Below are 113,593 nucleotides of genomic sequence, written 5' to 3'. Positions count from 1 at the left end.
GCACACTTTCGAGCAGGTCCAGAATGCGTTCTGCCGCTTGGTCGACGGCGCCAACAATGCCGAACTCGCCCGGTACACCATGGCGGGCGGCATGCGGTTCACCGCCATGGCGATGGCCAAGGTGTACCGCGTCGGCGGCGACTGGAAGATGCAGGCCCTCGGTGAGGGCTTCCAGGCCAAGCATCCGGGCGAGGCGGTTCCGCAGCTCGGCCGGTTCCTCTCGGCCGGGTGATACGACAGCACGAACAACGGGGGCAGACAACGTGATTCAGCTCAAGGCCGGTCAGAACACGCCGCTGACCGGTGATGTCGTTCGATTCAGCGCGAAAGCCGGTGCTGCGCTGGATGTTTCCGCACTGGTGGTGGCGCAGAACCTGCGCGTGCTCGCCGCCGAGGACTTCGTGTTCTATGACCAGCCGCGGACTCAGGGTGTCACGCTGTCCAACGGCTCGGTGGCGATCCGGCTCGCCGAGGTCCGCGCCGATGCCAACGCGGTGCTGCTGGTGGTCAGTGCCGATCCGGCTGCGCCCGCCCAGCCGGGTGGCCTCGGGCCGGTGACCGCAGAGTTGTTCGAAAACGATGTAGTCGCAGCGGAATTCGCGATCACCCCGTTGGCCGGGGAGACCGCGCTGATCTGCCTGGAGGTGTATCGGCGCGGCACCGGATGGAAGCTGCGCGCAGTCGGTCAGGGTTACGCGGGTGGTCTCGCGCAGCTGCTGACCGCGCACGGGGTCGAGGTCGACGGCATGGTGGACCAGCCCGCCGCGCCGCAGGCCGGTCCCGGTTCGCCGGGCGCGCGATCGGATGGTCAGGACACCATTCCCGGCCCGGGGGCCGATTCCCGCGCGGCCGGACCCGTGCCGGTGGAGGTCGCGCACGGGCTCGACCGCCTGTGGATGATCTTCGAGGATGCCGCGCGTTCGGCGGCCGCGCTCATCTCGGCACGCGACTATGCCGCCCAACGGCTCGATCACGAATTGTCCGCCGCGGTATCGGATCCCACCACGAGGAACACCCCGGCCGCCGAGGCAGCGCGGCAGGCCGCGCACCGCCGCAGCGACGAGCTGATCGCCGTCGCCGAGGGCAACCACCACCGCGACAGCCAACACCTCCTGCGCGAACTCGCCGACGCGGACCGGCTGCTGCCACCGTCGCTGGCGTCCTGGGAATCGCCCGCTTGGGACGGTCCGCCCGCGGCGAGCGACGGCATCCGGCTCGGTGAGCTGCATGCGATCGAGCGGGGGCCGCTGCGGGTGCCGTACTGCGTGCCGGTGCCGTTGAATCGGCCGCTGTGGATAGACACCGAATCCAGCAGTGCGGCGGCCCCGGTCGTCGGCGCACTGCTGGCCCGGCTGCTCGCGGCCGATCCCGGGCGGCGCGTGCGCGTCGACATGATCGATCTGACCGGGGCGTTCCGTGGGCTCGTCGGACCGCTGACACCGGTGCTGAACGGACCGCCGGTCACCGACCATGCCGAGATCTCGGCGCGGCTACAGGCCTTGGTCGACGCGGCGGAACTGGCCGAACTGGCCTATGAGGGCGGGGTTTTCACGCCCCCGGTCGAACATCGAGTACTGCTCGCCGCGGATTTCCCGCACGGCTACCAGGCCGCCGATGCACAACGCATCGGGTCGCTGATGGTGCGTGGCGATCTGATCGGGTTGTCGACCATGATCGTCGGCAGCGACGAATCCGATTCCAGCGATCCCGTGGTCTCGGCGTTGTCGCAAGCCTGCAGGCATCTTCCGACAGTCGACGGCACACCGCTGTTCGATCCGTGGACCGGCAGCCCATGGCAGCTGGATCTGGACCTGTTGCCACGAGAGCCGGAGCGGCAGGCGCGCTTCCTACGCGTGCACCAGTGACGTCGCGGCGGCCCGTACCCGGTGTGTTCAGGTGCGGGCCAACGCAATTCGTGGGCGCAGTGGTTCGGGCAGCCACGGCAGCAGCGGGTCCGGTGTTCGATCGACGATGCCGCCGACCGGGTCGTCGATGAAGTCGCGGCGCACCAGGTCCTCCTCCGGCCGATAGATCTGTCGAATGATCAAGGCGCACAGGGCGAGTACCGTGAGATCGCGCAGCACGACGGTGCCGGTGAACCACTCCTCGGGCAGGCCCTTGTGGTCGAGGCCGAGGTAGTAGAACATCCGGGGGACCCACACCAGCGCATCAACCGTCATCCACGCCAACAGGATCCGCCGGTGCGGCAGCGCGAGCGCAGCCAGGGGCACCAGCCACAGCGAATACTGCGGGCTCCACACCTTGTTCGTCAGCAGAAACGCGGCTACCACCAGGAAGCACAGTTGCGCGAGCCGCGGCCGGCGCGGCGCGGTGAGCGCGATATAGCCGATCACCAGGCAGGCGGCGACGAACACCAGCAGTGACACCGCGTTCAGGATGGTCGGCTGCTGGTTGTGCGTGAGCTCCCCGTCGAAGCCGAGCCAGCCGGTGAACGAGGTGATCACGTTGTAGATGGAGTCGGGGTCGGCGTGCCGGGTGGTGTTGAGCCGGAAGAATTCGCGCCATCCGGTCGGGTACAGCAGGGCGATCGGCAGATTCACCGCCAGCCAGGTCCCGGCCGCGGCCGCGGTGGTCAGGGCGGCGGCACCGAGCGGGCGTGAGCTGAGCAACTGCATCCGGTCGCGCAGCCAGGCCAGTGCGGTGCGCGGACTGTCGATATCGCTTACCCGGAGTCCGGCCTGCGCGCTCGGCACCCGGTGCAGCGGGTCGGCGCGCAGACACAACACCACGATCGGTCCGAGCAGCAGCAATGGGTACAACTTGGCCGCACCGCCGAGTCCGAGCAGCACGCCGGCCAGCAGCGGTCGTCGCCGGGCCCAGGCGAGCAGACCGGTCGCCGCGAATGCCGTCGCCAGCGCGTCGAAATTTGTGAAAGCGTGCACGATCACCAAGGGCGAAACCGCGATCATCGCCGCGTCCCAGATGCGGCGCCCGGCCAGTTCGGCCGAGGCCCACACGGTGACCAGCCAGGCCATGGCGAGGCCGAATGCGACGACATTGAAGTAGATGACCACCTGCAGCGCACCGGGCAACGGCAGTGCGTCCCAGGTTTTGGCGATCTCCATGGAGATGTATTGATAAAGGCCCGACAGCACCGGGTACTCCATGTACCTCGTCTCGGTGCCGCCATCGGGTGTCTGCTCGGACCAGGACTTCTTGTAGGGGAACGCGCCCTCGTTCAGGCGCTCTGCCCCGTACAGCGGCACAGTGTCCGAATAGCACATGGCTGTGTATTGGCGGCCGTTGTTCCAGTCCAGGGTGAGGGAGCCGTCCGCGGTGCTGGTCTGCTGGATGCAGGGCGCCTTGGCTGTCCAACCGAGGGCGAGGAAAACCAGGGTGACGGCCAGCAGCACCCGCATCGGGGTCCAGAACCGGACGCGGCCGATCAGTGCGTGATCACCGACCGGGCCGCCGATCACGGTGCACAGCTGCGCTGTCAGGGAATCGTTGCGGCTGGGTCGGTCTCGCCCGTCGGCCGACCGCAGATCCGGCGCGAGCGGGGCCGGGGCCGTGTAGTGCGGTCCGGCGGACTGTCCCCCGCTGAGCTTCGGCGCGCTCCCGTTCGTCGCCTCGTCCATCAGTTGCTGATCGCTCACGGCATCCGAGGCTACCGGCCCTGGCTGTCGGTCCGGATCGAGCGGGTGCTGTTCGCCCATGGTGGATCGCATCCGTCGGGGCTCTGGATGGCTGGAGATGCACCTTTTCGGCAGGTCGAGCGCTGTAGTATGCCGTTGATCGACCGGTGGTTCAGGGGAGGTCGATTATTAGATGTGTAACAGATGTTACCAGGATCGAAAATGATGTTCGGCATTCGATAGTGCATTTTCGGATTCGTATTCTATTTATCTGTGAACCTTTACGGGATATTACAGTGAAATCAACGTCGGTTTCGGGCTGAGCGGCTGAAAATCGTGTTTGTGCAAACCTGCCAGTGTTTCGATTATCGGGCCGAGCCCGGATTTCCTGGGCTACTCGCATCACCAACGAAACCGTGACTTCCAGTGGGTCACGGAGACAGAGTTGTTCGAATGGGAATGCAATTGCGTTTGTTGCGACGGTCGTTCGTGCGCTCCGCGGGCATCGGTGCCGGAGTTGCCGCGACCGGGCTGACCAACGCCGTGGTCGCGGCAGCACCGCCGATCGCTCGGCGCGCTCCGGTACTTCCCGATGCCGCGAGCATTGCGGCGACCGATCCGGCGATGCTGTCCGCAGTGGAGGCGGCCAGCCTGCTGCAGGCCCGAGGGTTGCACCCGGTAGAGCTACTGGACGCCTGCATCGAGCGAAGCTCGGCGTTCGACGGCGCGACCGGGGCATGGTCCGTACCTACCCCGAGCTCGCCCACGAGCAGGCCGAGCGTGCGGCTGATCGGCTTTCGGCCGGGAACGCGCCGCTGATCTGCGGTCTGCCCATTGCGGTGAAAGACCTGTATGCCGTTGCCGGGCTTCCGCTCACCGCATCGAGTCGCATTCTCGAGGGCAATATCGCCGCGGGTGATTCGACGGTCTGGCGGCGTCTGCACGACAACGGCGCGGTCTTGATGGGGCATGTGCACAACGATGAGTTCGCGATCATGACAGACACGCTGCAGGTGGGCAATCCGTGGAACATCGACGAGCTCGGTGGACGCCCATGGGCGGAAGCGGAGCTGATCTCGATCGGACTCGAACTGCAGGCAGCTGCCCCCGTCTGGCGTGACATTCCGCCGCTGTCGCCCAATGCGCGCGCATTGCCTGAGGTGTCCGTGCGCGCCCCCGGGCCGGGCCCCGATCCGACGAACACGGGCGCTGCGGCGCCGTCGTTCAGTTTCGTCCGACGACGAGTACCGCACCGATTTAGGACGCGAGCCATCGCATGAGCCGGCTCGAAAGGCGATCGGGTTGCTCAACCGCTCGTACCGCGCAGTTCGGAGTCGGCGATGATCTGCTGCATCGAGAACTGTATGCGGTGGTTTATTCGGTGCCGAACGATATTGGTTGAGGCGAACTCGCGGGTGATCGAACCGATGAAGCTGGATTTGATCAATCTGATCGAGTTCGAATCTCGCGACGAACTGTATGGTTCTCGATTCGAACTCGATCAGATTTCGTATGTTCGGACTACCGGCCGCGCGTCGGCTGGGTGCCGTTACCCGACTGTCCTTCATCCGAGTTGCCATAGCCGTTCCCGTTGGGGCGCGGCGCTCCGGTGGCCGTCGGTGACGAGCCGTCGGCCGGCGCCACCGGCTGCCCCGGCAGCGGTCCCGGTCCGTTCTCCTGTCGCTGCTGCGGCCGTTGTTGTGGCTGTGGCTGCGGCTGCACGCCGGGCACCGGGATGGTGATGCCGGGCAGGATCTCGACCTGGCTCGGCACGACCACAACGGGCGGCAAGAACGGCATCTCGGTGGCCGACGGCGCGGTGTAGGGGGCGGTCCACTCCGGCACACCGGCTTGGCCCTTGATCGGGGGCGGCTTCGGGAAGGTCTCGTTGGTGGTGCCCTGCAGGGCACCGTCCATGGTGGCCTTCCAGATGTCCGACGGCAGGCCGGAGCCATAGATCATGCCGCCGCCGTAGTTACGCAGCGGTGTGTTGTCGACGCTGCCCACCCAGACCGCGGTCGACAGCGACGGGGTGTAGCCGACCATCCAGGCGTCCTTGTTCTCGCCGGTATCGCCGAGCTGCGCGGTGCCGGTCTTGGTTGCCGACTCGCGTCCGTTCGCCAGGTTGTGGTTGCGCGACCAGGCGGCGATGGGCTTCATCGCTGCGGTCACGTTGTCTGCCACCGCTGCGGAAACTCGGCGCTCGCCTGCGACATCACCGCGGTCGAGCAACACCTGGCCCTCGGCGGTCACCACCTTCGTCACGAAGTGCGGTGCGTGGTAGACGCCGGAGGCCGCCAATGTCGCATAGGCCGAGGCCATGTCGAGCGGGCGCGCCTGGTACTGGCCGAGCACGATGCCGTTGTTCGGGCCGGACCCATCCGGCTCGGTCAGTGTCTTGCCGACGCCGGGGATGGTTTCGGGGATGCCGAGCTTGTGGGCCATGTCGGCGATCTTCTGCGGGCCGTTCTGCATATCCACCTGCATGCGGTAGAAGCTGGTGTTCAGCGAGCGCTTGAGTGCCTCCGCGATGGTGCACATGCCGCACTGCTCGCCCTCGACGTTGGTGATCTTGATGCCGTTGACCGTCACCGGCGAGCTGTCGTACATCTGCGACAGCGGGATACCGAGCTCGAGGTTCTCCGCGAGGCCGAAGACCTTGAACGACGATCCCGGCTGCAGACCGGCATTGGCGAAGTCGTAGCCCTGACCGTCGTTGCCGCCGTAGTACGCGCGCACCGCACCGGTGCGCGGATCCACCGACACCACTGCCGTCCGCAGCTGTTCCGGCTCACCCTCCATCTTCTTGGTCGCCGCATCGACGGCGGCCTGCTGCGCCTTCGGATCGATCGTGGTGGTGATCGAGAGGCCTGCGGTGTTCAGCTGCTGCTCGCTGATGCCCGCGCTGTTGAGCTCCTTGAGCACCTGCGTCTTGATCAGGCCCTCCGGCCCGGTGTCCAGGGCCTTGTTCTTGGTTGTCGACACCGGCACCACCTGCGGGAACTGCATGCCTTGGCGCTCCTCGGCCTTGAGGTTGCCGCCGGAGACCATGCCGTCGAGCACGTAATTCCAGCGCGTTCGCGCGCCCTCTGGATTCTTCTCCGGGTCCAGGCCGGAGGGCTGCTGGATGGTGGCGGCGAGCATCGCGCCCTCGGCTGCCGTCAGCTCCTGCACCGGTTTGCCGAAGTAGGCCTTCCCTGCCGCATCGATGCCATACGCACCACGGCCGAAGTAAATGGTGTTCAGGTAGGCGGCAAGGATCTCGTCCTTGCTCCACTGCCGCGCCATCTTCGCCGCGATGACCAGCTCGTGCATCTTGCGAGTAAGCGAGTGTTCGTCACCGACCAGCGCGTTCTTCACGTACTGCTGGGTAATCGTCGAACCACCACCGGCACTTTCCTTGCCGAGGGCTTGATCCCTGGCGGCGCGGGCGAAACCGGAGATGGAGAAGCCCGGGTTGGTGTAGAAGTCCCGGTCCTCGGCCGCGATCACCGCGTTGCGCACATGCGGCGGAATCTGGTCGATGGTCACATCGGTGCGGTTGCCCTCGGGCGGCACGAAATTGCTGAGCACCGTGGAGCCGTCGGCCGCGTAGATCAGTGCGACCTGGTTGGTCTTGAGGTCGCCCGGCTTCGGCACCGAGACGGTCGAATAGGCGACCAGGAACACGGCGCTCGGCACCAGGATGGCCAGCGCGAGGCCGACGTAGCACACCCGGCGCACGATCCGCCATGGCGACTTCCGCTTCTTCGCGCGGGGACCGCGCCTGCCCGGCCCATCGGACCCGTCGTCACCGCCACCATTGCGGCGCGGCGGCGGTCCGGACGGCGGTGCGCCCGCGGGCCTGGCACGACGCTCGCCGTTGGGGCCCGCGCCGGGAGCACCGTCGGCACGGGTGGGCTGATCCACGGCAGGACGCGGACCGGTGGCCGGTCGCGATCCGGCCGGCGCCCCGGAGCGACGGTTGCGCTCGGCCACCGCCTCGGTCAGCGAACCGGGCCGCTGGATCTTATGAGTCGGCTGGACGGCGTTGGGCGCGCCCGCGGGCACCGGACGACCCTGCGGCGGACGCTGCGGGGGCGGCGGTCCCTGGCGACGCGGCGGCTGTGGGCCGCGCGGCTCGCCCGGGTAGGGGCCACCCTGTGGCTGCGGGCGCGGTCCACCGGGCGGCGGGCCCGGCCGCGCGCCACCGGGTGGGGGACCGGCCGGCCGCTGATTCGGGAACGGAGGTTGTGAACTTCGCTGAGTACGGCCGCCGTGCGGTTCATCGCCGTAGGGGGAAGTCTCGTAGGGCGAATTCACTGACAAGATCTCCATAACTCGTAACGGTCTGAATGGCTCGATGCGGTCGTGATCACCGCGGCGGACGCGTGCAGGCTCCGCATATCATCCAACGGGTAGATGACCTGGCACATTATTCGGCAGCGCGCCGGTTGGCCCGGGTACCTGTGCGACGGCGCGTTGGCGCCGGAGCGGTACCGAGCACGTAGGACTGCACCAGATGATTCCAGCTGCAGCTCCGGCATACCTCGACGACATGGACGGAGAACTCCTCGCGACTCTCGGCGAGCCGTACCAATTCCTCCGGTGTGCGAGCCGAACCTGCCATAGCTCCGAGGCCGTCGCCATAGACCCAGGATACGAGCGTGAGTTGCTCTTTCCGGCAGATAGGGCATGTGACCTCGCTCCCCCGGCCGTGGAACTTCGCCGCACGCAGTAGGTAGGGATTCGCATCACACACCTCGGCGACACCGACACGGCCCGCATAGACGTCAGCCAGCAGCGACCGACGCCGGAGCGCATAGTCGACCACTTGCCGCTGAATTCGCACGAGAACCAGAGTAGCGGTGATGGAAACGGGCCGCGCTGGGCAATGCGGGATTGCCGGGCCGGTAACCGGGCCCGAACTGGGGCGTCATGGGTGTGAGCCGACTACTATTCGGCTGTGTCCACAGCAGCATCCGGGCGCACGCGAGCGCGTGACCTCGACCGCGCGAATACCTGCAGCGTGCTGGATGCCGCATATGCCGAAGGACAGCTCGGCGCCGACGAATATCACGACCGAACAGCGCAGGCCACGGCAGCGAAGACGCTCGGCGAGTTGGCGCGGGTGGTCGGCGATCTGCAAGCGCCGGCGGTCGTCCGCGATCTCGTTGCGGCCCGGCCCACCCCGCCACGAAATCTATTGCGCCGCCCCAGATCTGGGGATGGTTATCCCGGTCACACTCGGGCCGGCGACCGCGATCGCGCCACCACCATCGAGCTGCTCGACAGCGGGCGCCGCGACGGCCAGCTCACCGAAGAAGAACACGAGACACTCACCGAACTGGCCGCAGCGGCCACAACGCTGGGAGATCTGGCCGGACTCGTCGACGATCTACAGCGACCGGCCGATGCGCCGCCGCCAGCGCGGCCGCCGCACTCGAGTCGACTTCAGTGGTACTTGATCACGGTCTCGGTGGCCATCGCCGGCGCGGCAGGCGCCGGGTTCGCACTGACCATCGGAGTCTCGGAAACCGAAGCAGCGCCCGTGGCGCCCGTCGCCGCCCACACGCCCGATCTGGGCGCTGTCCAACCGGTGGTGGTTGCGACGCCCGATATTCTTACCGCCGAGGGTCTTACGCTGTTCTTGCAGCGGTACCAGGAAAAGTTCGGCGACCTACAAGTCGACGAACTGACCCTGTTCGACGAGTACGCCCGCGTCTCACGTGCGGTGCCCGGTCAGCCGAACCGGGTGGTCACCTATGACTATCGCGGCGGATTCCAGCAGAGCGGCGCAGTCACCGGCCGCAAGGCCGGCACGTCCGCCGCCGATCTGGCCGAGCTGAATCTGGCGGCGCTGTCCGATGCGCTTGCGAAAGCGCCGGGCACCCTGCGGGTGCCGAACGGCGCGGTGACCCATATGGCAGTCGAGGTCAACGATTCCGGCACCTACAGCTACTACGGCATCGCCAAGGACCGGCCGTTCGTCTCGATCTATGCGGGCAACAAGTTCAACGAGTCCGGCCACATGATTCTGACCCCGGCGGGTGAGGTCACTCGTGCGTGGCCGTTCGAAGGATGACCGGGTAATGGCGACAACACGATACGGCGGAATTCGAGCCCGCGACACCGACCGTGCGGATGTGTGCGGCCTGCTCGACGCCGCACTGGCCGAGGGCCAGCTCACCGATGACGAGCACACCGCGCGCACCGCAAAGGCCATGCGGGCCAAGTCCTTCGGTGAGCTGGACGACATTGTCGGGGACCTGCAGATCCCCGACAACCTCGCCGATGCTCCCGTCGTCCGGGCGGATCGCCGCCGCCCTCGGCGCTGGTTGGTGCCGTTGGCCGGCATCATCGCTGCCGCGGTTTTCGGCGCAGCGGTCGGCGGCATCACCCGGTGCGCGGCCGACGGGCCCGGATCGCTCGGGTCCTCCGAGCACGTGCCGGTGCTCACTACCGGTGCGGGTCTTGCGTACTTCATCGCCGAATATCGCGCCGAATTCGGGGATACGAAGGTCGACAAGGTGACGTTGTATCCCGAATACGTGCTCTTCGAACGGCAAGCGGCCGGCAATCCGACCGTGACCGCCCGCTATCACTACGACGGAAGTTTCCGGAAGCCGACGACAGCCACCGGCCGCAAACCCGATGTGCGCACCCTGGATCTCGCCGTCCTGGACGTGCGTGCGCTCGCTGGGCTCCTTGCGGGTGCTGCGCAGACGACGAAGACGCCGGGCGGCACCGTGACCCATGCCAGCGCCGAGTTCGACTCCAGCGCCGCTGCCGATGCCGAGCCCGTCCTCCAGATTTATACGAAGAACGAGGCCAATGCCTCGGGCTTCCTGACCGTGACGTTCACCGGAGAGCCCCTCCGGGTCTCCACCCCCAGTCACTAGCACTCCTCACCACCTGCGCAGACACCTCATCTGTCGGCAAGGGCTGTCCCTGGTTATATCGCTCCGATATAGTCAGAAGTCGCATCCATCGGTTAGGTCTGTACACAAGTCAGGGAGGTGAAGCCCGATGCTCGAGCTGGCAATTCTCGGGCTGCTCCTCGAATCGCCCATGCACGGGTACGAGCTGCGCAAGCGACTCACCGGATTGCTCGGGCCGTTTCGGGCCTTCTCCTACGGGTCGCTCTACCCGACGCTGCGCCGAATGCAGGCAGACGGGCTGATCGCGGAGGAGAACGCCGCAGGCGTCGCCATGCGCCGGGCGCGGCGGGTCTACCAGCTGACATCGACGGGCCGGGAGCGGTTCACCGAACTGCTCGCCGACACCGGACCGCAGAACTACACCGACGACGGCTTCGGCGTCCACCTGGCGTTTTTCAGTCGCACCCCTGCGGAAGCGCGGATGCGAATTCTGGAGGGCAGGCGGCGGCAGGTCGAGGAGCGCCGAGAAGGACTGCGGGAGGCGATAAAGAAGGCCAGCGGGTCGCTGGATCGCTACACCCGACAGCTCCACCAACTCGGTCTGGAATCAAGCGAGCGCGAAGTGCGCTGGCTCAACGAGTTGATTGCAGCGGAGCAATCGACGAATGCGGCACCACAGAAAGAGGGAAACATCGGCCATGACTGAAACGAACCAGGCTGACACAGTTCGCGTGGCCATCGTGGGCGTGGGCAACTGCGCATCTTCTTTGGTCCAGGGCGTGCAGTACTACAAGGATGCCGACGAAACCGCGACCGTGCCGGGCCTTATGCACGTCAAGTTCGGCAAGTACCACGTCCGCGACGTCAAGTTCGTCGCTGCTTTCGACGTCGACGCCAAGAAGGTCGGTTTCGACCTGTCCGAGGCGATCTTCGCCAGCGAGAACAACACCATCAAGATTTCCGATGTGCCGCCGAGCGACGTCGTCGTGCAGCGCGGCCCGACCCTCGACGGCATCGGCAAGTACTACGCCGAGACCATCGAGCTGTCCGAGGCCGAGCCGGTCGACGTGGTCAAGGTGCTGAAGGACAACAAGGTCGACGTCCTGGTGTCCTACCTCCCGGTGGGCTCGGAACAGGCCGACAAGTTCTACGCGCAGTGCGCCATCGACGCGGGTGTCGCCTTCGTCAACGCGCTGCCGGTGTTCATCGCCTCGGATCCGGAGTGGGCCGCCAAGTTCACCGATGCCGGTGTTCCGATCGTCGGCGACGACATCAAGAGCCAGGTCGGCGCGACCATCACCCACCGCGTGATGGCCAAGCTGTTCGAGGACCGCGGCGTGCAGCTCGACCGCACCATGCAGCTGAACGTCGGCGGCAACATGGACTTCAAGAACATGCTCGAGCGGGAGCGGCTGGAGTCGAAGAAGATCTCCAAGACCCAGGCCGTTACCAGCAACCTGAAGAAGGAACTCGGCGCCAACGATGTGCACATCGGCCCGTCCGATCACGTCGGCTGGCTCGACGACCGCAAGTGGGCCTACGTCCGGCTCGAGGGCCGTGCCTTCGGTGACGTGCCGCTGAACCTGGAGTACAAGCTCGAGGTGTGGGACTCGCCCAATTCCGCAGGCATCATCATCGACGCGGTGCGCGCCGCCAAGATCGCCCTCGACCGAGGTATCGGTGGACCGGTCATCCCGGCCTCGGCGTACCTGATGAAGTCCCCGCCCAAGCAGCTGGCCGACGACGTCGCCCGCACCCAACTCGAGGCATTCATCATCGGCGCTGAGTAGTTTTGGCAGCGCCTGCGGCGCTGCGTGTTCGCGGCCCCCTTGGTCTCGCTTCCGAGCCGTCGAGACTCGCGCCTTCGGCGCATGCGCTTCGACGACTCGGAAGCGAGACGGGCCGCGAACTCTAGTGCTCGGTCTCGCTTCGCTCGGAAGACATCATCCGTGCCGAGTGGGGCGTTGGTAGTTGAGCTTGCGACTTCGGTTGAGGCGCTTCGGCGGCTGTGGCGGTGGGATGCGCCGGGAACTCTGGTTCTCGGTCTCGCTTCGCTCGGAAGATGTCGTCGTGCCTAGGGGGGCGTCGGTGAGGATCTCGCGATTCCATCGGCCGCCTCTTGCCGATGGGTAGGACAGCGCACAATCGAGGGCTGGGTGCGGATATCCGCACCCAGCCCTCGATTGTTTCGAGCATTAATCCAGTGAGACGTAGACCTCTACGGAGGTCGGGCCGGTGTAGCGCTCGATCTCGGCGGTGTGTGAGCGGGTGATGGTGCCTGCGCTTTCGGCCTTGCGGACTTGGGCCCATGCGGTGCGCAGCAAATCGTAGGGCTTGTCGGAGACGACGAATTTCGCGTAGCGGCCCTGAGGTACCCGGGTCACGACGTCGCCCGCGTCCATGTCCTCCATCGCCGCGACCTCGTATCCGAGCACGGCGACCGCGTGATCGTTCTGGCCGATGTAGGCGGCTACGCGCGCTACGTTCTTCTCCCGTGCCAGGTATCTGTCCCAGGTGAAGTTCACCAGGTCCAGGTCGCGTGCGCTCACCTCGCGACCGGCGAGTGGCACCGTGAGTCCGGCGACCAGGCTCTCATCCAATGTGACTATCTCGAAGTCCACAGCCCGTTCCTACTCGTCGATCTGATCGTCTGCCAGTGCCACGAACACCTCGACCGTGCGGGCATCCGGATAGTGCTCCGAATCGCCGGTGTAGGCGCGCACGAACCGGCCTGCGGCCTCCGCGTCCCACACCGCGCGCCAGATCGACACGATGGTGTCACCGAGGTTGTCCCCGCTGGCCGTGAACCGGGCGAATCTGCCCGCGGGCACCCGCGCGAGCACATCACCGGGCAGTAGGTCGGCGAGGGACCGGCAGCGGTAGCCGACGATGTGGGTCAGATACGAGTTGATCTCGGGCGCGTGGTCGACATATGCGGTCGTTGGTGGCCCGGGCAGCGAGCGGGCCAGATTGCGCTTCCACGCTTCTTCGACCCGCGCGCGGCGCGGCCCTTCGACCGCGAGCGCGGGGCTGCGAAGTACTGTTCCCGCCACCAGCGTCTCGGGACGGTCAACGACATTGAAATCCACCGGCGTAGCCCCTATGTCTAGTCTTTCGTCGTCGCTCGAGCGCATATCCTTCCGCATCGTGCCCGCGGCATCGGCGCCGACCCGGTTCGGTGCCGGGTCGAGGCCCTCGCTTTCGCTCTCACTCTGGCAAACGATGCTGCCACGTCATCCGTTCCCGGTGGGAGCGTGGTCGCACATTCGACATCATCCCGGTACCGGGATGCTCAATCCTGGGAAAATCTCCACATGTTTGGGGTCTTGTGGCGCGGGCGGGATCACGATGAGCGGCTCCTGCGACGGACTCTCCGGCGGATTCAGAACGTCGTAGCTACCACCGGAGGGCTTGCTCGGCTCCTGCGACGGACTCTTCGGCGGATTCAGAATGTCGTAGCTACCACCGGAGGGCTTGCTCGCCTCCTGGCCGCCTGCGGCGAGGAATTGCTCCACGGGTGTGTCTTCGAGTGCGCCGTCCATCGTCTGTTTCCAAATGTCGGCGGGCAGCCCGGAACCGTAGATGTCGGCTCCGCGTGCGGTCTGGATCGGCTGGGATTGTTCGGTGCCGATCCATACCGCGGTCGACAGCGACGGGGTGAAGCCGATCATCCACGCGTCCTTGTTCGACTTCGTGTCGTTGAGTTCGGTGGTGCCGGTCTTGGCGGCTGAGGGACGGCCGCCGGCCAGATTGTGGCCGTTCGAATACGCCGCGATGGGTGTCATCGCCTGGATGGTGCTGTCGGCGACGGCGCGCGGGATGCGCTGCTGTCCCGGCGGCTGCTGCTTGCCGACCTGCTGTTCGGGCGCACCGCGGTCCAGCAGCACCCGGCCGTCGCCGGTCACCACCCGCTGCACGAAGTAGGGCTGGTGGTAGACACCGGAATTGGCGATCGTCGCGTACGCGGAGGCCATGTCGATGGGGCGAACCAGGTACTGGCCCAACACGATTCCGTTCAGCGGATGTCCGTCCTCCTCGGTGAGCGTTTTGCCTGCCACGCCAGGGATCTCCTCCGGGATGCCCGCCTGATGGGCGGCGTCCGCGATGGCTTTCGGGCCGTCGAACATCGTCATCGTCAGCCGGTAGAAGCTGGTGTTCAGCGACCGCTTCAATGCTTCGGCGATGGTGCACCTGCCGCACGACTCGCCGTCCACATTGGTGATTCTGGTGCCACGGTCGGTCACCGGTGAACTGTCGAGCACGCGCGAGAGCGGAATGCTCTGCTGCTGTGCGGCGATCACGGCGAACACCTTGAATGCGGACCCGGTCTGCAGCGGCGCCTGTGCGAAGTCGTAGCCGAGGCCGTCGTTGCCGCCGTAGTAGGTGCGCACCGCGCCGGAACGTGGGTCGATCGATACCACCGCACTACGCAGCTCGGGCGGCTGCGAATCGAGCCGGTCGTGCACAGCGCCGAGCGCGGATTGCTGGGCTCGCGCATCGATGGTGCTGGTGATCTGTAGCGCACCGGTGTTCAGGTCCCGCTCGCTGACACCGGAGGAGCGCAGCTCGCGCAACACCTGCGCGCGGATCAGGCCCTCCGGACCTCGGGCCACGTTCTCGTCGGGGATCTGGGAGATCGGGACGATCGGCGGGAACACAGCCGCGTCGCGGTTGCCCGGCGCGAGCACCCCCATCTCGACCATCCCGTCGAGCACGTACTTCCAGCGGGCCGTGAGCTCGGGGAGATGGGTTTCCGGGTCGAGGATCGAGGGCGTGCGGATGACCGCGGCAAGCACCGCGCCCTCGGCCAGGGTCAGCTGTGGCACCGGCTTGTCGAAGTATGCCTTCGCCGCTGCGGCGACACCGTAGGCGCCGCGCCCGTAATAGATGGTGTTGAGGTAGGCGGCGAGGATGTCGTCTTTGCTCCACTGCCGCGCGATCTTTGCCGCGATGACCAACTCGCGCATCTTCCTGGTGAGGGTGCGTTCGGAGCCGAGGAAGGCGTTCTTCACATACTGCTGGGTGATGGTGGAACCGCCGCCCGCGTCCCCGCGCCCGAGCAGGTTGTCGCGAGCGGCGCGCAGGAATCCGGAGGTCGAGTAGCCGGGGTTGCTGTAGAAATTGCGATCTTCGGCCGAGAGCACCGCGTCGCGCATCGGTCGCGGTACGTCGCTCAACGGTATCGGGGTCCGATTGCCTTCGGGGGGAACAACCTTGGCGATGACCGTGGTCCCGTCCGCGGCGAGGATGGTGGCGATCTGGTTGGTCTGCACCGAGGTCGGATCGGGGATTTCCGCGCTCCAGTAGACGAGCACACAGAGCACCGACGGCACCGCGACGAAGATGGTGAACAGGGCAAGCACCAGCCGCCGGAATCGTTCGCCGCGGGTGCGTTGCGGCCGCTCGGCCGGGGCGGGGACCGGCTCGGCCGGTGTGGTCGTCCGGCGTGATCTCGGCGGGCGAGTGGACCGTTTGCGGTCGGTGGGTGTGGTCGTCCGCTCTTTCCATCCCGCGATGGAGGCATACGGTGCGGCCGACGACTTGCCCCGCGCGCGCCGGGGATTACCGCGTCTTCGCCGCTTGCCGAACGAGCTCACGATCATCTCCTCCCGGAGCGTCGGTAAAACTCACCTGCACGGTCAACGATCGGAACCGGGCTACAACCCTGGCACGTTGTTGTCTCCGCCAGGCCGCAGCGACCCGCGAGCATATCACCGCAAGCCAGCCCAAACGGCCCGTTCGGCCTGCTTTTGTTCTGCGAGATCCCTAAAGAATCGACCACCACGGAGCGAGTCTTACGAGCGACCGTTCGCGGCCGGCTCGCGTCCGAGTGGCCGAAGCGCATGCGACGAAGTCGCGAGTCTCGGCCGCTCGGACGCGAGCCTTGGGGGCCGCGAACACGCGGCGCCGCAGGCGCTGCAAATCCAACACAGCCGCGAACACGCAGCGCCGCAGGCGCTGCAAATCAGACACGGTCAGCTCTTGACGCCGCCCGCGGTGAGACCGGAGATGATGCGGCGCTGGAACAGCAGCACCATGATGACCAGCGGAATGGTGACCATCGTGCCCGCGGCCATGATGGCGGCGTAGGGCTGCACCAGGGGGTTGTTGCCGGAGAAGCGCGCGATCGCGACGGTCACCGGCTCGGTCTTGTCGCTGGAAAGCAGTCGCGCCAAAAGGTATTCGTTCACCGCGGCGATGAACGCGAGGATTGCGGTGGTGAACACCGCGGGTGCCGCCAGTGGCAGCATCACCAGCCGGAACGCCTGCAACTTGGTCGCGCCGTCGATGCGCGCGGCCTCCTCGAGCTCCCACGGCAGCTCCGCGAAGAACGAGGCGAGGATGTAGACGGTCATCGGTAGCACGAACGAGATGTTCGGGATGATCATCGCCTGGTACTCGCCGATCCAGCCCAGATTGGTGAACAGCTGGAACAGCGGCGTGACCAGCACGACCACCGGGAACATCGAGGCGCTCAGGATCAGCCCGGACACCAGGTACTTGCCCTTGAAGGTGAGCCTGGCCAGCGCGTAGGCGGCCAGCACGCCGAGCACCAGGGCGAACACTGTGGTGGCCGCGCCGATGACCACGCTGTTGAGCAGCGCCTTACCGAAATCGTTGCCGCGGCTGGTGTCGAAGGCGTTGCGGAAGTTCTCGAACGTGAGATGGGTTGGCCACGGGGTGTTGTCGAAGGTGAAGTCCGGATCGCGGAATGCCGTGACGGCCATCCAGTAGAACGGTCCGAGGCCCCACACCAGCACGATCAGCGCACCGAGGTACAGCCGCACGGAACCGAGCCGCTTGGTCCAGGGGGTCGTAGGGGTCGTGGTGGCCATCAGTGCGCCTCCCGCTGTTCTTCCTGGGTCCGAACGGCATTCGCACCCAAGACCTTCACCAACAGGAACGCCACCGCGAAGATGAGCAGGAAGGTGATCGTCGACAATGCGGCCGCACTGTTCGGGCCTTGACGGACTTGCTCGACCACCAGCGCGGAGATCGGGCGGGTCGCCGGGTTGCCGAGCGTCATGATCGCGGGCAGGTCGTAGAGGCGAAGTCCGTCCATCGTCCGGAACAGCACCGCGACCAGCAACGCAGGCTTGAGCAGTGGCAGGGTGATCTGGGTGAAGCGCTGCCAGGCCGATGCGCCGTCGACCTTGGCGGCCTCGTAGACGTCGGCCGGGATCACCTGCAGGCCTGCGAGCAGCAGCAAGGCCATGAACGGCGTGGTCTTCCACACGTCGGCGGCGATCACCGCGAACCGCGCGGGCCACGCCTCGGAGGTCCACAGGATGTGCGTGCCGAGCAGCCGGTTCACCACCCCGTCGTACTGGAACATGAACTCCCACAGTCGCGCCGTGACCGCGGTCGGGATCGCCCACGGAATGAGCACCGCCGCCCGCAGCAGGGCCCGGCCACGGAAGGTCTTTCCCATCACCATCGCCATGCCGAGGCCGAGTGTCGCCTCGAGGGTCACGGTGATCACCGTGAAGAACAGCGTCACGCCGATCGCGAGCCAGAACTGCGATCCGAGGTTGCCGGTGGGGCAGGACACCGTCTCGCCGCCGGCCTGACACTGCTGGAACAGCCAGTGGGTGTAGTTCGAGAATCCGGCGCTACCGCCCTCGACGAACATCCCGGTCGCCGGATCCAGCCCGGCATCCTTCTGGAACGACATGAAGACCGCCCGGAACACCGGGTAGCCGACGACGACGGCCAGCGTTATCAACACCGGCGTGACGAATAGCCACGCCTTACCGGAACTCCGAAGCTGCAAAGCCAATGTTCCACCGAACCCGCGCTTCGGCGGCAGGTGGCCGTCGCTCGACACGCGGGTGGTCGTTCCCGAAGGATCCGACACCGTATCTCTCTCCTACAGGGCTGGGCTGGTCCGGTTCGTTATGAGCCGGCTGTCTCGATGCCCTTTTGCATACCGGTGATCGCGTCGTCGACCGACTTGGTTCCGTTCAAGGCGGCGTAGGCGTTGTCCTGGATGGCCTTCGACACCGCTGGATAGAACGGAGTCACCGGGCGCGGCACTGCGCTGGCGATCGATTCCTTGAGTGCGGGCAGGAACGGCATCTTCGCGATGAGTGCCGGATCGTCGTACATCGATGCACGCACCGAGGGCAGCGCGCCGGCGGCGACGATGTGCTGCGCGTCCTCGCTGATGAGGAAGCGAAGGAAGTCGAGCGCGGTGGCCTTGTTCTTGGAGAACGCGCTGATGGCGGCGTTGTAGCCGCCGAGGGTCGAGGCGCCGACGCCGTTCTCGCCGGGCAGCGGCGCGACCCCGAACTTGTCCTTCACGGCCGAGGATTCCGAGCCGGCGTCACCGAAGGTGGACGGCCAACTGCGCAGGAACATCAGCTTGCCCTGGGTGAAGGCGGCGCCGCTCTCCGGCTCCTTGAAGGTGATGGCTTCCTTGGGGATATCGCCGCTCTTGTACGCGTCGACCAGCTGCTTCAGTCCGGCGCGGGACTGCGGGCTGTTCACCGTCGGGGTCTTGCCGTCGGCGCCGACGAAGGTACCGCCGAAGGCGTTGATCACCTCGGCCGTGTTCACCGTCAGGCCCTCGTACGGTGCGAGTTGGCCTGCGTAGCAACCGATGTTGTTCTGCTTGGCGACCGGACACTGCGCCAGCATTTCGGTCCAGGTCTTCGGCGGGTTGGGTACCAGGTCCTTGCGGTAGAACAGCAGGCCACCGTTGGTGTTTCGGGGCGCCGCGTACAGGACGTTGTTGTAGGTGGCGCTGGCGACCGGCGGCGAGAGCAGCGCGGAGGTGTCGATGGAGAAGGTATCCCGCAGTGGCTGGATCCAGCCCTTGGCGGCGAACTCGGCGGTCCACGGCACGTCCATGGCGAACACGTCGTAGCTGGACTGCTTGGAGCGCATGTGCTCGACGAGGTCGTCGTACTGCTGCGAGGCGTCGTTCGACTGCTCCTTGAACGTCACCTGCTCGTCGGGATGCGACGCGTTCCAGCGCTCGATCAACTGCTTGACCGCACCTGTCTCGGTGGTGTCCTTGCCCTCGACATAGGTGATCGGGCCACGGCCGGTGAGGTTCTGGCCGGTCGGATTGCCCCCGCTGTCGCTGGAGCACGAGGCCGTGAACATCGCCGTCAGCAGCGCCATCGAGGCAGCAGCCAGTGCCGCTCGAGGCATTAGCGACGAACGCAGGGACGACACCTTCTTCAAAGCCATCGCGAACACTCCAAGGGTCGAGACGTGAGCACCAGCACACCAGAGGTGCACAACGCAAGATACATGGTGTTCATGTGCCACGCCGGATTACGCCTACCGTTTGTGCGGTTGTATGGTCACTCGTCCAAACGCAGGTCTGTGGTCGTACTCGGTCCGGGACAGCCTATTAGGCTTGTGCCCGATGACTTCGCCGAATGCGGTTCCCGACCGGATGCTCACCCGGATCGGTGGGCTGTTGCGCAAGGCCGAATCCACCGATAACGAGCACGAGGCCGAGGCATTCCTCGCGGCCGCGCAACGGCTGGCGACCAAATCCTCGATCGACCTGACGGTGGCTCGCTCGCACGTCGCGGGGCGCGAACGCAGGCCGACACCGGTGCAGCGGATCATCCCGATCGGCCAGCCGGGCAAGAAGGGATTGCGCACCTACGTGCAACTGTTCGTCGCGATCGCGGCCGCCAACGACGTGCGCTGTGATGTTGCGCGGACCTCCACCCAGGTTTACGCCTACGGGTTCGATTCCGATATCGACACCTGCGAGGCCCTGTATGCCAGCCTGCTCGTGCAGATGGTGCGGGCATCGGATCAGTACATCAAATCGGGGCAGTATCGAACTGCGACAGTGGAGAAAGTTGTCACCGAAAAGCGGTGGGGGCGAAGGGTGCAACGCCGAGTGCAGGCTCCGGTCGCGGCGGTGACCGCCAGGCTGAACTTTCAGATGGCCTTCGCCGCGCGGATCGGGCGCCGACTGGCCGCGGTGAAGGCCGAGGTCGAGGCGGAGCTCGTGCCGGACACCTCGGCGGCCGGCACCGCATTGGCCCTGCGCAACAAGGAAATCGAGCTCACCGACTTCTACTCGCAAACCTCCGAGGCACGCGGCACCTGGCGTGGCCCACAGACCTCGGCCGGTCATTCGGCGGCGGCGCGCCGTGCGGGTGACGCAGCGGGTCGGGCGGCTCGGCTCGGCACCTCGCCCGAACTCGGTGCGGCCCGCGGGCAACTGGCACGGGGCGACGGCACATCGTCATGAGCCCGCGAGACAGCCAGCGCGCCAAGGTATATGACGCCGAGCAGCTGGTGCGCGGGGTGTTCGACCGGGCCGACGAGCACGGCAATCGCACGGTCGAGCTCTACGGATCGCACCTGACGCTGCCCATCGAGCGCCGCTTCGCCACTGTCGATTCGGTGCAGACCTACGCGAACAAGGTGCTCGGGCTCAATTGGGTTCGTGCGCAGTGGGATCGAGCCGGGGTGGCCGTGCGCGTCCGGTCGCGGGCCGGTACGACCGCTGCGCATTATGAGGTCGAGGACGCGGTTCTCGCGGTGCCGTTGCACACCGGAGGCACCGCGTGGGCGCTGCGCGAACTCGTTGTGCTGCATGAACTCACCCACCACCTGGAGCCCGCGCCCGCGTCGGTGGCGCCACACGGTCCGGAATTCTGTAGTCGCTATCTGGATCTGGTCGACGGTGTCATCGGACCGGAAGCGGCGTTGGTACTGCGGGCAACGATGCTGGGGTGCGGTGTGCGGTTGGGGTCGGGCTGACTCGCAGGGGATACCACGAATGTCGACTCGAACCGCTCCGCTGTCCGGGCGGGCCGATCCGCGACATTCGGCCGGTCCCGCTTCCGGCTGCCGCCTGGTCCTGCGTCCGATCGGGCCGGCTGCTGCTCGGTCGCGTTTCCGGCCGAGCCCTCAGGACAGCAACTTGCGCACTCGGTCGAAGCGGTTGTGCCACCACGTGATCCGGTCCGGGTCGGGCTGTCGATAGCGCTCGAGCAGAGCCGGGTCCGGTTGCGGCGGTGTCCGTGGCACGGGCAGGAAGCCGTCGACCGGGCGCAGCGATTCGGCGACCACGTCGCCCTCGAACAGGGCAGTCGTGCCGAGCCCGCAGGCGAAGTCGAGTTCGGGCAGTGCACCGGCCAGGGCGAGCTGGGCGGCAAGGCCGACGCTGGTTTCCAGGGCGGAGGACACGACACACGGCAGGCCCGCGGCCGCGGCGACCTGTAGCGCGCGTCGTACGCCACCCAGTGGCGTGCACTTGAGGACCGCAATATCGGCCGCGCCCGCGACTGCGACCCGCAGCGGATCCTCCGCCCGGCGAATGGATTCGTCGGCGGCGATGCGCACACCCACCCTGCGGCGCACCGCAGCCAGTTCCTCGATCGTCCGGCACGGCTGTTCGACATACTCCAAACCGCCTGCTGCCCTGTCGATCCTGCCGATATTGACAATCGCGGTATCCACATCCCACACCGCGTTGGCATCCACGCGAATCGCACCGTCGGTCCCGAGCGCCGCCCGCACCGCCGCAACGCGGGCGAGGTCTTCGGCGAGCGATTCGGGATGGTCGGCGACCTTCACTTTGGCGGTGCGGCATCCGGACTTCGCCACGATGTCGTATGCGCGCTCGGGGTCGACGGCGGGCACGGTGCAATTGATGGGGACGAGCTCGCGCACCGGTTCCGGCCAGCCCACCGTGACCTGCTCCAGCGCTGTGGCCAGCCAGCTGGTCGCTTCGCGATCGTCGTACTCGGGGAACGGGCAGAACTCACCCCACCCGAGCGGTCCACGCAACAACATTCCCTCGCGCACCGTGATGCCGCGGAAGCGGGTCCGCAGCGGAATGGCGTACACGATGGTCTCGGTGATGGCGTCGGTGTCGGCGGGGATCACCATCGTCACCATACGGATGGGGATCGACTACTCGTTTCGGCCTCGTCTCTATGAGTAGTTTCGCAACGCGGTCAGTGAAAGTCGGCGATGTGGTCGATAGCCCACTGCGCGTATGTCCGCGCGGGTGCACCGGTCACCGACTCGGAGGTGGGGCCGACCGACGCCGGCGCGGTCCCGGCTTCGGCCCACATGTCGAGCACCGGCTTGTACAGGAACTTCGCTGCCTGCTCGTAGCTCAGCTCGACCAATTCCACCGGTTCGCCGATGGCCGCGGCGATGTGCTCGACCATGTCGCGCTGCGACAGCGATTCGGGTCCGGTCAGTGGATAGATCTTACCCGCATGCCCCGGCTCGGTGAGTGCGGCGACGGCCGCGGCCGCGATGTCGGCCTCGTGGATGGGGTTCAGCTGCAAGCCCGGAAAGGGTAGGCGCGCAACCCGTTCCGACTTGATCGAGGACGCCCACCAGCGGGAGTTGGCCGCGAACGCGCCCGGTCGCAGCACGGTCAGCGGCAGGCCGGATTCCTGTAGTGGCCGCTCGACGGCGAGATGGTGCGCGCCGATCGTATTGTCTTCGCTTTCCGCCGCGATCGAGGACAGCAGCGCTACGTGTGCGACCTCGCCGGCCTGTGCGGCGTCGATGAGGTTCTCGATGCCTTCGGGTGCGGCGTACACAAAGGCCCGGTCCACGCCGTCGAGCGCGGCGGCCACCGACGCGGGGTCGGTCATGTCGAGGCCGACCAACTCGACCCCGTCGGGCACGGTGGTCTTGGTCGGATCGGAACTGGCCGCCCGCACCGACTTTCCTGCGGTGAGCAACTGGTCGATGACGGCGCGGCCGACAATGCCGCGGGCGCCGGTGACGAGGTAGGTCACGGGGTGTCTCCTTCGAAATCTGGTGCAGTGAGATGAGCGAGGATCCGGCGCAATTGCTCGCCGTAGCGTTGTTCGAATTCCGGTGTCTGTGGATCGATCCCGAACAGTTCGCGGACCTGCGCAGGCAGCAGCAGCGGCGCGATCACCATGCCCATCACCGCGAGCTGGAACGACGCGGGATCGAGATCGGCAGCGATCTCCCCGCACTCCTGCCGCCGCCGGGTGCTCTCCAGGTCTGCCTCGTGGATCGGCTTCTGTGTGGTCTCGGGCGCGTCGTCGGACAAGCCCCGCCACATGAGCAGCCGGATGCCACGTGGGTCGGTGAGGGCGTGCCGCAGATATCGGGTCAGGACTTCGCCGAGCGGCAGCGACGGGTCGGCGAAATCGGCTTCCTGCTCCAGCCATTGCTGCTGCAACGCCTGATAGAGCCCTTCTTTGCCGCCGAAGTAGTAGGTGATCAGCTGCTTGTTGACCCCGGCGCGGGTGGCGATGTCGCCGACGCGCGCCCCTGCGTACCCGCGCGCCGAGAACTCGTCGAACGCGGCATCGAGCAGGCAACGCTTGGTTCGTTCGGCATCACGTACGCGGGAGCCGGGCTCAGGGGCGCGGTGTGTGGGCACCCGACCAGGCTAGCCAATAATTTTACAAATGGCTAATTAATTTAGACACATGGATGATTCGGTTGGCTTCGGCACGCGTCATGCTTGGGGGTATGACGTGGGATCGACGGCGCCGGTTGCTTGATCCTGTGCGCGCTGTCATCGGCTCGCTGATCAGCATCGGATTCGCAGGGACGACCGCCGCATTCGTGCCGCTGTACGAACTCGTGGCGGATGTGGGTGAAATGCGACGGCTGTCGGTGGCCTATGGCGTCGCCTGGGCCGGCATCGCAATGTCGTTGGCATACACAGCGATGCTCTTACTGGCGGCAGTGCGGGCCCGCAGGCCCATCGGCTGGACGCCGCTCGTTGCGCTGCCGCTGCTGGTCGGAGCATGGGTCGCCGGTTTCCTGGTCGCGATCCTCGTCTCCGGGTGAACGACATGCCCGTCGCACCGAGTCGATGCGACGGGCATTGTTCGTCCCAGACGGTTGGCTTCCGGATTCGGATCCTTCGATATCAGAGCCGTTCGAGGATGGTGGCGTTGGCCAATCCGCCTGCCTCGCACATGGTTTGCAGGCCATAGCGTGCGCCGCGGTCCTGCATGGCGTGGACCAGGGTGGTCATCAGGCGCGCGCCGGAGGCGCCGAGCGGGTGGCCGATGGCGATGGCGCCGCCGTTGACATTCACCTTGCTCAGGTCGGCGCCGGTGTCATGCGCCCAGGCGAGAACGACGGGGGAGAACGCCTCGTTGATCTCGATGAGGTCCATGTCCGAGAGCTGGAGGCCGGCGCGTTGCAGGACCTTTCGGGTGGCCGGGATGACCGCGGTGAGCATGAGCAGCGGATCGTCGCCCGCGACCGCGAAGCTGTGCAGCCTGGCCAGCGGGGTCAGGCCGAGCTCACGGGCGCGTTCGCCGGTCATGATCAACACCGCCGCGCTGCCGTCGCTGACCTGGCTCGCCGTTGCCGCGGTGATCTCCCATCCGATCTGTGGGAAGCGGGCGGCCATGGCCTCGTCGTAGTAGGCGGGACGCAGCTTGCCGAGGGTTTCCAGGGTGCTGCCGACGCGGATGCCTTCGTCGGTGTGCAGGCCGTTGATCGGCGCGAGTTCTTTGGTGAACAGGCCGTTCTTCGTTGCCAGTGCGGCTTTTTCGTGGCTGGTCAGCGCGAACTCGTCCAGCTGCGTGCGAGTCAGTCCCCATTTGGCCGCGATCAGCTCGGCGCTGATGCCCTGGGGGACGAGGCCATCGGGATAGCGCTCGGTGAAACCGACACCGGACAGATCTTCGGATCCGATCAGGTTGGCGCCCATGGGAATTCGGCCCATCGACTCGACACCCGCGGCGACGACGATGTCGTAGGCGCCGGCGATGACACCCTGGGCGGCGAAGTGGATGGCCTGCTGGCTGCTGCCGCATTGCCGATCGACGGTGGTCGCGGGCACCGATTCCGGATAGCCCGCGGCCAGCGCGGCGCGCCGAGTCATATTGGCGCCCTGCTCGCCGACCTGGGTGACGATGCCGCCGATCACGTCGTCGATGAGTACCGGATCGATGCCGCTGCGGTCCACCACCTCGCGCAGGCTGTGCGCCAGTAGATCCACTGCGTTCACGTTGTGCAGCGCCCCGTTCGGCTTGCCCTTGCCGATCGGTGTGCGTACCGCCTCGACGATCACTGCGTCTCTCATGGTGGTTCCTTCCGGACCGGGAGCCGGACTCCTTCGCCTGGCTCTATTGGCTTATAGTCAGGTTAACGCCTGGATATAGTCGGCTCAAGCCAACTGTCGCTATGATGTTCGTCATGGCAGCCGTGATGGAAGGACCGTTGGCCGATCTGAGCTCGTGGAAACCCGAGGAATGCTCGATCGCGAAGGCGATGGATCTCGTCGGCACCCGCTCGGCGGTTCTGATCCTGCGCGAGGCCTACTACGGCACCCGGCGCTTCGACGGTTTCGCCGCACGGGTCGGCATCACCGATGCGGCCGCATCGGGCCAGCTCCGGAAGCTCACGGAGGCGGGCCTGCTGGCCAAGCAGCCGTACCGAGAAGCGGGCAGGCGCACGCGCCACGAGTATGTGCTGACCGACATGGGCCGCGACCTACTACCCGCGGTGCTCGCACTGATGCAGTGGGGCGACACGTACCTGCAGCCGGGACCAGCACCGTTGCTGCTGGTAGAGGGGTCGAGCGGCGCGCCGGTCCGGGTTCAGGTGCGCAGCGAGACGGGCAATGAGATCGCGCTCGAGGAGCTCGGCATTCGGCTCAATCCGGATTACGCGCGCGCAGGCCGGGCCCGCCGGGCCGAGTAGCTCCGCCCTGTCGAGCCGGTCGTCAGCCGGTGACGACCGCGTAGTTGATGTCCTCGATGCCCAGCTTGCTGTGCAGCGACACCCACAACAGCACGAGCGGCTCGGTGCTGCGGGCGGTTTCGAGGGCGCCGAGATCGATGATCTGCTCGCTGGTCCAGCCGAAGGAATTGAGCAGGGCGGCCACTTCGGACTTGGCGGATTCGTCATCGCCACTGAGAAACACGTTGTGCCGACCCGAAATTCGGGACGGGTCCACCATCAGCTGGTTGTTCATCGTGTTGAGGGTCTTCACGACCCTCGCCGCCGGGAAGGCCAGCTGTAGCTGTTCCGCCACACTGCCCGCCTCGGGGATGACCAGCTTGGGCGGAAACCCGCCGGAGAAGTCCAGCGCGTTCGATACATCCACGATGATCTTGCCGCGCAGATTCGCCGCGCCTGCGGCGGTGAGCGCAGCCAGCGACACCGTGCCCGACGTCGCATTGATCACCAGCTCGGCGTCCGCCGCCGCCTCGGCGAAGGTGCCGTGCGCGCCGCCGGTTTCGCCTGCCCACGCGGTGGCAGCGGCGTTGTCGGCGGTGCGGGAGCCGAGCGTCACCGCGTGACCGAGCTCGACCAGCTTGCTCGCGAGCCTCCTGCCGACTTCTCCGGTGCCGAGGACAGCTACCTTCATTGCCTGCTCCTACCGCGGGGGACGTATCCGCGGACCCGAGTGTAAGAACGCCGTGCCCCGTTCACCAGCTGTTCCGCGTTGGGCGAACGGGGCTTTCGCGGGCTCAGGAGAGGCGACGTCCGTCTGCGGCCGAGAAGAAGTAGGTGTGCTCGGCGGAGGTGGACAACCGGACCCGGTCGCCCTTCGCCGGCGGGCTGCGCCAATCTGCCCGCGCCACAATGGTTTCCCCGGTGTCCCCGTCTACGGCGCGGCCGTAGATGTAGGCGTCGGAGCCGAGCTCTTCCACCACGTCGACCTCCAACTCGATCCCGGTGTCACCGCCGAGCTCGAGATGCTCCGGCCGGATGCCGACGACCACCGAGCCCTCGGCCGCGTCGGCGACCGAGCGGGGGACCGGCAGCGGGTGCCCGCCGAGGGATACCGCGCCCTCGGCGACCGGCAGCGTGAACAGATTCATGGCGGGTGAGCCCATGAACCCGGCGACGAACATGTTCGCCGGCTCCCGGTACAGATCGCGCGGTGTCGCGCACTGCTGCAGCAGCCCGTCCTTGAGCACCGCGACCCGATCGCCCATGGTCATCGCCTCGACCTGGTCGTGGGTGACGTACACGGTGGTGGTGCCGAGGCGACGCTGCAGCTGGGCGATCTGGGTGCGGGTCTGCACCCGCAGCTTGGCATCCAGGTTCGACAGCGGCTCGTCCATCAGGAACACCTGCGGCTGGCGCACGATCGCCCTGCCCATCGCGACGCGCTGGCGCTGGCCACCGGAGAGCGCCTTCGGCTTGCGATCCAGATACGGCTCGAGGTCGAGCAGCTTGGCCGCCTCCAGCACCCGCTTTTCCTTCTCCGCCTTGGCGACCTTGGCCAACTTCAACGCGAAGCCCATGTTCTCGGCGACGCTCATGTGCGGGTAGAGCGCATAGTTCTGGAACACCATCGCGATATCGCGTTCCTTGGGCTCCGCGTGCGTGACGTCGTTGTCGCCGATCAGGATTCGCCCGCCGTCGACCTCTTCGAGGCCGGCGAGCATCCGCAGCGAGGTCGACTTGCCACAGCCGGACGGACCGACCAGAACCAGGAATTCGCCGTCCGCGATCTCCAGATCCAGTGCGTCGACGGCTGGTTTGTTGCTGCCCGGGTAGAGCCGGGTAGCGCTTTCAAAGGTCACCGTAGCCACGGCAGATCACTTCCCTTCGCCGGTTGGCACACGCGAAAGGATGCGATTTCGCAACAGCAGCGTGGTCACGGGGTCGAAGGCTACCGTTGCTGGTTGCGCATGACGGAAGTAGCTCATGTTGTCCTCTCACCGGCAGGAACGTGCCGGACGATCCGAGTAAGGGGTTGAGCGGCGATATTACTGGATCTGCTCGATTCGTGCTCGAAATGCTCGAGTTCGCGCGCACGCAGAGCCGTGTGCTAGATCGGCGCAGGTGGCCACCACTGGGTCGTGCGGCTGACGTGTCGGCGTGTGTTCTCGACATCGTGCCGGTCGGTGGCCGCGCCGCGCCGAACTACAACACCTCGATACCGGCGCGAAGATCGTATTCGAAGCGATATCGGTTGCAGCCTCGTCGGCGATCCGGCCGCGCAGCATCCTGGCCTGGCGCGACGGGGTAGAACACCGTGTCAGTGGCCGTGTCAGGGACGTGACAGGTCGGTATCAGGCCGGGCGCCGATAGTGGTCACATGAGAAATTCAGCGATCGCAGTTTCCGGGCTGCGGAAGACATATGGGGACAAGGTCGTGCTCGACGGCATCGATCTGGATGTTCCTGCGGGCACGGTTTTTTCCCTGCTCGGCCCGAACGGCGCGGGTAAGACGACGACGGTGAACGTCCTGACCACGTTGATGAAGGCGGACGGCGGGTCGGTCCGCGTTGCCGGCCATGACCTCGCGACCGAGGCCAAGGCGGTGCGCGCGGCGATCGGGGTGACCGGTCAGTTCGCGGCGGTGGACGAGCTGCTGACGGGGCAGGAGAACCTGCAGCTGATGGTGGACCTCCTCGGGGTCCCCGCCAAAGATGGTAAGCGGATCGTCACAGAGCTGCTGGAACGCTTCGATCTGGTGGAGGCGGCGCGCAAGCCCGCCTCGACCTACTCCGGCGGTATGCGCCGGAAACTGGACCTGGCGATGACCCTGGTCGGCAACCCGAAGATCATCTTCCTGGACGAGCCGACGACGGGACTGGACCCGCGCAGTCGTCGCACGATGTGGTCGATCATCCGTGACCTGGTTGCCGACGGCGTGACCATCTTCCTCACCACGCAGTATCTCGAAGAGGCCGATCAGCTCGCCGATCAGATCGCGGTGCTCGACGGGGGCCGCCTGGTTGCCAAGGGCACTCCCGACGAACTCAAGCGCCAGATCCCGGGAACGCACATCCGGCTCCGGTTCACCAACGTCTCCCAACTCGACGCGGCGGCGCCTATCTTCCCCGACTCCACGCGGGACGACGAGGCACTGACCTTGCGGGTTCCCAGCGATGGCGGGACGAAATCGCTGCGGGCTCTGCTGGACCGGCTCGACGAGTACGCACTCAGCGCCGAGGAGTTCTCGGTGCACACCCCCGACCTCGACGACGTTTTCCTCGCCCTGACGGGCCGCACCACGGAGGTTTCCGCGAAATGAGCACCAAGTCCCCCTCGATTGTCATGTTGCGCCGCAACTTCAAACACATCGCCCGGAACCCGACATCGGTGTTCAACGCGGTCCTGATGCCGATCATCATCATGTTGATGTTCGTGTACATGTTCGGTGACGCGTTCAACGTCGGTGTCGACTACATCGACTACGCGACGCCGGGACTGATGCTGCTGGCCGTCTGCTACGGGCTGGGGGCCACCGCGACCGCGGTGAACTCCGACATGACGAAGGGCATCATCAACCGGTTCAAGGTCATGGACGTCTCCCGTGGCGCGGTGTTGACCGGTCATGTCGTCGCCAGTGTGCTGACCAATGTGGTCGCCATCGCGGCCCTTATCGGAGTGGCCTTCCTGCTTGGATTCAGCCCGGCGGCGAGTTTCCTCGATTGGCTCGGTGTGGCCGGCATCGTCGTGCTGCTCGGTGTCGCGGCCGGCTGGCTCACGGTCGCCTTGGGTTTGGCGGCGAAGTCTGTGGAAACGGCGGGTCTGGCCGCCGTGCCGCTGGTCATGCTGCCGTTCTTCAGCAGCGCGATCGTACCGGCGGAGAAGATGGGGCCGGGCCTGCGGCAGTTCGCGCAGTACCAACCCTTCACGCCGATCATCGAAACCGTGCGCGGCTTGCTCAACGGCGCAGCGGACACCGGCGACGCGGTCGCCGCCGTCGCCTGGTGCATCGGGATCGCTCTCGTCGGGTACCTGTGGGCATCCTCCACATTCAACAAGCGAGCGTGACCGCGACCACCTCACGCCAGCTCGTCTGTGCCCCCGCTCCAGTCGCCTCGGTGAACCCCGTGTCACCGAGGCGACTTGGCGTGTCCTGCTTCTCGATCCGGGCCACCGAACACGTGCAGCGTGGCGAATTCGCAACATGGCCGGTGGCCGCCTTGCCGACTCCGGGCCGAGGCCGAGGCGACCGCAGTCGGCGGCTATCGCCTGAACCGCACTGACGTGGTCCCGGCGTAATCAGGGGTGTTTTGGGTAAGCGTCGAGCATGATCGGTATCGAGTTCCCGACCCTGCCGCGGCCGCGCGGCCCGCTCTCGCGCGCGGTTGTGGACCTGCTGGGCGGCCGAACCGGCGCCGCTATCGCCGTCAACGCTGATGACGCTGATCCCTACGGCGAAGATCTGCAGCTGGCGCTATATATGTGTTACGAGTTGCACTATCAGGGCTTCGAGTCGGTTGATCCGGGCTGGGAATGGGATCCCAGCCTGCTCGGGTTTCGCGCGGACCTGGAGCACCGATTCTTGGCAGCTCTCCGGCGGGATGTCGCGGGCGGCCAAGAGCTGAAAGAGGAGCTCGATGCCTTGCTCGTTGAGCCCATCGACTCGACTGGAGTCAGTCAGCACCTCCGCGATCACGGCGAATGGTGGCAGGTTTGTGAATATTTCGTGCATCGCTCGATCTATCACCACAAGGAGGCCGATCCATACGCTTGGGTGATTCCGCGGTTGCGCGGACAGGCCAAGGCATCCCTGGTTGCTGTTGAATTCGACGAGTTCGGCGGCGGGCGCGGCGATCGAATACATGCCCGGCTGTTTGCGGATCTTTTAGCGGGCGCGGGGCTGGCATCCGGCTATCTCTATTATCTGAACGTCGTTCCCGCTTCAATGCTTGCAGTGGTGAACATGATGTCGCTCTTCGGGCTGCATCGTGACCTGCGCGGAGCATTGGTCGGTCATTTCGCCTCAGTAGAGATCGCCTCGCCACCTGGAGCGCGGCGGATGGTGGATGCACTGGAGCGGTTGGATGCGGATCCTGCTTGTGTGCTCTTTTACACCGAACATGTCGAGGCCGACGCTGTACACGAACAGGTCATGCGCCGCGACGTCATCGAGAATTTACTCACTCAGGAACCCGAGCTGACGGCGTCAGTCGTCTTCGGCATCCAGGCGACGAATCTGCTGGAGGATCGATTCACAGAGCAGGTACTCGGAAGCTGGCAGTCCGGACACAGTTCCTTGCGCGAGCTCGACTCAGGTGGTGCCGGATGTCCAGGGACTAACAGATGATTGCCCTGGTGAGCGCCATTTTTGGTGCGCGTGATACGAATCGTCAGGGTGAAACCAGCGCCATGAGATAGCAAGGCAGCAGGACATTTTCAGTCTGCGACAGGTTTGGTTCGGTGCTTGCGATGACTGGTATCGCAGAATGGATAGTTGCCTGATCGGCGGCACATGCAGACGGCGACCAGGAACCGGTCCGACGTGACGGTGGTGCCGTCATCCATAACCAACTCCACGGGACCTTCGATCAAAGCGGGCCCGTCTCGAGTGAGGGTCACTCTGCGGCGCTCATTCTTGTGTTCGGTCGGCACGGATCACCACCAACTCCTCATGTCGTTGTCCTGGCTTGATGAACCCAGCTGATTCCAGCCAGTCCACACGTTCACGCATTACGGGCCCGAAAGCCGCCATTTCGCGAGCCACCACTGCAGCTTTGAGCCCACCATCGCGGAGCTGAGACAATGTGGCCTCTGGCTCGCAAAGCGCCGAATGGACCATCAGCCCGATGCCGTGGCTATCGAGTATGTGCGGCATCATCCGACATAGAACATCCAGCACAGCTCGGCCGCCGGCTCCGCCTTCCCATGCGCGCGCTCGTCCGCGGGCGGGCACTTCTTTCGGAGAAGGCACGTATGGCGGATTGACAAGCACCAAGTCGAATAACCTGCGGTGCGGAATGTGCGCAAGCTCCCCGTGCAGCAATTCGAGTCGGATACCTCGTGCTCGACTATTGAGCCACGCCGAAACGATCGCAGACCTCGAGATGTCCACGGCTGTCACGCTGCGAGCGCCCGCCATCGCTGCTCGAATGGCCAGAGCGCCCGTGCCGGTACAAATGTCGAGGACTCGTTTGTCGTGTGGGATCGTGGCAGTGAGCATTGCCTGCATGAGCAAGGTCGTATCGGCCTGCGGTCGATACACGCCTGGCATTCGTATCAGCCTCACAGGACGTGGATACCCGCTGACGGCAAGTTAATCACCAGCAACCCGAATTGTTCGAACAGGCCAGCTGCGGAATCGCCCGGCCCGTTCAACAGCGCCACCTCGCCGATGTGACGGGCCGGTGCATGCGCGCCGCGTGTGAGTAGACGTCACGGCGAGATTTGAACACCTGAATGGTTGTCAATTCGCGACGGAAGCATGTCCTACACCCGCCAGGAAGGTGCCGGACGATCCGAGTAGAGGGTTGAATGCGCGATTCTACTCGGGTGTGCGCGTTCGGCGCTCCCGATGCTCGAGTTCGCTCATGGGAAAGGAAGCCGACCGGATCGAGCCGTCGCCGGTAGCCTCGATCACGGAGTTAGACCGAGCGACGAGGAGCATCGAAATGACCCGACCGGTTCGTATCGGAGTTCAGCTACAACCACAGCACGCGCCGAATTACGGACTCATCCGCGACGCCGTCCTGCGGTCGGAAGACGCAGGTGTCGACATCGTGTTCAACTGGGATCACTTCTACCCGCTGACCGGTGATCCGAACGGCGCGCACTTCGAGTGTTGGACGATGCTCGGCGCGATCGCCGAGCAGACCGAGCGCGTCGAGCTCGGTGCGCTGGTCACCGGCGGCGGCTACCGCAACCCCGACCTGCTCGCCGATATGGCGCGCACCGTGGACCACATCAGCGACGGTCGACTGATCCTGGGGATCGGCGCGGGCTGGTTCCAGAAGGATTACGACGAATACGGCTACGAATTCGGCACCGCGGGAACCAGGCTCGATCTCCTGAAGGAGAACATGGCCCGCATCGATGCCCGTCTCAGGAAGCTGAATCCGCAGCCGACCCGCGACATCCCGATCCTCATCGGCGGCGGTGGCGAGAAGAAGACGCTGCGGCTGGTCGCCCAGTACGCCGACATCTGGCACACCTTTGCCGACCTCGAGGTTCTCGCGCACAAGAACAAGGTGCTCGCCGAGCATTGCGCGACGGTCGGCACCGACGAAGGCCACATCGAGCGTTCGGTGCACTGGCCGGGGGCGGAGAACGCCCCCGCGCTCCTCGCCGCGGGCGTGACGTTGTTCACCATCGGTGTCAGCGGCCCGAACTACGACCTGGGTGAGGTCGAGCGGGCGGTCCGCTGGCGCGACGAGATCAATCCGGAGCCGGTCAGCGGCCTTGCCTGACCGATTGCCCGGCATGCAGCTCCATGGCGACGCCGAGTTCGGATCACGGTGATCCGAACTCGGCAGCGCCGGACACGCCGCCGAAACTGCGGGATGTGGACGTCGCGGAGCCATCGGTGTAACTGTGGGATTGCGGTAGTTCCGGTCTAGGGTTCTGGATCATGGCTGGTCTGCCCGCTGTGCGGTCTCGTGCATTGATCGCCGTGATGCTGCTCGCCGTTGGCCTCGCGGCCACGGCGTGCGGTTCCGGCGACGATTCGTCGTCCGACCGCAATCAATGCTCGCCACCCGGGATCAGTGCCGCGTCCGCGGCGCCGACGAACCTCGGGTCGGCGGCGTCCGCCGGGGTAGATCGGTACACCACGGCGACTACCGCACCGGTCGGGTCCATCGACACCAGCAAGCTGCGGCTGAGCACACCGGGCAAGCTCAGCGTCGGCACACTGTCGGACGCGCCGCCGAGCATCTGCCTGAACTCGACGGGCACTTTCACCGGCTTCGACAATGAGCTGCTGCGTGCGATCGGTGTGAAACTCGGTCTGCAGGTCGAGTTCTCGGGCACCGAGTTCGCACCGCTGCTGTCGCAGGTCTCCGGCGGCCGCTTCGATGTCGGCTCGTCGAACATCACCACCACCGCGGAGCGCCGCGAACGCGTCGGCTTCACCAACGGCTACGACTTCGGCTACTTCTCCCTCGTCGTGGCCAACGGCAGCGCCATCAAAGGCTTCTCGGACCTGGGGCGCGGCACCAGGATCGCCGTCGTCCAGGGCACCGTGCAGGACGATTACGTGGTCAACCAGCTGCACCTGGATCCGGTGAAGTTTCCCGATTACGCCACCGCTTACGCGAACTTGAAGTCCGGCCAGGTCGATGCCTGGGTCGCGCCGTCGGCGCAGGCCGAGGGGCAGGTGCAGCCGGGTGACGGAACGTCGATCATCCAGAACACCTTCAGCCTGGACAATTTCGTCGGCTATGCGGTCGCCAAGGACAACCAGCCGCTCATCGACGCGCTCAACAGCGGCCTCGACGCAGTGATCGCCGACGGCACCTACGCCGAGCTCTACACCGATTGGGTGCCGAGGCAGTTACCGCCGGGTTGGAAGCCGGGCTCGAAAGCCGCACCCGCGCCGCAGCTTCCGGACTTCGCTGCCATCGCTGCGGAGAAGAAGCCGACCGACACCGCGCAGAGCGTGCCCAAGTCGACGATGCAGCAGTTGCAGGACACATTCTTCGACTGGTCGTTGTATCGCAAGGCTTTTCCCGACCTGTTCAAGACCGGCCTGCCGAACACGCTGATCCTCGCGCTGGTTTCGGGTGTCCTCGGCACCGCACTCGGCATGCTGCTCGCAGTCGCCGGGATCTCCAGGACCCGATGGCTGCGCTGGCCGGCTCGCGTCTACACCGATATCTTCCGCGGTCTGCCCGCCGTGGTGATCATCCTGATCATCGGCCTCGGCATCGGCCCGGTGGTGCGCGGTGTCACCGGCAACAATCCCTACTGGCTCGGCGCGATCGCGCTGGCCCTGCTGGCCTCGGCCTATATCGGTGAGATCTTCCGCTCCGGCATCCAGTCGGTGGAGCCCGGTCAGTTGGAGGCGGCACGCGCCATCGGTTTCGGCTACCGCCAGGCGATGACCCTGGTGGTGATCCCGCAGGGTGTCCGGCGGGTGCTGCCCGCGCTGATGAACCAGTTCATCGCGCTCATCAAGGATTCCTCGCTGATCTACTTCCTCGGCCTGCTCGCCACCCAGCGCGAACTGTTCGCGGTCGGCCGCGACCTCAATGCACAGACCGGAAACCTCTCCCCGCTGGTCGCGGCGGGCCTGGTCTATCTGCTGCTGACCGTCCCGCTCACCCACCTGGTCAACTACATCGACCGCCGCATGCGCACCGGCAGGCCCGACCAACCCATCGACCAGGTCGAGGCGGCCACGATCACGGAAGGGCGCGGATAAATTAAATGAGTGCATCCCTCACCGGTACCGGCCTGCATCTGACGCTCGGGCGCAACCATGTGCTGCGCGGTATCAACGTGCACGTCGACGCGGGCAAGACCACCACCGTCATCGGCCCGTCCGGCTCCGGCAAGTCGACCTTGTTGCGGGTGCTCAACCGGCTGCACGAGCCGGATCAGGGCGACGTGCTGCTGGACGGGAAGTCGGTGCTGACCGAGGACCCCGACCGGCTGCGCCAGCGCATCGGCATGGTGTTCCAGCACTTCAACCTGTTCCCGCACAAGACGGTCGCCGACAATGTCGCCCTCGGCCCGCGCAAGCTGCGCGGGCTGTCCAAGGACGAGGCGCGGGCGCTGGCTATCGAGCAGCTGCAGGTTGTCGGGCTGGCCGAAAAGGCCGATTCGCGTCCGTCGAACCTCTCCGGTGGCCAGCAGCAGCGGGTGGCCATCGCCCGCGCGCTCGCCATGAAGCCGGAGATCATGTTCTTCGACGAGGCGACCTCGGCGCTGGACCCCGAGCTGGTCAAGGGCATCCTCGCGGTCATGGCCGAGCTGGCCTCGGGCGGTATGTCGATGATCGTGGTGACCCACGAAATGGGTTTCGCCCGAAGTGTTTCCGACAGCGTGGTGTTCATGGACGCCGGTCAGGTCGTCGAGATCGGCACCCCGCAGTCCCTGTTCGACGACCCTCAGACCCCACGCCTGCAGCGTTTCCTCTCCCAGGTGCTGTGACCCGGTTGGTGTGACCTGCGGCACACCCTGAGCAAACTGCATAGATGCGCACCTGCTAATGTGTTCGGCACAATCGGCTCCACCTGTCCAGCTATCGGGAAGGAAGTCTGATGACCACCGCACACCGGCAGCACACCGAACACCAGCACGTCCACGGCCCGGGATGTGGCCACGCCGAGGTCGTGCACGGTGACCACGTGGACTATGCCCACGACGGCCACCTGCACCGCCAGCACGAGGGTCACTGGGACGAATGCGAGCCCACGGGCCACACGGAGTGCGCCGCCCATGATCATGTGCACGGCGAAGGCTGCGGCCACGACGCGGTCCAGCACGGCGACCACGTCGACTATCTGCACGATGGTCACCGTCACGCCGCCCACGACGGTCATTACGACGAACACTGAAACCCGTTGAATCGCCGTGCCTTCGGGTGCGGCGATGGGTTACCTTTCGAGTAATGCAACGGGACGCTCGGCGGTTGCTGTGGCCTGATGCCACTCGATGAAGGGGATCATGTTGGGGGAAGCGGGGATTCGGCGTCTGACGGCCGAAGATTGGGCGGGGTTTCGAGACATCCGGTTGCGGGCATTGGCCGATGCGCCGTCGGCATTCGGGTCGACGCTGGCGTGGGCGCAGGCTCGGACGGAACAGGATTGGCGCAGATTGCTGGCGCAACGCGCGCAGTTCCTCGCGAGCGCGGGCGGTGTGGACATCGGCACGGTCGGCGGGCTCGACGACGTGGAACGCGATGGCGCCCATCTGATTTCGATGTGGGTTGCTCCTGAAGCGCGCGGCACCGGGGTTTCGGGTCTGCTCATGCGCGCGGTGATCGCGTGGGCGGCCGAGGCGGGGTATCGGGCGGTCTGGCTAGAGGTGTCGGACGGCAACACCGCGGCCGAACGGCTGTACCTGCGGCACGGGTTCGTCCGAACCGGCGTGCACGGTCCGATCGCGGAAGGCGATCCGCGCCTGGAATTCGAGATGGTGCGGAGGCTGTGACCCGATGTAGGTACCCCCGGTACGGAAAGTACTTATAGACGACTGATTCGCCACCCCACGGCCAGGTCATAACGTAGTTCTCGTCCAACACGGACACCGAGAAACCGCAGACCACAAGCCCTTTCGGAGGCCATCATGAACACCATCGTCACCCAGTACCTCGAAGCCTGGAACGCCACCGACCCCACCGCCCGCACCGCCGCGATCGCCCGGGTCTTCACCGAAACCGCCACCTACACCGACCCCCTGGTCACCGTCACCGGCCACCACGAACTCGACGCCGCCATCGCCGGCGTGCAAGCCCAATTCCCCGGCTGGGTCTTCACCCTCGCAGGCCCCGTCGACGCCCACCACAACCAGGTCCGCTTCACCTGGAACCTCGGCCCCGCCGACGGCCCCGCCGTCGTCGTCGGCTTCGACGTCGCAGTCATCGAGGACAACCGCATCACCCAGGTCCTGGGCTTCCTCGACAAAGTCCCCGCCGGAGTCTGAAAACCCACCCCCGAGCAGAGTCTGAAACCCAGCCCGGCGCGGACGGATATCCACCCCACCGGAATCCGCGCCGGAGCCCAGGGCGCAAACCTGCCCGGCACAGTCGAGCCCGGCCCGAATCCGAACCGCACGCCATCCACCTCGCCGCAATCCACGCCGGAGCCCCGGGCGCAAACCCGAACCTACCCCGCACCGCCGATCCCCGCTCGGCCCGAATCGAACCCTGCCGGGCTGCGGGTCGACCCCCATCACCACCGCGAGTGGCACATCACCATGGCAAACACCCACAACCCCACTCCACGATGTGCCACTCGCACGCCCCCAACCCCCAAACCCGTTACACCAGAAGGAAACCCACCATCATGACCACCACCACTGCCACTGCGTCCTACCTGAACACCCTGCTCGCACCTGGACCGAAACTGCTGCGCACCTCGCTGCGACTGGACGCCGTCATCACCGGCGCCAACGGCCTGGCCTACCTCGCCCTGTCCGGACCACTGGAAACCCTGCTCGGCCTCGACACCCGCATCGGGATCCCGATCGGGATCTTCCTGACCCTCTACGGCATCGCCGTCGCCCTCATCGGCACACCCGCCACCATCAACACCGGCCTGGTTCGAACCATCGTCACCGGGAACGCCGCCTGGGCCGTCATCAGCCTCGTCGCCCTGATCGAAGGCGCACTCGAGGTCAACACGATCGGAGGTGTCTGGACGGTCATGCAAGCCGCCACCGTCGGCGGGTTCGCCGCCCTGCAGTACCTCGGACTGCGCCGCAACAAGTGACCCGAACCCACCACGACGACAACCACCATCGACCCACGCGGTATCGGCTGCCTGCCGATGCCGCGTTCGTCGTTTCCGGGGTTCTGGCGCGGCCCTGTGGAGCTGTCGGGGTCGGCCTCTAGAGTCGACGGGGTGATCGAGGCAATCAAGATTCCCACCGCGGCGGGCACCTTCGATGCGCTGGCCTGTGGGGAACCCGGTGGTCGCGAAGTCATGCTCCTGCACGGTTTTCCGGAAGCCGCCATCGAGTGGGAGTTCCAGCTCAATGCACTCGGCAACGGCGGCTGTCATGTCGTCGCCCCTGATCAGCGCGGCTATTCCCCCGGTGCGCGTCCCGAACATGTCGCCGACTACCGAGTCGAGGAGTTGGTGGGCGATGTCGCCGCCATCGCCGACGAGCTCGGCTGGCAGCGATTCGATCTTGTCGGCCACGACTGGGGTGCTTATGTGGGCTGGGCCGCCGCGGCAGCCATGCCCGAGCGAATTCGCACCTGGACCGCGGTGTCGCTACCGCACCCCGCCGCCTTCCTTCGCGCGCTCACCGAGGACGAAGACCAGGCTCAACGCTCCAATTACTTCGCGCTGCTGCGCAGACCCCGGGTCGCCGAGCGCGTACTGCTCGCCGACGATGCGGCCGCACTCCGCCAGATCTTCGAATGGAAGATTCCCGAGGAGCGGATCGACGACTACGTCCACCGCCTTACCCAGCCCGACGCCCTGACCGCGGCCCTGAATTGGTACCGGGCCATGCATCTCGCGGCCCCGACCGATGCCGTGGCAGTCCCGACTCTCTACGTGTGGAGCACCGAGGACAGCACCATCGGCTCCACCGCCGCCATGGCCACCGAACGCCACGTCACCGGCCCCTACCGCTTCGAAATGCTCGAAGACGTCTCCCACTGGATCCCCGAACAAGCCCCCGAAGCCCTGACCCGCCTGATCATGGAACACCTCCTCGCCCATCGCGCCTAGATCCGCCGGGTCCTGCCGCCCATCCATCTCGGCGCCAGCGTCGAATGTGTAACATGTTGAACATGAGTACGCACAGCCTGCGGGATCTGCGGATGCAACTCGGTGCCATCGTCCGTGGGGTCGCTGCGACAGGTGAAGAGGTGATCGTCACCGATAGTGGCAGCGAGGTTGCGGTGATCATCTCGATGGCCGACTACGAGCGACTGCATGAGCATGCAGATCTCGTGGACGCTCTGCGGCTGCGTCACATGCGTGAAGAAGCATACGAGACGATGTCGATGTCGGAGATGCTCGATGCACTGGGTGTGGACCCGGCATCGGTGCTCGCCTCGTGAGAATTGCATTCCATCCCGACGTCCTCAAACAACTGCAGAAGCTGCCTCGTGACGTACTCGAGGTCGCTTTGCACGCGATCATCGCGCTGACCAAGGATCCGCGACCGACCGGCTCGAAAAAGCTTGTCGGGAGTCAGGACTGGCGAATCCGCATCGGGCAGTACCGCATCGTGTACGAGATCAACGACAAGGAGCAGGTCCTGACGGTCTTCACCGTCGCCAAGCGCTCCGACGCCTATCGATAGCAGGGATCGACGGCTCGGGATCTCGCGCACGGTGGCGTTCAGGCGCTGACGGTGGCGAACGCGGCCCAGAGTATGGGGGAGTGTTCGATGGATCGGTCGATGCGCCATTGGGTGAGGCGGGCTCGTTGCCAGTCGGCGAGGGCGGTTGTCGGGTCGGGGTGTTCGTGGGCGGCATCGATGGCGCAGATGGCGTCCTGTAGCGGGTGGGCTTCGGGGGGTGCGCCTGCCAGGCGTTGGAAGGCGAGATCTGTGGGGAGGGGCCATCTGCTGGCGGTGACCAGTTCGGCGCCGCCGTTGATCATGGCGGCAACGAGGCCGAGTGCTTCGCTGAAGCGCATATCGCCGCCGCTTTCGCAGGCGATGAGGGCGACTCGGCTCGGGATCGGCCAGAGTTGCGGTCCGTCGACGGGATCCTGGGTGAGGGTGTGGGTGCCGAGCAGCAGGTCTTTGGCCGAGAGCGGGCGGTGTGCGCGGGTGGGGGCGGCGAAGCCGACAGTGTCGGCGGTACAGGACAAATGCAGTTCGGCTTCTTCGCTTTGGCCGGATTCGGGTGCGGCCGCGGTGACGTGACCCACGTAGACCAATCGACTTGCGCCTTCTCGCAAGGCTTTTCCGAGCCAATCGCGATCGACATCGGTGCGGCGAAATGCCTCGATCGGGTCCTCGACGCCGGGCAGGAGGCGGCCGAGCGTGTGGTATTCGGCGAAGCGGCGAGCGACCGGAGTGTCGGCGTCCATCCGGCCGAGCACCGATCCGAGGATGGAATCGGCGCGGTAGCCCGGAATGCGCGGATCGAGTACCGCCACCACGGGCTGTTCGCGCATGTCGTGCCAGGATCGGGCCGTGCGTCCTCGGCTGTGCACGATGCTGGCCGGGGCGAGCAGGCTGACGTCCGCGATATCGACCAGGCGCAGCGCGGGGTCCGGAGCGATGATCTCCCAGGGCACCTGGGCCAATCGCGGCGACGGCTGCAGCCGTATATGCGGACGGATCCCCCGTGTGTACAGGTCGTACAACTGGGCAGCCAGTCCGTAGGGCAGCAGCGCCCGTGAAAGAGCTTGCGCGACCAGATATTCCGAGTCGTGCGCGGCGAAAGCCCCGGTCGTCATGGCACGTTCGAGTGCGTCCGGCTCGGCAGGGTTGGGCAGGGCAGCGGCCAACCTCCGCACCGCATCGGTGATCGCCGCTTCGGGCAGCATGCTCGCGCCCTGGTTGTGGAGATTCCCGATCCAGCGCCATGACATGTAGAGATCGCCGGCATCGGCCATGCGCACGATGACCGTCGGTTGTTCCGGTGGGTTTGTCATGCGGGCAGCACCCGACTGTCCCGAACCGGCCGACCGTAGCGCTGCTCAGCGGCGGTGATGTAGGCGGCGAGCGCGATATGTCCGTCGGGGGCGACGGCCAGGCGCGGTGGTGGTGCAACCGGCAGTCCCGCACTCGCCGCGACCGCGGCCAATGCCGTTCCGAGCTGCGGCGCGCCGCCGGATTGTCGGCCCGTGCCCAGTTGCGTCGGCATACCGAGTTGCGGTGTAGGAGGCGGTTCGTCCACGGCTTCCTGCGGATCGAGCAGTTCGAGTGGAAGTTGTTTTGTGGCCACGTGTTCGGTGCCGGGTGCGGGTGCAGTCGCCGGCAATGCCGTACCAGCGCATTGTGTTTCGATGAGATCTACCAGCAGGGGACCGTTGCCCGACAGGTAGGCGAACCGGAAGGCCATGCGCATCGCGGGGTCGGCGATTCGGCGGTTCCATTGCTCACGCTGATTGCCGTTCGAGAGCGTATGGCGCACGGCATCGATGGCGAGCGCGGAAGAAATGGCCAGATCGACTGCCCGGGAGAGCAGCTCGGGATCGGGAGCCTCGGACTGCTCGAGCACCATCTCCAGCAGCGCCGCATGCCAGAAGTCGATTTGCGCGCAGTGCAATCCGAGGCCGCGCTCGGCGTAAGCGGTGAAAGCCGCGGCCAGCAGTGCCTCGCCCGCGTCGAATCGACCGGTTTTGTAGTCCACGGTGGCCAGGCGCGCCTGGACATCGGCCGCGTCCAGTGCCGCTCCTGAGGCACGGAAGTAGGCCAGGCTGCGGCCGTACAGCTCGTAGGCCCGATCGGCGTCGCCACGGCCCTCTGCGAGAAATCCCATGGTCTTGAGGCCGACGCCGGCCCGATACCCGAGCCCGGCCTGCTCGAAGTACTCCTGGCTGGACTGCAGCGGTTGTTCCGCCTCGTCGAAGTGGTCCAGCCTGACGTACATGATGGCCAGATTCTGTTCGGTCTCGGCGACCGCATTGTGGTCGCCCGCGGTGTCGAACGCGGCGAGCGCCTGCTGCGCGAAGTCGAGTGCGAGCTCGCGGCGGCCGGTTTCGAAGTAGATGCCGCCGAGGGTCGACAGCGGATGTCCCGCCAGGTGGGGCGCGAAACGTACTGCTGCGTCGAGTGATTCGGTGGCCAGCTCGATCGCGTACGCCCAGTCCTGGCGATGAAAGGCGACGGCGGTCAACGACAGCAGGCAGGCTACGCGCAGGTGAGTCTCGTTGTTGTGCTCGGTGAGCATCGTCCGCGCCTGCTCCAAAGCCTGTTGCGCTCCGTCGAGGTCGCCGACGTGTTGCAACGCTTGGGACAGATTGACCAGTGCGGCGGGGCGTTTCTCGATGGCCTCCGCTGGCATCTCGTCCAGCGCTTCGCGGAACATGACTACCGCCCCCGCGTGATCGCCGATCTCATCGCGCATGCTCGCGGCATTGACCAGTGCGCTCACGCGCAGACCTGCGGTGCTGGTGGCCGCAATATTTTCGAACAGGCGCAGCGCTTGGGCAACCTCGCCGCGGCTGTAGGCCGCCGCACCTTCCGCAAGCAGCTTGCTTCCGTCGTCCGCGCCTTCGGTCATATCAGAAGTCCGATTCCGAAGCGGCGGCGGCAATTTCGGCAAGCAATGGCGCGTCGAAGGCTGCGTCGTCGTCGGCTGCGGCACGCCGCAGTCGTGCTGCGGCGATGTCTCGTACCTGCTGGCGGACACCCGAGTCCCCGAGGCCGGGCGCGCCGACGCCGGGCACATAGAGCTCCACCGACGACACCGCCTCCGAGGACGTGGTCGCCTGTCCGGTCCAGGTATCGCCGACGAGGTTCAGCTCGGTCTCGACCGTTTCCGCGGCGACGGCGATCAGCGCGCGCGGATGCAGGTGCGCCGGAATATCGGCGGCCATCCGGAGCGCGGCAACCACCTCCACCCCGATGGTCGTCGTGCCGGGAGATCGGGACACCTGCCAGGACACCGCATGCTCGGAGGCATCGATGAGCCCGGGTGGGCAGCGGTGCCAATCCCAGCCACCGCTGCCACGCGCGAGGACGAGCGCATTTGCCGACGTTCCGAAGGCGGAGCCCGCCGCCAATGCGTAGTCCTGCGCGCGAGAGGGGATGTCGAACGTCGACAGGTCCTCGCTCGACACCGGCTCGGCATCGTCGTCGACAATCAATTCGCATTCCTCTCGCAGGGCGGCGATTTCCTGATCGAGCAGCCGTTCGTCGAGTGGTGCGATGCCGTCGATGGTCGAGGCCGGCCACCACCGCGCCGCCCAGTGTGCGTATCCCAGCCGCCATGCGTTCGCGGCGAGCCGAGGTAGCGCCGGCTGCACCGTGAGTTCGGTGGTGTCACTGTCGAATTCGTCGACGGCCAGCGCGATGGCTGCGCCGTACACGGCCCATATCCACTCCTGGGCAAGCGTCATGTCATCGATGACCGCGGCCGGAATCGGTTGTCCGGAAGCCAGACTCCAGGTGAGGTGCCCGCCCAATACTTCGAGCACCACGACGTCGACATCCGCCGCATCGTCCAGCACGGTCGGTGCACCCTCGGGTGCGATGATCCACAGGCCGCCCTCGACCCGGCGTACGGTCACGGTCCCGGTCATCAGCTTGCCCTCGATTCCGCCGAGTCAGGCTCCTGGGCACGGGAACTCGCGCTCAGCGCCTGCTTGACCCGCATCCGGTGATCGAGCATGACGGAGCGGGCGACCCCATCGAGCAGATCCCACAGCTCGTCGGGCTCGTAGATGCCGAACTCCCTGACGTCGCGGCCGTGCAGGCGAACCCACAGTCGCCGGAGGTAGGGCCGCCATGGCGTGCGCAGTTCGGCGGCGATGGCGGCCAGCGGTCCAGTGGTCGCGGAATGGTCGGAACTCACCGCGAGCCGCCGCGCCTGCAGGACATATGCTTCCCGCTGCCAGCGGCTGTTGATCACGCGATGCGCCGTCGTCTCCGCATCGTGCGACGCACTGACGACCTGACCATGACGGGGCAGCCGCCCGACCGTCGCAATGGGGCTCAACCCTTGCGCGAGTGCGATTCCCGCGGTCGCCGCAACGCGCAGCGACTCGTCGAGCAGCGCCCACGGCGCACAACTGCGGGCGATTTCGGTCGTCACCAGTTCCGGAATCGGCGGCAGCTCGGCGCGTTCGCTGGAGGCTTGCAGCACGGTGAAGACGCGCTCATAGATGGTGCGGTCGAATGGCAGGCCGAGGTTGGCCGTCGAGGCCGAGGTGCCGAGCTCGGGTGGCTGTGGCGCGGGACGCGCGGTGAGCCCCAGCTCGTGGGAGGTCGGTGTGGATACGTTGTCCCAGAGCCGAATTCCCCCGTGCGTGCCCGCATGAGTGGCGAGCAGGCGGTCGAACTCCTTGTGTCCATTGTGCGGTGCCTGCCCGAGTCGGGCGGCCGCGCACGCGTCCAGCAGCGAGCGCACCACGAGGCTGTGATCACCCGTCGGCGCACCCAGCGGCCGTCGCTGCCATGCGACATCGATCAGCGCGCCGAGCGCGCCGATGTGTGCGCCGTCGGTGAGGTGCTCCTTGAGTGCCTGCGTTGTCCGCCCGGCGGTGAATTCGTGGATATCACGTAGAGCGGCTTCGGCAATTGCTCTGTCCCGCAGTGGATCCGGTGCGCCCGTCGTCGTCGCGAGCTCGAAGCAGCGTTGGAAATACAGATCCTGTGGATTGCCTTCGGTGATTCGCAGGGCGCGCCGGACCTGCTTGAGCAGCGTGAACCACGACGCGGTCGCGCGCAGTACATCCGCGGCGGCGTGCATGCGTGTGGCGAGCAGGGTCGCGCCGTCCGCGGTGAGTATCGAGCCCGCGCAGAGCGGGTTCTGGACGGGGCGGATCACCAATGGATCGAGAATGAGTTTGACGGTGCGGCGCAGTGGCCCGCCGTGCGGCCCACTGAGGGGCTCGACACCGTCGAGGCGGCGCCAAACCTCGTCCAGCACCATCGCGCGCGGCCGTCGCATTCGACCAGGTTATCGGAATGTCGACCATTTCAGACACCGGAAAACCTGGGATCGGTAGGGCGCGAGCGGTTCCTACCTTTCTCGTATCGGCTCCACACCGGGGCCGGACGAAGCAAAGGAACGAAATCATGAACACCAAGCCGGTTCGCATCTCCGCCGCCGCTCTTACCGCCGCCGCCGCGCTCGCCCTGTTCGTCACAGGTTGCAGCGACGACGCGAGCACCTCGCCCGCCGCTCCGTCGGCCAAGCCGGCCACCTCCGCGGCGCCGTCCGGCCCGGCAGCGGGCAAGTCGGTGGCCGCGGTGGACGGCAAGGCGCTCGAAGGGAAGTTCGAAACCCTCTGCGCCAAGCAGGGCGGCACGCTGGCCCTGACGCTCAACGACACCAACAACGCGACCTACGGCACTCTCGGCGTCAGCGCCTCCATTTCCGGCACCGACACCGTGGACGCGGTGGCGATCGCGGGCAGCAAGGGCGGCTCCAACGGTCTGCCCTACGCGCTGGGCTTCGGCAACGGCATGCCGGGCGGCTCGGCCAAGCTCGTCAAGGACGGCAACACCTACAAGATCACCGGTGAGGGCGTCGGCGGCCCCGACATGAGCAACCCGCTCGCGGGCCCTACGACGGCGAAATTCGACATCACCTTCGCCTGCTCGACGGTCGTCGGCGGCTGATCCGCGACCAGACGCCGACTCCGCTCATGCCCGGCACGTCCGCCGCCGCCCCGTCATTGCGAGGGGTGGCGGGGCGGCCCGGGCGTGCGCGGACCGACGGGTCATCCACACACCCGCTACCCACCGAAGGCACATCATGAAAACCATCGCCCGCTCTCTCGCCGCCGCATTCGGCGTCTTCTCCATCGGCTTCTATCTCTGGCACGGCCTGACCTATGTCCCCTCCGGGGCGTACGACGACGGCATGCTCGCCTGGATCGGTCCCCACATGGCGCTGCCGATCATCGCGCTCACCGTTGTCCCGCTCGTTTTCGCGTTCACCGGCGAAGGCATCCTGGAGGCGTTCACCGGGGGCAACAGCTCCTCGTTCCGCAACGGTCTCGTCGGGATCGGCACCATCAAGTCGTTTCGGCAGACCGGGCTGAGCGTCAACGATCAGCCGCAGGTGCGCATCGAGTTCAGCGTCGAGGGCGTCGACGGCAAGATCTTCGATTCCGCGGCGAAGCTGATCGTCCCGCTCACCGAACTTGCCCTGCTGCAGCCCGGCGTCGTGCTGCCGGTGCGTTATCTGCCGGGGCGAACCGACAAGGTCGAGGTGGATCGCTCGGGGGACACCTCGGCTGCGCAGCAGGCGATGAACGAGTCCATGATCCGAAAGGGATTCACCACCAAGGGCAAACTCGATATCGCCGCCCGCGGCATCACGGCGCAGGCGGTGGTGCAATCGCTCGCCGTGCCGGGCGAAATCCGCGACGGCCACTCCAAAATCGAACTCGGGCTCGTCGTAACCCGGCCCGACGGAACAACATTCGCCACCCGAGTCGAGAAATTCCTGCCACCGGCGAGCGTAGCCGGGGTCCAGGTCGGCCGCATCCTGCAGGTCCACTATCTGCCGGAGAACGAACAAGAGGTCGTGATCGCCCTGCAAGTCAATGCCTGAACGCAGCACGAATGTCGCTGTCGCTCCATTCCGGAGAGCGAGAGCGACATTCGTGTTTTCGCCGGTACTGAGGGTCACCTAATTGGTCGTTCGTTCATCTGAGCGTTTCCTGGGAATAGCCTGCGGCGTTTACCGTGCGCGCGTCGGACCAATCCAGGAGTCGCCGTGAAACCTCTCGCCCTCTTCGTGAAGCATGACGGCCAGTCGTCGCGCGCTTCCGTCACCTGTGAATACAAATGCGCGAACGCGTGCTTCCACGAGGTGCCCAACACCTCCGGCGGTGCATACTTCGGTGACATCGTCAGCTCACTGAACCGTCGTGGGCTGATCAAGGGCGGCGCCGCGGCGGTACTGGCAGTCGGTGCGGGCAATGTGCTCGCGGCCTGTGGTGACGACGCCGCGGCCGGCACGGTCACCCCGACCAATACCCCGGCGGGCCCGGTGGGTACCGGCACCGGCTTCACCGCCGTCGCGCCGAACAAGGAAGACACGATCGTGATCCCCGAGGGTTACGAGCAGTCCGTGGTGATCCGCTGGGGCGACCCGCTCTTCGCCGACGCGCCGGCCTTCGACTTCGAGAAGCAGACCGCTGCCGCGCAGGCCGTACAGTTCGGCTACAACAATGATTTCGCCGCCTTGCTGCCGATCGAGGGCCAGGCCAACAGCTATCTGCTTGTGGTCAACCACGAGTACACCACCGGCCCGCACATGTTCCGCGGCTACAACAAAGAGGCGCCGACCGATGAGCAGATTGCGATCACCATGGCCGCGCACGGCTTGTCCGTGGTCGAGGTCAAGGGCGAGGCGGGCACCGGCAAACTGACCCCGGTCTTCGGGAAGTACAACCGCCGCATCACCGCGACCACCGAGTTCGCGCTGACCGGTCCGGCCGCAGGCAGCGCGTTCGTCACGACCACCGCCGACCCGACCGGCGCCAAGGTGCTCGGCACCTTCGCCAACTGCTCCGGCGGCATGACCCCGTGGGGCACTGTGCTTTCCGGCGAAGAGAACTTCAACGGCTACTTCGCCAACGGTGACAAGGTGTCGGAATCGGCGGATAAGCCGCGGGTCAAGCGATACGGTTTCACCAAGGGCGGCACCCCCAACCAATGGGAGCGTGCGGACAAGCGCTTCGATCTCGCGCAGGAACCCAACGAGGCCAACCGTTTCGGCTATGTCGTCGAGGTCGACCCGTGGGATCCCACCTCCACCCCGATCAAGCACAGTGCGATGGGTCGCCTCAAGCACGAGGGCGCCACCATTTATGTCACGAAGAACGGCGACGTCGTTTCCTATACCGGTGACGACGAAAAGTTCGACTACATGTACAAATTCGTGTCTTCGCGCAAGATCCAGTCGGGGACCGGCCAGGCGAGCAGGCGCCACAACCTGACCATTCTGGACGCGGGCACGCTGTATGTCGCCAAGCTGACCGGCAACCATCCGGACAAGGTCGACGGCAATGGCACGGTGCCTTCGGACAAGGGCTTCACCGGCACCGGTGAGTGGCTTCCGCTGCTGGAGACGGGTGCCGACGGCAAGGGCACATCGCTCGTTGAGGGCATGAGCGCGGCCGAGGTCGCGGTGTTCACCCGGCTGGCCGCCGACAAGGTCGGCGCCACCAAGATGGACCGCCCGGAGGACTTCGAGGCCAACCCCTACACCGGCAAGGTGTATGTCGCGCTGACCAACAACGACAACCGCGGCAAGGAAGGCAAGCAGGGTCCCGACGAGGCCAACCCGCGCAACCTGAACAAGAACGGTCAGATCCTCGAAATCGACGACGACCACACCGGGACCAAGTTCACCTGGTCGCTGCTGCTGGTCTGTGGTGACCCCGCCGCGGCGGACACCTACTTCGCCGGCTTCGACAAGACCAAGGTCAGTCCGATCTCCTGCCCGGACAACCTCGCGTTCGACCCCTACGGCAACCTGTGGATCTCCACCGACGGCAATGCGCTGAAGTCGAACGACGGTCTGTTCTCCGTGGTGCTCGACGGTGCGAATCGCGGTGAGACCAAGCAATTCCTCACGGTGCCGCGCGGCGCCGAGACCTGTGGTCCGATCGTCACCGAATCGCGAGTCATGGTGTGCGTGCAGCATCCGGGCGAGGCCGACGACGCGACCCCCGAGAACCCGTTGTCGCACTGGCCCGACGGCGGCGACAAGCAGCCGCGACCCTCGGTCGCGGTGGTGTGGAGGAAGGGCGGCGGCCGCATCGGTGTTTAATCGATCGGCAGGCCACCTGCTGTGAAGGAAACGAAACCGCTACTCATCCTGCAGGGAGTAGCGGTTTCGTCTTTTCCGTCTCGGCCGCTCAGCTGCTGCCGAGCAGGCCTCTGATGTTCGCGTAGCGGGCGAAATCGCCTTGGGCCCCGCTGTATACATTCACATCGGTGCCGCCCGCGATGCCGGGAACTTTGCCGCGGTCGGTGGTCTGCCAGAACGTCCAGGTCGGCCAGCCGCCGGGCACCTCGGGTTGGTCGTTGCCGCGGTAGTCGGCGATCCAGAGCGGGTAGTGGACGAACTCATCGGTGTTCGCCATGGCGGTCTTCCAGAAGTTCGGATAGGTGTAGATGATCGGGGTCCGGCCGGTCAGCAGCTCGACGGTTTCCAGGTAGCGGCGGGTCCAGTTGATCAGCCGCGCCGGGTCGAGGCCGCCCGCGTACTCCAGGTCGAGCACCGGCGGCAGATCCAGCGGCCCGTTCTGTCCGAGCACTGTCGCCGCATACAGCGCGGCCTGTGATTGCGGCGGCAGGTTCGGCTGGGCATAGTGGTAGGTCCCGCGTGCGACGCCTGCCGCGCGCATCAGCAAGCTGTCCTGGACGAAGTACGGATTGACGTAGTTCAGACCCTCGGTGGCCTTCACCATCGCGAAGTCGTGGCCGGAGCGTCGGACCGCGAACCAGTCGATGAACCGGCCGTCGAGATGTTGCCAAGACGAGACATCCGGTCCGCTCGGTGCGGCCGTCGCGGTGCCCGGCATGGTTGCGGTGAGGATGCCGCCCACAGCGATCGCGGACAACGCAAGAGCGTGAGTCGATCTCCAACGAGTGCTATCCATGCTGTTCGACGATAGCGACAACTCTTGATGTGGCCAGTGTTGCGCATGATGCATTTGCGCAATATTCACCAAAGGGTTATTAACGGTGTTCGGTTGGGTCAGCCGAGCCAATCGAGAACCGAGGCGGCCGTCCAGGACTGCTGCATGCTGCCGAGCGGTTCGCCGGTGAACGGCTCGTAGTACTCGGCGAAGCTGCCGTCGCTGGCTTGGCGCAGTCCTTCGGCGCGGAGCATGAACGAGCGTTCTGCCCAGCCGCGGCGGGCGAAGACCCAGGAGAACAGCCAGCTCATCACCGGCCATACCGGACCACGCCAGTACTCGCGGGAGCGGAAGTCCTTCGAGACGGGCGAGGTCGACGGCGGTAGCGCGTAGCGCAGGTCGGGATGGCCGCAGAAGCGCGGGCCTTCGAATAGGCGCAACAGGCTGCGTTCGGTGTCGCGGGGCAGACCGCCGCACAGCAGTGGTGCGAACATCGACAGCGTCTCGGTGCCGATCCAGCGTTGCAGCCGGACGTCGAAGTCCCGCGCGGCGCCGGTGCGCGCGTCGGTGGTCGCGACCACGCCGGCGCGGAAGCGCTCGGCCCAGGTGTAGAGGTCACGCACATCGGCGTGTGGCTGCTTGTACTCCTCGCCGATATGGGCGAGCACCTCGCAGGCCAGCGCGAAGATCGCCGTGACGAACACGTCCTCCACCGCGAAGCTCATCGTCGAGGACAGCTGGTAGTCGTCGTATCCGGCTCGGCGCATCTGCTCGACCAGCCACAGATAACGGTCGTATTCGCGGTCGCTCGGTCGCTGCGACCGGTCGGCGACCACCAGCACGTCTTTGCGCCGATACGGCGGCAGGTCGCCGACGACCACGTTCTGATAAGCCCGATCCCAGCGCGGCGAGTTGTCCATGCCCGATTCCCAGCCGTGGTACAGCGTGATCCGGCCACTTTCCTTGGGGTCGCGGGCGTGCGCCATCCAGCGATGCCAGCGCACCAGATCCGGCCAGCGACGGTTGAGGAACTCCTCGGCCACCGCCCTGGTGCTGCGCCCGTGCCTGCGCGAATGATCGAGGATCCGCTGCACCGCGATGGCGTGCACCGGTGGCTGGGTAATGCCGGAGGTGTCCGGGCCGTCGGGCGCGTTGGCGGCCAGCTTCCGGCATTCCCACCGGGCCGGGCCGGGGAAGTATCCGTCGACGCCGTTGGCGAAAACGATGTGCGGGATCATCCCGTTCTTCCACTGCGCCGAGAGCAGCGTGTCCAGCTCGATGACCGCCCGCTCGACGCTCAACGGCGCGAGGCCCACCGCGACGAACGCGGCATCCCAGCTCCACATGTGCGGGTACAGCCGTGGCGCCGCGCTCGTCATAGTGCCCAGATCATTGCCCCGCAGCAGATAGGCGGCGCGGGCCGCGAGCTGTGTCGGGGTGAAACCCGGGTGTGCCATGCCCCTATTCTGCGATGACACCGGAAGGTATGCCCGCTCGGCGGTGTCTGGCGTTGCGTTCGACACAGCACCATGCAGGTCGCTCGGAACAGTACGTGCGGTGGCGACTGCTGGCAGGTCGCTCGAAATAGCACCGGTCGCGCTGGTGGCCGACTCGTCTTCGGTGGAACTCACCTATGCCCCGTCCGTGGAGATTGTTATACCAACGTATCCATGCATCGCTGCGCATGCGGGCCGTGCTACGGATTTCCCGGCGAGTTTTGCGAAACTACTACGGTGGGCCCATGACCTCCGTCGTGACCAGCACTCCGAAGCCGACCGCGCTGATCACCGGCGCCAGCCGCGGGCTCGGTGCCGCCATCGCGCGTGCACTCGCACCGACGCATGATCTGCTGCTCGGCGCCCGCTCCGTCGCGGCGCTGCGCGACATCCAGCGCGAACTTCCCAGCGCCACAGCGTGGCCCGTCGATGTGACCGACTATGCCGCGGTGGCCGCGGCGGTCGCGCCCGTGCAGCGGCTGGATGTGCTGGTGCACAACGCCGGTGTGGCAGATCTGGGCACCATCGCCGAATCTTCGGTGCAGCAGTGGCGACATACCTTGGAGGCCAACGTGATTGCGGTTGCCGAGCTCACCAGGCTGCTGCTTCCCGCACTGCGCGTGGCCAACGGCCATGTGGTGCTGATCAATTCGGGGGCGGGGCTGCGCGCGAACCCGGGCTGGGCGTCCTACGCCGCAAGCAAGTTCGCACTGCGCGCCTTCGGTGACGCGTTGCGGCTCGAGGAACCCGCACTGCGCGTGACCTCGATCCACCCCGGCCGGATCGATACCGACATGCAGCGCGAGATCATCGCCGGTGAGGGTCGTGAGTACCGGCCCGAGGAATTCCTCACCCCGGAGACCGTCGCCGCGACGGTGCGCAATGCCATCGACACCCCGCGCGACGGGCACCCGACGGAGATCGTGCTGCGGCCCTACTGAGTGCCGGCGGACCGGGTGCCCTCGGTATCGAGTCGACGACTCTAGTGCACATCGCCCCAGATCATGACGGTTTATTTACGTGTGCGCGGAATTCAGCTCCAGGACAGATTCGATCGGTACAGTCCCGACTGGTTACATGTTTCGAGCAGAGCTGAGGGTTCCACGGTGGACAGACGTCGGTTGTTGTCGATGCTCGCCGCTGGCACCGCGGTCGCGTTGACCGACGGTGTGGTTGCGCAGGGCGCGCCGATCGACAGCGGGTCCGCGGGCGGTGGGCCGATCCTGCCACCGGCGCCGCGGTTGCCACCGCCGCCGGGTGGGCCGAAGACGCCGATTCCGGCATCGACCATCACCGCGCTGCCCGGACCGGGCAACACCATGGCGCTGACCGTCGACGACGGCGCCAGCCCCGACGTGGTCGCCGCCTACATCGCATTCGCACGTGACACCGGCGCCCGGTTCACCTTCTTCGTGACCGCCTACTACGACTCGTGGAACATACACCGGAATGCGTTGCGGCCCTTGGTGGAGTCGGGGCAGATCCAGCTGGCCAACCACACCTGGGACCATCCGGATCTGACCAAACTGTCCGGCTCGGCCGTCGCTGCCCAGCTGAATCAGGCAAAGAGCTACCTGCACAACAACTTCGGCGTGGACGGAACGCCGTACTTCCGGCCGCCGTTCGGCAGGCACAACGGCACGGTGGACCGGGTGGCCGCGGACCTCGGATACACGGTGCCGACCATGTGGTACGGCTCGCTGTCGGACTCCGGTGTGATCACCGAGGACTACCTGATCGAGTGCGCCCGTAAGTATTTCAACCCGCAGACCATTGTTATCGGCCACGCGAACGCGCCTGCGGTCACACATTGCTACGGACAGCTGGTCGACATCATCAAGGAGCGCAACCTCGCGCTGGTCACGCTGAACGACGTCCTGCTCCCGCCGCGCTGAGGCGAACGTAATCGACTGGTGCACTTCGGTCGGTCCGAGCACCGCAATCGACTGCGCGTCCGACCTTCCCGCGCCGCCCGGAAAGGAATTCCGGCGCGGCGCGGGAGGCGGAGGTCACGCGACGATGTTCACCAGACGCCCCGGCACCACGATCAGCTTGCGCGGCGCATTGCCGCCCAGCAGCGCGGCGATCTTCTCGTCGGCGAGCGCGGCCGCCTCGATGGCCGCGTTGTCGGCATCTGCGGGCACCTGAATCCGGCTGCGCACCTTGCCGTTCACCTGGATCGGGTACTCGACCGACGCGTCGACCAGCAGCGCCGGATCAGCGATCGGGAAGGGGCCATGGGCAAGCGACCGGGTGTGGCCGAGACGTTCCCACAGCTCCTCCGCGATGTGCGGGGCCATCGGCGCCAGCATCAGCACCACCGGCTCCACCGCCGACCGCGGCGCGCCATCGGGGTAGGTCTTGGTGAGATGGTTGGTCAGCTCGATGAGCTTGGCCCCCGCCGTGTTGTCGCGCAGCGCCGCCAGATCCTCGTCCACGCCGGCGATCGTCTTGTGCACAACGCGCAGCGTCTCATCGGCCGGCGCGGCGTCGGTGACCCGCAGTGCACCGGTCTCCTCGTCGACCACCAGTCGCCACACGCGCTGCAGGAAGCGGTGCGCGCCGACGACATCCTTGGTCGCCCACGGCCGGGAAGTGTCGAGTGGCCCCATCGACATCTCGTAGAAGCGGAAGGTGTCGGCGCCGTACAGATCGCACATCTCATCGGGAGAGATGGCGTTCTTCAGCGACTTTCCGATCTTGCCGTACTCCTGGAACACCTCGATCTCGGTGCCGGTCTGGTCGGTCCAGAAGAACTTGCCGTCGCGTTCGGTGATTTCGGCGGCAGGTACATAGGCGCCGCGCTCGTCGGTGTAGGCGTGGGCCTGGATGTAGCCCTGGTTGAACAGCTTGCGGTACGGCTCGAACCCGGTCACATCGCCCAGGTCGAAGAGCACCTTCTGCCAGAACCGTGCATACAGCAGGTGCAGCACCGCGTGTTCGACGCCACCGACATACAGGTCGACACCGCCCGGATCGTCCACACCGTGCTCGCCGATGCGCGGACCGAGCCAGTACTCCTCGTTCTCCTTGGCGCAGAACGCTTCGCTGTTGGTCGGGTCGGCGTAGCGCAGCTGGTACCACGAGCTGCCCGCCCAGTTCGGCATGACATTGGTGTCGCGCCGGTACATCTTGGGGCCATCGCCGAGATCCAGTTCGACATTGACCCAGTCGGCGGCCTTGGCCAGCGGCGGGGACGGCTCGGAGTTCGCGTCGTCGGGATCGAAGGTGACCGGCGCGAAGTCGTCGAGCTCGGGAAGCTGCACGGGCAGCATGGATTCCGGCAGCGCGTGCGGTGCGCCGTCTTCGTCGTAGACGATCGGGAACGGCTCGCCCCAGTACCGCTGCCGGGCGAACAGCCAGTCGCGCAGCTTGTATTGGATGGTGCCCTTGCCGTGGCCTTCGGTCTCCAGCTTGGCAATGATGGTGGCCTTGGCCTCCTCGACCGACAGGCCGTCGAGATAGCCGGAGTTCACCAGTGCGCCGTCGCCGGTCACCGCCGCGACGGTGATGTCGCCGCCCGCGATGACCTCGACGATCGGCAGCCCGAGCGCCGTGGCGAAATCCCAGTCCCGCTGGTCGTGGCCGGGTACCGCCATGATCGCGCCGGTGCCGTAGCCGCTCAGCACGTAGTCGGCGATGAAGACGGGCACTTGCGCGCCATCGGCCGGGTTGGTGGCGTAGGTGCCGAGGAAGACGCCGGTCTTCTCCTTGTTCTCCTGGCGCTCCAGATCCGACTTGGCGGCGATCGACTTGCGGTAGGCCGCAATGGCTTCCGCGGGTGTCGCGCTCTCGTTGGACCAGCGCGCATCGGTGCCGTCGGGCCAGGCGGCCGCGGTCAGTTTGTCGACCAGCTCGTGTTCGGGGGCCAGCACCACATATGTTGCGCCGAACAGGGTGTCGGGCCTGGTGGTGAAGACCTCGATCTGTTCGCCCGCCGCGTCGAACTTCACCTGCGCGCCACGGGATCGCCCGATCCAGTTGCGCTGCATGGACTTCACGTTGTCCGGCCAGTCCAGCCGATCGAGATCGTCGACCAACCGGTCGGCATAGGCGGTGATGCGCATCATCCACTGCCACAGGCGCTTACGGAACACCGGGAAGTTGCCGCGCTCGCTGCGGCCCTCGGCGGTGACCTCTTCATTGGACAGCACGGTGCCCAGGCCGGGGCACCAGTTGACCACCGAATCGGTCTGGTACACCAGACGATAGGAGTCCAGCAGCGCCGTGCGCTCGCGGCCGCTCAGCGCGTCCCATGCGCGGCCGTCCGGTGTCGGCCGTGCACCCGAGGCGAACTGGTCCTCGAGCTCGGCGATCGGGCGGGCCCTGTTCATTTCCAGGTCGTACCAGGCGTTGTAAATACGCAGGAAGATCCACTGGGTCCAGCGGTAGTACTCGGGATCGGTGGTCGCGAACGTGCGCCGCCGGTCGTGCCCGAGCCCGAGCCGGTCCAGCTGCCGCTGCATGGTGGCGATGTTGGACTCGGTCGTCACCCGCGGGTGGGCGCCGGTCTGCACCGCGTACTGCTCGGCCGGCAGGCCGAAGGCGTCGTAGCCGAGCGCGTGCAGCACGTTGCGCCCGTGCATCCGGTGGTAGCGCGCGAAGACGTCGGTGGCGATGTAGCCGAGCGGATGCCCGACGTGCAGGCCCGCGCCGGAGGGGTACGGGAACATGTCCTGGACGAAGAGTTTGTCCGCCGGGGTCGCACCCGCGAGCGGACCGACCGGGTTCGGTGCGTGGAAGGTTCCGCGCTCCGCCCAGATCCGCTGCCACCGATCCTCGATGCGGACGGCGAGGCCAGCGTTATACCTGTGCTCCGGTACAGCGCTTTCGGTTGCACGAGTGTCCTGCACGGTCCTGCCTTCTTATTCGCCGATCCCCGACATAACTACGTCTATCAGGGTAGAACGTCCGGGTCGCAGGACCGAAAATCGGGCCGGACCGGGATTCCCGCAGCGCACCCGCCGCGCTGTCCGGTGCGCCGCGCGGCGTTCGGCCGGACGCGTTGGTGCTCTTGTGCCGCAGCGGTTTCCGGACATTCCCACCGGTCGGCACGAAATCTCGGGCACCCGGTGATCTCGGGTGGTTGCTGTGCTCGCCGGCTGCGGGGTGGCGATATGGAATGCGCCTGTCCGGAGTGGTGCAGCGCTGGGTGCTGGACGGTTGCGGGGGAGCGGCTCGTCGCTATTCGATGACAGTGCGATAGCCTTCTCGGGTGTTCGTCGTCGCTCTTGTTCTGTTCGTGCTGGCCCTCGTGGCCATCGCAACCGGCGTGCTCGGACTGACCGGCAAGCTCCCGCGCAATCGCGTCGTCGGGGTGCACACCGAAGCCGCTCTCCACGACGAAGAGACTTTCCGCATCGCGAACCGTGTCGCCGCACCCACCTCGGTGGCGGCAGGCGCCCTACTCTTCGCCGGTGGTCTCGTCGCCATGGCTGCGAGCACCGTCCCCGCGCTCATCGTGGCGGCGGGCACTGCCGTCGTCGCGCTCTTCACCCTCGGTGCGGGTGCCAATGCCGCCGCGCAGGCGGTCGCCGACCTGGTTCCCGCCGAGGAAGTCGGCGGCTGTGGCCAGTCCTGCGGCGCGTGCTCGCTGCGCGACGCCTGCTTGCCCGCCGGCTGATCGCCGGGCGAATACGGCCGAGCCTGCGCTGATCGCACTCTTCCGGCACTGTCGGTGTTCCGGCGCTGCTCCGAAGCCTTCCTGTTCTGACCTTGCACCGAGCTTTTTGCTGCGCCGCGGCTGCTCAGTCGGCGCAGCCCGGCGGGGGCACGCTGTGTGCGAGCGGACTGCCCGCGGGGTTGAGATAGAGCACGAACAGGGTGACCGGAGTGGTCCCACGATTGCGGGCGACATGGGGATGGTCCGGGCCGCTGGGTTCTCTGAACAGCCGGCCGCGTCGATAGGTGACCGGCACGCAGTCCGCGTAGGGATGGTCGAGGGTGCCGCGCGCGACGAAGACGACCAGGGTGCCGTCGTGATAGTGCCAGCCGCTGGTGCCACCGGGCTCGATGACGGTCTGCCGCGCAATGAACTCGCGCCGGCCGATGGTGAAACGGGCCAGCACCCGGCTGGCCGTGCGGTAGGCCGGTGCCGCATTCGGGCGCAGGCCGCGATCACGCCGGATCATCACAGCTCCATGGAACCATCCGCGGCTGTTCGAGCGGCGCTCGACGATCCCACGCAACGGCTGCCCTTGCGCGGCGCTGCACAAGGACGGCCTGCGTGGGCCGGTCTCTACTACGAAGCCTCCGGTATCGGATTGCAGGCACCGCGTGGCCGGAGAGCTTGCAAGACGGCGTTGTCTGCTTCGGGATCCCCGACCGCGATGCGGGCGCTCCCGTCGGGATAGGACTTCCCGGCGATGCCTGCCCGGCGCAACGCCGTCGCGACACCAGGACCGGGTAGATACAGAAAATTGGCGTGGCTGCGTGGCACCGCGACACCGCGCAGGCACAACGCGTTCCGCAGCGCCTCCCGCCCGGCCGTGATGCGCACGATGCGCGCGGCGAGTTCGGGTTCGGCGGCATAGGACGCGGCTACCGCGGCCACCGCGGCCGAGCTCATTCCGAACGGCAGCTGCAGCCTGCGCACTCGGCTGATCAGCTCCCGGCTCCCGAAGACGTATCCGATGCGCAGCCCCGCCAGCCCGTACGCCTTCGAGAAGGTGCGAAGCACCAGCAGATTCGGGTGCCGGCGCAGCAGCGCGACGGTGTCGATCTGATCGGCGCGGCCCAAGAATTCGGCATACGCCTCGTCGAGGATTACCGGCACCCGCTGCGGCACGGCGCGCAGGAAGGTCTGCAACAGTCTGCTCGGAATCACGGTGCCGGTCGGATTGTGCGGCCGACACACCACCACCAGCCCGGTCCGTTTGTCGACGGCCCGTGCGATGGCGGGCAGATCCTGGTTGCCACCCGCGTCCAGCGGCACCGGGACGACGTCGAGCGCGGCCATCTCGGCCATGATCGGATAGCCGTCGAAGGTCGGCGATCCGTAGACGATCCCGGCGCCCGGCGTGGTCAGCGCCTGGATGATCTGCATGGCCACCCCCGTCGCACCCGAACCGACGACAACCTGGTCGGAGTGCACACCGACGTGGTCGGCGATCAGTTTCGGCAACCGGAGCGGCAAGAACTCCGGATACCGATTGGCGTGCGCAAGTACGCCGTTCACCGCCGACAACACCGAAGGCAGCGGTGGGAAAGGATTTTCGCTCAAGCTCAGATCGAATCGAGGTAGCGCCCGCTCCTGGTGGTGTTGTCGCGACGGCAGCGTGCCGTCGGCCAGTTCCACGGTCATTGCGCCGCGCCCCAGCGCACCGCTGCCGCACCCGCGAAGTCGCCCGCGTGCGCGAACGCTGACATCAATACCACCGACCCGTTGCGCAGTCTGCCCGCCCGGTTCTCCGCATCGAGGGTGACCGGAATGCCCGCGGCAAACAGGTTTCCGCACTGATCGAAGGTGTCGGGGTGGCGTTCGGCGGGCAGTTCGAGCGCGTCGTGCCAGTTGCGCAGGAACAGTCGGTTCGGTTGATTGGTGACGAAGGTGTCGATATCGCGGCCCTTCACACCGATCCGATCGCATACCGCAAGTGCCACCTCGGGCACCAGGCGGTTGCCGCGCGCGAACACCTTGGTGATCTTCGATTCGGTGAAGCTCACGCAGCCCTGGCCTTCACCCGGCTCCCAGTACTTGCGATCGCCATTGGTGGAGAACGACATATCCCCGGCGAACTCGGGATAGGTGCGGCATTCGATATCGAGGATCGGCGCGCTGTCGTCCTTCACCAGCAGCCCGACGCCGCATCCGTCGCCGGGCACCGGAGCCTGCGCGAGCTTGCGGATATCGGGCTGGGTGAACACCGGGCCGGCGCAGTTCGCCGTGGCCGCGATGAGAGCGGTGCGAGCGTCGGTGGTTTGCAGGATCATTCGCGCCATCGCCATCATGTGCACAAATGCCGCGCAGCCGCCGTTGTGCACGTCGTAGACGAATCCGGGCCGCGCGCTGAGCCTGCGCGCCACTTCCGGCCCGCACCCCATGACCGGGTTGTCCGGCAGCTGAGTGTGCGTGATCAGCACGTCGATGTTCGAGAGCAGTTGTGTGCCATGGCGTTCGATCAGCGGCGCGACGGCGCGCTCGACCAAGTCCACCGCGGTCACGTCCCGGTCCACATGATGGCGTGCCTTGGGCGAACGGAACATGACATTCTTCGCCATCCGGTCCGAGCGGCTGAACTGGGTGAAGTATTCGGTGCCGACGGGATCGCCGGGCAGATAGCTGGCCACATCGACCAGACTGACCGTCGGCAGTCGGGGGGCGTCAGGGTTTAGTTCGTTGGTGCTCGCGTTTGCCATCGACATGCTCACTTCATCCAGTCGGGCTTGATCGGCAGGCCGTTGGCCGCGCGATATTCGCAGATCGCCTTGAGGTTGTCCATTTCCAGCTGATGCCCCGCGGAGAACATCTCCCAGAAATCGCCGACCCACACCGGGCGCTTGGCCGGCGCGGTTTCGGGATAGGGATTTTCGTCGTAGAAGGGGTGCTTGCAGTTGACCCACAGGACAACCGAACCCGGCTTGTTGAACACCACCTGCGCGTCGATCACCCGAAGCAGATAGACCATCCACAGGTGCTGGCCCTGGTCCCAGGCACAGTGGTAGTCCACGGTCATGCCGTCCTGATGCGCAACGGTGCGGGTGAAGATCTTGGTGGCGTCCCCGAGGCGGTCGTAGGCCAACCACAGGCCCGGTTCCTCGGTCTCGACGAACCCGCGCAGGCTGTAGGTCCACTCTTCCAACGACCTGGTGTCGGCGAGGTACTCGAACACCTCTTGCGGCGGTGCCGCGATATACGCCTGCACCGGGCAGTACTCACCGAAGATCTGATCGTGCGGATAGACCGACCGCAGCATATCCATGATGATCGGCGTGGTCGTGTCCTTGTCGGAGTTCTCGATTCGCAGAACACCGGGTATGACTTCCTCCGGGATATCGCTGAGTGCAGGCAGGGCGCGGGTGGTGGTCACGGTGTGCTCCTAGAGGCTTCCAAGGTGGACAAGAACGGAATAAAGGGCGGAACTTCGTCGGGGTCGCAGTCGATCGAAATGAACGATGGCCCTTCGGTTTCGGTGCACGGTCCCAGTGCGGCGGCCAGATCTTGCGGAGTCCGCACCGAGTAGGCGGGCAGGTCGGGGAACATGGCGGCGATGCCTGCTCCGATATGGGTCGGCCGGAATCGGTTGAAGCTGTATCGATCCCGGTAGTAGAGCTGCTCCCGGGTGACGCACATGGCGTGGGCGTTGTTGTTGAGGACGATGAAGGTGACCGGCAATGCGTGCTCGACCGCGGTGTGCAGTTCCATGCCGTGCATGAAGAACGCGCCGTCGCCGGCGATGATGACCGTTCGCCTCGGTCCGCCCGGCCCGCGATGGCGGGCGAAGGCCGAGCCGATGCCCGCGCCGAAGGCATAACCCATGCCGCCCATGCCGAGGGCGACGACGAACCGGCCGCCGCGCGGCACCCGCAGGTGGTGCACTACCGCGGCACCGGTGTTGCCTGCGTCGGCGAAGACGTCGGTGCCTTCCGGCAGTGCCGCGTCGATCGTCTCGACGAGCTCTCGGTAGCGCAGGCCCGGTCCGCTTGCCTGGGGAACCTGCAGTGGTGTCGGCGGGTGCGTGGCGGTGCGTGCCCCGTCGGCGGTCGCCGCGACGGCGGCGAACACGTCGGCGAGTTCCGCCAGCGTACTGGCCAGGTTGGTGCTGGTGGCATGGATCGCGGGCAGGTGTGGCGCGCTGACGCCGATGCTCGCCACGGGGCAGCCTTGGAGCAGCTCGTCCAATCCGGTGCGCGTGGTGATCGGCATCGGAGTGCCGATCAGCAGGCACAGCGCCGCCGAGCGGATCGCCGCGGTGAGTTCCGGATGTCCCATGCTCCCGGCGACACCGCAGTACCCGGCATCGGTGTTGTCGTAGACATCCTTGGCATCCGGTGCGACGCCAACGGCCGCATCCAATGTGGTTGCCAGCCAGGCCAGTTCGCCGCGGGCATCGTCGCGCGCCACCTGATCGCCCGCGATGATCACGATCTTCCCGGTCCGCCGCGCCGTGGTGAGCGCGGTGCGCACCTCGGCGATGCCGTGCTCGTCGTCGCGTAGTCCTGCTGGTTCCCACCGGAACGGCGGGATGCCGTCCATGCTCGACTGCTGCACGTCTTTGGGCAGCAGGAGGACGGCAGGCCCACCGCGCCGGGCGGCGCCGACCGCTCTTGCGAGCTGCTCCGGTAGGTCGGCGCTGGTCTGTACGCGCGCGCAGTACTGGCTGATCTCGCTGAACATCCGGACCGCATCGATGGTGCCCGCATGCCCGCTGGTGTCCTGGAATGCGCCGTGCCCTTCCAGCCCGGTCGGCGGCTGGCCGACCAGCGCCAGTACTGGAACCCGCGAAGCGAACGATTCGGCAAGCCCCGCGACGAGATTCATCGCGCCACCGCCGGACGTCGCGCAGACGACGCCGAGCCCGCTGGTCGAGCGGGCGTAGCCGTCGGCCATTGTCGCCGCGGAGAATTCGTGCTTGGCGACCACGCCGGTGACGTCGTATGGCGCATCGAAGATGGCGTCGTACAGGTCTTCGATGTTCGCGCCGTCGACTCCGAAGATGTGCCGTATTCCTAGGGTCGAAACCGCTTGCACCAGATAATCCACTACCCTGCCGGGCATTCGACACTCCTTCTCGCGGCGACCGGGAATGTGCAGCGCACACGGGCGATCACACATCGCGTACACCTGGAATACGAGCGGGGTCGTCCCGCGGTTCAACGCATCGCGCAAGATGTAGATCGGCGTGGTCGCATGGGGGGAAATCGCCGGGCGGACACGCGGGTATTGCGTGTACGTATACATCTACGTATAGTTGAGTCATGCCCAACAAGACGATCTATGTTTCCGATGACGATCTGGCGCTCTTCCAGCGAGCGCAGGAGCTGGTCGGGGGCAATCTTTCAGGGGCGGTGACCACGGCGCTGCGCCGGTTCATCGAGCTGGAAGAGGGCCGACTGGAGGGCTACGACGAGGTAGTGCTCCGGGTCGGCCACAACGGCGTGCGTCAGGTCCGATTCTCCGGCGCGCTGTTGGGCGAATGGCGCGATGTCAACGAGCAGCGCATCGAGCACGTCCAGGTCTATCGCAGCAGAAAGGGCAAGTTCGTCATGCATGCCCAGTATTCGAACTGGGACGAGTATCCGGAGAGCAGCAAGAACTGGCTCAAGGATCTGACGAACTGGCGCCGCATGCTCGGCGTCGGCGATCAGGATTGGGGCGATTTCATCCTGGAGATCGTCGACACACTCGGCGAGCTGAAGGGGAAGATCCCGGACAAGCTGTATGAGCGGGTGGCGGGCATCGCGGACCGTCCGCCGGTCGAGGAGCTCGATATCTAGCCGAATCTCCCTCGGGGACAACAAAATACAACTCACTCGATAGGCTTTTCGCCGCACCGGATCCCCGGGAGCGGTGCGGGTGAATCATGCTCACATTCGCATTGATTCATGAATTCGGAAAGGAAGGCCATGACGAATGGTCACCGCGCCCTCGCCATTTCGGCGCTGGGTCTGCGTAAATCGTTCGGCGAGCACGTGGTGCTCGACGGCATCGACATCACGGTCCCGCAGGGGACGGTCTACTCGATGCTCGGTCCCAACGGGGCGGGCAAGACCACCACGGTGCAGATCCTGACCACGCTCATTCGTGCCGACGCCGGTGAGATCCGGGTCGACGGCCACGATCTGACGGCCGAAATCGACGCGGTCCGCGGCGCGATCGGTGTCACCGGGCAGTTCTCGGCGGTCGACGAGCTGCTGACCGGCCGGGAGAACCTGATCCTGATGGGCGATCTGCGCCATCTGCCCCGGCGGGAGAGCAAGCGCCTCGCCGCGGATCTGCTCGAACGTTTCGATCTCGTCGAGGCCGCGGACAAGACCGCGGCCACCTACTCCGGCGGCATGACCAGGCGACTCGACCTGGCGATGACCCTGGTCGGCGATCCGCGCATCATCTTCCTCGACGAGCCGACCACCGGCCTCGACCCGCGCAGCAGGCGGGCGATGTGGGACATCATCCGCGGCCTCGTCAACGACTACGACGTCACCGTCTTCCTCACCACCCAGTACCTGGACGAGGCCGATCAGCTCGCCGACCGGATCGCGGTCCTCGACCACGGCAAGATCGTTGCCGAGGGCACTGCGGCGGAACTGAAGCGGCTCGTCCCCGGCGGTCACATCCGACTGGAGTTCGCCGACCGGTCCGGACGCGACACCGCCGCTCACGTACTCGGTCCCACCGCGCGTGTTGTCGAGGGTGCCGGGGACGACGACCTCGCGCTGTTGGTTCCCAGCGACGGCGGCGTCAAGTCGCTGCGCGCTGTGCTCGACCGGCTCGACCTCGAACAGATCGACGTCGAGGGCCTTTCGGTGCACACCCCGAACCTCGATGACGTTTTCCTCACCCTCACCGGCCAGCCCACCGCGGAAAAGGAGACTGTGCGATGACCACAATGTCGCTTGCGCTGACGGATTCGGCAACGATGTTGCGGCGCAACCTACTTCATGCCAGGCGCTACCCCAGCTTGACATTCAGCGTCATCATCATGCCGATTGTCCTGTTGTCGGTCTTCAATTTCGTATTCGGTGGCGCACTGGAGAAGTCCTCGGGCGGCAACTACATCGACTACCTTGCTCCGGGCATGCTGTTGATGATTCCGGCCTACATCACGGCATCAGTGGCGGTGTTGATCGCCACCGACATCACCAAGGGCATCGTCAACAGGTTCCGCGTCATGGCGATCGCACCGTCTTCGTTCCTGACCGGGCATGTGATCGGCGCATTGATCCAGGCCATGCTCGGCGTTGTGGCCATGGTCGGGTTCGCAGTGCTCATCGGGTTCCGGCCGTCGGCGAATGCCGTCGAATGGATCGCTGCGTTCGTGCTGCTCGCCCTCTTGACCTTCGCGCTGATCTGGCTAGCGGTGGGGATGGGTCTGGTCGCGTCGAGTCCGGAGAGCGCGAGCAATATGCCCTTCCCGCTGATCATGCTGCCGTTCCTCGGCAGCGGCCTGGTCGCCACCGACACCATGCCGGTCGGCATGCGCCAGTTCGCCGAGTATCAGCCGTTCACGCCGATCACCGAGACCGTGCGCGGCCTGCTCATGGGCACCGAGATAGGCAACAGCGGCATTATTTCGGTCGCCTGGTGCCTCGGTCTCGCGCTGGGCGGCTACCTCTGGTCGTCCTCGGTCTTCCGCAAGCAGACCCGCTGAATTCGACTGCGCCACTTCCGAGACAACAGTTCCGATCCCCCGCCGCCTGCGGGGGATCGGTGCATTGTCAGACCGTTCCGACGAGCACCCGCTCGCCGGTGGCGACGGACCTGATCTCCACGCTGCGGATCTGGTCGGGTGCGCTGTCGACGGTCCTGTCGATGGTCAGCTGGGTGCCGGGTCCGGCAGGCCACTGATCGAGCTCGGTCTGTTTGCCGTCGGCGCCGAAGACGAACAAGGCGAACTTCCAGTTGTACTTCTGGTCGCTCGCGCCGTAGCTGCACGTCATGATGATGCGGGTCTTGCCTTCGGCCGCAACGAGTTTGAAGCTTGCCGAGATCGGCGTCGGCTGCAACGGTTGCATGCTGCGCTCCGCGAAGACCTGTTCGGTGGTCGTCGGGTCGTTGTCCGAAGTGGCGACGGTGTAGACCACCGGGACCGCGATGGCCACTGCTGCGGCGGCCGCGGCCACCGCAGCGCCGATGGAGACCCACCTGCTGCGGCTGCGACGCCGTTTCGCCGCGTCCGCGAGCCGGGGCAGCAACTCGGGCACCGGCGGATTCGACTCCGGCGCAGCGGTCTCCGGTGCGGCGATCATTGCGAGCGCGGTCTCGGTGTCGACGAGGGCGAGCATTCCCGGTACACCGGCAAGGTCGGCTACGGAGGCTTGGCAGGCCGGGCAGCGGGCGAGATGCTCCTCGTATTCCCTGCGTTCGGTCCGGGTCAGGGAGCCGAGCACATATGGCGCATCCCACGTGGTGTAGTCATGTGCGGTATCCGTCATTGGTTCGTCACCCCCATCTCCTGCAGTGCCAACCGTAGTGCCCGCATGCCGTAATGCATCCGGGACTTCACAGTTCCGGCGGGAATGTCGAGCTCCGCCGCGATCTGGTGGGTGGACAGCCCTCGATAGTAGGCACGCACGATCACCTCGCGATGATCGGCGCTGAGCCTGGCCAACGCGTCCGCGACCAGCCACCCGTCCAAGGCCCGATCGGACTGGTCCGGCGCGGCCTGCTCCGGCGGGCTGTCGGTGCGGAACTCGCGGCGATTGCGAGCGCTGCGATGCTCATCCACGGCGAGATTCCTGGCCACGGTGAACAGCCACGCGCGTGCCGACATTGTCGACTGATCCAGCACGTTCGGTCGTTGCCATGCCCGCAACAACGTTTCCTGCACGATGTCCTCGGCCCGGCCTGGGTCTCGAACCAGACCGAGCGTGTATCTCCATAGTGCCGACGCGTGCTCCTGATAAAGCACCCGCAGCAGTTCGGCCTGGTCGTCCGGCATTTGTCACCTCCCGCTCAACCCACGACACAGGCCGGGTTTTTGGTTCAACGCGAGGGCACATTTCAATTGCGCTCTAGTTCGATCGGGTGCGTGGCCAGCAGCGAAAGGGGCAACGGCTGGCGGCGCAGCACGTGGGCCCACAGGTCGGGGCGGCCGGTGCTGATCGGGTCCGAGGGCAGTGCCGAAAGCACGATCCAGTCCTCGTTCTGCAGTTCGCCCTCCAGTTGCCCGAAGGTCCAGCCCGCGTAGCCTGCGAAAATTCGGAGGCCCTCGATCAGCGGGCCGATCTGCTCGGGGTCCGCGTCGAGATCGACGAGCACCACCCGACCGTCGATCCGGCGCAGCCCACGTACCCCGTCGATCGAGGCGCCCACTCGGACCGTGCCGAGGCACAGCGCCGCGTCCCGCTTGACCGGGCCGCCGATGAACAGGGTGCGCGGCACCGCCGCGGCGTCGGTCCATTTGGGGAGCACGTCGTGCACCGCGGTGTCGCTCGGGCGGTTGAGCACGACGCCCAAGCTGCCCGCCTCGTTGTGTTCGATGATGTAGACGACAGTGCGCCGGAAGGTCGGTTCGACGAGCTCGGTGGCCGAGACCAGCAGAGTGCCCGCACGGACGACCTGCTCGCCGTGCCGGGCGTCGCGCCGCTTTCGGTCGCCGTGCCCGCCGCGAGTCTGTCTCTCATCCGGGTCATCTGCGCGTGCCACCCAGCCATCATCGCACTGGCGCGGACCATTCGTCGGTCAAGCGGGGTGCCCGATTCGGGGAACATCCGGGCGCCTTGCCTTCGCTCGGCCCGACGCAACTGTCGACGGACTCCGTCCAGCAGTGGCATTAGAGTCGGCGACATGGATAGACCCGAGGTTCTCCTCGACAATGCGGATGCTGTGTACGACTTCTATCGCGATCACCGACAGAACCGCCTCAAAGCATGGGGCGCCTACGCACTACTCGGACGTCGATACCATCCCCGGGTCGCCTACGCCGATGGTGCGCGTGAGCTGCTGCACGACCTGATCGCCCAGGGGCGGCCGTTGCTCCTCGCGATCAACCATCTCTCGGAATCCGATCCATATACCGTCGCCGCCGGAGCATGGCGCAGCGAACTGCGCCGGGTGATCGGTCGGGTCCGGGTATTGGCCAAGGACGAGCTCTTCCTCGATCCCGACCAGCGCCGCAAGGTCGACATGATGGGCGGGATCCCGGTGTTCCGCGGCAAGGACCACGGCCTGCGGGCGGTGAACGCGGCAGGTCAGCGCATGATAGATATCTGCGCCGAGCGGATGGCGGCCGGTGACGGCATCGCCGTCTTTCCCGAGGGCACCTGCAATGAGGTCGACCAGACCCAGGTGCAGGCCGTCGGCAGCGGGATCGGGCACATCGCCTTCCGCGCAATGAAGCTCGGGGCCGAGCCCGCACTGGTCAGTATGGGTCTGAGCTACGGAACACGACCGGATCCCACCATTGCGGTCACCAAGGAGGAGGCCAAGTCGGCCAGCGTCTACTTCGGGGTGCCGATCACCGAGCTGCCCGCCCGTCCCGCGGAGATCGCCCGGCTGGCGCACACAGATCTACAGCGGGCGCTCGACGGCGCCGTTGCCGCCTACTGAGGCAATCCGAGTCGCTCACGCGCCCAGTGCGGCACCATCACCAGAAACTCGGGCCGGGTTTCGATGAAGTGATGCACCATCGGGCACATCGGCAAGGCGCCGAAGCCCTCTTCATGGGTGTTGCGCAGCGCGGCCTCGACCAGCACGCGGCCGTAGCCCTGGCCCTCGTGCCGCGGATAGATCTCGGTGTGCACGAACGCACGTTCGGAAGCGGTGTCCTGGTATTCGGCGTAACCGGCGATGGCGCCGTCGACATAAATCTCGTAGCGCTCCAGTGCCGTGTTGTTACGGACCTCAGTCGACATGGCTCGACGCTACTCTGATGGGCTCGGATCACCATGATTCGCACCACTCGCGTGGTGAAATCTCGCCCTCGACTTGTCTGCCGGGCCCGGACTGGCAGAATGCTCTTGGTCGCACCGGACGCTCCGCCAGGAGCGGCGGCTCGGCGGAGGTACGAAAGATGATGAGGACACTGCGTATTTCGCGAGTGGCGGCCGCACTGGTCGCGGCGAGCCTGCTCGGCGGATCGATCGCGACAGGACTTGCCGACGCCGCGCCCGCCGCAGCCTTCGCGGCCTGCCCGGATGGGTCGGTCATGCCGGAGCGCGGTGTGCAATGTGCCGTCGTCTCGGTGCCGATGAACTACGCGGACCCGGACGGGCCACAGATCGAACTGACCGTCAGCCGGATCGCGGCGACACAGCAGCGCCACGGCGTCATCATGGCCAACCCCGGCGGGCCCGGCGCGGACACGCTCGACTATTGGGCGCGGCGGCTCGATACGCTGCCCGCCGAGCTCAACGCCCACTACGACCGCGTCGCCGTGCAGCCGCGCGGCCTGCGCTGGGCCACCCCGCTCCGCTGCCCCGCCGACTCGAATGCCGCTGAGGGCGAGCAGGTTTCACTCGGCGGCGGGAGTCGCGACGCCATCAAGAAAGCCTGCGACGCCGCACTGCCCGGCTACCTGGACACCATCACCACCGAGAGCACGGCCCGCGACCTGGACGCGGTGCGCGCGGCGCTCGGAGTGGAACGAATCAGCTACCTCGGCATTTCCTACGGCACCTATCTCGGCGCGGTCTACGCCTCGCTGTTTCCCGCGCACGTCGATCGGATGGTGTTGGACTCCAACGTCAATCCCGACTGGGTGTGGACCGAGGAATTCGCCCAGCAACAGGTTGCCGGCAAGCAGCGCCTCGACGACCTGTTCACCTGGATCGCCGAGCACAACGGCCGGTACCGCCTCGGCGACACCGCATTCCAGGTCTATCAGAACTGGGTGCGACTGGTCGCCGACCAGGGCGGTGGCTGGTACGCCAACCTGACCCCGCCGCCCGCGAGCGTCTCCGACCTGCCGGGCAGGCTGCCGGAGCCGATCGCCGAGATCGCCCGCGACGGCTTCAACGGCAGCATGGAACAGGCGGGCAAGGTGCAGAATCTGTTGCGCACCTTGATTTCCGGCGGCGCTTCCGCGCAGGTGCCGCTGGTCGGCGCGACCGCGGTTGCCACCTACACCCGCACCTTCTGGCCGGTCTTCGCCAAGGCGATGGCCGACGCGAACGCCGATCCGGCCAACGTGGCGCAGTTGCGCGCGATCGAGGGCGCGACCAGCACCGATCCCACCGGCCGCTTCGTCTTCGCCGCCATTACCTGCAACGAGAACGCCGTGCCCGGCAGGCCCGAACTGCTCGGCGCCGCAGTCGGCACCATCGCCTCCGGCGGCAATGCCATGGATGCCCGTGCCGATATGGTCCGTTCCGGAATGACCTGTGGATCCTGGCGTCCGGTGACCAAGCCGGTGCCGATCGCGGGCCGGGACCTGCGTACCCCGCCGCTGCTGCTGCAGAGCAGGCACGACGCATTGACGAAATATGAGGGCGGACCGGCGATGGCCCGTGCACTCAACGGATCGCTGATCACCGTCGAAGGCGGCGATCACGGCACCTTCGGGCGCGGCAACTCCGTTCTCGACGAGGCCGTCATGACCTACTTGCGCACCGGCCAGGTCACCATCAGCAACGCCGATCAGGCCCCGCTGCCGACCAGTTGACGTGCGAGCGCCCGGTGCGCGCGGCGACAATGTGGAGATGACCCGCGCGCCCCGAGTGCTGATCGCCCCGGACAAGTTCAAGGGATCGCTGACCGCACCCGAGGTAGCGGCGGCGCTGGCCGCGGGCATCACCCGTGCCGCGCCGCAGGCGCAGATCCAACAGGTCCCGGTCGCAGACGGAGGCGACGGCACCGTCGACGCCTTCGTCGCGGCGGGCTGGGAACGCATCGTGGTGCCCGCACCGGGCCCGACGGGTGAACCGTCGACCGCGCCCTACGCGGTGCGCGGTGCGACCGCGGTGATCGAATTGGCCGCAGCCGTCGGATTGGTGAAACTACCTGGCGGACAGCTCGATCCACTCGGCGCGAGCACCGACGGGCTCGGCATCGTCATCGCGCACGCGCTCGACCGAGGTGTCACGAATATCGTGCTCGGTCTCGGCGGCAGCGCGTCGACCGACGGCGGAGCAGGCATGCTGCGAGCACTCGGCGCCAGGGTGCTCGACCGTGACGGCCACGAATTACCCACCGGCGGAGCCGCTTTGGCCCGCGCGGCACGGCTGGACCGATCCGGATTGCATCCCCGCATCGCCGCCACCGAATTCACCGTGGCCTGCGATGTCGACAATCCGCTACTCGGCCCGACCGGCGCAGTCGCGGTGTATGCGCCGCAGAAGGGTGCCACAGTCGGCGACCTTTTGATTCTCGAAGCGGCACTGGCGAATTGGGCGACCATCGTCGGCATCGAGTTCGCCGACCACCCCGGTGCGGGCGCTGCGGGTGGAACCGGATTCGGCGCACTCGCGGTGCTCGGCGCTCAGGTCCGCAGCGGCATCGAGGTCATCCTCGAGCTGCTCGATTTCCCGAGCCGCCTCGACGGCGCGACCCTCGTCGTCACCGGTGAAGGCGCCCTCGATGCCCAGAGCCTGCACGGCAAGGCCCCGATCGGCGTCTGCGCGGCGGCGCGCAAAGCCGGTGTCCCCACGGTAGTCGCGGTGGGTCGCACGCTGCTGACCCCGACCGAGATCCGCGCGGGCGGCTTCACGGCCTGTTATTCCCTGGCCGACCTGGAACCGGACAGCGCGCGGTCGATGGCCGAGGCGGCACCGCTGCTCGAGCGAGTCGGTGCGCAGATCGCTGTCGACCGTCTGAAGAACTGATCGAAACGGGCTACGCCGTCGCTTCCGGCAGCGCCGCACCCAGGTGTAGGACAGCTGCCGGTACGGATCTGATTGCAGGACAACTTGTTCGGGGTCTTTGCTGGTCCAGTCTTGCTGCTCCCGGGCGATCTCCGAGCCCGGTCGCCGATCGGTTTCGAAGCTCGCGCCCCGTAGCGGTGGGTGAAGGCCGGGTCGGGCAAGGCCTGCACAGCTTCTCGGTAGCCATTCGGCTGCATATCTAGCGGTGCTCGGCTCGCAAGAGCATTGTCGCGGCGCTATGTAGTAGGTATGCTACAAAACATCTAGTTCTCATTATGGGGAGAAAGCATGACAGTGGGTGACGGCGTCGTGCTCGACGTCGAAAAATTGCGAATGCGGTATGGCACGAAAGATGTCCTGCACGAGGTGAGTTTCCGGGCGCAGCACGGCGAAGTTCTGGTGCTGCTCGGACCCAACGGCGCAGGTAAGACCACCACCATCGAAATACTGGAAGGCTTCCGTATGCGCTCGGCAGGGCGCGTCGAGGTGCTCGGCGAAGACCCGGTGCGCGGCAATGAAGCTTGGCGGGCGCGCATCGGCGTGGTGCTGCAATCGTGGCGTGATCACGGGAAGTGGCGGGTCCGTGAACTGCTCGCACATCTGGGCTCCTACTACGCGCCCTACAGCACCGACCGCATCCGACGCCCTTGGGACGCAGACGAACTCGTCGCGGCGGTCGGGCTGACCGAACAGGCGAACAGCAAAGTGATGACCCTGTCCGGCGGCCAACGACGCAGGCTGGACGTGGCGATCGGCATTGTCGGCCGCCCCGAGTTGCTTTTCCTGGACGAGCCGACCGCGGGATTCGATCCCGAGGCGCGGCGCGAGTTCCACGACCTGGTGCACCGCCTCGCCGACGATCACCAGACCACCATCCTGCTCACCACCCACGATCTGGACGAGGCCGAAAAACTCGCCGATCGAATCCTGATCCTCGCGGGCGGGCGCATCATCGCCGACGGCTCTGCCGACGAACTCACGCGCCGCATCGCAGGCGAAGCCGAGATCCGCTGGACCAGGGACGGACAGCGTTTCGTCCACACCACCACCGAATCGACCAAGTTCGTCTACGAGCTGTTCAAGCAGCACGGCGAGGAGATCGATGAGCTGGAGGTCCGGCGAGCCTCACTCGAGGACACGTACATGACGTTGGTGCAGCAGTTCGAATCCGGTCAGGCCGGGGATGAGGTCCACCAGTTGGCGGAGGTGACGCGATGAATCCGATGAACGCCGCGGTCCGGTCGGGAGTGGCGCGCGGCCTTACCGAACTGCGCCAGGCGCTCACCAGCGGTCCGGACCTGTTCAGCCTGCTGTTCTGGCCAGTGGTGATGATCGTTGTGCTGTTCTTCATGCGTAATGGAACCCTGGAGGCAAGCGGGGTTGCGCTGGGCGCTTTCGCGCTGCCGAGCATCCTCGGCATGCTGGTTGCGGTGAACGGGATCTTCGGCATGGCACAGCTGCTCGCGCTGGAACGTGAAGACGGAACTCTGCTGCGCGCCAAGGCAATTCCGAACGGCATGGTCGGCTATCTCATCGGCAAGATCGTTACGGTGACCGGCTGGGTGCTCATCCCGTTCGTCATCGTGCTGATCCCGGGGCTGTTCCTGGCCGACGGACTGGCGATGAACACCGTCGGCGCCTGGCTGACCCTGGCCTGGGTGCTCGCACTCGGGATGCTCGCGACACTGCCACTGGGCGCCATCATCGGATCGGCATTCAACAGTCCCCGCGCCATCGGCTTCGTCTCGATGCCGATCATGGGGCTGACCGCGATTTCCGGCATCTTCTACCCCATCACCTCGATGCCCGGCTGGGTACAGTGCATCGCGCAGTTCTTCCCGGTCTATTGGCTCGGCTTGGGCATGCGCTCGGCCATGCTCCCCGCCGACGCGGTCGCCATCGAACTCCAGCAATCCTGGCGTCACCTGGAAACCATTGGCATGCTGGGGATTTGGGCGATCTTCGGCTTGGCCGTCGCGCCGATCGTCTTGCGGCGGATGGCCCGCGGCGAGTCCGGTTCCAGGGTTGCCGCTCGTCGGGAGAAGGCTATGGCGCGTGCCTACTGAAGTCATCTACAACCGGATCGCCATGTTGCGCGCCGAGCGCGGCATCTCCCGCAGGGAGCTTGCCGAGGCGCTCGGCGTGCACTACCAGACGATCGGTTATCTGGAGCGCGGCGAATACAGCCCGAGCCTGCATCTGGCGCTGCGCATCGCCGCGTATTTCGAAGTGGCGGTGGAGGTCGTCTTCTCCACCGCCCCCTTCCCGCGCCTCGGCTCTGCGGCCTCCGCCTGAGCCGAGCCGCACCGGCCCTGCGCTACGCCTCGGCTGCCTGCGTGCCGCGGATGAGCTCGTAGGTGGACACCGGCTTGCCCGCCTGCTCGCTGGCGGCAACGGCCTTGCGCCAGTAGGCCTGTGCGGTATGCGAGAACGTCGCGTCGACACCGACTTCCTCGCTGGCATCGATGATGTGCTGCGCGCCGGCATCCATCATCTTCAGGCTCGCCAGGTCGGCCCAGCCACCCGCTTTGTTGGCGGCGGAGAATTCGGTCATGAAATAGGGGAATGCCTCGCTGGACCGGATGGCGAACGGTACGAACTGGTCGATGTCGTGGCCGGAGCGCTCGATCACGGCTGTTGCCTGGTCGAAGGCGAGCAGCCACGGATGGAAAATGGTCAGCAGCGCCTGGTAGAAGACCTGGGCCAGGCCGTCGTCTGCGCCGAGGTACTCCTGCGGGCTCAGCGGACGCAAGAGTTCGGCGTGCGCCTCGAAGACATCCCGTGGGCCGCTGTAGAAGATGTAGGAGGCGGGGTGCACGATGTTGTCACCCGCCGACATCACACCACCCGAAATGAACTGTGCGCCATGCGAACGCACCCAGGTCGCGCCGGCCCGTGCTTTCTCCGGTGAGTCCGACGACAGATTGGCGATGACCTTGCCCGCCAGGTGGTCGGTGGCCGGACCGAGCACGTCGTACATGGCGGCGTAGTGGGTGAGGCTGAGCACGGTCACCTCGTTGGCGTCGAGCGCCTCGGCGATGGTGGCGGCGCGCTTCGCGCCGAGTGCGACCATTGCATCGACCTTGGCGGTGCTCCGATTCCACACCGTCACCTCGACGCCGGCCGCCAGGAAGGCCCGCACCATCGCCTGTCCCATCGGCCCGAGGCCGACGACGGACACGGAGCGAATGCTTGTCTGCTCGGACATTATGTGCCTCTTCTGTTCTCGATCGTTTGCTGTCGGCGCCGTGATCAATAGTCGTTGCCGCAGGTAGGGTCGGGAAGACCGAACGTTCAGGTGGGGTTGCTTACCTAAAGGTTCGAAATAAGGTCAGAAGGAGCGCGGTGGACATGAGTAGTGATACGGATCACGATGACGTGTGTGGCATGTCCATGGCGATCGACGTGGTCGGCGGCAAGTGGAAACTGCATCTGATGTGGGTCCTCGGCGCGGGCCCCCAGCGTTTCGGCCAGATCCGCCGCCTACTGGAAGGCGTCAGCGAAAAGGTCCTCGCCGAGAACCTCCGGCAGCTCGAGTCCAGCGGCATCGTCCATCGCGAGGTCTTCCCCGAGATCCCCCCACGCGTGGAGTACTCCCTCACTCCGCTCGGCGAGGAACTCAATGTCGCGCTACGCCCGCTGGAGGCGTGGGGCGACAAGAACCGTCACGAGCTGCGTGAAAACCTCTTGGCCTCCGTCGGCTGACGCGGCATCACGCGAGGACAAAGGCTCGCTTTGCGATCGGCTGATGGTTGATTTCTAGGCCGAACATGGGCCACTCAGAATGCGCGGGACTCCCCGACGAGCACGCCCGTTGGATGCGCTATCAGCACGCCTTGACGACGGTCCCGGATACCGGCGAACCCGCGCTGGTGACAGCCGTTCTCGATGACTCGGACCAGGTAATGGCGCAGTCCGCAGTGGTCGGGCACATCGACCGGCGGGCAATAGCGCTGCTTGACGAACCCGGGTACCCGGCGTGGGCACAGGCAATGACCGACGCCGTTGAGGAGTATCCGTTCATCGTGCAGCGAATCCACGAGTGGTCGCTGTTGCGGGCCATCACGCTGTCCAAGCCATGGCAGCCCGACGCGCTTATCAGTTCCTCGGACTGGTTGCAGCGCAAAGTGTCCGGGAGCATGACATCCCCGCAGGCCCTGACGATACTCGCCGGCGCCGGACGAACCCGACGAGTCCGCAACACCGCCGAACGCAACCTCGACATCAACCCCGATGACCTACAAAGCGGCCCTGTCCACAGAAATTGACAATGTCTCCAGGTATGCGATCTGCCGGAAGCGACGGCCTGGCGTCAGCGGTACTCGCACAGGTAGGCGGTCTCGACCTCGACCCTGACCTGGAACTTGCTATCGCCCGGCACGGTGAATTGTGTTCCCGCCGCGAAGGTTTCCCATGCATCGCTGCCGGGCAGCTGGACGGTGAGTGCGCCGGAGACCACCTGCATGATCTCGAGCTGGGAGGTGCCGAACTCGTACTCGCCGACGGCCATGACGCCGACGGTCGCCGGTCCCTGCGGCGTCGTGAAGGCGATCGACGTGACGTTGCCGTCGAAGTACTCGTTGACCTTGAACAATGCGGCTCCTCGAACTCGGGTGAGCGGTCAGGATACCTGGGGCGTTTTTCGTATCCGACGCTTCAGAGGGCCTAGGGGGCGTGGCGCTGCGAGGGTGCGGGGCAGGCGGGCGAGCAGGGTGATCGCGCCGCCGAGCACGGCGAAGTAGGCGATGACGTAGGCATTCATCAGGATTTGTGCGACCGGCCATGACGGCGGAAGCATGAACACCCCGATCGTCACGAAGTCTGCGCTCCAGTGGTAGGCCCAAGCGCCGATCGAAAGAAACAGGGCCGCCGCGGCGATCCACCACCGTGGTTGCGACAGCGCCTTGTGCAGCAGGTAGACGAACAGGGGCACGAACCACACCCAGTGGTGGCCCCAGGAGAACGGTGATATCGCGCAGGCGGTGAGCCCGGCGAGGGTGACCGCGAGCAGGCGTTCGCCGTGTTCGTGCAGGCCCGCGGTGACGGCCAGGCTCACGCCCGCAACGGTGCCCGCGATGAGTAGCCACAGCCACACCGGCGCGGGCTGGCCGGTGAGGTGTGCGATGACACCGCGAAGGGATTGGTTGGCCGGGTTGTAGTCGTCGGCAATCCGATTGGACTGGAAGAACGTCGAAGTCCAGTACTGCTCGGAATCGGCGGGCAGGACGATCCAGGTGAGCCCGATGGACGCCGCGAAAACCACCGCCGCGGTGGCGGCGCAGCGCCATTGCCGGAGCACGATGAACTGCGCGACGAAGTAGAGCGGGACCAGCTTGATTCCCGCGGCCAGCCCGACAGCGAGGCCACGCAACCTGGCGCGATCGGCGCGGGAGAAATCCCATAGCACCAACAGCATCAGCACCAGGTTGATCTGCCCGTAGTACAGGGTGGTGCGGACGGGCTCGATGAAGACACAGGTGAGTGCAAGGAGGGCACTGACGCCTGCGAGTCGGGCGTCGAGCCGATAGCCGAGTATCCGCCACGCCATCAGGACGTTCGCGAATAGCACGCCGAGGTTCACCACCAGCCACGTGTTCGTGACGTAGGCCCACGGCACCAAGTAGACGGGGATGAATGCGATGGTCGAGAACGGCGTATAGGTGTACAGGAGCCCGAACATGGTCGGCTCGTCATAGAGCGGCAGCCGGTGCAGGATTCGCCAGGCGCCGTCTCGGTAGACGTGCACGTCGAGCCCGCCTGCCAGAATCCCCGCCCGCTCGAGCCATGGATCGACGGTGGCGAAAACCAGGATCACCGCCAACAGTGCGCTGCCGGCGAGTACGAAAAGCGCTGGGCCCTTGCGCGGAAACTCCAGCGGCCGCGAGTTCAGCACCGGCGTACTACGAAATAACCAGCGATGCCCAGGGATTCGGAGTCTGTTCGATGGTGGTCCGCCGGGAGTAGTAACGCCTCGTCATCGACTGATCCAACCCTTCGATCCCGCATTCATAGCTGCACAGCATTTCCCGACGCTCAGCGTACTGAAGGACCGCGCCCAGCCCATGCCTCGACGGCTGCGGTTGTGAGCCATGCCACTTCATTTTTTTTTGAGAGCGGTGCTCTTGTTTTTCTGCCGGTTCGGTGGCACACTTCTTCCCAATGGAGAGCAGTGCTCACAATTAGGAGTCGTCATGAACGCCAGTACCCGCTACATCGGCCCGACCGGCATCGATCCGGTCATGAACAAGGTCTTCAACTGGCTGCCTCGGCTCGGGATCAGCGTGCTGGGATCGCGGCTGCTCGCGGTGCGAGGGCGCAAGAGTGGTGAATGGCGAACCACGATGGTGAACCTGTTGACGGATGTGGATGGCACGCGATACCTGGTCGCGCCGCGTGGACACACCCAGTGGGTGCGCAACCTGCGCGTGGCGGGCGACGGGGAGCTGCGGCTGGGCCGGAAGGTCGAGAAATTCACCGCCGTCGAGGTGGCAGACGAGAACAAGGTCCCGCTGCTGCGGCTCTACCTGCAGCGCTGGGGCTGGGAGGTCGGCAAGTTCTTCGAGGGTGTCACCAAGGACGCCACCGACGCCGAACTCGCCGCCATCTCCCCCGGCTTCCCGGTCTTCCGGCTCTCCTGAGGCACAGCCGTCCACAGCGTGTGGACAGTTGTGGAGTACTAACCGTTGATCAGAAATTCGATGGCCGCGGCGTACCCGTGGATGCCCATCCCGGCCACGACTGCGGTGGCGATCGGTGAAATATAGGAGTGATGGCGGAACTCCTCGCGGGCGTGCACATTGCTGATGTGTACCTCCACGATGGGGATCTCCGGAATCACCAGCGCGTCCCGCAGCGCGACCGAGGTGTGCGTCAGCCCGCCGGGATTGATGACGATGGCCGATTCGGCGCCGCGCGCCCGGTGGATCCGATCGATCAGCGCGCCTTCGGAATTCGACTGGAACGCGGTGATCTCACGGCCGTACCGGGCGGCGGTCCGTTTGCACAGTTCGACGACATCGTCGAGTGTCGCCGACCCGTAGACCTCCGGCTGGCGGATGCCGAGCATATTCAGGTTCGGGCCGTTGAGGACCAGGATCGGACCCTGGTCCGTGGAGGCGGTGGCTGCCATGCAGGCAACCTTAGTCCGAACCGCTCAGAGCCCCTTCGGACCTTCCGAACGCAGGTCGTCGACCTTACGCATCGCGCCACGCAGCTCTTCGAGCCAGGCTTCCGCGTGCTTGCCCGCCAGTTTCACGGTCCAGGCCAGTGCGTCGGCGCGCGAGCGCGCCACTCCCGAGTCGACCAGTGTGTCGAGCACCTTGCGCTCGGGCTGGCGCAGCCGGGTCATGACCGGAACGGCCAGGTGGGTGAAGAGGTATCGCTGCCCATCGACCGAGACGCCCCATGCGACGCTGCGGCCGTACCGCTGTTGTGCCTCATTGGCGATCTGCATCCGAGCAGACCGGGTGGATTCGCGGAACCGGGCGATGGCGCCGTCTTTGGTCGCGTTCGGAACCTTGTCTGCGGTGTCCGCCTCGGACGCGGAGTCTGTGGGCTTCTCGGGTTGGGGGATCGGGAGCTCGCCGATGACGACGATCTCGTCGCGGTCGATTTCGATGACGGGGGACCCGGTGAACCAGTCGCTCGGCAACCGTCCGGCGAACCAGTCCGGAACGTCTGCAGGATCGGGCAGATCGGCCTGCTGCCAGCCGCCCGGTCGCCCGAAACCCCGTCCCCGATGTTCGTTTCTCATTGGGAATCACCTAACTTACTGCGCTGCTGTGGTTACCTGATTACAAGATTACGACGCAAACGGAGAAAGTGGTTCCGCTCTGTGCGAACGGGTTTCAAATCGTGTCCATCGGGTGCTTGCGGGTGCAGGTCCGCTTGGTCGACCGGGCTGGTCGGGTCCCGAAACGCCGGCGTGAGCCGTTATCGCGCGAGTTTTCATTCCGACCGGTACGGTAGCGGCGCCGGTTTGTCGTCTTGTGACAGAACACCGTCCACGATTGGCCTCCCGAGCGCAGGACTTCGGGCACAATTGGGATGCTGAGCATGGGTAACGTCCTCGGTTGCGGTGGCACCGCAGGCAGTTACCTTCAGGTACGGTGGTCTTGTTACCGGAGTGACAAGAGTGAAGAGTGGGCGACATGGATGTGAGGGGATCCCGCCGCTTTCGCGTCCGGAGCGCTATCGCACTCGCGGGGGCAGCGGTGCTGGCTTTCACGATGGGATCGTGTGGATCCGAACAGACTCCGAATGAACCCGAAGCGGTTGTCGAGCGCTTCACCGACCTCCTGGACAATCAGGACCACGTCAAGGCATCGGAGCTGACGTCGTACCCGAACGCGGCCTCCGCAACGCTGAAGCAAATGTTCGAGGGCCTGCGGCCGGGCAAGGTCGACTACAAAAAGACCCAATTCATCAGCCTGGACGCCGATGAGGCCCTCTTCAGCATGGATGTCGAGTGGAACTTCGGCGAGAAGAAGAGCTGGAAATACAGCCTGCAGGGCAATGTGCGGAAATTGGCGATCGGTTGGCGGATCTCCTGGGATCCCGCGGTCGTCATGCCGCAGCTGGGTCACAATCGAACGGTCCGGTTGGTGCGCACCACCCCCTTGCCTGCCCCGCGTGTCACCGACATTGTCGGTGAACCGTTGATGACCGAGCAGATTATCAACGTGATCAAGCTCGATCCTGCCAAGTTGCCCAACCCGATCGCCTCCTCCGACGCGCTGGCCAAGGCCATCGAGCCGGTCGCGCCGCTGATCACCGGGCCGGCGCTGATGCAGCAGCTGTCGAGCTCGCAGGGCAAGCCGATCGTCGCGGTGAACCTGCGCGAACCCGACTTTGCCATCCTGGAACCGTTGATGGCCCCGATTCCGGGCGTGGTGATGGAGAAGCAGCCACGGCTCATCTCCGCCGATCGCCGGGTGTGGTCGCCACTGCTGGACGCGCTGCGCAAGGTGCAGCAGGACAGCCAGGAGGCGCACTCCGGATGGGGCGTGCAGATTTTCGAGCAGGACGGCCGCTTGGTCGGCCAGATCGCCGGCGAGCAGGGCCCGCCGGGGCCGGATATCGCGGCCACCATGGATCAGCGTCTGCAGCGTGCCGCCGAGGATGCGGTGGTCAGCGCGGCGACACAGGCCTCCATCGTGGCGATTCAGCCGTCCACCGGCGCGGTTGTCGCGGCCGCGCAGAACAGCCAGGCCAGCGAGCACGGCCCGGTCGCGTTCACCGGCCTGTACCCGGTCGGCGGGAACATCGAACTGTTCCGCAATATCGCCGCGGTGACCAAGGGTAAGGCGCCGCAGGACATCTCGGTGCAGGATGCGGCGGAGTCCGCGACCATGCTCGGCGTCGGCGTCGATTTCAAGGTTGCCGGACTGGACGAGGTCACCGGACGCCTGGCCATCGCGGGCCGCAGCGCCGAACAGGTGAGTCAGGGCGGCGGCAACGACGCGGTGCTCGCCAGCCCGTTCGGGATGGCGATCGCCGCCGCCGCGATCGCGCGCGGCGCGGTGCCGCCGCCGATGATCGAGGTCGCGCGGCCCGGCACGACCGACGCGCAATTCGCCGCATTGACCCCGGAGATCACGGATCGACTGCGCGGCTTCCTGCGCGACGCCGCGGGTCGGCCGGAGGTCGCGAGCCTGCGCGGCTACCGCGACGTCGCCGGCTTCGCCGCGACTGCCGGACCGGACGGCTGGCTGATCGCGAACATGGGCGACCTGGCCTTCGCGATTCATATCAACGATGTCGACAGCAGCGACGCCACGGCGCGTATGGCTGCTCGATTGCTCCAGGCGCTGGTCAGTCCCGAAACGTAAGGATCGCCGAGGCGGTCGGTCGGTTCGTGCGCTCGAGGCAGCCGAGTCCGCCGGTCGGTCACTCGTATCCGCGGGATTGCGGTCGTGCCGGGCGGCTTCGCTCGGGCGTCTGGTGTCCGGTCGAACTCTTGCGCGACGAGTAGGCGTGCAGCGCGCTGTGTACGGGCTGCGCTCGTCGCCTGCCCCATCCCGCCGCGCTGTCCGTGCCGGCCTTCGAGGCACAGACCTGGTGCACGTCTGTGACGCTCGCACAGAGATCGTCGCCGGGGTTTCGCGGAGCTGCCGGGCCTGAGCGCAGCTGAGCTGATGTCGCTCTGACCTGACGATTCGAGAAAAACGATGTGCGCACTTGAACACGGCGTTCCATTGTGCGTACAGTGTTCGCAGGCCAGAACATCGTGCGCAGCGATGGGGAGCAAAGGAGAGATCATGTCGAAGAACATCAGCTGGGACGCCACCGGTAACTGGGAGGCCAAGGGCGACTGGGGAACCGCGAGCTCCGGGAACCAGGTTGTTGCGGCCGGGCCGGTCGACCGTCGCGCGACGGCCGTCGATGGCTTGGACCTCGCCCATTGGCAGGCGCGACTCGATGAGCTGCGCGCCGCCCATCATGTGCCCGGCGCGGGGTTGGCGTTCCTGGTCGACGGAAAGGTCTATGAGCTGGCCAGCGGGGTGCTGCATCGCGACACCGGCGTGGCGGTGACGACCGACTCGGTGTTCCTGTGCGGTTCGATCGCCAAGGTCTACACGGCCACCATGATCATGCAGCTCGTCGATGAGGGAAAGCTCGACCTGGACGCGCCGGTGATCGATGTGCTGCCCGAGTTTGCGGTGCCGGATCCGGAGGGCACCAAAACGATTACCACCCGCCAATTGCTGTCGCACACCGCCGGATTGACCAACGACTTCAACCTGGACACCGGCCGCGGTGACGACTGCCTGACCAAATATGTTGCGGCGGCCCGGGAAGTGGCACTGGACTGCCCGCCGGGGACCGCGTTCTCCTATGGCGGCGTCGGCTATGTCGTCATGGGCCGCATGATCGAGGTGCTGACCGGAACGACCTGGGATCAGGCTGTTCAGGATCGAATTGCCACCCCGCTCGGTCTCGAACGCACCGTGACATTGCCGGAGCAGGCACTGCGGTTCCGCACCGCGATGAGCCACCTCGGCGAGGCAGGCGTGGACCCGGACCCGGCCCCGGCCTGGGATCTGATGCCGCGTTCGGTGGGCCCCGCGGGCCGAATCATCTCCAGTGCAGGCGATATGGTCCGGTTCGCGCAGATGCATCTCGCGGGCGGCGCCGCATCGGACGGCACCCGTGTGCTCAGTGCCGAGTCCGCCGCGGCAATGCAACGGCGCGAGATCGATTGCCCCGACAAGTGGACCGTCAGTGGTGACGGCCAGGGCCTCGGCTGGGTGCTCAACGACTGGAACGGTGTCGGCGGCTTCGGTCACGACGGCGCGGCCATCGGCCAATACGGCTACCTGCGCATCGTCCCGTCGGCCGGGGTGGCAGTGGTGCTGCTGACCAACGGCGGCGGCGCCCGTCAGCTGTATGCCGACCTGTTCCGGGAACTGCTGCGGGAGCTGGCCGGGGTGACCATGCCCGAGCCCTTCGGGCCCGCCGCAGCGCCGCCCGCGATCGACATCGCACCGCACATCGGCACGTACAAGCGCGCGGGCGTTGTCATCACCGTGAGCGAGCGAGACGGCAAGGCGCACATGCTCTATGAATTCGTCGACGACATGAAAGACATGTCGCCGCCCCTGGATATCGACCTGATCCCGGTGTCGGAGACCGTGTGGGCCGGTACCGGCGCGGGCCCCTCCTTCAGTGAGGGCTACATGCCGGTGATCTTCTCCACCCTGGCCAATGGCATCCCCTGCGTCTACGTCGGTACCCGGGCCACGCCCAAGACCGCCTGATCGAGTGTGAAACCCCAGCCTCGCCGACCAGTTCGGCGGGGCTCGGTTGGCTGAGCCGGGCCGGTCCGGTGGGCGGTGCGCCATGCGAATCGACGTGCTAGTTCAGCGCCTTGATCGCCGCTCGCCAACCCAGCAGGAACAAGGCGAGCACGGTTGCCGCGACCAGGACGAAACTGATTGCCGTGCCCTGACCACCGACCACCCGCAGCAGCATGCCGCCGCAGAGGGTGCCGAGCCAGACCAGAATCCCAGTGGGCCACAAGGCGGTTCCGTCGAAGCGGCCGTCACGTTCCGCCGCACCGGACATGCGACTGGAAACGACGATCGCAATCACCCAGCCGATTGCAAGACCGATGGCGAAAGGCCACAACGTTTTCAGCAATCCGGTGAGTACCGCCTCGTCGTGACTGCGCCGTCCGATCGCGCAGAACAGGATGACCAGCAGTGCATCGACCGCCAACGGCACCAGTTTGTTCACCCGCGCCAGCGTAATCGGGCATCGGTGCCACATCGCGCCGCGACACCTGCCCCGGCGCATTGCCGCCGAGAGTTACCGCGTGAAATGTGCCACGCTCCGGCTCAGGCTCGCCCGTTGGCCACAACCCGGGGTCAGCCCAACGAATCGGCCGTTTCGCTGTCTGTGGCGGCGTGCGGGTCGATGCCATCCTGCGGCCAGGCCAATCGAGTTTTTCTGCGCCGTCCGCGCAGCTGTACCTCGTCGCCGGTTTCCCAGAGGTCCTGCTCACTCTCATCGGCGAAATACAGCGCGCTCCCGGAGGCGAGTACACGCCCCGGTTGATCTTTGGCCAGTTCGGTCAGACGTGATGCTTCGTTGACCGGATCACCGATCACCGTGTATTCGAAACGGTTTGCGGCACCGATATTTCCGGCGACGGCAAGCCCCGCCGAAACACCGATACCGATATCGAGTCCTGGAACTTCACGGAGGGCTTCGCGCAATTCGCGGGCGGCGGCGAGCGCGGCGGTCGGCGCGTCGGGGCGGTCCAGCGGGGCGCCGAAGATGGCCAGGGCCGCGTCGCCGACGAACTTGTTGACGAAGCCGTGATGACGGTCGATGACATCGACGACGACCCGGAAGAACTCGTTGAGCAGGCTCACCACCTCCGTCGGCGGCCGCTCGGCCGCGGTCGCGGTGGAACCGACCATGTCGACGAACAGCACGGCGACGAATCGCGTTTCGCCGCCTAGTTCGGTGCCGTAGTCGAGGGCGCGCTGCGCGACTTCCTCGCCGACGTGCTGGCCGAACAGCTCCTGCAATTGGCGGCGCTTGGCGGCCTCTTCCATCATCCGGTTGAACCCGACCTGCAGCAGACCGATCTCGCTGCCGTCGAAGACTTCGACCTGTACGTCGCGGGCGCCCTCCTGCACGCGGTCGATGGCCTGGCTGAGCTGGCGCACCGGGTCGGAGATGCTGGAACCGGTGAGCATCGACAGCGCGAGCGCCTGCATGATCACCACGCCGCACAGCAGCAGAATCGAGATGGCCAGTGACTGCGCCGAGAACTTCACCTCCGAGGAAATCTGGGTGACGCACAGCAGCACGATGGCGATGGTGGGCGCGAAGGTGCCCATGCCCCAGGTCATGCCCATTCGGGTGCCGACGCCGGGAGTCAGCGTGTGATCGAAGGTGCCCTCGGTCAGCGCCTCGGCGGCGACCGGGCGCAGGATGCGTTCGCCGAGCATGTAGGTGAAGCCGAACACGATGGTGGCGGCCATGCATTCGGTGACGATGACGGCCCCGGCCAGTTCGGGCGCGTCGACGATGATGGTCGCGGCCAGGATGGCGCCGCCGACCAGCCACAGTGTCAGGTGCACGATGGCCTGCCGCAGCGGTGCATGCAGCGCGGCCATCTGCTCCTGTCTGCTCGGCGGACCACCGCGCATCTGCCAGCGCATCACCGGGCGCAGCATCAACGCCGATGCGCCCAGGCTGAGCAGGCCACCGGTCACGAAGACCAGGACCGGGATCAGCAGACCGGTGCGCCGCGCGCCGGCAGGCTCGCCCTCGGGGACCGGAAGTCCGTACTGAATGAATGCCCAGACCAGGACCGCGCCGAAGGCATTCGCCAGCAGCATCGATGTCAGGTACAGCGGCCAGCGCGTTCGCATGGTCTGTTTGACCGCTTCCAGTGGCGCTGACACGATCACCAATCTAGCGTTTCGATCATGTGAGCATGTTCGCGGCGCTGCTCGGCCATTCGGTGGCCGCCTCGCCTCCGCTAGGCCCCGGTCGGCCCCGCGTTCGCCCGGCCCGGCCTACGGTCAAGGACGAACATCGGCCGCCGTCGCGCACTACGCTCGTGATCGTGACCGACCCGAATCCGAGTTCGCCGCGGACAGGTACTGCCAGTCGCTCTCCTGCCGATGCGGTGCACCCGTTGGTCCGGATGACCGCGGCATGGTCGTGGCGGCTGTTGGTCATTTTCGCGGTGGTGCTCGCGCTGTCGGCGATTGTGCAGAGACTCGCGACGGTGGCCATCCCGCTTGCCATCGCGCTGCTGGCCGCCGCGTTGCTCGCGCCGCTGGTGGACTGGATGCAGCGGCTCGGGGTGCCGCGGGCGGTGGGGGTTTTCGTCGCGCTCGCCGGGTCGCTGGGTCTGGTCGCCGGAGTGCTGACCTTTGTCGTCGAACAGTTCGTCGACGGTGTGCCGCAGCTGTCCGACGAGATCACCCACAGCATCCACCAGGTGCAGGACTGGCTCATCAACGGTCCGCCGCATCTGAGCGACGAACAGATCCGCAATGCCGGTGACACGATCGTCAAGGCGATCCGGTCCAATCAGGACAGTCTCACCAGCGGGGCGCTGACCACCGCGACGGTGATCGGGCACATTCTCACCGGCACCTTCCTGACCCTGTTCATCCTTATCTTCTTTCTCTACAGCGGCGACCAGATCTGGGAGTTCGTCACCAGGATCGTGCCGACGCCGCACCGGGAGCGGGTCCGCACGGCCGGGCAGCTCGGGTTCGGGACGCTGGTCGGGTTCGTGCGCGCCACCGTCGCGGTGGCTGCGGTGGATGCCATCGGCATCGGTGCGGGGCTGGCGATCCTGGGGGTGCCGCTCGCGCTGCCGTTGGCCTCGCTGGTGTTCATCAGCGCGTTCATCCCGATCATCGGTGCGTTCCTCGCGGGCACCGTCGCGGTGTTCATAGCCCTGGTGACCAAGGGTTTTGTCACCGCGCTCATCGTGCTCGGCATCATCATCGCGGTGATGCAGCTGGAGAGTCACGTGCTCCAGCCGCTGCTGCTCGGCCGTGCGGTCAGCATTCATCCGCTTGCGGTGGTGTTGGCGATCACCGCGGGTGTAGTGCTCGGTGGCATCGCCGGTGGTCTGCTCGCGGTGCCGTTCGTCGCGGTGATGAATACCGCGATCCGGTCACTGCTAGCCGACGGTCCGGAGGAAGTCTTCGAGGAATTGCAGACCGGGGAACCGGGCCGGATGTACGCCGCCGAGCCGGACAAACCCGAGCTGGGCCGGTTCGATGTGGCGGCGATGCTGGCCGAGCCGGTCGAACACGAGCAGGCCGAGCCGTCGGGCAAGCCCGAGTCGCAGCGCCGGCGAGGCAGTCACGTGGACGAAGTCGATGATGCGGCCGTCGACGACTGACCTCAGTCCGACCGACGCGGCGACCGCACCGCTGTGGCGTGCCGCGCAGGCGCTGCGGCTGGTGACCCTGCTCTATGCGGTGGGGCAGCAGATCGCGTCGGTGCCCTACTACCAGAACCAGCGGTTGAGCTGGGTGCTCATCGCCTTGATGGCAGTGTGGTCCGGCGCGTCGGCGCTGATGCTCTCGGCGTGGCATTTTCCGGATGTGGCGCGGCTGCGCCGGTGGGTGGTCCTCGGCGACCACGTCGTGGTGATCGCACTGATCGCCTCGACCCGTCTGGTCGCCGATTACGGCTGGTACCACGGACATCAGACGCTGCCGACCACATTGTGGGCCGCCAATGCGGTGATCTCGGCCGCCATCCTGCGCGGTCCGATCGGCGGCGTGCTTTCGGGGATGCTGATCGCGGCGGTGATTGTGACGGTCCGCGATCAGTGGGGCCAGGACGTGTGGGCCGATGCGACGGCGCCGGTGCTGGTCTCCATCGGCTTGGCGCTCGGGCTTGCCGCCAATACCGCCCGCCGTGCCCAGGGCCAGCTCGAACGGGCGGTCCGGCTGACCGCGGCCGCCGAAGAGCGCGAACGACTTTCGCGTGAGGTACACGATGGCGTGCTGCAGGTGCTCAGCTACATCAAGCGGCGCGGCAGCGAAATCGGCGGTCCCACCGCGGAGCTGGCGCAGCGCGCCGGGGAGCAGGAGGTGGCGCTGCGGGTGCTGATCTCCGAGCAGGGCGGGCGCCAGGACGCCGGCGGTGCGGATATCGATCTGCGCCCGCTGTTGACGGTGCACGCGACGCCCAAGGTGTTTGTCTCGACGCCGGGCCAGCCGGTGTTGATCGGGCGCTGGACCGCGCAGGAGATCGCGGCGGCTGTGGCGACCGCGCTGTCCAATGTCGCGCTGCACGCCGGGGCCGACGCGAAAGCGTATGTGCTGCTGGAGGACACCGGTGACCAGCTGATCATCAGCGTGCGCGACGATGGCGTCGGGATACCGGCCGGGCGATTGGCCGAGGCCGAAGCCGAAGGGCGGATGGGTGTTTCACGATCCATCGTGGGCCGGATCGCCGCGCTCGGCGGGGCGGCGGACCTGCTGACCGAGGCCGATGGCGGGGTCGGCTTCGGTACCGAATGGGAATTCCGGGTGCCGCGTGCCTGAGCGGACAGTGCCGACACAGGAGGTATGGCGTGACCGATGATCAAGCGGCCGAGCCCGTTTCGGTGATGGTCGTCGACGACCACCCGATGTGGCGCGACGGCGTGTCCCGAGATCTCGCCGAGGCCGGATTCGAGGTGGCCGCCACCGCCGACGGAGTCGGATCCGCCACCCGGCGGGCGGCTGCGGTGCGCCCCACCGTGGTGCTGATGGATATGCAACTGCCCGACGGGAACGGCGCCGAGGCCACCGCCGAGGTGCTGCGGGTTTCACCGCAGAGCCGGGTGCTTGTGCTTTCCGCGTCCGCCGAACGCGACGACGTCCTGGATGCGATCAAAGCGGGCGCCTCGGGTTATCTGGTGAAGAGCGCTTCGGTCGCCGAGCTGATCGACGCGGTCCGCGCGACCGCTGCCGGGCAGCCCGTGTTCACACCCGGGCTCGCCGGCCTGGTCCTCGGCGAATACCGCCGCATGGCCACAACTCCCGCACAGCCCGACGAACCACACCGGCCCGCGCTCACCGAACGGGAGACCGAGGTGCTGCGCATGGTGGCAAAGGGCCTGTCCGCCAAACAAATTGCCGCCCGCCTCAACCTCAGCCACCGCACGGTGGAGAACCATGTCCAGGCGACCCTCCGCAAACTCCAACTCGCCAACCGAGTAGAACTCACCCGCTACGCGATCGAACAAGGCCTCGAGTAGCACGTAGCCGCGCCAGCGCGGGAAACGGCTGCAGCCTGGCTCGAGCGGTACCCGGCTGCGCCATTACGCGAGTTGGCCCGCCACCGAACGAGCCGGGCGCGTGCGGGGTCTGCGACTCCGTAGCCGTTGCGTGGTGTGGATCGTGAGCGGGTACGGAGCTGGGCTGGTGCGACTGAAGTCGTGCAGAGAATCCGGGATCGCCCTGATGTGTGGGGTGTGGGGGATCGGTAACCTCGGATTCATGGGCGGACCCGAATCGGTAGCCGACGGTGTCGGCCGCGGCGATGTGGTGGGCAACAGGGAGTTGCGCGTCTCCGATGCCGAGCGCGAGCATGTCGGCCAGTTGTTGCAGCGCGCGGTCGGGCTCGGCATGCTGTCGCTCGGCGAGTTCACCGAGCGGATGGACACCGCGCTGGCTGCCAAGACTCGTGGCGAACTCAATGTCGTGCTCATCGATCTGCCCGGTGTTCGGCTGGTCGGGCAGCCTGCCGCGGCGCCGTCGACCTTCGGTAACGCCGCGCCGTTCAGGAATTCCGCGTCGCCGTTCACCAAGCGCGGACCAGTGACCCCGGTGCCGAGCCCCTCGCCTGCGACGCCGGGCCATGTGATCCGCAGCCGCTTGTCCGGCGTCCATCGCCGTGGGCCTTGGCAGGTGGCGCCGTCGCTGCAGACCAACACATGGCTCTCCGGCGTCACGCTGGATTTCACCGAGGCGATCATGTCCACGCAGGTAGTCGAGCTGCATGTCGACGATTACTGCAGCTCGCTCACCCTGATCGTCCCGGCCGAGGCCACCGTCGATCTCAATGCCCTCGACCTCATCGGCTCCAGCGTCAACAACAAGGTCCGCACCGGTCCGCCGTTCGGTCCACTGCACCTGGTCGTGCTCGGCCGGGTCCGCTTCGGCTCCGTCACCGCGAAGCACCCGCTGAGCGCGCATTGGCGCAAGCTCATGGAGCGCTGAGGTCCTCAGGCGCCGGCTGGTTCGAGCAGTGCGTTGCGCTGCTCGGCTGCGGCCAGCGTCGGGTAGTCGGTGTAGCCCTCCGCGCCGCCGACGTACATGAGGTGGGCATCGCGGACGGGGTTCAGCGCCGCACCGGTGCGGAGTCGTTCGACCAGATCGGGGTTGGCCAGGAAGGGCCGACCGAGGGAGATGAGGTCGGCACCCGCGGCGAGCAGCCGCTCGGCCGCCGACTTGCCGCCGTCTGCCGGGAGCGGGACGCCCCAGCCGAGGTTCGGATTGGCGATCACCGTGCTCGGCCAGGCCTTCCGGAGCTGGTGGAAAAGGGGCTGGTCGGGATCGGCCCAGACAATGTGTAGATAGGCCAGACCCTTGTCGGCGAGCGCATCGACAAGGGCGGGGTAAATGGCTTCGGTATCGCCCTCGTCGATATCGTTGACGGTGTTTCCCGGCGAGATGCGCAAGCCGACCCGTTCGGGTCCGATCGCGGCGGCGACCGCTTCGACCACCTCGACGGTGAACCGGATACGGTTGGCGATCGAGCCGCCGTAGCCATCGGTGCGGCGGTTGGTGTTCTCGGCCAGGAATTGGTGCAGCAGATAGCCATTGGCGCTGTGCACTTCCACTCCCGCAAAACCTGCCTCGATGGCGTTGCGCGCCGCGGTAGCGAAATCAGCTATGGTGGAGTGGATTTCGTCGTTGGTCAGCGCGTGCGGGATGACCGCGTCCTGATGTCCGGTCGGGGTGTGGATTGTTTCGCCGAGTGGGATGGGCGACGGTGCGACCGGGGTCAGACCGCTGTTGTCGGGATGGCCGACCCGGCCGCCGTGCTGGAGTTGCAGGAACATCCGGCCGCCCGCGGTGTGGACGGCGTCGGTGACTCGCCGCCAGCCCGCGATATGTGCGGCGGTGTGGATGGCGGGAATGTTGGTGTAAGTCTGGCCGACCTGGTTCGGCGTTGCGGCCTCGGCGATGATCAACCCGGCGCCGGCGCGCTGGGCGTAGTAGGTGGTCATCAGGGTGGATGGGGTGCCGTCGGCCTCGGCGCGGTTTCGGGTCATCGGCGCCATCACCAGGCGGTGCGGTAGTTGTAGGGCGCCCACTTCGGCGGGGTCGAAGAGGCTCGGAACTGCTGCTGTGTTCTTCATACGAGTACGGTAAAACCTGACATCTATGTGAAGTTCAAGTCCTACGGCGAAATGCGAGGTAGTGGATGCGAATTGGCGAGTTGGCGCAGCACACCGGAGTCAGCGAACGATCGTTGCGCTACTACGAGGAGCAGGGATTGCTGGTGGCCGAGCGCACGCCCGGCGGGCATCGGGACTATCCCGAATGGGCGGTGGACCGGGTTATCCACATCCAAGAGCTCTACGCGGCGGGCCTGTCCAGCAAGAAGATCGCCCAGCTGCTGCCGTGCATGCGCGACGTGGACGGCGGTGCCAACGAGTTCGCGACACCGGAATTGGTCGACGAACTTGCCGCGGAGCGGGACCGGATCACTCGGACCATCACCGATCTGATGCGTTCACGCGAGGTGCTCGACGAGGTCCTGGAGCGGGCCTCGGAGCGGTTCCGGGTCCCCGATTCGGTGTCCGACTAGAAACACGTGGGCTGGCGCATTGCGTCGGCGGATCGACACCGATCCGCCGACGCGCGCCCCTCCGCCCCGGTGGCCCACCGCTACGCGCCGGGGGTGACCCCGTCGTCATCGCGGAGGGAACGCTCGCGCTGGTGCGCGACTTCGAGGCGTATGCGGCCTGATCAGTGCCGTTCGGCGCTCAGGTATTGACCCCGATGCGACGAGCGAAGGCACGCAACGGGACTCGACGATCATGATCGAGGAGTTCGGAGACGATGTGCCGGGGCAGGGACTGGTATTTGATCCAGTCCGCGCCACCGACCCGCTCCGCGTTGAGTAGCGCGTCGAGGGCGCGTTCGGTCTGCCCGGTACGGGTCAAGGCGACCGCGGTGTCGGTGAGATGGCGGGCGCGGGAGGCTTGCGGGAGGCTGCAGTTGGCCGGCATGTCCTTCGCGGCGGCGAGAGCTTCCGGATAGCGCTCCGAGGACACGTTGACATCGACGGTCTGCATGACGACCTGGGAAGGGCCGAAATAGGTTTCGTAGTCGTGGCGATCACCGCCGATGCGCAACGCGACCTCGCCCGCCGCTTCGATCAGCGTGCGTGCCTCGGGCACATTCTGCGCTCGCCCCGCCGCGGTCGCGCCCTGCAATACCAGGGAACCGTAGGCCGACAGGTGCGCCGGGGTTTCCGCACCCTCGGGCTCGAGGTTCGCGGCCGCACGCAGCGCGACCCGGCGGGATTCGTCGTACCTGCCTTGCACCAGTAGCTGCCAGGCCACCGAGCCGCGAATAGTCGCGAGCAGCAACGGGTCGTTGCCCTGCTCGGCTGCCACGAGTGCTTGCCGGATCGCCAGGAAGGCCGGGTCGGTCTGGCCCAGGTGTACCAGCGTGCAGCCGGTGACCCAGTACATCCTGGCGAGCAGTTCGTTCGCGGGCGCGACCATGCCGTTGCGCGCCGCGTGCACGGTCGCGCGGAGCTGGACCAGACCCGAGGGCAGAATCGAGCTGAGCAGCTCGTAGCGGCCCGCCCAGTACGCGCCCCATGCGTAATCGACTGCGCGACTGCCCTCGTTGTGGGTGACCGCGTGCTCCTCGGGGATCTCGCCGAGCAGATCGTCGACGGGGGTGAGCGCCCTGCGGATCGCGACGATGCCCGCGTCGGGATTTCCGGAGGGAATGCCATGGCGTTTCCCGACCAGGTCGGAGATATCGACGTCCAGCGCGCGCGCCAACTTTTGCAGGCTGGCAATCGAGGCGGTCTGGCGTCCGCCCTGTTCGAGCTTGCGCACCAGATCCACGCTCACACCGGCCTGATCGGCGAGTTGACGCTGGGTGAGCGCCTTACCGCGGAACAGCCGGATCCGCACGCCGATCGACGAACCATCCATGAACCCGAATCCTTTGTTACGTCCACGTTTCAGGGTACGACGCTAAAGGATTGCGCTCATCAAAAGTGGGACATTGCGTACGACTCGTTCACCCGTAGTTGGAATACCGTTGCCTTTCTGCAACTTTCACAGCAAAGGGCGGCGGCAATGACAATCATGCCGAACACGGCCGTGCGGGATCGAAGCGCCGATCGCGCACTGGAGCAGGGGATATCTTTCATCGGAACCGCACACCACACCCAGCGTGTGCACGACCAGCACGGCCCACTACGCCGAGGACCGCGCGCGGTGTCACTACCCCGCGCAGTCTCCCCAGGATGCACTGGATTCGGCGAGGAGTAGAGCCATGTTCGAACGCTGTCATTCACCCCACGAGGTCGCGCACCTACTGCGACATCGCTACGGACTACCGGTCCAGTTGCTGGCAGGCCGTCCCATGATCACCACCGGCTCCGTCCTCGGCGCCCTGGTGATGCCGCCTGAACTGGGCCGCAAGGTGCTCGCCACGCTCGACCGGACCTACAACGCCCCGGTGGTGGCCGATCCCGGCGAGCGCACCTGGACCTTCCTGGTCACCCAGCCCAGCCCGGCCAACCCGGTGGATATCTCCATCCGTCGCTGCCTCGCAGGCCATCACGTCACCGTCATCCCCGGCGGCCGTCACGTCCTACTGCCCAGCACCGACTCCCAACTCGGCTGGCATTGGGCGGGCGAACCGGCCCCCGGCGTGCTCCGCATGCCACCTCGCTCGGCGGTGATCAACGCCGTCCACCAGGTGACCACCATGCGAGCACCGGCCGCCTGAAGCCATCCGGTCACGCGGCTCCCACCCGAGATTCGGGTGGGAGCGCGTGGCACTTCCGATCGAGCACGCCGCGAAACTGATGTCACCGCGGCCGACCTCGACCGTTAGCACTCGGTGTGCATCGTGGACTCATCACGAGCCGCTCGGCAGCGGGCGGGCCACCCTTTGTACATGGTGCGGGAGGTTCTCGGGACCCGCTCGGAGCGGAATCATTCAGCTGGACAACAGGAGCGATACCGCGACCCTTGGCGTGACACTGAACGGACCTACCTATGTGGATACCGTCATCAGCGTTGGGTCCGGCAATGAGGTCGGTCGGTCCTCGGTCACCCACCCGTATTCGATCGCAGACAAGAAACCATCGGTTGCCCATAGGGTGACTTCGCCGATATACGAACCCCGCTCGTCTCGGACCTCACCACGCACGGGCAGTTCTCCGCCGATGAGACCTGCTTGCTCCGAACCCGGCGCTACCTCCAGATCGACGCTCGGTGCGTCTGCACCCCATGTCGCGACAACCTGCGTGAATGGAATCTGCGTCCGGAACTGAGCAGCGCCCTCGAAGTCAAGAGCGAGCAGCTTTGCCACGACTGCGGCCTCGAGTTGCGACAAGGGTCGGGGTTCAACTGGTACAACGCTCATTTCGTTGTCCTATCTCGTCGAATTGCGTGCATAGGGATGAATGCTCTCGATCTGTTCCGAGTCGATCAGAAATCGGTGATCGAAACCGAGGTGAATCGACCGTTCGACTGGTGCAGGGACGTCCGGCCGCTCATAGTGTCTCGGCAGGTCGGGTAGATATCGGGGCGTCAGCGGGGGTTTCTACTCATGCTCGAGTGGGGTGTGCGGACCGAGCATTGGGTTATGACTACATCTATCGATCCGGCGCTTATTTCGCGACTGTCGGGGGAGTTCGCTGCGCTCGGGACACAGATGGGTGTGCTCGGGCGGGACCTGGAGTTGCTGCGGACGCAGGTTGCCGCGGGTTCGGTTGCGGCATCCGGTGTTTCGGCACCGGTAAGTGCCGGGGTTGTGGATGAATCCGCGCGGGGGCCGCAGCCTGGAGCAGTGCCCATGGCTCCGCAGGCGCCCATGCCACCGCCACCTGCGCCGCAGACGATGCCGGCAGGTGGTGCCGGCGCACCAACGACGGGTCAGGTGCCGGGTGGCGCGCCCGGGTATGTTCCGCGGTTTACCCCCGGGCCGGTGGCGGGGCAGCCGAATTGGGCTGGTGCGTCAGGGGGAATGCCGGTGGCGGGTCAGCCGAATTGGGCTGGGGGGTCTGCGGGAATGCCTCCGGCAGGCTGGCCCAATTGGCCTGCGGGGATGCTTGCGCCAGGTATCCAGGCGACCGGAATTCCGAGCGGGCCGATGCCCCCGATGGGTGCGGTACCGCCCGGTATGCGTCCGCCGGTGCGGCGGGGACCTGCTGTGCCACATACCCCGTGGTGGCAGCAGGAAGGGATGATCAGCCGGATGCTGGCGGTGGCCGGGGTGGGCGTGACGCTGATCGGTGTGGTGATGCTGCTGGTGCTCGCCGCGCAGGCGGGGCTGTTCGGGCCGGTACCACGGGTTGTCGCCGGGGCGGTGTTCTCGGCGGCGCTGGTGGCCGCGGGGATGCGAGTGTTCGGGCGCGCCGGTGGTCGCGTGGGTGGAATTGCCTTGGCGGCCACCGGTATTGCCGGTGCATACCTGGATGTTGTTGCGGTGAGCGCGATTTACGACTGGCTGTATCCACCGCTCGGCCTCGCGGTGGCGCTCGCGGTCGCCGCGGGTGGTGTCGGGTTGGCGATGCAGTGGAAGTCGCAACCGCTTGCGGTACTCGTCGTCGCGGGTGCGGCGGTGTTGTCGCCGGTGGTGACGACCGAGGTGGTGTTGCTGGCCTTCCTGATCGTGTTGCAGCTGGCCTGCGTGCCGGTGCAGTTGGACCGGGACTGGCCGTTGCTGCATGTGGTGCGGACACTGCCCGCCGTGCTGGCGACCTTGCTGGCCATCGGCTCGGCCGTCTTCGACGCTGCAGCCCACGACCGGGTGTATCGGCTGCTCGCCGCAGCCGTGGCAGTCGCCGTTGTCGGCCTCGTCGGCAACATTCTGGTAGTTCGTCGGCGGCCGGGAGACCTCACCGCCACAATCACTTTCGGATTGGCGACGCTACCGCTGCTGGCCGTGCCCGCGTTGTTCGCGCGGCACACCGGCGCCATCGTCGCTGCGGTCTTCGCCGTGGTGCTGTTGCTCTTCGCTGCAGTGTCGACCGTGTCGAAACTGCGTGAGCTGGTACGGATTCCAGGGCATGTCGGGCTGGTCGCCGCGGTCGCGGGTTCGTTCGCGCTGTTGGAGGCGTGCATCGGCGTGACCGAAGTTCAGACGCTGCCGATAGCGCTGTTCCTGGTGACCCTGGGCTTCCTCGGCATGGCCGGGCAGCAGCGGTCGCGGGTGGCCGCGGGCATCGCGGCGGCGTTCGCGGCGGTCGGCGCGCTGGTCTACCTCGCCACCGTGAATCCGGAAACGCTTGCGGCACAGCGCTACGCGGAAGAGCAGCTCGGCATCTCGACGGCGCTGGCCGCCGTACTCGCCCTCGCGGTGGTCGCGGCAGGCGTGTGGTGCGTCCGGAAGTTCGCGACTCGGACCGGTGCTGAAACCACCGAATCGATCCTGTGGATACCCGCCAGTGTCGTCGCCCTCTACGCGGTGACGGCCGCAACGGTATCGGTCGGCGTCGCCACCGGCCTGCCCGACGGCTTCGTCGTCGGACACAGCGCCGCCACCATCCTGTGGATGGCAGCGGCAACCGGCGCCCTGCTGTTCGGCCTGCGCAACCTGGCCCGCTCGGCCCCGGTGGCCAAGTTGGCCCTCGGTTCCGGCCTCCTCGTCACCGCCGCCGCCCTGGCCAAACTCTTCCTCTTCGACCTCGCCACCCTCGACGGCCTGGTCCGAGTCGCCGCCTTCCTGGTCGTCGGCGTCCTGCTCCTGACTGTGGGCACTCGTTACGCCCGAGCCTTCGCCGAAGCCGGTGGGGCAACCCGAGATTCGGGCGACACCGCAGCCCACTGAACCATGGGCCGATCGTGGCCGCACCTGGAGGTGCGGCCACGGAGGCAGCTACTGTGCGGCGGGAATATTGCTTGCCGGGTCGTACATCTGCACGTCTCGCCGGGTGACCAGCGGCATCACCTTGACCAGTCCGATCTCACGGAAATGGTCGGCGGCCCGGTGTGCGGCGAATGCCGCGGAGTCGACGTATTTTTCGATGCTCACATAGCGCTCGGGCTGTTCGACGGAGTGGAACACGTCGTAGGACAAGCAGCCGGGTTCGGTGCGGCAGGCTTGCGCGAGTTCGCGCAAGGCGCGGCCGAGTTCCTCGGCATTCTCCGGACTCGACGAAACATCGGCGACGACAAGCACATGTGAACTCACGTGCCCACCCTAGGCGCGGGGCCGGTTACTCCTGATCGCGGCGCCGCAGCAGTTCGTTGACGCTGACGGTGCGGCCGTCCCCACCGTGATGGCGGCCTTCGTCGGGCTTGCCGGTGCGGCGCGAGGAGCGCAGTTCGGCCATCCAGCTTTCGATGGTGCTGCGCGTGGTCGGCGGCCCGTTGTCTGGTTCGTCATGCGGCGCCGCAGGATTTTCGGGTGCGGCGTGGTGGGTCGGGTGATCGATCGGAGCGCTCGCCGTCGGTACCGGTGCTGCGGGCGTCGGCGGAACCGGTGGCTGTGTGGCACGAGTCGACGGCATGGGCACCGGTGTGGTTGCTATCGATGGCGTCCATGCCTGGGAGGTCGGCATCGACGGCATTGGCGCCTGCGCGACCGGAGGCGAAGGAACGGGCGCATGTGTGCTCGGCGTCGACGGCGTCGGTGTCTGTGCTGTGGGCACCGAGGGAGCGGGTGACTGGGTGGTCGGCGGCAAGGGAACAGGTGCCTGCGGTGGGGTGGCAGCCCCAGGCCGTAGCCCGGTCCGGTCGTGCGGCACCTGGACCGAGGGCATCGGCCGAGGCGCGGGCACCTCGGGCGATGCCGGCGCGGAATGCGCGGCTCTCGGCCTGCTCGGGTCGTGCACCGGAGTGACCCGGGGTCCGGTGTGTTCGGGGTTGGTCGGCGCAGATCGCGGCGGCACCTGCCCGAGGCTGCGGAAATGCTGTGTCGGCGCCTCGGCTTCGATCTCCTCCACCGTGCGCGGGCGGCGCGGCGACTTGGGCAGGCGCGTGCCTTCCGCGAGCGCGGGCATCAGCATGGTGACCGGGTCGGTGATCGGCGTGGTCTTGACCAGGTCGACGACCTCGCCCCCGCCGGGGCGTTCGTCGTCGAGGATCGGCTCGCCGAGGCCGACCTTCTGCTGCACCTTCTTCATCCAGGCGGGGGCCCACCAGCAGTCGTCGCCGAGCAGTTTCATCGTCGCGGGCACCAGCAGCATGCGCAGGATGGTGGCGTCGATGAACAGCGCGGCGATCATGCCGTAGGCCAGGTACTGCATCATCACCAGATCGGAGAACGCGAACGCCCCGGTGACCACGAGCAGGATGAGCGCAGCGGCGGTGATGATGCGGCCGGTCTGCGCTGTGCCTATGCGCACGGCCTCGGTGGTCGATGCCCCCTGCGTTCGCGCTTCGACCATGCGCGACAACAGGAATACCTCGTAGTCGGTCGACAAGCCGTAGATGACGGCGATGATCAGCACCAGCACCGGCGACATGATCGGCTGCGGTGTGAAGTTCAGCAGGCCCGCGCCGTGTCCGTCGACGAAAATCCACGTCAAAATGCCCAGCGTGGAACCCAATCCGAGCGCGCTCATCAACGCGGCCTTGATCGGAAGCACCAGCGAACCGAAGGTCAGGAACATCAGCAACGTGGTGACGAAGAGGACGAGCGCGATCATCCACGGCATCCGGTCCAGCAGCGCGTCGATGCTGTCCTTCTGGATCGTCGGCTGCCCGCCGACGTACATCTGCACGTTGTCGGGTACTTCGAGCGAGCGCAGATAGTCGATGGTCGGATCCGCGTTCTCGGAGTCCGCCAGCGTCGCGCTGGTGCGATAGATATCGGGGTCGTTATTCGACCGTGTCGGTACGTCGAAGGTGCCCGTCAACCCCGGCGCCTGCTTGGCTTCGGCCCACACCTTGCCGACATCGGTGCTGCTGTCGGAGACGAACACCAGTTGGATCGGATCGGACTTGCGTAGCGGGAAGATCGAATCGAACTTCGCCTGCGCGAGCCGAGTGGTGTTGTCCGGCGGCAGATACCGCTCGTTGATGCCGCCGAACGCGAGGTTTTTGACCGGAATGATCAACAGCAGCAGGCCGATACAGATCGGGATCGCGATCTTGAGCGGATGTTGCATCACCCAGCGGGTGGACTTGCCCCAGAAGCCGTTCTCGATTTCCTCGGCGGTCTTGGTCTTGCGGACCCGCTTGAGTCCGAGGAAGTCGACCTTCGGTCCGAGAACGCCGAGCATTGCGGGCAGGATCGTGATGGCGGTCAGCGCCGCGAGCGCCACGGTCGCAATACAGCCGTAGGCGATCGACTTCAGGAAGCCCTGCGGGAACAGCAGCATGCCGCCGAGGCTGGCGATGATCATCGTCGCGGAGAACACGACGGTGCGACCCGCAGTCATCACCGAGCGCCGTACCGCGGCTTTGGTGTCGTAGCCCTCGGCGAGTTCCTCGCGGTATCTACTCACGATGAACAGGCCGTAGTCGATCGCCAGACCGAGGCCGATCATGGAAACAACGCTGGAGACGAAGGAGTTCACCTCGGTGAACCTCGTCAGGAACATCACGATGCCGTTGGCGCCGATCACCGTGAGACCGCCGACGATCAAGGGCAGCGCGGCCGCGACGACGCCGCCGAAGATGAAGAACAGCAAGATCGCGACGGCGGGGATGGCCAGCATCTCCATCCGCTTGGAGTCGCTCTTGATGGTGTCGTTGAGTGTGCCTGCCACCGCTTGCAGACCGGCGACCTGCACGTCGATACCGGGGATGGCGAAGACGTCCTTCACATTCCGGAAGTTCCGGACCATGTCGGTGTCGTTGTCGCCCTGGATGGCGATCGAGGCGAAGGTGTACTTCTTGTCCTTCGAGCCGAACACAATCGGTGAGGCCTGGCCGGTCTCGGTCTGCCAGTAGGCACCGTTGATCTTGGTGATCTCGTTCGGGTGCTCGCGCGGCAGGCTGTTGAGACTGTCGACGATCTTCTGCCTGAACTCGGGATCGTCGATCGTCTTACCGTCCGGCGGGGTGTACAGCACGATCACGTCGCTGTTGTGATCGCGGCCGAACGCTTGGTCGGACAACCGCGCGGCCTGCGCGGATTGTGACGTGGGATCGTCCCACCCGCTGGAGCTGAGGTGGTCTTCGAGGCCGAGGCCGTATCCGCCCAATGCCAAGAGAGCGGCCGTCACCACGCCGATTACGGCGAAGCGCCACCGATAGACCAGATCGCCCCAGCGTGTAAACACTAAGCGACTCCTTGCGAGGGGCGAGAGGTGAGCAGTGCCGACAGCGGCCGGAACGGCTGCAGCCAAGCACCTTCATCGGGCAGCGAGTCGAGGCTGACCCGGGGCAGCGGTTCACGGAACACGCCCGGGATGTCCTCGAGGTCGATGAATTCGAGGGTATCGGATGTGACGGCCCAACTCGCATGCTCGCGGAAGCCGAGTACCTGAACAGGGACTCCGTGTGCGGCAAGCTCCTCGAGCGGCTCACGGAATGCCTGGCCGTCGGCGGAGGCGACCATGATGCCTGCCAGCCCGGCGCCGCGGCTGCGTAGTTCGATGTGCGCGAGCATGTCCGCGTCGACATCGGAGTCCTCATCGATCTTGGGCTTCGCGAACACGGCGTAGCCGACATTGCGCAGCGCCTCGACCCACGGGCGGACCACGTCCGCGGTGCCGCTGGCGATATTGGTGAAGACGGTCGCTTCCGGCTCGACCCGGTAGGTGCTGCCCACCGACAGCTCGGCCGTGCGCGCGAGCAGCCAGCGGCCGAGCGCATCGAAACGGGGGCGGTAGGCAGCAGTCGGGCGGCCACCGAGGATGGCGCCCAGACCCATGTCGAGGTTGGGGGCGTCCCACACCAGCAGGACTCGGCGCACATCGGGAGTCACACCGCCGAGGACCTCCGGTCCGGTGCCGTGCATCTCCCCGGCAACATCCACGACCTCGGGGGCTATCTCACTGATGCTCATGACTCCGCCTCGCTAGCGCACGGCGCCGTCATGACCGTCATGACGGCTGAGCTAATTGTTCGCTCGCTCATCATTCGATCTTCCCCCATATGAACTCGGTGATGGCACTTCCAGCGCGATGCGCTTTGCCTTCGAATTTGGTAACCGGCCGCTCGAAGCCGATCGGGGCGCTGTCCCGATGCTCGGCACTGACCCCACCTGTGGTCTCGTTCAGGCCGATGAGCTGGGATTCCGCGGCGCCGACCGTGGCGATGTGCTCAGCGTAGTCGGCGTGGTCGGTGGCGACATGCAACACGCCGCCGGGGCGGAGCCTGCTCGCGATGAGGGCGAAGGTGGCGGGCTGCAGCAGCCGCCGCTTGTGATGGCGCGCCTTGGGCCACGGGTCGGGGAAGAAGACCCGGACGCCCGTCAGCGACTGTTCGGCAATCATGTTTTCCAGCACATCGACGGCGTCGCCGCGCAGCAGCCGGATGTTCTCGATGTGCTCGCGCTCGATCCGCTGCACGAGTTGGGCGAGGCCCGGCTTGTAGACCTCGATGCCGATCAGGTTCAGGTGCGGTTCGGCCTGTGCCATCGCGGCGGTGGCAGTGCCTGTGCCACAACCGATCTCGATGACGAGGGGGGCTGCACGGCCGAACCAGGCGGTGGCGTCGAGGCGCTCGTCGGAGACCTCGCCGCCGATGCGCGGCCAGGTGCGAGCCCAGGATTGCTGCTGGGTCGGGGTCAGCGCGCCCCGGCGCGAGCGGAAGCTCGTGACGCGGGGGTACAGGCGGGAGGCGGTGCCCCGTCGGGGTTCGTTGTCAGCCGGTACCGATGGTGTGGACGGTGGTTCCGGAACTGACTCGGCAGTGTGGTTCGCGGCGTCGTTCACGGTATCCATTGTCCAGCATCGGGTGATCGGGGCGGCAATCGGCCGCTTGCGGTCGCTTGCGGGCCGGTCGAAACTGCGCCGCTAGCGGCTGGTTTGCAGGTCGCTCGAACCACACCGCCTGTCGGTCGCCCGACGCGACACTGTGGCGGGGATGACCGGGTGGTCAGGCGGCGCGTTCGCGGGGGATTCGGGATGCGGGTTCCGCCTCCTGCGTCAGCGGCCTGCCGAGCGCGACCTTGGCCGCGGTCACGGCCATTTCCAGCAGGCCGCGCAGTCCGGCGGGTGAGGCCGCGACCGACCAGACCGTCGAGTCGCCGGTGTCGCGCACCGGTTGACCTTCGAGTCGGTCGGCCAGCCAATTGAGGCTGATCGGGGTGGCGAGCGGCAGCAGCGAGAAGTGTTCGCTGAGACGATCGCGCACGTAGGTGACCGTGGCGCCACCGCGCCGGTACCGATCGACCTGCGCATCGATGCCGTCCACGTGGATGATCTGGTCATGGACCGGTTGCACGACGAGCAACGGGCAGGCCGGGGTCGCGTAGCCGAGCTTGAGGTCGTCGAGCATGGCCTGCAGATCGGGGGCGGCGAGCACCTCGTCGAGCGGGCGGGTCAGGTAGGCGCCGACGTCCTTCTTGGTCAGGCCCGTGATGGCCGAGAACGGCGTCGCCCCTTCCGCGCGTGCGATGAGCCGGTGACCTTCGGGGGCGAGGTCGTTGTCGAACACCGTGCCGAGGGCGGGGTACAGCCTGCGCAGCACCGCGATGACGATGGCGGGCAGCCCGGCGTAGCGGCCGCCGTTGAGCCGGGCGAAGACCTGGCCTGGGTCGCCGACCGGTGCGCCGAGCACCGCACCGACGATATCGATCTCCGGCGCGTAGGTCGGCGCCATCTCGACCAGCCAAGAGCTGGCCATGCCGCCACCGGAATAGCCCCACACCGCGACCCTGGTGTCGGGACGCAGGCCCAGCGGCCCGAAATTCAGTGCCGCGCGAATGCCGTCGAGCCCGCGGTAGCCGGGTTCGCGTGGGGCGCCGAAGTTTCCGTGCGGGCCTTCGTGATCGGCGATGGTCACCGCCCAGCCGCGCCGCAGCGCGTTCGCGACGAGCAGCCATTCGAGCTGGGTGACCGATCCGAGTGCGTGCGATCCGCGCCGCAGCGCGTAGGAGGGCGAACATCTCTCCGCGACCGCGTCCATGGCGGTCTGGAAAGCAAGCAGTGGCCGATCTTCGCTCGGGTCGGCGCCCAGCGGTAGCAGCACCGTGGTGATCGCCACCTCGGGTGTGCCGTGCATGTCACAACTGCGGTAGAGCAGTTGCCACGCCGAAACCTGTTGCGAGACCAGACCGAGCAGGGCCAGATCGACCCTGCGACTGCGCAGGACGGTGCCCGCTGCTTTGGCGGCGAAGCCCTTCGGCGGCCGGAGGAACGGATCGTTGCTCGGCAACAACGGCTTGCGGTCGAATCCGTGATTCGGGTCCGGGTCGACAACGCCGATGACGTCGACGGTCATCGCACCTCCTCATCGAGCAGCGCCGGCGGGCGGCGCTCGTCTGCGCCGGCCGGCTTGCCGCGATCGAAAAGCGTAGCTGCGCACCGACTATGGTGCCGACCATCACAGCAGCGTAAGCGAACGACGTTAACTCTGTGAAGCACCTGGGAGGGGGCTTGGCACCGCACTAGACTCCCCGACATGAGCGGACCGACGGTGATCATCACGGGCGCGGCGGCCGGAATCGGCCGGGCGACGGCGCTGCTTTTCGCTGCGCACGGGTATCACGTCGGCGCCTACGACATCGACGAGGTGGGGCTGACCAGGCTCGCGGGTGACATCACGGGCGCCGGCGGCACAGTGCGAACCGGGGTGCTCGATGTGACCAACAACACGCACTGGGCCGAGCGGCTCACGGAGTTCGCCGCCGATGCGGGCCGGCTCGACATCCTGATCAACAACGCGGGCATCCTGCGCGCAGGTCCCTTCGAGTCCATTGATCTGGCCACCCATCAGGCGATTGTCGATGTCAATCTGGGCGGCGTCATCAATGGCACGCACGCGGCGTTCCCGTTGCTGCGGGCCACTCCCGGCGCGCAGGTGGTGAATCTGTGCTCGGCATCGGCGATCTACGGCCAACCCCAGCTCGCCAGCTACGGCGCGACCAAGTCCGCGGTCAAAAGCCTCACAGAGGCATTGGATCTCGAATGGGAGCGGCACGATATCCGGGTGATCGCGGTGTGGCCGTTGTTCGTGGCGACCGCGATGGTGGACGGTGTGGAGACCGCGTCGACGAAGTCGTTAGGCGTGCGGCTCACCGCAGCAGATGTCGCGTCCGGTATCTGGGAAGTCACCCGCAAACGTGGACGGCTGCCGAAGGTGCACTACGAAATCGGTACCCAGGCAAAGGTGCTCGCCGTCGCCGCCAAGTACGCGCCGAACTGGGCCGTGCGCACCGCAAACAAATACTTCAGCGGAAGCTGAGCGGTCCGCACCGTCTTCCGGCCCGGCGTCTGACAGAATTGCGCACCGTAAAGGGGGTGTGCAGCTATGTCGACAGCCACCGAAACCAACGGGCCTGCCGCCCGACCCGGCGGACCCGCTCGTGAACTCGACCAACTCGACCATTTGATCGCCATGCTGCGCTCGGGCGCAGGCAACGATCCGCAGCTGTCGAATCAGGTCGGCGTAGTCAGCGCTCAGTGGCGCAGGCCGCCGCGCATCCAGGTGACCGGTCGCGCGCACGCCGGACGCAGTACGGTGCTGCATGCGCTGGCGCTCATGTCCGCAGTGGAGACCGGTCCGGTGGACGAACCGGGCGCGTCCGACCCGGTGCTCGACGCCGACATCATCGTCTATGTCCTCTCCGGCGCACCGCTGCCCGCCGACCGCCGCATCCTCGCCACCCTGCCCCCCGAACACACGGTCGTGGTGTTGAACAAGGCCGACGCGGTCGGTTCGCGCTGGGGCGAGGCAGTCGCCGCCGCCGAGCAATACAGCAGAGAGCTGGGCATTCTCACGCTGCCGGTGGTCGCTTCGTTAGCGGTGCGCACCAGGGCCGGCGCGTTGAACGATGCCGATATGGCGACGCTGCAACGACTGGCAGGCACCACCGATCCCGCGCTGACGCTGTCTCCCGATCTGTTCGTCTCGTCATCGGCCGGGCCCGATGTTGCGGAACGGGAGCAGTTACTGCACCGCTGGGATCTCTACGGCGTGAGCTCCGCACTCATCGCACTGCGCCAGGACCCCGAGCTCACCCCGCACGCCCTGCTACAAATCCTGCACGCGGTGAGCGGCATCGACGCGCTGCACCAGACCTTGCACCGCCGCTACGAGCAGGTTTCGGCGCTGCACGGTGGCGTGCTGCTCGACGAGCTGGCCCGGCTCGCGGCCGCCGCGGTGCCCGGCGAAGGTGGCCACGCCCGCGACATCCTCGAGGACTATCTCTTCGGCGACGACGCGCTGTGGATGGGTCTGTGCGCCGGACTCGCCTGCTCCGATGTCGCGCACCTTGCGGCCGGGTACCGTTCGCCCTCGCCCGCCGATGCCGACGACGCGCTGGCCAGGGCCGCGCGCTGGCGGGCGGTTGTCTCCAGCGATATGTCGCCCGCTGCCCGTCGCGCCGGCCTGCGCGTCCACAACGGCTACATCCGACTATGGGAGCGGATGAGCAGTGCCGGACTCTGAGCAACCGGAGCAGGCACTTTCACCGGCCGATCAGCCGCAGGCATCGCGCGCGCCCGATGCGCCACCGCTGCCGCCCGATGTCGAGGCGGTGGTTGCGCGGTGGAATCCGCAGGGCATGGCACTCATGCGAGCCGTTGTCGGAACCGGCGGCGCATCGGCGGTCACGTTGATCGGGCCCAATGACGCCAACACCACGCTGTTGCGCACCGAATTGGCGCGGTTCGAGCCTCGGATCCTGCTGTCGGATCCGGTGGCCGACGCGAGCGCGGCCGTCGAAACAACCTCCCCGTCGGGGGCGGCGCCCGCGGCGGTCGCACTGATCCTGCTCGATGCGGGCAGCTCACTCGGCGCCGACACGCTGCGGCTGGTGCAACGGCTGCGTGCCGACGGCGCTCGAATCCTGCTCGCGATGAACGGGATCCACGCCTATCAGGACTGGCGCTCGGTCCACGCACACAATCTCGAACTGCTCGCCGCGCAGGGCGCCGCGGACCTGGATATCGTGCCGGTCTCGGCCCGGCTCGCGGTGGCGGCCCGCGCGGGCGGCGACGCCGGCCTGCTGGATCGCTCCGGACTGACTGCACTGCACGCCGAACTCGCCGCGGCATCCGCGGGCGCCGAAGCCGATAGCGATGGCAGGCTCGCGGCCGTCACCGCCCGAGTGCTGGCCGATACCCGCCAGCGGGTGGTGGATCAGGTCGCGGCGCTGCGTTCCGGCGCCGAACCCGCGCAGTGGCGGGAAGAACGAACCACGCTGCTCGCGGGCCGCGACGGTGGCCGGGCGACGGTGCTGTCGACGCTGCGCAGCCAACTGCACCTGGCCAGGGTCGACCTGATGACCGATGTCGGCTCTCGGGTGCGGGCGCTGCACACCGCCGCGCGTGGCGAACTCGATCGAATGCGCCCGTCCCAGCTGGGCGACTATCCGGACCGGTTGCAGCAGGCGGTGACCGAGCTGACCGGAGCTGTCGACCTGGAGGTCGAGCGGAGGCTGGCCGAGCTGGCTGCGCGGGTCGACGGTTCGACAGTCGAGCCGGCCGCCCGGCGGCGTGATCCCGCCCCACGGGTGGGCCCTGACCCGGAACCGCGGCACCGAGGTGTCGAAGATCACCTCATGATCGCGCTCGGCGCGTCGGCGGGTGTCGGCCTCGGCCGACTGTTGGTTTCGCCACTCGCGCTGGTGTCGACGCTGGACGTCGCGAGCGTGCCGGTGACGCTTTTGCTCGGGGCAGGCGCGGCGGGCTGGGTGGTGCGTGCGCGCAGACAGGTTGCCGACCGCGCGCACGTCAGACAATGGGTGTCGGATGCGTTGGTCAATGTGAAAGCCCAGCTCGAGCAGCGGGCGGCGACCGCGCTCGTGGAAATGGAGACCACGCTCGCCGATCGCGTGGTGCGTTCGAGCACCGCGCGAATCGTCGAGACCGATCGCCGCGTTGCCGAATTGGAGGCGCGTTTGCGACGTACCGCTGCCGAACAACCCGGACAACTCGCCGCGTGCGAACGCGATATCGAGATCATCGATCGGCGGATTTCGCCAGAGTGAATCGGTATCTATTGGGTACTCGAGAGGCAACCCGATCTGTACCCGATTCCGTACTGGTCGTCACATCGCGTTAACCTCTAATCAGGAACCTGGGCGTCCGCTTCGTCCATGTACGCCGTCCAGCCGGGACGTGCATTCGACTGGTCGTAGCGGGTGCCTTCCCGCCAATGGTGGCGCTCGGTGTGTTCGCGCTGGTCATGGGCCTGGAGGCCAGACGGAAGCATCGTAGAGCCGCCCATCTCAGGAGAGTTTTTCATGACCTCAGCGACCATTCCTGGTCTTCGTGGATCCGACGGCAAAACGCCGACCGAGCACAGCGAACTACTCGCCTGGGTACAGGAAGTCGCAGAACTCACTCAGCCCGAGCGAGTGGTCTGGGCGGACGGTTCCGATGACGAATGGGATCGGCTGACCAACCAACTCGTTGCGGCGGGCACGTTCAAGCGACTCGACGAGAAGAAGAAGCCGAACTCCTTCCTCGCACTTTCCGACCCCTCCGACGTGGCTCGAGTCGAGTCGCGCACCTATATCTGTTCGAAGACCGAGGCCGACGCGGGCCCGACCAACAACTGGGTCGACCCCGCCGAGATGCGCGCGACCATGACCGAGCTGTACCGCGGCTCGATGAAGGGCCGCACCATGTACGTGGTGCCGTTCTGTATGGGCCCGCTCGGCGCCGAGGACCCCAAGCTGGGCGTCGAGATCACCGACTCCGAGTACGTGGTCGTGTCGATGCGCGTGATGACCCGGATGGGCGCCGCCGCGCTGGAGAAGCTCGGGACCGACAAGCCGTTCGTGAAGGCGCTGCACTCCGTCGGTGCGCCGCTGGCCGAGGGCCAGGCCGACGTGCCGTGGCCATGCAACGACACCAAGTACATCACCCACTACCCCGAGGACCGCGAGATCTGGAGCTACGGCTCCGGCTACGGCGGCAACGCGCTGCTCGGCAAGAAGTGTTACTCGCTACGCATCGCCTCGGCCATGGCCCATGACGAGGGCTGGCTGGCCGAGCACATGCTGATCCTCAAGCTGATCTCCCCGGAGAACAAGGCCTACTACATCGCCGCCGCGTTCCCGAGCGCCTGCGGCAAGACCAACCTCGCGATGATCCAGCCGACGGTTCCCGGCTGGCGCGCGGAAACCCTCGGCGACGACATCGCCTGGATGCGCTTCGGTAAGGACGGCCGCCTCTACGCGGTGAACCCGGAGTTCGGCTTCTTCGGCGTCGCGCCGGGCACCAACTACAGCTCCAACCCCAACGCCATGGCCACCATGAACGCGGGCAACACCGTCTACACCAACGTCGCGTTGACCGATCACAACGACGTGTGGTGGGAGGGCCTGGAGGGCGAGCCCGATCACCTGATCGACTGGAAGGGCAACGACTGGTACCTCCGGGAGACCGAAACCCTTGCCGCCCACCCGAACTCGCGCTACTGCACGCCGATGGCGCAGTGCCCGATCCTGGCGCCCGAGTGGGACGACCCGCAGGGCGTGCCGATCTCGGCGATCCTGTTCGGCGGTCGCCGCAAGACCACGGTCCCGCTGGTGACCGAGTCCTTCGACTGGCAGCACGGCGTTTTCATGGGCGCGACCCTCTCCTCGGAGCAGACCGCCGCGGCCGAGGGCAAGGTCGGCACCGTGCGCCGCGACCCGATGGCCATGATCCCGTTCATGGGCTACCACGTCGGTGACTACCTGAACCACTGGATCAACGTCGGCAAGAACGCGGATGCGAACAAGCTGCCGAAGATTTTCTACGTCAACTGGTTCCGCCGCGGCGCCGACGGCCGCTTCCTGTGGCCGGGATTCGGTGAGAACTCCCGCGTGCTGGAGTGGATCGTCGGCCGCATCGAGGGCTCGGCCGAGGCCGAGGCGACCGCGATCGGCAACGTGCCCACCGCTGCGCAGATGGACCTGGTGGGTCTCGAGGTCGACGCCGCCGACGTCGACGAGGCGCTCGCCGTCGACGCCGACGAGTGGCGCAAGGAGATTCCGCTGATCGAGGAGTGGTTCGAGTTCGTCGGCGACAAACTGCCTTCCGGCGTGCGCGACGAGTTCGAGGCGCTGAAGGAGCGTCTGGGCTGTTAGCGCCCGAAACTGATTCGCCCGCACCATTTTCGTCAATGGTGCGGGCGAATTCGTTTATCCGGCAGGTTATTCGGAGTACGGAGCCATCCGGACGAGTTGCAGAAAGCCGACACTGTTCAGCAAGGCGGTGCGGCCCTTCGGTACGGCTTCGGCCTCGGCCTTGAACGCGGCGATCAGATGACGCTTCGCATCGTGACGCGGATGCCGTTGCAACAGTTGCGCGACCCAGTCCGGGTCCAGTTCCGGGAAGCGCGCCCCGATCACATCCACCGAGGCGCCCGCGGAGACGAACCCGCCGGGATCGCTCAGATCGTTGGCGACACCAGGGGTGATGTGTGCGGCAATCGCGGCTCCGATTTCCTGTGCGCGTTCCGGATCCGCGCCCTCGCGCGCCGCGAACGCTGCCGCTCGTTCGCCACCTGCTACCGCGAAACACCTGCCCGGAGTGGGGCTTTCGAGCTGGAGGTCATGTAGCAGGCAGGCGACATAAACCAATTCGTCGTCGTAGCGAACACTGTCGAGCTCGGCGAGCACCCGCCCGAAGAAATAGGTGCGATACGAATGCTCGAGCAGGTGAATCGAAAGTGATTCGCGGGCTTCGGTTTCCGCCGCCTTGGCGAGTTTCGAATCGGGCACCCGCAACCCGGCGAACTCCAGCCGCCCGGTGCCGTGTCTTCCCAGCACGCGTTTGAGCTGCGCACCACCCAGTTTCGGCAGCGTCCGCGCCAGTTCAACCGCCAACTGTCGGTGCTGTGCTCCGGAGAGCGTCCCTCCGGTCCGCGTCGCCCATTCCCAGTCGATCCCAGCAGGCGCACCCACGTTGCCCTCCTTCTCCTCGAACGCTTCTCGCTGTTCAGTGAAGCCGCTGAGTGGACTACCGACGAGTGGCGGAAATGCCAGTAACGCTCGGATTTCCGCCAATCCGCACGGCGAAAAGCCCGGACGACAGGTTTCGAGTCGTGCCGGGCTTTGGAGTTGGAGAACCGGTTCGCGCCGCTCACCCTGTATACCTGGGAGCTGGCGCGCAGGTGTGCGCTGCTGCCGGCTTCGCCGCGTCGTTCCCGCTGCGGCGGCGCTCGCCGATCGCGACCGAGGAGATGGCGTCGTAGGCCATCACCCATTGCACGCTGCTGCTCGCTTCCTATGCCGGGCCGACCGAGCGGGTCTCAGGCCCGCTGGTTCACCGCCACCGACTCGGCAAGGTTCTTCAATGCCGCGAGCACGGGGCTCTCTCCCTCCTCGCCTTCGTCCTCGTCGCCGGCATTCTCGCGGGGGTCTTCCTGCGTGATCGTCAACTCCGTTGCGCCCGCGGCGTCCTCGAGCCCATAGCCCATCGTGAAGTAGTTCTCCGGCTTGTCCTCGAGGTCCGGGCGGGGAGCGAACAGCGAGTATCGCAGCTGCGCGGGGGCATCGACGAGGAGCACGCTGCCCCACTGTTCGAACGTTGTGCCGTCCCACTCGTTGGTGAAACGAATCGGCGAGCCGAGGGACCAGTCAGTGCTCAAGACGCTGCCGTACTGCCATTGCTTGACGTATTCGGGGTCGGTCAGCACCGCCCACACGATCTCTCTGGGGGCTTCGATACGGACCTTGGAAGTGGCTGTGCGCACAGCCGAGACTGTAGCAATCCACTCTGCCCCAGGCATTCTCACGAACCGCCGCAGCCATCCGGCTGAGTCATCCGGTGACGCCGGCCTCACGGTCTGCCGCGGCGATCTGGTCGTGAAAGCGCCTGTGCACCCAGTGCCGTTCACCGAGCAGCGTCACCTGTGCCCAGCGGCCGGAGACCGGGCCGACCCGGGTATCGCGGGGCATCGTGCCCAGCAGGTGCTGTGGTTTCGCGCCGCCGGACAGTTTGCTGCTCTCCAGCACGTAGATGGCGTCCGGAGTGACCGCCACGCAACGGTATTTGTTCCAGAACATGGTGAGGCCGGTGAGATATGTGATCAGGAAGAAGAGGAAGCTCGGCGCGGCCTGGCCGATGAATACCTGCCGTATCTCACTGCCTGCGGGCAGTAAGGGCGCCGAACGATCCACCAAGTCCGGCCGCGGCTCCACGCCGCTCGGTTGAACGGTCACAACCAAATCCTTTCGACACTTCGTACCGCTTCCGATTGTCTCAATGCGCGAGCAGCCGGCCCGCCCGGAAATACGCGAGAGCCTGGTACGTCACCAGCACCACAGCGGACGACAGCGCCGCCGCCCAGCACCGCGACCTCGAGTATCAGCGCGTACCGCGCCCGGCGCCGCCCCGTTCCGGTTCGAAACCCCGGCACCGCGAACGTCCCGCACACCACCGCGACGAGGATCGGTAGCGCCGAGACCAGCAGATACCGCGACGCGATCAACTCGGGCAAGAACCGCAGGTGCCCTGAATGCGAGTGGCGGGAATGCCAGTAATACTCGGATTTATGCCAAACTGAGGCGATGAAGAAGGTTGTCGCACTCGCGCTCGACGGCGTCATGACCTATGACCTGGGCTGCATCGTGCAGGCGTTCCGGCACGGACCGGGGAAATTCGGTGTGGCGGTCGGATTCGAGCTGCAGACGTGTGCGGTGCGGCCGGGGCCGGTGTGGACGCCGAGCGGATTCGACCTGCATGTCGCGCATGGGCTGGAGGTGATGGCGGACGCGGACATCGTCGTGCTGCCCGGCATCGGTTTGCCGACCTTGCCGCCGCCGGACGCGGCGCTGGATGCGTTGCGGGCGGCCGCGGCGCGCGGCGCGACCATGGTCAGCGTGTGTGTCGGTGCGTTCGTGTTGGCCTGGGCCGGATTGCTGGACGGGCGGCCGGCGACGACGCACTGGGCCTACTGTGATGATTTTGCCGAGCTGTTTCCTGCGGTGAAGCTCGACCCCGCCGCGCTGTACATCGACGACGGTGACGTTCTCACCTCCGCCGGGTTGTCCGCGAGTCTCGACCTGTGCCTGCACATCGTGCGCCGCGAGCTGGGCGCGGCCGCCGCAGCGGAGCTGGCCCGATGGAACGTGACACCACCGCATCGCGAAGGTGGGCAGGCTCAGTACATCCCGGATGCCATGAGCACCAACGGTTTCGGTGGTGGTCTTGCCGCGACCATGGCGTGGGCCGCGGCGAATCCGGCGGCTGCGCCCGATGTTTCGGCGCTGGCCGCGCACGCCTTGATGAGTGAGCGCACGTTCATTCGCCGATTCAAGACGGCGGTGGGCACCACGCCGCGACGATGGCTGGAGGCGCAGCGCACGGCGCGTGCTCGGGAATTGCTGGAAACCACCGAATTACCGGTCGAGGTCGTTGCGGCGCAATCCGGATTCGGCAGCGTCACCGCAATGCGGGTGCACCTGCGCGCCGCGACGGGCACGACGCCCGCGGGGTATCGCAGGTCGTTGCGCCGATGACCCGAGGCCGGGCCGGGAGGCGCGGGCTGGCCGGTTTATGCGTCCTGTGCAATGCGGGCGGCCGCAACGCGGGGATGCGCTAATCTCCGACGAGACGGTCGCGATGGCGGGTACAGCTCGCCGCGATAATCGCGGACCGGTAGCTAGGTAGGGCTTGCTGGATCGCGCTTCGGGTGGTTGCCTGGAGTGTGCGGCTTGCCCGTAGGTGGCTTACGTTTTGATTGCCAACAGTTAACTGATCGACTTTTCCTTATCGACTCGTGACTCCGCGATGCGCGTGACAACGATGAGATCGAAGCGCGAGAGGTGGTTGGGAGCATGACGAATCTGGAGGCCAGTGGGCGGGCGCCGCGGTTTGCCGGAATCGAGCCGGCGACCGCGAGCACGCCGCTGCGGCGAGCCGCTGGCCGACTGCAGGCGGTATTACCCCCCGGCTGGCGCGTCGAGATCGTCGACACGCCAGCCGGGGGGCGTGATCACCGGCTCGTGCTGCGGGTGGTCATGGCGGGGAGTTGATCACCCCGTCCAGCCGAGCGGCATGAGCACCGACTTCTGCTCGCAGAATGAGTCGAGGCCCTCGGGGCCGTTCTCGCGGCCCAGGCCCGAGTTCTTGTAGCCGCCGAAGGGCGAGCTGGGATCGAAGGCGTACCAATTGATCGCGTAGGTGCCGGTGCGCACCCGCGCCGCGATCTCGGCACCGTGTTCGACATCGGTCGTCCACACCGAGCCTGCCAGGCCATATACCGAGTCGTTGGCGATGGCCACCGCCTCGTCCTCGGTGTCGTAGGGGATCACCGACAGCACGGGGCCGAAGATTTCCTCCTGGGCGATGGTCGAGGAGTTGTCCACATCGGCGAAGATCGTCGGCTCGACGAACCAGCCGCGATCCAGGTCGGCGGGACGGCCGCCACCGAGCACCAGCCGCGCGCCTTCTTCCTTACCCTTGGCGATGTAGCCCTCGACGCGCTCGCGCTGCCGCTCCGAAATCAGCGGGCCGAGTATCACCGTCGGGTCGGTGGGATCGCCGACCTTCATCGTGCGCACGTGCTCGACCAGCGCCTCGAGGATTTCGTCGTACCGGCTGCGCGGCGCGAGGATGCGGGTCTGCGCGACGCAGCCCTGGCCGCTGTTCATCAGGCCGGAGAAGGCGAGCACCGGGATATTGGCGGCCACATCCATATCGGGCAACAGGATTGCGGCAGATTTGCCACCGAGCTCCAAGGACACGCTCTTGAGCTGGCCGGTCGCGATTGCGCCGATCTTACGGCCGACCGCGGTGCTCCCAGTGAAGGTGACCTTGTCGACGCCGGGATGCGAGACGAGGTACTCGGCGGCCTCCGCCTCTGCGGGCAGTACCGAAAGCACGCCGGCGGGCAGGCCGGCTTCGGTGAAGATGTCGGCGATCTTGTTGGCGGTCAGCGGGGTCAGCGGTGCGGGCTTGAGCACCACGGTGCAGCCGGCCAGCAACGCGGGGGCGAGCTTGTTGGCCGCGAGGAAAAGCGGAACGTTCCACGCAGTCACGGCCGCGACGACGCCGCGCGGCTCGCGCGAGACCCGGGAGGTGCCGAACACTCCGGTGCGAGTTTCGTTCCAGGGGAAGGACTTTGCCAGTGCGGCGTAGGCGTCGAGCGCGGCGACCGCGGGGATCTGGTTGAGCGTCATGGCGATCATCGCCGGTGCGCCCATTTCCGCGGTGAGCGTGGCGAGCAGGTCGGCGGAGCGCTCCTCGATCAGGCGCGCGGCGCGGCTGAGGACCTGGGCGCGCTCCTCCGGCGGGGTGGACGGCCATGGGCCGTGGTCGAAGGCGTGCCGGGCGGCGGCAACCGCGGCGTCGACGTCGTCGCGAACGACCACCGGGACGCTGCCCACCGTCTCGACCGTGGCGGGCGAGATGACCTGGAGCCGCTCGGTGCC

108 protein-coding genes and 1 pseudogene (2 of these 109 running past the window's edge) are annotated in these 113,593 nt (G+C 66.4%); 57 read left to right on the top strand and 52 right to left on the bottom strand.

What is annotated here, in order from left to right; translation table 11 throughout:
- Window positions 1–232, top strand: the 3' portion of a protein-coding gene (locus OHA42_RS03895) for a TerD family protein (protein ID WP_406234620.1). It extends 1,139 nt beyond the left edge of the window; only the last 232 of its 1,371 coding nucleotides appear in the window; the start codon falls outside the window, past its left edge; the stop codon is at window positions 230–232.
- 31 nt (window positions 233–263) lie between these two features.
- A complete protein-coding gene (locus tag OHA42_RS03890) occupies window positions 264–1,865 on the top strand; it encodes a TerD family protein (protein ID WP_406234619.1) in 1,602 nt (533 codons plus the stop codon).
- A 27-nt stretch (window positions 1,866–1,892) separates the two neighbouring features.
- On the opposite strand, the gene OHA42_RS03885 is transcribed toward OHA42_RS03890, so the two are convergent.
- Window positions 1,893–3,599: a glycosyltransferase family 87 protein gene (locus OHA42_RS03885; protein ID WP_406239067.1), complete on the bottom strand. Its 1,707-nt coding sequence runs from the start codon at window positions 3,597–3,599 to the stop codon at window positions 1,893–1,895.
- A 456-nt stretch (window positions 3,600–4,055) separates the two neighbouring features.
- Here OHA42_RS03885 and OHA42_RS03880 point away from each other — a divergent pair.
- A pseudogene (locus OHA42_RS03880) lies at window positions 4,056–4,633 on the top strand (amidase family protein); the annotation flags it as partial.
- Between the two features lie 484 nt (window positions 4,634–5,117).
- Here the strand turns inward: OHA42_RS03880 and OHA42_RS03875 are convergent.
- Window positions 5,118–7,913: a transglycosylase domain-containing protein gene (locus tag OHA42_RS03875; protein ID WP_406234617.1), complete on the bottom strand. Its 2,796-nt coding sequence runs from the start codon at window positions 7,911–7,913 to the stop codon at window positions 5,118–5,120.
- Between the two features lie 97 nt (window positions 7,914–8,010).
- Window positions 8,011–8,427: a DUF5318 domain-containing protein gene (locus OHA42_RS03870; RefSeq protein WP_328407434.1), complete on the bottom strand. Its 417-nt coding sequence runs from the start codon at window positions 8,425–8,427 to the stop codon at window positions 8,011–8,013.
- Window positions 8,428–8,541: 114 nt separating this feature from the next.
- On the opposite strand from OHA42_RS03870, the gene OHA42_RS03865 reads away from it, so the two are divergent.
- The 4 genes from OHA42_RS03865 to OHA42_RS03850 all read left to right on the top strand — a co-directional run bounded on the left by OHA42_RS03865 (window position 8,542) and on the right by OHA42_RS03850 (window position 12,246).
- On the top strand, window positions 8,542–9,660 hold the full coding sequence (locus OHA42_RS03865; RefSeq protein WP_406234615.1) for a DUF1707 domain-containing protein: 1,119 nt from the start codon (window positions 8,542–8,544) through the stop codon (window positions 9,658–9,660).
- A 7-nt stretch (window positions 9,661–9,667) separates the two neighbouring features.
- Entirely contained in the window at window positions 9,668–10,477 is an 810-nt protein-coding gene (locus OHA42_RS03860) for a DUF1707 domain-containing protein (RefSeq protein WP_406234614.1), read from the top strand.
- A gap of 127 nt (window positions 10,478–10,604) precedes the next feature.
- Window positions 10,605–11,162, top strand: coding sequence for a PadR family transcriptional regulator (locus OHA42_RS03855; RefSeq protein WP_328407431.1), 558 nt, complete (start codon window positions 10,605–10,607; stop codon window positions 11,160–11,162).
- Window positions 11,155–12,246, top strand: a complete 1,092-nt coding sequence (locus OHA42_RS03850; protein ID WP_328407429.1) for an inositol-3-phosphate synthase — start codon at window positions 11,155–11,157, stop codon at window positions 12,244–12,246. The genes OHA42_RS03855 and OHA42_RS03850 overlap by 8 nt, the downstream gene beginning before the upstream one ends.
- A gap of 405 nt (window positions 12,247–12,651) precedes the next feature.
- On the opposite strand, the gene OHA42_RS03845 is transcribed toward OHA42_RS03850, so the two are convergent.
- From OHA42_RS03845 to OHA42_RS03820, 6 genes are all read right to left on the bottom strand, one after another.
- Window positions 12,652–13,077 carry a GyrI-like domain-containing protein gene (locus OHA42_RS03845; RefSeq protein WP_328407428.1) on the bottom strand — a complete coding sequence of 142 codons (426 nt, stop codon included), beginning with the start codon at window positions 13,075–13,077 and terminating at the stop codon, window positions 12,652–12,654.
- Window positions 13,078–13,086: 9 nt separating this feature from the next.
- Complete coding sequence (locus OHA42_RS03840) at window positions 13,087–13,545, bottom strand: effector binding domain-containing protein (RefSeq protein ID WP_328407426.1); 459 nt, start codon at window positions 13,543–13,545, stop codon at window positions 13,087–13,089.
- A gap of 183 nt (window positions 13,546–13,728) precedes the next feature.
- Window positions 13,729–16,059 (bottom strand): transglycosylase domain-containing protein, encoded by a 2,331-nt coding sequence (locus OHA42_RS03835; RefSeq protein WP_406234612.1) that lies wholly within the window; start codon window positions 16,057–16,059, stop codon window positions 13,729–13,731.
- 372 nt (window positions 16,060–16,431) lie between these two features.
- Window positions 16,432–17,292 (bottom strand): carbohydrate ABC transporter permease, encoded by an 861-nt coding sequence (locus tag OHA42_RS03830; protein ID WP_406234610.1) that lies wholly within the window; start codon window positions 17,290–17,292, stop codon window positions 16,432–16,434.
- Complete coding sequence (locus OHA42_RS03825; RefSeq protein ID WP_406239066.1) at window positions 17,292–18,266, bottom strand: carbohydrate ABC transporter permease; 975 nt, start codon at window positions 18,264–18,266, stop codon at window positions 17,292–17,294. The genes OHA42_RS03830 and OHA42_RS03825 overlap by 1 nt, the downstream gene beginning before the upstream one ends.
- An 86-nt stretch (window positions 18,267–18,352) precedes the next feature.
- Window positions 18,353–19,654 (bottom strand): ABC transporter substrate-binding protein, encoded by a 1,302-nt coding sequence (locus OHA42_RS03820; protein ID WP_406234608.1) that lies wholly within the window; start codon window positions 19,652–19,654, stop codon window positions 18,353–18,355.
- A gap of 181 nt (window positions 19,655–19,835) precedes the next feature.
- Here OHA42_RS03820 and OHA42_RS03815 point away from each other — a divergent pair, with 181 nt between their 5' ends.
- Window positions 19,836–20,684, top strand: coding sequence for a DUF2786 domain-containing protein (locus tag OHA42_RS03815; RefSeq protein WP_406234606.1), 849 nt, complete (start codon window positions 19,836–19,838; stop codon window positions 20,682–20,684).
- The gene (locus tag OHA42_RS03810) at window positions 20,681–21,199 is read left to right on the top strand and encodes a TIGR04338 family metallohydrolase (RefSeq protein ID WP_406234604.1); all 519 of its coding nucleotides are present in this window, start codon (window positions 20,681–20,683) and stop codon (window positions 21,197–21,199) included. Before OHA42_RS03815 ends, OHA42_RS03810 begins: the two co-directional genes overlap by 4 nt.
- A gap of 150 nt (window positions 21,200–21,349) precedes the next feature.
- Here the strand turns inward: OHA42_RS03810 and OHA42_RS03805 are convergent, their stop codons facing one another.
- From OHA42_RS03805 to OHA42_RS03795, 3 genes are all read right to left on the bottom strand, one after another.
- Entirely contained in the window at window positions 21,350–22,333 is a 984-nt protein-coding gene (locus OHA42_RS03805) for an o-succinylbenzoate synthase (RefSeq protein WP_406234602.1), read from the bottom strand.
- A 68-nt stretch (window positions 22,334–22,401) separates the two neighbouring features.
- Window positions 22,402–23,205: an SDR family oxidoreductase gene (locus OHA42_RS03800; protein WP_406234600.1), complete on the bottom strand. Its 804-nt coding sequence runs from the start codon at window positions 23,203–23,205 to the stop codon at window positions 22,402–22,404.
- A complete protein-coding gene (locus tag OHA42_RS03795) occupies window positions 23,202–23,825 on the bottom strand; it encodes a TetR/AcrR family transcriptional regulator (RefSeq protein ID WP_406234599.1) in 624 nt (207 codons plus the stop codon). Before OHA42_RS03795 ends, OHA42_RS03800 begins: the two co-directional genes overlap by 4 nt.
- Window positions 23,826–23,917: 92 nt before the next feature.
- On the opposite strand from OHA42_RS03795, the gene OHA42_RS03790 reads away from it, so the two are divergent.
- Window positions 23,918–24,241 carry a hypothetical protein gene (locus OHA42_RS03790; protein ID WP_406234597.1) on the top strand — a complete coding sequence of 108 codons (324 nt, stop codon included), beginning with the start codon at window positions 23,918–23,920 and terminating at the stop codon, window positions 24,239–24,241.
- A gap of 82 nt (window positions 24,242–24,323) precedes the next feature.
- On the opposite strand, the gene OHA42_RS03785 is transcribed toward OHA42_RS03790, so the two are convergent.
- Window positions 24,324–25,493, bottom strand: coding sequence for a thiolase family protein (locus OHA42_RS03785; RefSeq protein WP_406234595.1), 1,170 nt, complete (start codon window positions 25,491–25,493; stop codon window positions 24,324–24,326).
- 101 nt (window positions 25,494–25,594) lie between these two features.
- Between OHA42_RS03785 and OHA42_RS03780 the strand changes: the two genes are divergently transcribed.
- Complete coding sequence (locus tag OHA42_RS03780; protein ID WP_406234594.1) at window positions 25,595–26,113, top strand: winged helix-turn-helix transcriptional regulator; 519 nt, start codon at window positions 25,595–25,597, stop codon at window positions 26,111–26,113.
- 22 nt (window positions 26,114–26,135) lie between these two features.
- Here OHA42_RS03780 and OHA42_RS03775 read toward each other — a convergent pair whose 3' ends face one another.
- Window positions 26,136–26,783, bottom strand: coding sequence for an NADPH-dependent F420 reductase (locus tag OHA42_RS03775; RefSeq protein WP_406234592.1), 648 nt, complete (start codon window positions 26,781–26,783; stop codon window positions 26,136–26,138).
- A 103-nt stretch (window positions 26,784–26,886) separates the two neighbouring features.
- Window positions 26,887–27,960 carry an ABC transporter ATP-binding protein gene (locus tag OHA42_RS03770; RefSeq protein ID WP_406234591.1) on the bottom strand — a complete coding sequence of 358 codons (1,074 nt, stop codon included), beginning with the start codon at window positions 27,958–27,960 and terminating at the stop codon, window positions 26,887–26,889.
- A 509-nt stretch (window positions 27,961–28,469) separates the two neighbouring features.
- On the opposite strand from OHA42_RS03770, the gene OHA42_RS03765 reads away from it, so the two are divergent.
- The 3 genes from OHA42_RS03765 to OHA42_RS03755 all read left to right on the top strand — a co-directional run bounded on the left by OHA42_RS03765 (window position 28,470) and on the right by OHA42_RS03755 (window position 31,436).
- Entirely contained in the window at window positions 28,470–29,411 is a 942-nt protein-coding gene (locus tag OHA42_RS03765; RefSeq protein WP_406234589.1) for an ATP-binding cassette domain-containing protein, read from the top strand.
- Window positions 29,408–30,157: an ABC transporter permease gene (locus OHA42_RS03760; protein WP_406234587.1), complete on the top strand. Its 750-nt coding sequence runs from the start codon at window positions 29,408–29,410 to the stop codon at window positions 30,155–30,157. The genes OHA42_RS03765 and OHA42_RS03760 overlap by 4 nt, the downstream gene beginning before the upstream one ends.
- A gap of 259 nt (window positions 30,158–30,416) precedes the next feature.
- Window positions 30,417–31,436 (top strand): iron-containing redox enzyme family protein, encoded by a 1,020-nt coding sequence (locus OHA42_RS03755; protein WP_406234585.1) that lies wholly within the window; start codon window positions 30,417–30,419, stop codon window positions 31,434–31,436.
- Between the two features lie 89 nt (window positions 31,437–31,525).
- Here OHA42_RS03755 and OHA42_RS03750 read toward each other — a convergent pair whose 3' ends face one another.
- Together OHA42_RS03750 and OHA42_RS03745 are read right to left on the bottom strand one after the other, a co-directional pair.
- Window positions 31,526–31,654 carry a CDGSH iron-sulfur domain-containing protein gene (locus tag OHA42_RS03750; RefSeq protein WP_406234584.1) on the bottom strand — a complete coding sequence of 43 codons (129 nt, stop codon included), beginning with the start codon at window positions 31,652–31,654 and terminating at the stop codon, window positions 31,526–31,528.
- Between the two features lie 64 nt (window positions 31,655–31,718).
- Window positions 31,719–32,318 (bottom strand): methyltransferase, encoded by a 600-nt coding sequence (locus OHA42_RS03745; RefSeq protein ID WP_406234582.1) that lies wholly within the window; start codon window positions 32,316–32,318, stop codon window positions 31,719–31,721.
- A 439-nt stretch (window positions 32,319–32,757) separates the two neighbouring features.
- Here OHA42_RS03745 and OHA42_RS03740 point away from each other — a divergent pair, with 439 nt between their 5' ends.
- The 10 genes from OHA42_RS03740 (at window position 32,758) to OHA42_RS03695 (ending at window position 40,072) form a co-directional block, all read left to right on the top strand.
- Window positions 32,758–33,552, top strand: a complete 795-nt coding sequence (locus OHA42_RS03740) for an LLM class F420-dependent oxidoreductase (protein WP_406234580.1) — start codon at window positions 32,758–32,760, stop codon at window positions 33,550–33,552.
- Between the two features lie 161 nt (window positions 33,553–33,713).
- Window positions 33,714–35,507 (top strand): ABC transporter substrate-binding protein/permease, encoded by a 1,794-nt coding sequence (locus tag OHA42_RS03735; protein WP_406234578.1) that lies wholly within the window; start codon window positions 33,714–33,716, stop codon window positions 35,505–35,507.
- Window positions 35,508–35,512: 5 nt separating this feature from the next.
- Window positions 35,513–36,238 (top strand): amino acid ABC transporter ATP-binding protein, encoded by a 726-nt coding sequence (locus OHA42_RS03730; protein ID WP_406234576.1) that lies wholly within the window; start codon window positions 35,513–35,515, stop codon window positions 36,236–36,238.
- A gap of 110 nt (window positions 36,239–36,348) precedes the next feature.
- The gene (locus OHA42_RS03725; RefSeq protein ID WP_406234574.1) at window positions 36,349–36,645 is read left to right on the top strand and encodes a hypothetical protein; all 297 of its coding nucleotides are present in this window, start codon (window positions 36,349–36,351) and stop codon (window positions 36,643–36,645) included.
- Between the two features lie 109 nt (window positions 36,646–36,754).
- Window positions 36,755–37,240 carry a GNAT family N-acetyltransferase gene (locus OHA42_RS03720; protein WP_406234572.1) on the top strand — a complete coding sequence of 162 codons (486 nt, stop codon included), beginning with the start codon at window positions 36,755–36,757 and terminating at the stop codon, window positions 37,238–37,240.
- Between the two features lie 135 nt (window positions 37,241–37,375).
- A complete protein-coding gene (locus tag OHA42_RS03715; protein ID WP_406234570.1) occupies window positions 37,376–37,732 on the top strand; it encodes a nuclear transport factor 2 family protein in 357 nt (118 codons plus the stop codon).
- 362 nt (window positions 37,733–38,094) lie between these two features.
- The gene (locus tag OHA42_RS03710; RefSeq protein ID WP_406234568.1) at window positions 38,095–38,520 is read left to right on the top strand and encodes a hypothetical protein; all 426 of its coding nucleotides are present in this window, start codon (window positions 38,095–38,097) and stop codon (window positions 38,518–38,520) included.
- Window positions 38,521–38,652: 132 nt separating this feature from the next.
- Complete coding sequence (locus tag OHA42_RS03705; RefSeq protein WP_406234566.1) at window positions 38,653–39,492, top strand: alpha/beta fold hydrolase; 840 nt, start codon at window positions 38,653–38,655, stop codon at window positions 39,490–39,492.
- 62 nt (window positions 39,493–39,554) lie between these two features.
- Complete coding sequence (locus OHA42_RS03700; RefSeq protein WP_406234564.1) at window positions 39,555–39,827, top strand: type II toxin-antitoxin system Phd/YefM family antitoxin; 273 nt, start codon at window positions 39,555–39,557, stop codon at window positions 39,825–39,827.
- The gene (locus OHA42_RS03695; protein WP_406234562.1) at window positions 39,824–40,072 is read left to right on the top strand and encodes a type II toxin-antitoxin system RelE/ParE family toxin; all 249 of its coding nucleotides are present in this window, start codon (window positions 39,824–39,826) and stop codon (window positions 40,070–40,072) included. Before OHA42_RS03700 ends, OHA42_RS03695 begins: the two co-directional genes overlap by 4 nt.
- A gap of 38 nt (window positions 40,073–40,110) precedes the next feature.
- Here OHA42_RS03695 and OHA42_RS03690 read toward each other — a convergent pair whose 3' ends face one another.
- The 4 genes from OHA42_RS03690 to OHA42_RS03675 are packed head-to-tail and all read right to left on the bottom strand — an operon-like array spanning window position 40,111 to window position 45,326.
- Entirely contained in the window at window positions 40,111–41,379 is a 1,269-nt protein-coding gene (locus tag OHA42_RS03690; RefSeq protein ID WP_406234560.1) for a CHAT domain-containing protein, read from the bottom strand.
- Window positions 41,376–42,953 carry a tetratricopeptide repeat protein gene (locus OHA42_RS03685; protein WP_406234558.1) on the bottom strand — a complete coding sequence of 526 codons (1,578 nt, stop codon included), beginning with the start codon at window positions 42,951–42,953 and terminating at the stop codon, window positions 41,376–41,378. Before OHA42_RS03685 ends, OHA42_RS03690 begins: the two co-directional genes overlap by 4 nt.
- A gap of 1 nt (window position 42,954) precedes the next feature.
- On the bottom strand, window positions 42,955–43,974 hold the full coding sequence (locus OHA42_RS03680; protein ID WP_406234557.1) for a hypothetical protein: 1,020 nt from the start codon (window positions 43,972–43,974) through the stop codon (window positions 42,955–42,957).
- Complete coding sequence (locus OHA42_RS03675) at window positions 43,974–45,326, bottom strand: hypothetical protein (RefSeq protein ID WP_406239064.1); 1,353 nt, start codon at window positions 45,324–45,326, stop codon at window positions 43,974–43,976. Before OHA42_RS03675 ends, OHA42_RS03680 begins: the two co-directional genes overlap by 1 nt.
- Window positions 45,327–45,472: 146 nt before the next feature.
- Between OHA42_RS03675 and OHA42_RS03670 the strand changes: the two genes are divergently transcribed.
- The 3 genes from OHA42_RS03670 (at window position 45,473) to OHA42_RS03660 (ending at window position 49,187) form a co-directional block, all read left to right on the top strand.
- Window positions 45,473–46,018, top strand: coding sequence for a lipoprotein LpqH (locus OHA42_RS03670; protein WP_406234555.1), 546 nt, complete (start codon window positions 45,473–45,475; stop codon window positions 46,016–46,018).
- A 136-nt stretch (window positions 46,019–46,154) separates the two neighbouring features.
- The gene (locus tag OHA42_RS03665; RefSeq protein ID WP_406234553.1) at window positions 46,155–46,958 is read left to right on the top strand and encodes a hypothetical protein; all 804 of its coding nucleotides are present in this window, start codon (window positions 46,155–46,157) and stop codon (window positions 46,956–46,958) included.
- A 165-nt stretch (window positions 46,959–47,123) separates the two neighbouring features.
- The gene (locus OHA42_RS03660; RefSeq protein WP_406234552.1) at window positions 47,124–49,187 is read left to right on the top strand and encodes a PhoX family protein; all 2,064 of its coding nucleotides are present in this window, start codon (window positions 47,124–47,126) and stop codon (window positions 49,185–49,187) included.
- A gap of 88 nt (window positions 49,188–49,275) precedes the next feature.
- Here the strand turns inward: OHA42_RS03660 and OHA42_RS03655 are convergent, their stop codons facing one another.
- Together OHA42_RS03655 and OHA42_RS03650 are read right to left on the bottom strand one after the other, a co-directional pair.
- Window positions 49,276–50,022, bottom strand: a complete 747-nt coding sequence (locus OHA42_RS03655) for a glycoside hydrolase family 25 protein (RefSeq protein WP_406234550.1) — start codon at window positions 50,020–50,022, stop codon at window positions 49,276–49,278.
- 98 nt (window positions 50,023–50,120) lie between these two features.
- Complete coding sequence (locus OHA42_RS03650; protein WP_406234548.1) at window positions 50,121–51,458, bottom strand: MGH1-like glycoside hydrolase domain-containing protein; 1,338 nt, start codon at window positions 51,456–51,458, stop codon at window positions 50,121–50,123.
- A gap of 284 nt (window positions 51,459–51,742) precedes the next feature.
- On the opposite strand from OHA42_RS03650, the gene OHA42_RS03645 reads away from it, so the two are divergent.
- On the top strand, window positions 51,743–52,438 hold the full coding sequence (locus OHA42_RS03645; protein ID WP_406234546.1) for an SDR family oxidoreductase: 696 nt from the start codon (window positions 51,743–51,745) through the stop codon (window positions 52,436–52,438).
- Window positions 52,439–52,603: 165 nt separating this feature from the next.
- A complete protein-coding gene (locus OHA42_RS03640; RefSeq protein ID WP_406234544.1) occupies window positions 52,604–53,392 on the top strand; it encodes a polysaccharide deacetylase family protein in 789 nt (262 codons plus the stop codon).
- Between the two features lie 114 nt (window positions 53,393–53,506).
- On the opposite strand, the gene leuS is transcribed toward OHA42_RS03640, so the two are convergent.
- On the bottom strand, window positions 53,507–56,350 hold the full coding sequence (gene leuS, locus OHA42_RS03635; protein ID WP_406234542.1) for a leucine--tRNA ligase: 2,844 nt from the start codon (window positions 56,348–56,350) through the stop codon (window positions 53,507–53,509).
- A gap of 362 nt (window positions 56,351–56,712) precedes the next feature.
- Between leuS and OHA42_RS03630 the strand changes: the two genes are divergently transcribed.
- Window positions 56,713–57,120, top strand: coding sequence for an SdpI family protein (locus OHA42_RS03630; RefSeq protein WP_406234541.1), 408 nt, complete (start codon window positions 56,713–56,715; stop codon window positions 57,118–57,120).
- A gap of 124 nt (window positions 57,121–57,244) precedes the next feature.
- Here OHA42_RS03630 and OHA42_RS03625 read toward each other — a convergent pair whose 3' ends face one another.
- The 5 genes from OHA42_RS03625 to OHA42_RS03605 form a co-directional block, all read right to left on the bottom strand.
- Window positions 57,245–57,628, bottom strand: a complete 384-nt coding sequence (locus OHA42_RS03625) for a cupin domain-containing protein (RefSeq protein ID WP_406234540.1) — start codon at window positions 57,626–57,628, stop codon at window positions 57,245–57,247.
- Window positions 57,629–57,738: 110 nt separating this feature from the next.
- Window positions 57,739–58,800, bottom strand: a complete 1,062-nt coding sequence (locus OHA42_RS03620) for an aminotransferase class I/II-fold pyridoxal phosphate-dependent enzyme (protein WP_406234538.1) — start codon at window positions 58,798–58,800, stop codon at window positions 57,739–57,741.
- The gene (locus tag OHA42_RS03615) at window positions 58,797–59,855 is read right to left on the bottom strand and encodes a 3-oxoacyl-ACP synthase III family protein (protein WP_406234536.1); all 1,059 of its coding nucleotides are present in this window, start codon (window positions 59,853–59,855) and stop codon (window positions 58,797–58,799) included. Before OHA42_RS03615 ends, OHA42_RS03620 begins: the two co-directional genes overlap by 4 nt.
- An 8-nt stretch (window positions 59,856–59,863) precedes the next feature.
- Window positions 59,864–60,526, bottom strand: a complete 663-nt coding sequence (locus OHA42_RS03610) for an SRPBCC family protein (protein ID WP_406234534.1) — start codon at window positions 60,524–60,526, stop codon at window positions 59,864–59,866.
- Window positions 60,523–62,214 (bottom strand): thiamine pyrophosphate-binding protein, encoded by a 1,692-nt coding sequence (locus tag OHA42_RS03605; RefSeq protein ID WP_406234533.1) that lies wholly within the window; start codon window positions 62,212–62,214, stop codon window positions 60,523–60,525. The genes OHA42_RS03610 and OHA42_RS03605 overlap by 4 nt, the downstream gene beginning before the upstream one ends.
- A 200-nt stretch (window positions 62,215–62,414) precedes the next feature.
- On the opposite strand from OHA42_RS03605, the gene OHA42_RS03600 reads away from it, so the two are divergent.
- The 3 genes from OHA42_RS03600 to OHA42_RS03590 all read left to right on the top strand — a co-directional run bounded on the left by OHA42_RS03600 (window position 62,415) and on the right by OHA42_RS03590 (window position 64,807).
- The gene (locus OHA42_RS03600; protein ID WP_406234532.1) at window positions 62,415–62,933 is read left to right on the top strand and encodes an EXLDI protein; all 519 of its coding nucleotides are present in this window, start codon (window positions 62,415–62,417) and stop codon (window positions 62,931–62,933) included.
- Between the two features lie 129 nt (window positions 62,934–63,062).
- Window positions 63,063–64,040, top strand: a complete 978-nt coding sequence (locus OHA42_RS03595; RefSeq protein ID WP_406234531.1) for an ATP-binding cassette domain-containing protein — start codon at window positions 63,063–63,065, stop codon at window positions 64,038–64,040.
- Complete coding sequence (locus tag OHA42_RS03590) at window positions 64,037–64,807, top strand: ABC transporter permease (RefSeq protein ID WP_406234530.1); 771 nt, start codon at window positions 64,037–64,039, stop codon at window positions 64,805–64,807. The genes OHA42_RS03595 and OHA42_RS03590 overlap by 4 nt, the downstream gene beginning before the upstream one ends.
- A gap of 67 nt (window positions 64,808–64,874) precedes the next feature.
- Here the strand turns inward: OHA42_RS03590 and OHA42_RS03585 are convergent, their stop codons facing one another.
- The 3 genes from OHA42_RS03585 to OHA42_RS03575 all read right to left on the bottom strand — a co-directional run bounded on the left by OHA42_RS03585 (window position 64,875) and on the right by OHA42_RS03575 (window position 66,699).
- Window positions 64,875–65,591 (bottom strand): anti-sigma factor family protein, encoded by a 717-nt coding sequence (locus OHA42_RS03585; RefSeq protein ID WP_406234529.1) that lies wholly within the window; start codon window positions 65,589–65,591, stop codon window positions 64,875–64,877.
- Window positions 65,588–66,097, bottom strand: coding sequence for a sigma-70 family RNA polymerase sigma factor (locus tag OHA42_RS03580; RefSeq protein ID WP_328407329.1), 510 nt, complete (start codon window positions 66,095–66,097; stop codon window positions 65,588–65,590). The genes OHA42_RS03585 and OHA42_RS03580 overlap by 4 nt, the downstream gene beginning before the upstream one ends.
- 62 nt (window positions 66,098–66,159) lie before the next feature.
- Window positions 66,160–66,699 (bottom strand): YqgE/AlgH family protein, encoded by a 540-nt coding sequence (locus OHA42_RS03575; RefSeq protein WP_406239062.1) that lies wholly within the window; start codon window positions 66,697–66,699, stop codon window positions 66,160–66,162.
- Window positions 66,700–66,945: 246 nt separating this feature from the next.
- On the opposite strand from OHA42_RS03575, the gene OHA42_RS03570 reads away from it, so the two are divergent.
- On the top strand, window positions 66,946–67,707 hold the full coding sequence (locus tag OHA42_RS03570) for a lysophospholipid acyltransferase family protein (RefSeq protein WP_406234528.1): 762 nt from the start codon (window positions 66,946–66,948) through the stop codon (window positions 67,705–67,707).
- Here the strand turns inward: OHA42_RS03570 and OHA42_RS03565 are convergent.
- Window positions 67,701–68,012 (bottom strand): GNAT family N-acetyltransferase, encoded by a 312-nt coding sequence (locus OHA42_RS03565; protein WP_406234527.1) that lies wholly within the window; start codon window positions 68,010–68,012, stop codon window positions 67,701–67,703. The two genes, OHA42_RS03570 and OHA42_RS03565, sit on opposite strands and share 7 nt — an antisense overlap.
- A gap of 158 nt (window positions 68,013–68,170) precedes the next feature.
- Between OHA42_RS03565 and OHA42_RS03560 the strand changes: the two genes are divergently transcribed.
- From OHA42_RS03560 to OHA42_RS03540, 5 genes are all read left to right on the top strand, one after another.
- The gene (locus OHA42_RS03560) at window positions 68,171–69,760 is read left to right on the top strand and encodes an alpha/beta hydrolase (protein WP_406234525.1); all 1,590 of its coding nucleotides are present in this window, start codon (window positions 68,171–68,173) and stop codon (window positions 69,758–69,760) included.
- A 37-nt stretch (window positions 69,761–69,797) separates the two neighbouring features.
- Entirely contained in the window at window positions 69,798–70,919 is a 1,122-nt protein-coding gene (locus OHA42_RS03555; protein ID WP_406234523.1) for a glycerate kinase, read from the top strand.
- Window positions 70,920–71,246: 327 nt separating this feature from the next.
- Window positions 71,247–72,176, top strand: a complete 930-nt coding sequence (locus OHA42_RS03550) for an ABC transporter ATP-binding protein (protein ID WP_406234521.1) — start codon at window positions 71,247–71,249, stop codon at window positions 72,174–72,176.
- Window positions 72,173–73,024, top strand: coding sequence for an ABC transporter permease (locus OHA42_RS03545; protein WP_406234519.1), 852 nt, complete (start codon window positions 72,173–72,175; stop codon window positions 73,022–73,024). Before OHA42_RS03550 ends, OHA42_RS03545 begins: the two co-directional genes overlap by 4 nt.
- Window positions 73,014–73,253, top strand: a complete 240-nt coding sequence (locus tag OHA42_RS03540) for a helix-turn-helix transcriptional regulator (RefSeq protein ID WP_328407314.1) — start codon at window positions 73,014–73,016, stop codon at window positions 73,251–73,253. Before OHA42_RS03545 ends, OHA42_RS03540 begins: the two co-directional genes overlap by 11 nt.
- A 22-nt stretch (window positions 73,254–73,275) precedes the next feature.
- On the opposite strand, the gene OHA42_RS03535 is transcribed toward OHA42_RS03540, so the two are convergent.
- Complete coding sequence (locus OHA42_RS03535; protein WP_406234516.1) at window positions 73,276–74,166, bottom strand: NAD(P)-dependent oxidoreductase; 891 nt, start codon at window positions 74,164–74,166, stop codon at window positions 73,276–73,278.
- A gap of 137 nt (window positions 74,167–74,303) precedes the next feature.
- On the opposite strand from OHA42_RS03535, the gene OHA42_RS03530 reads away from it, so the two are divergent.
- On the top strand, window positions 74,304–74,663 hold the full coding sequence (locus OHA42_RS03530) for a winged helix-turn-helix transcriptional regulator (RefSeq protein WP_406234515.1): 360 nt from the start codon (window positions 74,304–74,306) through the stop codon (window positions 74,661–74,663).
- 65 nt (window positions 74,664–74,728) lie between these two features.
- Window positions 74,729–75,226, top strand: a complete 498-nt coding sequence (locus OHA42_RS03525; RefSeq protein ID WP_406234513.1) for a hypothetical protein — start codon at window positions 74,729–74,731, stop codon at window positions 75,224–75,226.
- A gap of 44 nt (window positions 75,227–75,270) precedes the next feature.
- On the opposite strand, the gene OHA42_RS03520 is transcribed toward OHA42_RS03525, so the two are convergent.
- On the bottom strand, window positions 75,271–75,552 hold the full coding sequence (locus OHA42_RS03520; protein ID WP_406234511.1) for a pyrimidine/purine nucleoside phosphorylase: 282 nt from the start codon (window positions 75,550–75,552) through the stop codon (window positions 75,271–75,273).
- Window positions 75,553–75,579: 27 nt separating this feature from the next.
- Window positions 75,580–76,851 (bottom strand): glycosyltransferase 87 family protein, encoded by a 1,272-nt coding sequence (locus OHA42_RS03515; RefSeq protein ID WP_406234510.1) that lies wholly within the window; start codon window positions 76,849–76,851, stop codon window positions 75,580–75,582.
- Window positions 76,852–77,149: 298 nt separating this feature from the next.
- Between OHA42_RS03515 and OHA42_RS03510 the strand changes: the two genes are divergently transcribed.
- The gene (locus OHA42_RS03510) at window positions 77,150–77,596 is read left to right on the top strand and encodes a nitroreductase/quinone reductase family protein (RefSeq protein WP_406234508.1); all 447 of its coding nucleotides are present in this window, start codon (window positions 77,150–77,152) and stop codon (window positions 77,594–77,596) included.
- 38 nt (window positions 77,597–77,634) lie between these two features.
- On the opposite strand, the gene aroQ is transcribed toward OHA42_RS03510, so the two are convergent.
- Both aroQ and OHA42_RS03500 read right to left on the bottom strand, forming a co-directional pair.
- Complete coding sequence (aroQ, locus tag OHA42_RS03505; RefSeq protein WP_406234506.1) at window positions 77,635–78,087, bottom strand: type II 3-dehydroquinate dehydratase; 453 nt, start codon at window positions 78,085–78,087, stop codon at window positions 77,635–77,637.
- 24 nt (window positions 78,088–78,111) lie between these two features.
- The gene (locus tag OHA42_RS03500) at window positions 78,112–78,711 is read right to left on the bottom strand and encodes a hypothetical protein (protein ID WP_406234505.1); all 600 of its coding nucleotides are present in this window, start codon (window positions 78,709–78,711) and stop codon (window positions 78,112–78,114) included.
- A gap of 397 nt (window positions 78,712–79,108) precedes the next feature.
- Here OHA42_RS03500 and OHA42_RS03495 point away from each other — a divergent pair, with 397 nt between their 5' ends.
- Entirely contained in the window at window positions 79,109–80,788 is a 1,680-nt protein-coding gene (locus tag OHA42_RS03495; RefSeq protein ID WP_406234503.1) for an NTF2-like N-terminal transpeptidase domain-containing protein, read from the top strand.
- A 429-nt stretch (window positions 80,789–81,217) separates the two neighbouring features.
- Entirely contained in the window at window positions 81,218–82,717 is a 1,500-nt protein-coding gene (locus OHA42_RS03490) for a serine hydrolase domain-containing protein (RefSeq protein ID WP_406234501.1), read from the top strand.
- A 97-nt stretch (window positions 82,718–82,814) separates the two neighbouring features.
- Here the strand turns inward: OHA42_RS03490 and OHA42_RS03485 are convergent, their stop codons facing one another.
- A complete protein-coding gene (locus tag OHA42_RS03485) occupies window positions 82,815–83,195 on the bottom strand; it encodes a DUF3054 domain-containing protein (RefSeq protein WP_406234499.1) in 381 nt (126 codons plus the stop codon).
- A 131-nt stretch (window positions 83,196–83,326) separates the two neighbouring features.
- On the bottom strand, window positions 83,327–84,847 hold the full coding sequence (locus OHA42_RS03480; protein ID WP_406239060.1) for an adenylate/guanylate cyclase domain-containing protein: 1,521 nt from the start codon (window positions 84,845–84,847) through the stop codon (window positions 83,327–83,329).
- A gap of 278 nt (window positions 84,848–85,125) precedes the next feature.
- On the opposite strand from OHA42_RS03480, the gene OHA42_RS03475 reads away from it, so the two are divergent.
- From OHA42_RS03475 to OHA42_RS03460, 4 genes are all read left to right on the top strand, one after another.
- Window positions 85,126–86,346: an AI-2E family transporter gene (locus OHA42_RS03475; RefSeq protein WP_406239058.1), complete on the top strand. Its 1,221-nt coding sequence runs from the start codon at window positions 85,126–85,128 to the stop codon at window positions 86,344–86,346.
- Window positions 86,327–87,502, top strand: coding sequence for a MacS family sensor histidine kinase (gene macS, locus OHA42_RS03470; RefSeq protein ID WP_406239056.1), 1,176 nt, complete (start codon window positions 86,327–86,329; stop codon window positions 87,500–87,502). Before OHA42_RS03475 ends, macS begins: the two co-directional genes overlap by 20 nt.
- Before the next feature lie 65 nt (window positions 87,503–87,567).
- Window positions 87,568–88,200, top strand: coding sequence for a response regulator (locus OHA42_RS03465; protein WP_406239054.1), 633 nt, complete (start codon window positions 87,568–87,570; stop codon window positions 88,198–88,200).
- A gap of 289 nt (window positions 88,201–88,489) precedes the next feature.
- The gene (locus tag OHA42_RS03460; protein ID WP_406239052.1) at window positions 88,490–89,164 is read left to right on the top strand and encodes a DUF1707 domain-containing protein; all 675 of its coding nucleotides are present in this window, start codon (window positions 88,490–88,492) and stop codon (window positions 89,162–89,164) included.
- 5 nt (window positions 89,165–89,169) lie between these two features.
- Here the strand turns inward: OHA42_RS03460 and OHA42_RS03455 are convergent, their stop codons facing one another.
- Window positions 89,170–90,309: an alkene reductase gene (locus OHA42_RS03455; RefSeq protein WP_406234497.1), complete on the bottom strand. Its 1,140-nt coding sequence runs from the start codon at window positions 90,307–90,309 to the stop codon at window positions 89,170–89,172.
- A 65-nt stretch (window positions 90,310–90,374) separates the two neighbouring features.
- Here OHA42_RS03455 and OHA42_RS03450 point away from each other — a divergent pair, with 65 nt between their 5' ends.
- Complete coding sequence (locus OHA42_RS03450) at window positions 90,375–90,761, top strand: MerR family transcriptional regulator (RefSeq protein ID WP_406234495.1); 387 nt, start codon at window positions 90,375–90,377, stop codon at window positions 90,759–90,761.
- 178 nt (window positions 90,762–90,939) lie between these two features.
- Here the strand turns inward: OHA42_RS03450 and OHA42_RS03445 are convergent, their stop codons facing one another.
- Complete coding sequence (locus OHA42_RS03445; RefSeq protein ID WP_406234493.1) at window positions 90,940–92,130, bottom strand: helix-turn-helix domain-containing protein; 1,191 nt, start codon at window positions 92,128–92,130, stop codon at window positions 90,940–90,942.
- Window positions 92,131–92,476: 346 nt separating this feature from the next.
- On the opposite strand from OHA42_RS03445, the gene OHA42_RS03440 reads away from it, so the two are divergent.
- The gene (locus OHA42_RS03440; protein WP_406234491.1) at window positions 92,477–92,935 is read left to right on the top strand and encodes a hypothetical protein; all 459 of its coding nucleotides are present in this window, start codon (window positions 92,477–92,479) and stop codon (window positions 92,933–92,935) included.
- 270 nt (window positions 92,936–93,205) lie between these two features.
- Here the strand turns inward: OHA42_RS03440 and OHA42_RS03435 are convergent, their stop codons facing one another.
- Window positions 93,206–93,577 carry a hypothetical protein gene (locus tag OHA42_RS03435; RefSeq protein WP_406234489.1) on the bottom strand — a complete coding sequence of 124 codons (372 nt, stop codon included), beginning with the start codon at window positions 93,575–93,577 and terminating at the stop codon, window positions 93,206–93,208.
- A 789-nt stretch (window positions 93,578–94,366) separates the two neighbouring features.
- Here OHA42_RS03435 and OHA42_RS03430 point away from each other — a divergent pair.
- The gene (locus tag OHA42_RS03430) at window positions 94,367–95,986 is read left to right on the top strand and encodes a DUF2339 domain-containing protein (protein ID WP_406234487.1); all 1,620 of its coding nucleotides are present in this window, start codon (window positions 94,367–94,369) and stop codon (window positions 95,984–95,986) included.
- A gap of 48 nt (window positions 95,987–96,034) precedes the next feature.
- On the opposite strand, the gene OHA42_RS03425 is transcribed toward OHA42_RS03430, so the two are convergent.
- From OHA42_RS03425 to OHA42_RS03405, 5 genes are all read right to left on the bottom strand, one after another.
- Window positions 96,035–96,349 (bottom strand): putative quinol monooxygenase, encoded by a 315-nt coding sequence (locus tag OHA42_RS03425; protein WP_406234485.1) that lies wholly within the window; start codon window positions 96,347–96,349, stop codon window positions 96,035–96,037.
- A gap of 25 nt (window positions 96,350–96,374) precedes the next feature.
- Window positions 96,375–99,389, bottom strand: coding sequence for an MMPL family transporter (locus OHA42_RS03420; protein ID WP_406234484.1), 3,015 nt, complete (start codon window positions 99,387–99,389; stop codon window positions 96,375–96,377).
- Window positions 99,389–100,069: an NYN domain-containing protein gene (locus OHA42_RS03415; RefSeq protein WP_406239050.1), complete on the bottom strand. Its 681-nt coding sequence runs from the start codon at window positions 100,067–100,069 to the stop codon at window positions 99,389–99,391. The genes OHA42_RS03420 and OHA42_RS03415 overlap by 1 nt, the downstream gene beginning before the upstream one ends.
- 118 nt (window positions 100,070–100,187) lie before the next feature.
- Window positions 100,188–100,997, bottom strand: coding sequence for a tRNA (guanosine(46)-N7)-methyltransferase TrmB (trmB, locus tag OHA42_RS03410; protein WP_406234482.1), 810 nt, complete (start codon window positions 100,995–100,997; stop codon window positions 100,188–100,190).
- A 154-nt stretch (window positions 100,998–101,151) separates the two neighbouring features.
- Window positions 101,152–102,498, bottom strand: coding sequence for a lipase family protein (locus tag OHA42_RS03405; RefSeq protein ID WP_406234480.1), 1,347 nt, complete (start codon window positions 102,496–102,498; stop codon window positions 101,152–101,154).
- Between the two features lie 180 nt (window positions 102,499–102,678).
- On the opposite strand from OHA42_RS03405, the gene OHA42_RS03400 reads away from it, so the two are divergent.
- From OHA42_RS03400 to OHA42_RS03385, 4 genes are all read left to right on the top strand, one after another.
- Window positions 102,679–103,461, top strand: a complete 783-nt coding sequence (locus tag OHA42_RS03400; protein WP_328407268.1) for an SDR family oxidoreductase — start codon at window positions 102,679–102,681, stop codon at window positions 103,459–103,461.
- 66 nt (window positions 103,462–103,527) lie between these two features.
- Window positions 103,528–104,667: a hypothetical protein gene (locus tag OHA42_RS03395; protein ID WP_406234478.1), complete on the top strand. Its 1,140-nt coding sequence runs from the start codon at window positions 103,528–103,530 to the stop codon at window positions 104,665–104,667.
- Complete coding sequence (locus OHA42_RS03390; RefSeq protein ID WP_406234476.1) at window positions 104,654–106,210, top strand: hypothetical protein; 1,557 nt, start codon at window positions 104,654–104,656, stop codon at window positions 106,208–106,210. Before OHA42_RS03395 ends, OHA42_RS03390 begins: the two co-directional genes overlap by 14 nt.
- 255 nt (window positions 106,211–106,465) lie before the next feature.
- The gene (locus OHA42_RS03385; RefSeq protein ID WP_406234474.1) at window positions 106,466–108,301 is read left to right on the top strand and encodes a phosphoenolpyruvate carboxykinase (GTP); all 1,836 of its coding nucleotides are present in this window, start codon (window positions 106,466–106,468) and stop codon (window positions 108,299–108,301) included.
- Between the two features lie 66 nt (window positions 108,302–108,367).
- Here the strand turns inward: OHA42_RS03385 and OHA42_RS03380 are convergent, their stop codons facing one another.
- The 3 genes from OHA42_RS03380 to OHA42_RS03370 all read right to left on the bottom strand — a co-directional run bounded on the left by OHA42_RS03380 (window position 108,368) and on the right by OHA42_RS03370 (window position 110,380).
- Entirely contained in the window at window positions 108,368–109,201 is an 834-nt protein-coding gene (locus OHA42_RS03380) for an HD domain-containing protein (protein WP_406239048.1), read from the bottom strand.
- A 266-nt stretch (window positions 109,202–109,467) separates the two neighbouring features.
- Window positions 109,468–109,911 (bottom strand): SRPBCC family protein, encoded by a 444-nt coding sequence (locus OHA42_RS03375; RefSeq protein WP_406234472.1) that lies wholly within the window; start codon window positions 109,909–109,911, stop codon window positions 109,468–109,470.
- 67 nt (window positions 109,912–109,978) lie between these two features.
- Window positions 109,979–110,380 carry a hypothetical protein gene (locus OHA42_RS03370; protein WP_406234471.1) on the bottom strand — a complete coding sequence of 134 codons (402 nt, stop codon included), beginning with the start codon at window positions 110,378–110,380 and terminating at the stop codon, window positions 109,979–109,981.
- A gap of 348 nt (window positions 110,381–110,728) precedes the next feature.
- Here OHA42_RS03370 and OHA42_RS03365 point away from each other — a divergent pair, with 348 nt between their 5' ends.
- Window positions 110,729–111,679 (top strand): GlxA family transcriptional regulator, encoded by a 951-nt coding sequence (locus OHA42_RS03365; protein WP_406234469.1) that lies wholly within the window; start codon window positions 110,729–110,731, stop codon window positions 111,677–111,679.
- Window positions 111,680–111,997: 318 nt separating this feature from the next.
- Complete coding sequence (locus OHA42_RS03360) at window positions 111,998–112,195, top strand: hypothetical protein (protein ID WP_406234467.1); 198 nt, start codon at window positions 111,998–112,000, stop codon at window positions 112,193–112,195.
- Here the strand turns inward: OHA42_RS03360 and OHA42_RS03355 are convergent, their stop codons facing one another.
- Window positions 112,196–113,593, bottom strand: partial view of an aldehyde dehydrogenase gene (locus tag OHA42_RS03355; protein WP_406234465.1) — the 3' portion only. 48 nt of this gene lie beyond the right edge of the window; the window shows 1,398 of its 1,446 coding nt (coding positions 49–1,446); its start codon lies beyond the right edge, outside the window — the gene reads right to left on this strand; it ends in the stop codon at window positions 112,196–112,198.

The organism is Nocardia sp. NBC_01009 (assembly GCF_045208035.1).
Taxonomy (GTDB): domain Bacteria; phylum Actinomycetota; class Actinomycetes; order Mycobacteriales; family Mycobacteriaceae; genus Nocardia.
The sequence above is the reverse complement of the archived record's forward strand: the minus strand, read 5'-3'. Positions and strand labels throughout refer to the sequence as shown.

Coding starts and splice junctions, on each gene's coding strand:
- OHA42_RS03885 (WP_406239067.1), bottom strand. CDS start 3,599: ATGGACGAGGCGACGAACGGGAGCGCGCCGAAGCTCAGCGGGGGACAG.
- OHA42_RS03415 (WP_406239050.1), bottom strand. CDS start 100,069: ATGCACGGCACCGGACCGGAGGTCCTCGGCGGTGTGACTCCCGATGTG.
- OHA42_RS03360 (WP_406234467.1), top strand. CDS start 111,998: ATGACGAATCTGGAGGCCAGTGGGCGGGCGCCGCGGTTTGCCGGAATC.
- OHA42_RS03545 (WP_406234519.1), top strand. CDS start 72,173: ATGAATCCGATGAACGCCGCGGTCCGGTCGGGAGTGGCGCGCGGCCTT.
- OHA42_RS03495 (WP_406234503.1), top strand. CDS start 79,109: ATGGATGTGAGGGGATCCCGCCGCTTTCGCGTCCGGAGCGCTATCGCA.
- OHA42_RS03560 (WP_406234525.1), top strand. CDS start 68,171: ATGATGAGGACACTGCGTATTTCGCGAGTGGCGGCCGCACTGGTCGCG.
- OHA42_RS03510 (WP_406234508.1), top strand. CDS start 77,150: ATGAACGCCAGTACCCGCTACATCGGCCCGACCGGCATCGATCCGGTC.
- OHA42_RS03595 (WP_406234531.1), top strand. CDS start 63,063: ATGACGAATGGTCACCGCGCCCTCGCCATTTCGGCGCTGGGTCTGCGT.
- OHA42_RS03465 (WP_406239054.1), top strand. CDS start 87,568: ATGGTCGTCGACGACCACCCGATGTGGCGCGACGGCGTGTCCCGAGAT.
- OHA42_RS03830 (WP_406234610.1), bottom strand. CDS start 17,292: ATGGCCACCACGACCCCTACGACCCCCTGGACCAAGCGGCTCGGTTCC.
- OHA42_RS03550 (WP_406234521.1), top strand. CDS start 71,247: ATGACAGTGGGTGACGGCGTCGTGCTCGACGTCGAAAAATTGCGAATG.
- OHA42_RS03600 (WP_406234532.1), top strand. CDS start 62,415: ATGCCCAACAAGACGATCTATGTTTCCGATGACGATCTGGCGCTCTTC.
- OHA42_RS03625 (WP_406234540.1), bottom strand. CDS start 57,628: ATGATCCGGCGTGATCGCGGCCTGCGCCCGAATGCGGCACCGGCCTAC.
- OHA42_RS03395 (WP_406234478.1), top strand. CDS start 103,528: ATGTCGACAGCCACCGAAACCAACGGGCCTGCCGCCCGACCCGGCGGA.
- OHA42_RS03665 (WP_406234553.1), top strand. CDS start 46,155: ATGAAAACCATCGCCCGCTCTCTCGCCGCCGCATTCGGCGTCTTCTCC.
- OHA42_RS03480 (WP_406239060.1), bottom strand. CDS start 84,847: ATGCGAACGCGCTGGCCGCTGTACCTGACATCGATGCTGCTGGCGAAT.
- OHA42_RS03405 (WP_406234480.1), bottom strand. CDS start 102,498: ATGACCGTCGACGTCATCGGCGTTGTCGACCCGGACCCGAATCACGGA.
- aroQ (WP_406234506.1), bottom strand. CDS start 78,087: ATGGCAGCCACCGCCTCCACGGACCAGGGTCCGATCCTGGTCCTCAAC.
- OHA42_RS03815 (WP_406234606.1), top strand. CDS start 19,836: ATGACTTCGCCGAATGCGGTTCCCGACCGGATGCTCACCCGGATCGGT.
- OHA42_RS03605 (WP_406234533.1), bottom strand. CDS start 62,214: ATGCCCGGCAGGGTAGTGGATTATCTGGTGCAAGCGGTTTCGACCCTA.
- OHA42_RS03835 (WP_406234612.1), bottom strand. CDS start 16,059: ATGATCGTGAGCTCGTTCGGCAAGCGGCGAAGACGCGGTAATCCCCGG.
- OHA42_RS03720 (WP_406234572.1), top strand. CDS start 36,755: ATGTTGGGGGAAGCGGGGATTCGGCGTCTGACGGCCGAAGATTGGGCG.
- OHA42_RS03690 (WP_406234560.1), bottom strand. CDS start 41,379: ATGACAAACCCACCGGAACAACCGACGGTCATCGTGCGCATGGCCGAT.
- OHA42_RS03725 (WP_406234574.1), top strand. CDS start 36,349: ATGACCACCGCACACCGGCAGCACACCGAACACCAGCACGTCCACGGC.
- OHA42_RS03740 (WP_406234580.1), top strand. CDS start 32,758: ATGACCCGACCGGTTCGTATCGGAGTTCAGCTACAACCACAGCACGCG.
- OHA42_RS03620 (WP_406234538.1), bottom strand. CDS start 58,800: ATGACCGTGGAACTGGCCGACGGCACGCTGCCGTCGCGACAACACCAC.
- OHA42_RS03490 (WP_406234501.1), top strand. CDS start 81,218: ATGTCGAAGAACATCAGCTGGGACGCCACCGGTAACTGGGAGGCCAAG.
- OHA42_RS03645 (WP_406234546.1), top strand. CDS start 51,743: ATGACCTCCGTCGTGACCAGCACTCCGAAGCCGACCGCGCTGATCACC.
- OHA42_RS03765 (WP_406234589.1), top strand. CDS start 28,470: ATGAGAAATTCAGCGATCGCAGTTTCCGGGCTGCGGAAGACATATGGG.
- OHA42_RS03450 (WP_406234495.1), top strand. CDS start 90,375: ATGCGAATTGGCGAGTTGGCGCAGCACACCGGAGTCAGCGAACGATCG.
- OHA42_RS03710 (WP_406234568.1), top strand. CDS start 38,095: ATGACCACCACCACTGCCACTGCGTCCTACCTGAACACCCTGCTCGCA.
- OHA42_RS03745 (WP_406234582.1), bottom strand. CDS start 32,318: ATGCAGGCAATGCTCACTGCCACGATCCCACACGACAAACGAGTCCTC.
- OHA42_RS03535 (WP_406234516.1), bottom strand. CDS start 74,166: ATGTCCGAGCAGACAAGCATTCGCTCCGTGTCCGTCGTCGGCCTCGGG.
- OHA42_RS03670 (WP_406234555.1), top strand. CDS start 45,473: ATGAACACCAAGCCGGTTCGCATCTCCGCCGCCGCTCTTACCGCCGCC.
- OHA42_RS03500 (WP_406234505.1), bottom strand. CDS start 78,711: ATGAGAAACGAACATCGGGGACGGGGTTTCGGGCGACCGGGCGGCTGG.
- OHA42_RS03440 (WP_406234491.1), top strand. CDS start 92,477: ATGTTCGAACGCTGTCATTCACCCCACGAGGTCGCGCACCTACTGCGA.
- OHA42_RS03650 (WP_406234548.1), bottom strand. CDS start 51,458: ATGGCACACCCGGGTTTCACCCCGACACAGCTCGCGGCCCGCGCCGCC.
- OHA42_RS03590 (WP_406234530.1), top strand. CDS start 64,037: ATGACCACAATGTCGCTTGCGCTGACGGATTCGGCAACGATGTTGCGG.
- OHA42_RS03655 (WP_406234550.1), bottom strand. CDS start 50,022: ATGGATAGCACTCGTTGGAGATCGACTCACGCTCTTGCGTTGTCCGCG.
- OHA42_RS03385 (WP_406234474.1), top strand. CDS start 106,466: ATGACCTCAGCGACCATTCCTGGTCTTCGTGGATCCGACGGCAAAACG.
- OHA42_RS03525 (WP_406234513.1), top strand. CDS start 74,729: ATGGGCCACTCAGAATGCGCGGGACTCCCCGACGAGCACGCCCGTTGG.
- OHA42_RS03445 (WP_406234493.1), bottom strand. CDS start 92,130: ATGGATGGTTCGTCGATCGGCGTGCGGATCCGGCTGTTCCGCGGTAAG.
- OHA42_RS03585 (WP_406234529.1), bottom strand. CDS start 65,591: ATGACGGATACCGCACATGACTACACCACGTGGGATGCGCCATATGTG.
- OHA42_RS03860 (WP_406234614.1), top strand. CDS start 9,668: ATGGCGACAACACGATACGGCGGAATTCGAGCCCGCGACACCGACCGT.
- OHA42_RS03685 (WP_406234558.1), bottom strand. CDS start 42,953: ATGACCGAAGGCGCGGACGACGGAAGCAAGCTGCTTGCGGAAGGTGCG.
- OHA42_RS03820 (WP_406234608.1), bottom strand. CDS start 19,654: ATGGCTTTGAAGAAGGTGTCGTCCCTGCGTTCGTCGCTAATGCCTCGA.
- OHA42_RS03365 (WP_406234469.1), top strand. CDS start 110,729: ATGAAGAAGGTTGTCGCACTCGCGCTCGACGGCGTCATGACCTATGAC.
- OHA42_RS03675 (WP_406239064.1), bottom strand. CDS start 45,326: ATGGTGCTGGACGAGGTTTGGCGCCGCCTCGACGGTGTCGAGCCCCTC.
- OHA42_RS03850 (WP_328407429.1), top strand. CDS start 11,155: ATGACTGAAACGAACCAGGCTGACACAGTTCGCGTGGCCATCGTGGGC.
- OHA42_RS03805 (WP_406234602.1), bottom strand. CDS start 22,333: ATGGTGATCCCCGCCGACACCGACGCCATCACCGAGACCATCGTGTAC.
- OHA42_RS03750 (WP_406234584.1), bottom strand. CDS start 31,654: ATGGATGACGGCACCACCGTCACGTCGGACCGGTTCCTGGTCGCCGTC.
- trmB (WP_406234482.1), bottom strand. CDS start 100,997: ATGGATACCGTGAACGACGCCGCGAACCACACTGCCGAGTCAGTTCCG.
- OHA42_RS03475 (WP_406239058.1), top strand. CDS start 85,126: ATGACCGCGGCATGGTCGTGGCGGCTGTTGGTCATTTTCGCGGTGGTG.
- OHA42_RS03700 (WP_406234564.1), top strand. CDS start 39,555: ATGAGTACGCACAGCCTGCGGGATCTGCGGATGCAACTCGGTGCCATC.
- OHA42_RS03810 (WP_406234604.1), top strand. CDS start 20,681: ATGAGCCCGCGAGACAGCCAGCGCGCCAAGGTATATGACGCCGAGCAG.
- OHA42_RS03400 (WP_328407268.1), top strand. CDS start 102,679: ATGAGCGGACCGACGGTGATCATCACGGGCGCGGCGGCCGGAATCGGC.
- OHA42_RS03455 (WP_406234497.1), bottom strand. CDS start 90,309: ATGAAGAACACAGCAGCAGTTCCGAGCCTCTTCGACCCCGCCGAAGTG.
- OHA42_RS03715 (WP_406234570.1), top strand. CDS start 37,376: ATGAACACCATCGTCACCCAGTACCTCGAAGCCTGGAACGCCACCGAC.
- OHA42_RS03730 (WP_406234576.1), top strand. CDS start 35,513: ATGAGTGCATCCCTCACCGGTACCGGCCTGCATCTGACGCTCGGGCGC.
- OHA42_RS03565 (WP_406234527.1), bottom strand. CDS start 68,012: ATGTCGACTGAGGTCCGTAACAACACGGCACTGGAGCGCTACGAGATT.
- OHA42_RS03780 (WP_406234594.1), top strand. CDS start 25,595: ATGATGTTCGTCATGGCAGCCGTGATGGAAGGACCGTTGGCCGATCTG.
- OHA42_RS03755 (WP_406234585.1), top strand. CDS start 30,417: ATGATCGGTATCGAGTTCCCGACCCTGCCGCGGCCGCGCGGCCCGCTC.
- macS (WP_406239056.1), top strand. CDS start 86,327: ATGCGGCCGTCGACGACTGACCTCAGTCCGACCGACGCGGCGACCGCA.
- OHA42_RS03760 (WP_406234587.1), top strand. CDS start 29,408: ATGAGCACCAAGTCCCCCTCGATTGTCATGTTGCGCCGCAACTTCAAA.
- OHA42_RS03875 (WP_406234617.1), bottom strand. CDS start 7,913: ATGGAGATCTTGTCAGTGAATTCGCCCTACGAGACTTCCCCCTACGGC.
- OHA42_RS03775 (WP_406234592.1), bottom strand. CDS start 26,783: ATGAAGGTAGCTGTCCTCGGCACCGGAGAAGTCGGCAGGAGGCTCGCG.
- OHA42_RS03785 (WP_406234595.1), bottom strand. CDS start 25,493: ATGAGAGACGCAGTGATCGTCGAGGCGGTACGCACACCGATCGGCAAG.
- OHA42_RS03790 (WP_406234597.1), top strand. CDS start 23,918: ATGACGTGGGATCGACGGCGCCGGTTGCTTGATCCTGTGCGCGCTGTC.
- OHA42_RS03435 (WP_406234489.1), bottom strand. CDS start 93,577: ATGAGCGTTGTACCAGTTGAACCCCGACCCTTGTCGCAACTCGAGGCC.
- OHA42_RS03735 (WP_406234578.1), top strand. CDS start 33,714: ATGGCTGGTCTGCCCGCTGTGCGGTCTCGTGCATTGATCGCCGTGATG.
- OHA42_RS03570 (WP_406234528.1), top strand. CDS start 66,946: ATGGATAGACCCGAGGTTCTCCTCGACAATGCGGATGCTGTGTACGAC.
- OHA42_RS03615 (WP_406234536.1), bottom strand. CDS start 59,855: ATGGCAAACGCGAGCACCAACGAACTAAACCCTGACGCCCCCCGACTG.
- OHA42_RS03555 (WP_406234523.1), top strand. CDS start 69,798: ATGACCCGCGCGCCCCGAGTGCTGATCGCCCCGGACAAGTTCAAGGGA.
- OHA42_RS03680 (WP_406234557.1), bottom strand. CDS start 43,974: ATGACCGGGACCGTGACCGTACGCCGGGTCGAGGGCGGCCTGTGGATC.
- OHA42_RS03580 (WP_328407329.1), bottom strand. CDS start 66,097: ATGCCGGACGACCAGGCCGAACTGCTGCGGGTGCTTTATCAGGAGCAC.
- OHA42_RS03855 (WP_328407431.1), top strand. CDS start 10,605: ATGCTCGAGCTGGCAATTCTCGGGCTGCTCCTCGAATCGCCCATGCAC.